The organism is Kitasatospora sp. NPDC048286, assembly GCF_043201735.1.
GTDB lineage: Bacteria > Actinomycetota > Actinomycetes > Streptomycetales > Streptomycetaceae > Kitasatospora.
The window spans coordinates 451,257-563,735 of sequence record NZ_JBICZE010000002.1; the positions used below are offsets into that span (position 1 = coordinate 451,257).

100 protein-coding genes, 1 other RNA gene and 1 riboswitch (1 of these 102 cut by a window edge) are annotated in these 112,479 nt (G+C 74.0%); of the genes, 50 read left to right on the top strand and 51 right to left on the bottom strand.

Annotated elements, in window-relative coordinates:
- Positions 1-366, bottom strand: the 5' end (the start) of a protein-coding gene (locus ACGF13_RS06355) for a cytochrome P450 (protein ID WP_392869484.1). 852 nt of this gene lie to the left of the window's left edge; only the first 366 of its 1,218 coding nucleotides appear in the window; the start codon lies at positions 364-366; its stop codon lies beyond the left edge, outside the window.
- Positions 367-501: 135 nt separating this feature from the next.
- On the opposite strand from ACGF13_RS06355, the gene ACGF13_RS06360 reads away from it, so the two are divergent.
- The gene (locus ACGF13_RS06360; RefSeq protein WP_392869486.1) at positions 502-858 is read left to right on the top strand and encodes an arsenate reductase family protein; all 357 of its coding nucleotides are present in this window, start codon (positions 502-504) and stop codon (positions 856-858) included.
- A gap of 26 nt (positions 859-884) precedes the next feature.
- Here ACGF13_RS06360 and ACGF13_RS06365 read toward each other — a convergent pair whose 3' ends face one another.
- Positions 885-1,355, bottom strand: coding sequence for a pyridoxamine 5'-phosphate oxidase family protein (locus ACGF13_RS06365; protein ID WP_392869488.1), 471 nt, complete (start codon positions 1,353-1,355; stop codon positions 885-887).
- Between the two features lie 134 nt (positions 1,356-1,489).
- Between ACGF13_RS06365 and ACGF13_RS06370 the strand changes: the two genes are divergently transcribed.
- Together ACGF13_RS06370 and ACGF13_RS06375 are read left to right on the top strand one after the other, a co-directional pair.
- Positions 1,490-2,038, top strand: coding sequence for a DUF1697 domain-containing protein (locus ACGF13_RS06370; RefSeq protein WP_392869490.1), 549 nt, complete (start codon positions 1,490-1,492; stop codon positions 2,036-2,038).
- Positions 2,039-2,246: 208 nt separating this feature from the next.
- Positions 2,247-2,810, top strand: a complete 564-nt coding sequence (locus ACGF13_RS06375; protein WP_392869492.1) for an FHA domain-containing protein — start codon at positions 2,247-2,249, stop codon at positions 2,808-2,810.
- Positions 2,811-2,879: 69 nt separating this feature from the next.
- Here ACGF13_RS06375 and ACGF13_RS06380 read toward each other — a convergent pair whose 3' ends face one another.
- A complete protein-coding gene (locus ACGF13_RS06380; protein ID WP_392869494.1) occupies positions 2,880-3,842 on the bottom strand; it encodes a DUF1152 domain-containing protein in 963 nt (320 codons plus the stop codon).
- 71 nt (positions 3,843-3,913) lie between these two features.
- Between ACGF13_RS06380 and ACGF13_RS06385 the strand changes: the two genes are divergently transcribed.
- Complete coding sequence (locus ACGF13_RS06385; protein WP_392869495.1) at positions 3,914-4,507, top strand: DUF6891 domain-containing protein; 594 nt, start codon at positions 3,914-3,916, stop codon at positions 4,505-4,507.
- A 213-nt stretch (positions 4,508-4,720) separates the two neighbouring features.
- Here the strand turns inward: ACGF13_RS06385 and ACGF13_RS06390 are convergent, their stop codons facing one another.
- The 3 genes from ACGF13_RS06390 to ACGF13_RS06400 all read right to left on the bottom strand — a co-directional run bounded on the left by ACGF13_RS06390 (position 4,721) and on the right by ACGF13_RS06400 (position 7,579).
- Positions 4,721-5,158, bottom strand: a complete 438-nt coding sequence (locus tag ACGF13_RS06390; protein ID WP_392869497.1) for a hypothetical protein — start codon at positions 5,156-5,158, stop codon at positions 4,721-4,723.
- Between the two features lie 238 nt (positions 5,159-5,396).
- A complete protein-coding gene (locus ACGF13_RS06395) occupies positions 5,397-6,239 on the bottom strand; it encodes a hemerythrin domain-containing protein (protein WP_392869499.1) in 843 nt (280 codons plus the stop codon).
- 284 nt (positions 6,240-6,523) lie between these two features.
- Positions 6,524-7,579 carry an alpha/beta hydrolase gene (locus ACGF13_RS06400; protein ID WP_392869501.1) on the bottom strand — a complete coding sequence of 352 codons (1,056 nt, stop codon included), beginning with the start codon at positions 7,577-7,579 and terminating at the stop codon, positions 6,524-6,526.
- 434 nt (positions 7,580-8,013) lie between these two features.
- On the opposite strand from ACGF13_RS06400, the gene ACGF13_RS06405 reads away from it, so the two are divergent.
- Entirely contained in the window at positions 8,014-8,769 is a 756-nt protein-coding gene (locus tag ACGF13_RS06405; RefSeq protein ID WP_392869503.1) for an SDR family oxidoreductase, read from the top strand.
- Positions 8,770-8,885: 116 nt separating this feature from the next.
- Here ACGF13_RS06405 and ACGF13_RS06410 read toward each other — a convergent pair whose 3' ends face one another.
- From ACGF13_RS06410 to pulA, 3 genes are all read right to left on the bottom strand, one after another.
- Positions 8,886-10,622, bottom strand: coding sequence for a carbohydrate-binding module family 20 domain-containing protein (locus ACGF13_RS06410; protein WP_392869505.1), 1,737 nt, complete (start codon positions 10,620-10,622; stop codon positions 8,886-8,888).
- Between the two features lie 255 nt (positions 10,623-10,877).
- Positions 10,878-13,205, bottom strand: coding sequence for a M4 family metallopeptidase (locus tag ACGF13_RS06415; protein ID WP_392869507.1), 2,328 nt, complete (start codon positions 13,203-13,205; stop codon positions 10,878-10,880).
- Positions 13,206-13,834: 629 nt separating this feature from the next.
- Positions 13,835-19,369 (bottom strand): pullulanase-type alpha-1,6-glucosidase, encoded by a 5,535-nt coding sequence (gene pulA, locus ACGF13_RS06420; protein ID WP_392869509.1) that lies wholly within the window; start codon positions 19,367-19,369, stop codon positions 13,835-13,837.
- 317 nt (positions 19,370-19,686) lie between these two features.
- On the opposite strand from pulA, the gene ACGF13_RS06425 reads away from it, so the two are divergent.
- Positions 19,687-20,655, top strand: a complete 969-nt coding sequence (locus ACGF13_RS06425; RefSeq protein WP_392869511.1) for a phosphatase PAP2 family protein — start codon at positions 19,687-19,689, stop codon at positions 20,653-20,655.
- Between the two features lie 100 nt (positions 20,656-20,755).
- Here the strand turns inward: ACGF13_RS06425 and ACGF13_RS06430 are convergent, their stop codons facing one another.
- Positions 20,756-23,785 (bottom strand): bifunctional [glutamine synthetase] adenylyltransferase/[glutamine synthetase]-adenylyl-L-tyrosine phosphorylase, encoded by a 3,030-nt coding sequence (locus ACGF13_RS06430; RefSeq protein WP_392869513.1) that lies wholly within the window; start codon positions 23,783-23,785, stop codon positions 20,756-20,758.
- A gap of 253 nt (positions 23,786-24,038) precedes the next feature.
- Here ACGF13_RS06430 and ACGF13_RS06435 point away from each other — a divergent pair, with 253 nt between their 5' ends.
- On the top strand, positions 24,039-24,770 hold the full coding sequence (locus ACGF13_RS06435) for a class E sortase (RefSeq protein WP_392869515.1): 732 nt from the start codon (positions 24,039-24,041) through the stop codon (positions 24,768-24,770).
- A gap of 81 nt (positions 24,771-24,851) precedes the next feature.
- Here ACGF13_RS06435 and ACGF13_RS06440 read toward each other — a convergent pair whose 3' ends face one another.
- Complete coding sequence (locus ACGF13_RS06440) at positions 24,852-26,135, bottom strand: hypothetical protein (protein WP_392869517.1); 1,284 nt, start codon at positions 26,133-26,135, stop codon at positions 24,852-24,854.
- Positions 26,136-26,288: 153 nt separating this feature from the next.
- Positions 26,289-27,650, bottom strand: a complete 1,362-nt coding sequence (glnA, locus tag ACGF13_RS06445) for a type I glutamate--ammonia ligase (RefSeq protein WP_392869519.1) — start codon at positions 27,648-27,650, stop codon at positions 26,289-26,291.
- A gap of 175 nt (positions 27,651-27,825) precedes the next feature.
- On the opposite strand from glnA, the gene ACGF13_RS06450 reads away from it, so the two are divergent.
- The gene (locus tag ACGF13_RS06450; protein ID WP_392869521.1) at positions 27,826-29,580 is read left to right on the top strand and encodes an NAD+ synthase; all 1,755 of its coding nucleotides are present in this window, start codon (positions 27,826-27,828) and stop codon (positions 29,578-29,580) included.
- On the opposite strand, the gene ACGF13_RS06455 is transcribed toward ACGF13_RS06450, so the two are convergent.
- From ACGF13_RS06455 to ACGF13_RS06465, 3 genes are all read right to left on the bottom strand, one after another.
- Entirely contained in the window at positions 29,577-30,638 is a 1,062-nt protein-coding gene (locus ACGF13_RS06455) for an endonuclease/exonuclease/phosphatase family protein (protein ID WP_392869523.1), read from the bottom strand. The genes ACGF13_RS06450 and ACGF13_RS06455 overlap by 4 nt on opposite strands.
- A gap of 266 nt (positions 30,639-30,904) precedes the next feature.
- The gene (locus ACGF13_RS06460; RefSeq protein ID WP_392869525.1) at positions 30,905-31,534 is read right to left on the bottom strand and encodes a TetR/AcrR family transcriptional regulator; all 630 of its coding nucleotides are present in this window, start codon (positions 31,532-31,534) and stop codon (positions 30,905-30,907) included.
- A 98-nt stretch (positions 31,535-31,632) separates the two neighbouring features.
- Positions 31,633-33,240, bottom strand: a complete 1,608-nt coding sequence (locus ACGF13_RS06465) for a DHA2 family efflux MFS transporter permease subunit (RefSeq protein ID WP_392869527.1) — start codon at positions 33,238-33,240, stop codon at positions 31,633-31,635.
- A 302-nt stretch (positions 33,241-33,542) separates the two neighbouring features.
- Here ACGF13_RS06465 and panB point away from each other — a divergent pair, with 302 nt between their 5' ends.
- The 3 genes from panB (at position 33,543) to ACGF13_RS06480 (ending at position 36,440) form a co-directional block, all read left to right on the top strand.
- Entirely contained in the window at positions 33,543-34,412 is an 870-nt protein-coding gene (panB, locus tag ACGF13_RS06470) for a 3-methyl-2-oxobutanoate hydroxymethyltransferase (RefSeq protein WP_392869529.1), read from the top strand.
- Between the two features lie 166 nt (positions 34,413-34,578).
- Positions 34,579-35,610 carry an ATP-binding cassette domain-containing protein gene (locus ACGF13_RS06475; protein WP_392869531.1) on the top strand — a complete coding sequence of 344 codons (1,032 nt, stop codon included), beginning with the start codon at positions 34,579-34,581 and terminating at the stop codon, positions 35,608-35,610.
- Positions 35,607-36,440, top strand: a complete 834-nt coding sequence (locus ACGF13_RS06480) for an ABC transporter permease (protein WP_392869533.1) — start codon at positions 35,607-35,609, stop codon at positions 36,438-36,440. The genes ACGF13_RS06475 and ACGF13_RS06480 overlap by 4 nt, the downstream gene beginning before the upstream one ends.
- Positions 36,441-36,610: 170 nt before the next feature.
- On the opposite strand, the gene ACGF13_RS06485 is transcribed toward ACGF13_RS06480, so the two are convergent.
- A complete protein-coding gene (locus ACGF13_RS06485; RefSeq protein WP_392869535.1) occupies positions 36,611-40,054 on the bottom strand; it encodes a BTAD domain-containing putative transcriptional regulator in 3,444 nt (1,147 codons plus the stop codon).
- A 195-nt stretch (positions 40,055-40,249) separates the two neighbouring features.
- Here ACGF13_RS06485 and ACGF13_RS06490 point away from each other — a divergent pair, with 195 nt between their 5' ends.
- The gene (locus tag ACGF13_RS06490; protein WP_392869537.1) at positions 40,250-41,065 is read left to right on the top strand and encodes a site-2 protease family protein; all 816 of its coding nucleotides are present in this window, start codon (positions 40,250-40,252) and stop codon (positions 41,063-41,065) included.
- Positions 41,066-41,088: 23 nt separating this feature from the next.
- Here ACGF13_RS06490 and ACGF13_RS06495 read toward each other — a convergent pair whose 3' ends face one another.
- Positions 41,089-41,274 carry a hypothetical protein gene (locus ACGF13_RS06495; protein ID WP_392869538.1) on the bottom strand — a complete coding sequence of 62 codons (186 nt, stop codon included), beginning with the start codon at positions 41,272-41,274 and terminating at the stop codon, positions 41,089-41,091.
- Between the two features lie 164 nt (positions 41,275-41,438).
- Positions 41,439-42,131 carry an NADPH-dependent F420 reductase gene (gene npdG, locus ACGF13_RS06500; RefSeq protein ID WP_392869540.1) on the bottom strand — a complete coding sequence of 231 codons (693 nt, stop codon included), beginning with the start codon at positions 42,129-42,131 and terminating at the stop codon, positions 41,439-41,441.
- 47 nt (positions 42,132-42,178) lie between these two features.
- Between npdG and ACGF13_RS06505 the strand changes: the two genes are divergently transcribed.
- Positions 42,179-42,838 carry a hypothetical protein gene (locus ACGF13_RS06505; protein WP_392869542.1) on the top strand — a complete coding sequence of 220 codons (660 nt, stop codon included), beginning with the start codon at positions 42,179-42,181 and terminating at the stop codon, positions 42,836-42,838.
- 107 nt (positions 42,839-42,945) lie between these two features.
- Complete coding sequence (locus ACGF13_RS06510; RefSeq protein WP_392869544.1) at positions 42,946-44,283, top strand: MFS transporter; 1,338 nt, start codon at positions 42,946-42,948, stop codon at positions 44,281-44,283.
- Between the two features lie 18 nt (positions 44,284-44,301).
- Here the strand turns inward: ACGF13_RS06510 and ACGF13_RS06515 are convergent, their stop codons facing one another.
- On the bottom strand, positions 44,302-44,529 hold the full coding sequence (locus ACGF13_RS06515) for a hypothetical protein (protein WP_392869546.1): 228 nt from the start codon (positions 44,527-44,529) through the stop codon (positions 44,302-44,304).
- 147 nt (positions 44,530-44,676) lie between these two features.
- Between ACGF13_RS06515 and map the strand changes: the two genes are divergently transcribed.
- On the top strand, positions 44,677-45,522 hold the full coding sequence (map, locus tag ACGF13_RS06520) for a type I methionyl aminopeptidase (protein WP_392869548.1): 846 nt from the start codon (positions 44,677-44,679) through the stop codon (positions 45,520-45,522).
- A 51-nt stretch (positions 45,523-45,573) separates the two neighbouring features.
- On the opposite strand, the gene ACGF13_RS06525 is transcribed toward map, so the two are convergent.
- Positions 45,574-46,269, bottom strand: coding sequence for a bifunctional DNA primase/polymerase (locus tag ACGF13_RS06525; RefSeq protein ID WP_392869550.1), 696 nt, complete (start codon positions 46,267-46,269; stop codon positions 45,574-45,576).
- Between the two features lie 441 nt (positions 46,270-46,710).
- Between ACGF13_RS06525 and ACGF13_RS06530 the strand changes: the two genes are divergently transcribed.
- Both ACGF13_RS06530 and ACGF13_RS06535 read left to right on the top strand, forming a co-directional pair.
- Positions 46,711-46,929, top strand: a complete 219-nt coding sequence (locus ACGF13_RS06530; protein WP_392869552.1) for a hypothetical protein — start codon at positions 46,711-46,713, stop codon at positions 46,927-46,929.
- 42 nt (positions 46,930-46,971) lie between these two features.
- Entirely contained in the window at positions 46,972-47,169 is a 198-nt protein-coding gene (locus tag ACGF13_RS06535; protein WP_392869554.1) for a hypothetical protein, read from the top strand.
- 57 nt (positions 47,170-47,226) lie between these two features.
- On the opposite strand, the gene ACGF13_RS06540 is transcribed toward ACGF13_RS06535, so the two are convergent.
- Complete coding sequence (locus tag ACGF13_RS06540) at positions 47,227-47,907, bottom strand: PadR family transcriptional regulator (protein ID WP_392869556.1); 681 nt, start codon at positions 47,905-47,907, stop codon at positions 47,227-47,229.
- A 154-nt stretch (positions 47,908-48,061) separates the two neighbouring features.
- Between ACGF13_RS06540 and ACGF13_RS06545 the strand changes: the two genes are divergently transcribed.
- Both ACGF13_RS06545 and ACGF13_RS06550 read left to right on the top strand, forming a co-directional pair.
- The gene (locus ACGF13_RS06545) at positions 48,062-48,460 is read left to right on the top strand and encodes an ACT domain-containing protein (protein ID WP_392869558.1); all 399 of its coding nucleotides are present in this window, start codon (positions 48,062-48,064) and stop codon (positions 48,458-48,460) included.
- Between the two features lie 98 nt (positions 48,461-48,558).
- Complete coding sequence (locus tag ACGF13_RS06550) at positions 48,559-48,816, top strand: Prokaryotic metallothionein (RefSeq protein ID WP_392869560.1); 258 nt, start codon at positions 48,559-48,561, stop codon at positions 48,814-48,816.
- Positions 48,817-48,875: 59 nt separating this feature from the next.
- Here ACGF13_RS06550 and ACGF13_RS06555 read toward each other — a convergent pair whose 3' ends face one another.
- The 3 genes from ACGF13_RS06555 to ACGF13_RS06565 form a co-directional block, all read right to left on the bottom strand.
- Entirely contained in the window at positions 48,876-49,097 is a 222-nt protein-coding gene (locus tag ACGF13_RS06555) for a hypothetical protein (protein ID WP_392869562.1), read from the bottom strand.
- A 212-nt stretch (positions 49,098-49,309) separates the two neighbouring features.
- An RNA gene (gene rnpB / locus ACGF13_RS06560) (RNase P RNA component class A) lies at positions 49,310-49,707 on the bottom strand.
- Positions 49,708-49,720: 13 nt separating this feature from the next.
- Complete coding sequence (locus tag ACGF13_RS06565; RefSeq protein WP_392869564.1) at positions 49,721-51,223, bottom strand: MFS transporter; 1,503 nt, start codon at positions 51,221-51,223, stop codon at positions 49,721-49,723.
- Between the two features lie 211 nt (positions 51,224-51,434).
- Between ACGF13_RS06565 and ACGF13_RS06570 the strand changes: the two genes are divergently transcribed.
- Together ACGF13_RS06570 and yaaA are read left to right on the top strand one after the other, a co-directional pair.
- Positions 51,435-51,887: a DUF3995 domain-containing protein gene (locus ACGF13_RS06570; protein ID WP_392869566.1), complete on the top strand. Its 453-nt coding sequence runs from the start codon at positions 51,435-51,437 to the stop codon at positions 51,885-51,887.
- A 42-nt stretch (positions 51,888-51,929) separates the two neighbouring features.
- Positions 51,930-52,715 (top strand): peroxide stress protein YaaA, encoded by a 786-nt coding sequence (yaaA, locus tag ACGF13_RS06575; RefSeq protein WP_392870084.1) that lies wholly within the window; start codon positions 51,930-51,932, stop codon positions 52,713-52,715.
- A gap of 20 nt (positions 52,716-52,735) precedes the next feature.
- Here yaaA and ACGF13_RS06580 read toward each other — a convergent pair whose 3' ends face one another.
- Genes ACGF13_RS06580 through ACGF13_RS06590 form a run of 3 tightly spaced genes read right to left on the bottom strand, consistent with a single transcriptional unit; the run spans position 52,736 to position 55,480 of the window.
- Positions 52,736-53,872, bottom strand: coding sequence for a bifunctional RNase H/acid phosphatase (locus tag ACGF13_RS06580; protein WP_392869568.1), 1,137 nt, complete (start codon positions 53,870-53,872; stop codon positions 52,736-52,738).
- Positions 53,873-53,876: 4 nt separating this feature from the next.
- Complete coding sequence (locus ACGF13_RS06585; RefSeq protein ID WP_392869570.1) at positions 53,877-54,620, bottom strand: zinc ribbon domain-containing protein; 744 nt, start codon at positions 54,618-54,620, stop codon at positions 53,877-53,879.
- A 23-nt stretch (positions 54,621-54,643) separates the two neighbouring features.
- Positions 54,644-55,480, bottom strand: a complete 837-nt coding sequence (locus ACGF13_RS06590; protein WP_392869572.1) for a Nif3-like dinuclear metal center hexameric protein — start codon at positions 55,478-55,480, stop codon at positions 54,644-54,646.
- Between the two features lie 547 nt (positions 55,481-56,027).
- Here ACGF13_RS06590 and ACGF13_RS06595 point away from each other — a divergent pair.
- The 3 genes from ACGF13_RS06595 to ACGF13_RS06605 all read left to right on the top strand — a co-directional run bounded on the left by ACGF13_RS06595 (position 56,028) and on the right by ACGF13_RS06605 (position 59,948).
- Entirely contained in the window at positions 56,028-57,440 is a 1,413-nt protein-coding gene (locus ACGF13_RS06595; protein ID WP_392869574.1) for a hypothetical protein, read from the top strand.
- Positions 57,437-59,428, top strand: coding sequence for an alpha/beta hydrolase family protein (locus ACGF13_RS06600; RefSeq protein ID WP_392869576.1), 1,992 nt, complete (start codon positions 57,437-57,439; stop codon positions 59,426-59,428). Before ACGF13_RS06595 ends, ACGF13_RS06600 begins: the two co-directional genes overlap by 4 nt.
- A gap of 346 nt (positions 59,429-59,774) precedes the next feature.
- On the top strand, positions 59,775-59,948 hold the full coding sequence (locus ACGF13_RS06605; protein WP_392869578.1) for a hypothetical protein: 174 nt from the start codon (positions 59,775-59,777) through the stop codon (positions 59,946-59,948).
- 87 nt (positions 59,949-60,035) lie between these two features.
- Here ACGF13_RS06605 and ACGF13_RS06610 read toward each other — a convergent pair whose 3' ends face one another.
- Positions 60,036-61,118 carry an alcohol dehydrogenase catalytic domain-containing protein gene (locus tag ACGF13_RS06610; RefSeq protein ID WP_392869580.1) on the bottom strand — a complete coding sequence of 361 codons (1,083 nt, stop codon included), beginning with the start codon at positions 61,116-61,118 and terminating at the stop codon, positions 60,036-60,038.
- A 205-nt stretch (positions 61,119-61,323) separates the two neighbouring features.
- Between ACGF13_RS06610 and ACGF13_RS06615 the strand changes: the two genes are divergently transcribed.
- From ACGF13_RS06615 to ACGF13_RS06630, 4 genes are all read left to right on the top strand, one after another.
- A complete protein-coding gene (locus ACGF13_RS06615; protein WP_392869582.1) occupies positions 61,324-61,977 on the top strand; it encodes a class I SAM-dependent methyltransferase in 654 nt (217 codons plus the stop codon).
- 165 nt (positions 61,978-62,142) lie between these two features.
- Positions 62,143-63,306 carry a hypothetical protein gene (locus ACGF13_RS06620; protein ID WP_392869583.1) on the top strand — a complete coding sequence of 388 codons (1,164 nt, stop codon included), beginning with the start codon at positions 62,143-62,145 and terminating at the stop codon, positions 63,304-63,306.
- 7 nt (positions 63,307-63,313) lie between these two features.
- Positions 63,314-64,336, top strand: a complete 1,023-nt coding sequence (locus ACGF13_RS06625) for an N-acetylmuramoyl-L-alanine amidase (RefSeq protein WP_392869585.1) — start codon at positions 63,314-63,316, stop codon at positions 64,334-64,336.
- Positions 64,337-64,523: 187 nt separating this feature from the next.
- The gene (locus tag ACGF13_RS06630; RefSeq protein ID WP_392869587.1) at positions 64,524-65,429 is read left to right on the top strand and encodes a hypothetical protein; all 906 of its coding nucleotides are present in this window, start codon (positions 64,524-64,526) and stop codon (positions 65,427-65,429) included.
- A 118-nt stretch (positions 65,430-65,547) separates the two neighbouring features.
- Here ACGF13_RS06630 and ACGF13_RS06635 read toward each other — a convergent pair whose 3' ends face one another.
- The 3 genes from ACGF13_RS06635 to ACGF13_RS06645 form a co-directional block, all read right to left on the bottom strand.
- Positions 65,548-66,609, bottom strand: a complete 1,062-nt coding sequence (locus tag ACGF13_RS06635; protein WP_392869589.1) for a prenyltransferase — start codon at positions 66,607-66,609, stop codon at positions 65,548-65,550.
- The gene (locus ACGF13_RS06640) at positions 66,606-67,409 is read right to left on the bottom strand and encodes a class I SAM-dependent methyltransferase (RefSeq protein ID WP_392869591.1); all 804 of its coding nucleotides are present in this window, start codon (positions 67,407-67,409) and stop codon (positions 66,606-66,608) included. Before ACGF13_RS06640 ends, ACGF13_RS06635 begins: the two co-directional genes overlap by 4 nt.
- Positions 67,410-67,495: 86 nt before the next feature.
- Complete coding sequence (locus ACGF13_RS06645; RefSeq protein WP_392869593.1) at positions 67,496-68,806, bottom strand: glycosyltransferase family 4 protein; 1,311 nt, start codon at positions 68,804-68,806, stop codon at positions 67,496-67,498.
- 231 nt (positions 68,807-69,037) lie between these two features.
- Between ACGF13_RS06645 and ACGF13_RS06650 the strand changes: the two genes are divergently transcribed.
- The 10 genes from ACGF13_RS06650 (at position 69,038) to ACGF13_RS06695 (ending at position 79,209) form a co-directional block, all read left to right on the top strand.
- Positions 69,038-69,670 (top strand): TetR family transcriptional regulator, encoded by a 633-nt coding sequence (locus tag ACGF13_RS06650; RefSeq protein ID WP_392869594.1) that lies wholly within the window; start codon positions 69,038-69,040, stop codon positions 69,668-69,670.
- A 137-nt stretch (positions 69,671-69,807) separates the two neighbouring features.
- Positions 69,808-69,891, top strand: a riboswitch (cobalamin riboswitch).
- A 105-nt stretch (positions 69,892-69,996) separates the two neighbouring features.
- Positions 69,997-71,244, top strand: a complete 1,248-nt coding sequence (locus ACGF13_RS06655; protein WP_392869595.1) for a prenyltransferase/squalene oxidase repeat-containing protein — start codon at positions 69,997-69,999, stop codon at positions 71,242-71,244.
- A complete protein-coding gene (locus ACGF13_RS06660) occupies positions 71,244-71,957 on the top strand; it encodes an SCO2322 family protein (RefSeq protein ID WP_392869596.1) in 714 nt (237 codons plus the stop codon). The genes ACGF13_RS06655 and ACGF13_RS06660 overlap by 1 nt, the downstream gene beginning before the upstream one ends.
- Positions 71,958-71,978: 21 nt before the next feature.
- The gene (locus ACGF13_RS06665) at positions 71,979-73,088 is read left to right on the top strand and encodes an energy-coupling factor transporter transmembrane component T (RefSeq protein WP_392869597.1); all 1,110 of its coding nucleotides are present in this window, start codon (positions 71,979-71,981) and stop codon (positions 73,086-73,088) included.
- A complete protein-coding gene (locus ACGF13_RS06670) occupies positions 73,085-74,686 on the top strand; it encodes an ABC transporter ATP-binding protein (RefSeq protein WP_392869598.1) in 1,602 nt (533 codons plus the stop codon). The genes ACGF13_RS06665 and ACGF13_RS06670 overlap by 4 nt, the downstream gene beginning before the upstream one ends.
- The gene (locus tag ACGF13_RS06675) at positions 74,683-75,519 is read left to right on the top strand and encodes an ECF transporter S component (protein WP_392869599.1); all 837 of its coding nucleotides are present in this window, start codon (positions 74,683-74,685) and stop codon (positions 75,517-75,519) included. Before ACGF13_RS06670 ends, ACGF13_RS06675 begins: the two co-directional genes overlap by 4 nt.
- Before the next feature lie 308 nt (positions 75,520-75,827).
- A complete protein-coding gene (locus tag ACGF13_RS06680) occupies positions 75,828-76,241 on the top strand; it encodes an NUDIX hydrolase (protein ID WP_392869600.1) in 414 nt (137 codons plus the stop codon).
- Between the two features lie 409 nt (positions 76,242-76,650).
- Positions 76,651-77,955 carry a hypothetical protein gene (locus ACGF13_RS06685; RefSeq protein ID WP_392869602.1) on the top strand — a complete coding sequence of 435 codons (1,305 nt, stop codon included), beginning with the start codon at positions 76,651-76,653 and terminating at the stop codon, positions 77,953-77,955.
- Positions 77,956-78,032: 77 nt separating this feature from the next.
- Positions 78,033-78,269, top strand: a complete 237-nt coding sequence (locus tag ACGF13_RS06690; protein ID WP_392869604.1) for a hypothetical protein — start codon at positions 78,033-78,035, stop codon at positions 78,267-78,269.
- A gap of 70 nt (positions 78,270-78,339) precedes the next feature.
- Positions 78,340-79,209 (top strand): LysR family transcriptional regulator, encoded by an 870-nt coding sequence (locus tag ACGF13_RS06695; protein WP_392869606.1) that lies wholly within the window; start codon positions 78,340-78,342, stop codon positions 79,207-79,209.
- 65 nt (positions 79,210-79,274) lie between these two features.
- On the opposite strand, the gene ACGF13_RS06700 is transcribed toward ACGF13_RS06695, so the two are convergent.
- Entirely contained in the window at positions 79,275-79,601 is a 327-nt protein-coding gene (locus ACGF13_RS06700) for an antibiotic biosynthesis monooxygenase family protein (protein WP_392869608.1), read from the bottom strand.
- A gap of 198 nt (positions 79,602-79,799) precedes the next feature.
- On the opposite strand from ACGF13_RS06700, the gene ACGF13_RS06705 reads away from it, so the two are divergent.
- A complete protein-coding gene (locus ACGF13_RS06705; protein ID WP_392869610.1) occupies positions 79,800-80,276 on the top strand; it encodes a MarR family winged helix-turn-helix transcriptional regulator in 477 nt (158 codons plus the stop codon).
- A gap of 21 nt (positions 80,277-80,297) precedes the next feature.
- Here the strand turns inward: ACGF13_RS06705 and ACGF13_RS06710 are convergent, their stop codons facing one another.
- Together ACGF13_RS06710 and ACGF13_RS06715 are read right to left on the bottom strand one after the other, a co-directional pair.
- Positions 80,298-80,780, bottom strand: a complete 483-nt coding sequence (locus ACGF13_RS06710; RefSeq protein ID WP_392869612.1) for a CYTH domain-containing protein — start codon at positions 80,778-80,780, stop codon at positions 80,298-80,300.
- A gap of 61 nt (positions 80,781-80,841) precedes the next feature.
- Positions 80,842-82,806 (bottom strand): MFS transporter, encoded by a 1,965-nt coding sequence (locus ACGF13_RS06715; protein WP_392870087.1) that lies wholly within the window; start codon positions 82,804-82,806, stop codon positions 80,842-80,844.
- Positions 82,807-83,325: 519 nt separating this feature from the next.
- On the opposite strand from ACGF13_RS06715, the gene ACGF13_RS06720 reads away from it, so the two are divergent.
- Positions 83,326-84,525, top strand: coding sequence for a peptidoglycan-binding protein (locus ACGF13_RS06720; RefSeq protein WP_392869614.1), 1,200 nt, complete (start codon positions 83,326-83,328; stop codon positions 84,523-84,525).
- A gap of 56 nt (positions 84,526-84,581) precedes the next feature.
- Here ACGF13_RS06720 and ACGF13_RS06725 read toward each other — a convergent pair whose 3' ends face one another.
- The 4 genes from ACGF13_RS06725 to ACGF13_RS06740 all read right to left on the bottom strand — a co-directional run bounded on the left by ACGF13_RS06725 (position 84,582) and on the right by ACGF13_RS06740 (position 89,333).
- Positions 84,582-85,172 (bottom strand): TMEM165/GDT1 family protein, encoded by a 591-nt coding sequence (locus ACGF13_RS06725; protein ID WP_392870090.1) that lies wholly within the window; start codon positions 85,170-85,172, stop codon positions 84,582-84,584.
- A 228-nt stretch (positions 85,173-85,400) separates the two neighbouring features.
- Entirely contained in the window at positions 85,401-86,207 is an 807-nt protein-coding gene (locus ACGF13_RS06730) for an ABC transporter permease (RefSeq protein WP_392869616.1), read from the bottom strand.
- Between the two features lie 10 nt (positions 86,208-86,217).
- Positions 86,218-87,843 carry a dolichyl-phosphate-mannose--protein mannosyltransferase gene (locus ACGF13_RS06735; RefSeq protein ID WP_392869618.1) on the bottom strand — a complete coding sequence of 542 codons (1,626 nt, stop codon included), beginning with the start codon at positions 87,841-87,843 and terminating at the stop codon, positions 86,218-86,220.
- A gap of 188 nt (positions 87,844-88,031) precedes the next feature.
- Positions 88,032-89,333: an MFS transporter gene (locus ACGF13_RS06740; RefSeq protein WP_392869620.1), complete on the bottom strand. Its 1,302-nt coding sequence runs from the start codon at positions 89,331-89,333 to the stop codon at positions 88,032-88,034.
- Between the two features lie 144 nt (positions 89,334-89,477).
- On the opposite strand from ACGF13_RS06740, the gene ACGF13_RS06745 reads away from it, so the two are divergent.
- Complete coding sequence (locus tag ACGF13_RS06745) at positions 89,478-90,059, top strand: MarR family winged helix-turn-helix transcriptional regulator (protein ID WP_392869622.1); 582 nt, start codon at positions 89,478-89,480, stop codon at positions 90,057-90,059.
- A 118-nt stretch (positions 90,060-90,177) separates the two neighbouring features.
- Here ACGF13_RS06745 and ACGF13_RS06750 read toward each other — a convergent pair whose 3' ends face one another.
- The 3 genes from ACGF13_RS06750 to ACGF13_RS06760 form a co-directional block, all read right to left on the bottom strand.
- A complete protein-coding gene (locus ACGF13_RS06750) occupies positions 90,178-91,896 on the bottom strand; it encodes a glycosyl hydrolase family 18 protein (protein ID WP_392869624.1) in 1,719 nt (572 codons plus the stop codon).
- 386 nt (positions 91,897-92,282) lie between these two features.
- A complete protein-coding gene (locus ACGF13_RS06755) occupies positions 92,283-92,906 on the bottom strand; it encodes an FxLYD domain-containing protein (protein ID WP_392869626.1) in 624 nt (207 codons plus the stop codon).
- A gap of 215 nt (positions 92,907-93,121) precedes the next feature.
- Positions 93,122-93,688 (bottom strand): DoxX family protein, encoded by a 567-nt coding sequence (locus tag ACGF13_RS06760; RefSeq protein WP_392869628.1) that lies wholly within the window; start codon positions 93,686-93,688, stop codon positions 93,122-93,124.
- 212 nt (positions 93,689-93,900) lie between these two features.
- Here ACGF13_RS06760 and ACGF13_RS06765 point away from each other — a divergent pair, with 212 nt between their 5' ends.
- Positions 93,901-94,533, top strand: a complete 633-nt coding sequence (locus tag ACGF13_RS06765) for a MarC family protein (protein WP_392869630.1) — start codon at positions 93,901-93,903, stop codon at positions 94,531-94,533.
- Positions 94,534-94,598: 65 nt separating this feature from the next.
- Here the strand turns inward: ACGF13_RS06765 and ACGF13_RS06770 are convergent, their stop codons facing one another.
- Both ACGF13_RS06770 and ACGF13_RS06775 read right to left on the bottom strand, forming a co-directional pair.
- On the bottom strand, positions 94,599-95,138 hold the full coding sequence (locus ACGF13_RS06770) for an NADPH-dependent FMN reductase (RefSeq protein ID WP_392869632.1): 540 nt from the start codon (positions 95,136-95,138) through the stop codon (positions 94,599-94,601).
- Positions 95,139-95,237: 99 nt separating this feature from the next.
- A complete protein-coding gene (locus ACGF13_RS06775; protein WP_392869634.1) occupies positions 95,238-95,699 on the bottom strand; it encodes an Lrp/AsnC family transcriptional regulator in 462 nt (153 codons plus the stop codon).
- A gap of 187 nt (positions 95,700-95,886) precedes the next feature.
- Between ACGF13_RS06775 and ACGF13_RS06780 the strand changes: the two genes are divergently transcribed.
- From ACGF13_RS06780 to ACGF13_RS06790, 3 genes are all read left to right on the top strand, one after another.
- On the top strand, positions 95,887-96,717 hold the full coding sequence (locus ACGF13_RS06780) for a tryptophan 2,3-dioxygenase (RefSeq protein WP_392869636.1): 831 nt from the start codon (positions 95,887-95,889) through the stop codon (positions 96,715-96,717).
- Between the two features lie 144 nt (positions 96,718-96,861).
- Positions 96,862-98,088, top strand: a complete 1,227-nt coding sequence (gene kynU / locus ACGF13_RS06785; RefSeq protein ID WP_392869638.1) for a kynureninase — start codon at positions 96,862-96,864, stop codon at positions 98,086-98,088.
- Positions 98,089-98,234: 146 nt separating this feature from the next.
- Positions 98,235-98,732 (top strand): hypothetical protein, encoded by a 498-nt coding sequence (locus tag ACGF13_RS06790; protein ID WP_392869640.1) that lies wholly within the window; start codon positions 98,235-98,237, stop codon positions 98,730-98,732.
- On the opposite strand, the gene ACGF13_RS06795 is transcribed toward ACGF13_RS06790, so the two are convergent.
- Complete coding sequence (locus ACGF13_RS06795) at positions 98,729-99,712, bottom strand: hypothetical protein (RefSeq protein WP_392869642.1); 984 nt, start codon at positions 99,710-99,712, stop codon at positions 98,729-98,731. The two genes, ACGF13_RS06790 and ACGF13_RS06795, sit on opposite strands and share 4 nt — an antisense overlap.
- A 76-nt stretch (positions 99,713-99,788) precedes the next feature.
- Between ACGF13_RS06795 and ACGF13_RS06800 the strand changes: the two genes are divergently transcribed.
- Entirely contained in the window at positions 99,789-100,418 is a 630-nt protein-coding gene (locus ACGF13_RS06800; RefSeq protein ID WP_392869644.1) for a TetR/AcrR family transcriptional regulator, read from the top strand.
- A 192-nt stretch (positions 100,419-100,610) separates the two neighbouring features.
- On the opposite strand, the gene ACGF13_RS06805 is transcribed toward ACGF13_RS06800, so the two are convergent.
- On the bottom strand, positions 100,611-102,044 hold the full coding sequence (locus ACGF13_RS06805; RefSeq protein WP_392869646.1) for a choice-of-anchor A family protein: 1,434 nt from the start codon (positions 102,042-102,044) through the stop codon (positions 100,611-100,613).
- Positions 102,045-102,314: 270 nt separating this feature from the next.
- Between ACGF13_RS06805 and ACGF13_RS06810 the strand changes: the two genes are divergently transcribed.
- The 3 genes from ACGF13_RS06810 to ACGF13_RS06820 all read left to right on the top strand — a co-directional run bounded on the left by ACGF13_RS06810 (position 102,315) and on the right by ACGF13_RS06820 (position 104,631).
- Complete coding sequence (locus ACGF13_RS06810) at positions 102,315-103,031, top strand: 4'-phosphopantetheinyl transferase family protein (RefSeq protein ID WP_392869648.1); 717 nt, start codon at positions 102,315-102,317, stop codon at positions 103,029-103,031.
- A 136-nt stretch (positions 103,032-103,167) separates the two neighbouring features.
- Positions 103,168-103,650, top strand: coding sequence for a hypothetical protein (locus tag ACGF13_RS06815; protein ID WP_392869650.1), 483 nt, complete (start codon positions 103,168-103,170; stop codon positions 103,648-103,650).
- Between the two features lie 120 nt (positions 103,651-103,770).
- Positions 103,771-104,631, top strand: coding sequence for a helix-turn-helix domain-containing protein (locus tag ACGF13_RS06820; protein ID WP_392869652.1), 861 nt, complete (start codon positions 103,771-103,773; stop codon positions 104,629-104,631).
- On the opposite strand, the gene ACGF13_RS06825 is transcribed toward ACGF13_RS06820, so the two are convergent.
- Complete coding sequence (locus tag ACGF13_RS06825; protein WP_392869654.1) at positions 104,628-105,098, bottom strand: hypothetical protein; 471 nt, start codon at positions 105,096-105,098, stop codon at positions 104,628-104,630. The two genes, ACGF13_RS06820 and ACGF13_RS06825, sit on opposite strands and share 4 nt — an antisense overlap.
- Before the next feature lie 197 nt (positions 105,099-105,295).
- Positions 105,296-106,288, bottom strand: a complete 993-nt coding sequence (locus tag ACGF13_RS06830) for an Lrp/AsnC family transcriptional regulator (protein WP_392869656.1) — start codon at positions 106,286-106,288, stop codon at positions 105,296-105,298.
- A gap of 166 nt (positions 106,289-106,454) precedes the next feature.
- Between ACGF13_RS06830 and ACGF13_RS06835 the strand changes: the two genes are divergently transcribed.
- Positions 106,455-107,258, top strand: a complete 804-nt coding sequence (locus ACGF13_RS06835; protein WP_392869658.1) for an inositol monophosphatase family protein — start codon at positions 106,455-106,457, stop codon at positions 107,256-107,258.
- An 85-nt stretch (positions 107,259-107,343) separates the two neighbouring features.
- Here ACGF13_RS06835 and ACGF13_RS06840 read toward each other — a convergent pair whose 3' ends face one another.
- The 4 genes from ACGF13_RS06840 to ACGF13_RS06855 form a co-directional block, all read right to left on the bottom strand.
- Entirely contained in the window at positions 107,344-108,264 is a 921-nt protein-coding gene (locus tag ACGF13_RS06840) for an amidohydrolase family protein (RefSeq protein WP_392870093.1), read from the bottom strand.
- A 41-nt stretch (positions 108,265-108,305) separates the two neighbouring features.
- Positions 108,306-109,940: an acyl-CoA dehydrogenase family protein gene (locus ACGF13_RS06845; RefSeq protein WP_392869659.1), complete on the bottom strand. Its 1,635-nt coding sequence runs from the start codon at positions 109,938-109,940 to the stop codon at positions 108,306-108,308.
- Positions 109,924-110,652: a TetR/AcrR family transcriptional regulator gene (locus tag ACGF13_RS06850; RefSeq protein WP_392869661.1), complete on the bottom strand. Its 729-nt coding sequence runs from the start codon at positions 110,650-110,652 to the stop codon at positions 109,924-109,926. The genes ACGF13_RS06845 and ACGF13_RS06850 overlap by 17 nt, the downstream gene beginning before the upstream one ends.
- A gap of 162 nt (positions 110,653-110,814) precedes the next feature.
- Positions 110,815-112,365, bottom strand: coding sequence for a S28 family serine protease (locus tag ACGF13_RS06855; RefSeq protein ID WP_392869663.1), 1,551 nt, complete (start codon positions 112,363-112,365; stop codon positions 110,815-110,817).
- Positions 112,366-112,479 lie beyond the last annotated feature (114 nt).

Genomic DNA, 112,479 nt, shown 5'->3' on the forward strand with positions numbered 1-112,479 from the left:
CCGGTCGACCGCCGCCACCACGGCCGGGCGCAGTGCGGCGACCCTGCGGGCGGTGAACACGGAGGCGATCAGCGAGCGGACCCGGGGCTGGTCGGGGGCGTTGCGCTGGAGGATCGAGCGGCCGAACAGGTCGAGCGAGGAGTGCTCGGTGTAGCCGGGGGTCAGGTCGGCCAGCAGCTCGGCGGTCGCGACGCCGAAGGCGGGCATGCGCAGGATCTTGTTGGCCGCGGCGTAGCCGCTCACCATGAACATGCCGTCCCCGATCGGGGCCACTGGCCCCAGCTCGCGGGCCTTGGCGTACAGCGGGTACGGGTCGCTCCTGCCCTCCGTGGTCATCAACTGCTCGATGATCGCCGCGCCGCCCATCCGGTGCTCCCCTCCGCGAGGTCATGCTTCCTGCATGGTCAACCGCCGGTGGGCGCAGTGGAGTTCCCGTACGGGACGGGCCGGGCGCGCGCGGCGGGACGGGCCGGGCGCGCGCGGCTCGGTAGGGTGGCCGGCATGGAGATCTGGATCAACCCCCGGTGCGGCAAGTGCCGGACCGCGCTCGGCGAGCTGGACGGCGCCGGGGTCGAGTACACCGTGCGGCGCTACCTGGAGGACCCGCCCACCGCGGCCGAGCTGGTGCGGGTGCTGGAGCGCCTGGGCCTGGAGCCGTGGGACATCACCCGCACCGACGAGCAGGCCGCCAAGGACCTGGGGATGAAGGACTGGCCCCGGGAGGCGGGTGAGCGGGACCGCTGGATCGCGGCGATGGCCGAGCACCCGATCCTGATCCAGCGCCCGATCATCACCGCGGACGACGGTCACGCCGTCGTGGCCCGCACCCCCGAGGCCCTCAAGTCTGTCCTGCCGTAGGGCGGTTGCCGGCGGACCGGCGCCGGTCAGTGGCGCTGGATCCGCTCCACCGGCCGGCCCGGGTGCCAGTTGTGGACGAGCAGGTGGTCGCCCTCCACGGTGGTGTGCACCACCTGGTCGAGCTCCAGCCGGAACGCGTGGAACGGGGTGGGCGGCGGCTCGGGCAGATCGGCGGCGAAGGCGGCGAGTTCGGTCTCGTCGGCGACCTCCACCGCCCGGCCGGACACCTTGGAGTCCCCGCCGGCCATGGTCTCGTCCCCCGGGTGCGCGTGCAGTGCGAAACGGGCGTCGCGCTGGAGGTCACGCGCCTTGACCGCGCCGTACATCGACCCGATCCACAGGTCGGCGCCGACGAAGTCGACCTCCGTTCCGCTCACCCGGGGCGATCCGTCCTTGCGCAGTGTCGCCAGGACGTGGTGCTTGTTCGCCTCGAACCGGGCCCGGACCAGCGGCGCCAGATCGGGGGCCTCGTGCTCGAAATCCTGCCAGGTAGCCATGGCGCCAGTCTGGCACCCGGCACCGACGGCCGCCGTCCGCGGACCGCCCGGACGGGCGCGCGGGGGAGAGCGGGCAGGAGCGGACGGACCGGGGGCGCCGGACCGTTGTCGGTGGCCGGTGCCAGACTGGCGGGGTGACCACCACGACCACGTACATCGCCTTCCTGCGCGCCATCAACGTCGCCGGCCGGACGGTGCGGATGGAGCGGCTGCGGGGGCTCTTCGCCGAGCTCGGGCTGGGCGGCGTCCGCTCCTACATCCAGAGCGGCAACGTCTTCTTCACCACCGACGAGCAGGACCGCGCGGCGCTGACCGGACGGATCGAGGAGCGCCTGGAGGAGGCGCTCGGGTACCCGGTGCCGGTGCTGCTGCGGACGGTGGACGAGGTGGCCGGCCTGCTCGCCGCCGAGCCGTTCCGGGGCGTCGAGGTGACGCCGGACGTCCGGCTGGTCGTCGCCTTCCTCTCCGAGCCGCTGCCGGCCGACCTCGCCCTCCCCCACCGCTCGCCGAAGGGCGACGTCGAGGTGCTCGGCGCCGATCCGGGGGCCGCGTACGTCGTGATCCACCTCCAGGACGGCAAGTGGGTCACCAAGGACATGTTCGGCAAGGCCTACCGGGGCGCGGTCACCTCCCGGTTCCTGCACACCACCGAGAAAATCCTGGCCGCCGCCCGCAAGGGCTGACGACCCGTACGGCCGCCCCGAACCGGCCGGCACGGCACGGCACCGGGGAACGGGTCGTACGGCACCCGGGAGCGGGGCCGGCCGCACGCCCCGAGCGCGCGGAACCGCCCGACGGGAAAGGGCGTCTGGACTGCCGTGACGTACGAACCCCGCGCCCGGGCACGGCGCGATCTGGACAGCCGGAGTCGGCCGCGCCGAGAATTCGGCCATGACGCCTCCTGAACTCCCCACCGGCGCGGGCGGGCCGACCGGCGCGGTCCGCCCCTCCGACGCCGAGCGGGAGCAGGCACTCGGGGTGCTGCGGGACGGCGCGGGCAGCGGGCGGCTCTCGCACGACACCTTCCTCGGCCGGATGGACATCGTCCTGCAGGCCACCAGCCGCGGCGAGTTGGACGCGGCGGTGGCCGGGCTGCCGACCGGCGGACCGGTCGAGCGCTTCGTGCTGCGCACGGTCGGGCGGGTGTCCGCCTTCGGCGACCGGATGGGCCGGGCCTGGCGCACCGAGCGGCTGCCCGGGCTGAGCCTGCCCCAGGCCGGGGCCGGGCAGTTGACGATCGGCCGGCTCCCGGGTTCGGGGCTGCGGCTGCACGACGCCTCGGTGTCCCGGAACCACGCGAAGCTGCGGCACGAGCAGGGCGGCTGGGTGCTGTACGACCTCGGCTCGACCAACGGCACCCACGTGAACGGGCGCCGGATAGCGGGCGGCGTACGGGTCCACCCGGGCGACCAGGTGCGGTTCGGGAACCTGGAGTTCCGGCTCGTCGCGTTCTGACCGACCCACCGACCCGCGCTCCCCCACCCGCCGACCCGTGCTCCGGACCGGCCCCGCCGCCGCCCCGCGTCAGTGCGGGAACTGCCGGGGCGGCCGCTGCCGGGGCAGCTCGTCCTGGAACTCCGCGATGACGGTGGCGATCTGACGGGTCACCACGGTGCGTTCCAGCCGGTCCAGGTACCGGTGCTCGGCGACCAGCGCCTCGACCGTGACGCCGAAGTAGAGCGTCATCAGCGGATTGACGAAGAGCTGCTCGCCCTTGGTCCGGTCGGTGAAGCGGACGTCGCCGAACTCGCCGCGCAGCGCGGCCGCCACCGAGCCGTTGACGATGCTGGGATGCTCCGGGAAGGCGGCCCGGGCGTGCTCGACGGCGTCCAGGTAGAGCACCCCCTCCCGGCTGTCGCGCGGGATGGAGAAGGCGCCGAGGTAGCCGCCGGCCCGGTCGATCGCGGCGAGGTTCTCCAGCACCAGGGAGTGGTTGACGCCGTGGTGGGCGTCGACGCCGAAGCCGAGGCAGGCGACCAGCCGCTCGGGCACCTCGGTCAGGCCGGCCACGGCGCCCAGACTCGCCATGTCCTCCTCCGGGGTGCCGAGTCCGACCTCGTCGCCGCGCATCAGGATGTCGGTGCCGCCGTCCACCAGCAGGATCGCGTCCACGCCGAGGCGGCCGACCAGCGCACGGTAGGCCTCGCGCAGCGGCTGCACGCCCACCGTCGGGAAGGCCCACACGGTGTCGGGCATCCCGTGCCGGTTCAGCCAGCGGGCGAGGGTGCGCTCCGGGAAGTAGCCCTCGGGGGCGGCGGTGTCCGGTCCGATCCGGGCCACGTCGGGCTCCGCCCAGACGTCGAGGGGCAGGCCGTAGAGGTGGGTGAAGGAGAGGTTGGCCAGGTGCACCTCCTTGCCGGCGGCCCGCAGGGCGAGGGCGATCGGCAGCCCGGCGTACACGTCGAAGCCTCCGCCGGCTCCGGCGACCAGGACGCGCTCGGCGGCCAGCAGCCGGGTGATCAGCGGCGGTTGCAGCAGAGAAGTCACCGGGCGGACGGTAGCAGGGCGACCGCGCCGGCCGCCCTCGGATTGTCAGTGGCGGGTGCGAGGATGCGGACATGACCGAGGAGACGGTTCTCACCCCCGACGTGCTGCGCGACGCCCAGGAGCGGGCCCGCGAGTTGATCCGGTGCGGCTTCCAGGAGCCGGACGAGATAGCCGAGTCCCTGGTCGACTTCCTCGACGACCAGGGGCTGACGCAGGAGGAGGCGGAGCGGATCGTCGCTCCGCTGTGGACCGAGCGGCTGGCCGAGCAGGCGGCCTGGCCGGAGACCACCGAGGTGGACCGACTGGCGGACGCCTTCGACGCGCTGGAGGACCAGGGCATCGTCGCGGCGATGGACTTCACCTGCTGCGCGGGCTGCGGCTACGCGGAGATCGGCGGCGAGGCCGCGGCGGACTCGGTCGGCTTCGTCTTCTTCCACCAGCAGGACACCGAGGCGGCGGCCGCCGGGCGGGGGCTGATGCTGCGTTACGGCGGCTTCCGCCCCGAGGAGGAGAGCACCGCGGCCTCGGAGTGCCGGACGCTGGAGGTCGGGCGGGCGGTGGTCGCCGCGCTGGAGGCGGTCGGGCTTCCGGTGGAGTGGGACGGCTCGCCGCACACGGCGATCCGGGTCGCCCCGCTCGAGTGGCTCAACCGCCTGCCGGATTAGGGCCTGTCTCTTGGATTTTGTCGGATCAGGCCGCGGCGTTGGGGTGCGTGCATCGCAAGGCGGAGGAGGGAGCCACTGCGGAGCATTGGCGACCGACGACAACGCGGCGAGGTGCGTGCCTCGGCGTCGCGGACCCGGCAAGGATCCAAGAGACAGGCCCTGGGCGCCGGGGAGCGCTTTGCCGGTGTCGGGAGCCTGCGGTCGAGGCCGGGGTCAGTCCCGCTCGACGTGCAGCTCGGCGTAGCGGTCGGCCTTGTTCACCTTGCGCAGGGTGATCCTGACGCTGTTGACGGAGGTCTCGGAGTCCATGGCGGCGGTCTTCTTCCGGTCGCCGATGGTCACCTCGGCCGAGTTGTCGGTGATGTGGCCGACGGTCATCTCCATCGGGTTGTCGCCGCCGAAGACCTTGACGGTCTTGGTGCCGTCGGCCTTGTCGGTCTTGATGCCGACGGTGCACTTGTGGTCGTCCAGGCAGAGGGCCACGCCGCCCTCGCAGGCGGTCAGTCCGGCGCCGAGCACCAGGACGGCGACGGCGGCGAGGAACGCGGGGCCGCGCCGGGAGCGGGCACGGGACCGAGTCCCGAAGTGAGCCCGGAAACCTGTCCGGGGGCGGGGGCGGTGCGGGTCGGGCGTGCTGCGCGCTGTGGTCATGCCGTCGACGGTAGGGCGGCGGGCGCGGCCCGCCATCGACCGCCGGCGTGACGCCTTCCCTGGCACGGCCCGGAACGTCCGGGGCGCCTGGACCCCGAGGGCGATGGGTCGAATCCCCTAGGGGGCATGGGGAGTTGAGGTGTCACCCGATTCCCGACGGCTTCTGGCATATGCCGGAGGCCTGTTCCGGAGGCTCATGCCACGCGCGTAGATCAACGGCCCGCGAAAGCTCCCCGGGTCAGTCGGTGACGCTCCCCAGGCCGACACTCCCGACGCTCCCGACACTCCCGACACCACCGACCCCCGCGACGCCGCCGACCGGACCGTCCGCCGGCCCCCACAGCGGCGAGGTGCAGCGCTGGTAGGTCGCGTGCCAGTGCGGCCAGTTGCGGGCCACGTCGTCGTCGCACTCGGCCAGCAGCCGCTCGACCAGCGCGGGCTCCACACCCTCCAGCAACCAGACCAGCGCGTCCGCGACGCCCGGGCCGTCGGCCAGGCGCAGCAGGTCCAGCAACTCGCCCAGCCCGCCGAGCCGGGAGCCCTCGGCGACCACCCGCTCCATCCGGGGCAGCAGCTGCCGCTCCTCGATCCGCAGATGGGTCTCCAGCCGGGCGGCCAGGTCCTCCATCGCGTACGCGACCGGCCAGGCGCTGCCGGTGTCCCGGCTGGCTATCCGCACCAGCGTGGTGACCCGGGTGAAGGAGTGGTCCAGGTTGTGGTGGTCGTCCTCCAGCCAGTTGAGCAGCAGCCGCAGCTCGGGCGCGAAGCGGCGCACGATCGGCCAGAGCCGGGTGTCCTGCTGCTCGTGGTGGCAGGTGAGCATCGCGGTGACGAAGTTCCAGTGCCGCAGCAGCGCCTCGCCCTTGTCGTCCTCGTCGGGCTGGAGCAGTCGCAGCGCGTTGGGCAGCCGGGCGAGGTCCCGGCGCAGTGCGGCGTGCACCAGGCGCAGCCCGGCGAACCGCAGGGTGGCCGGTTCCTCGTCCGCGGCCCGTCCGTACGCGTCCGCACCCAGTGGGACGGCTCCGGACTGGCCCTGCGCGGGCACGGTGGGGACGGGCTGGGGCACCAGGTGGATCGGCATGGCACTCTCTTCACGGCTTGGGGCACGGCGGGTGGTGGCGGCCGGTGGAGGACCGCCCCAGCCAAGGTGCTGGCAGTCGATCAGAAGCGAATCAATGTCCGATTGACGCGCAGGTCACGGGCCTGTGGACGAGCCTCGGCCCCGGACGGAAAACAGCGGGGGACAGCGGGAAACAGTGGGAGACGGAGGGGGAAAACCCCGGAAAGCAGGACCGCCGGCACCGGGAGCGCCGAATGCGCCCCGGCACCGGCGGCGGCAGGTGCGAACGGGTGGGAGCCGGGGCCTCAGTCGGACTCCGGCGGCGCCAGGTGGGCGGTGAGCCAGACCAGGGTGTCCGGGATCATCTTCTTGAAGTCCGAGGTCAGGTGCTTGCCGCCGGGCTGCTCGTAGTACTCGATCTTCACCGGCGCGGCCGCCTTGGCCACCCAGTTCTTGACCACCTTGGTCTCGTACGGGTTGGCGCCGCCCGCGGTGACCAGCATGCTCACCTCGGCCTTGCCCTGGGCGACCAGCACGTCCGGGTTGTTGGCCGCGCGCTCGGCGTCGTGGCCCTTCCACAGCCCCGAGTCCGGGATGAAGTAGCCGTCGATCGGCACCGCGGCCTTGTAGACCTGCGGGTACTGGAGGGCGAGCTTGGCGCTGCAGAAGCCGCCGGTGGAGGCGCCCATCACGCCCCAGCCGTCGCGGCCCTTCACGGTGCGGAAGTTGGCGCGGACGAAGTCCGGGATGTCCTCGGCCATCCAGGTGCCCATCTTGGGCTGGCCCGGTATGTCGGAGCAGTCCAGCGCGTTCTTCTCGTCGCCGTTGAAGTTCTGCACCGGCATGACCATGATGAACGGGTGGGACTTGCCCTCCTTGACCAGGCGCTCGTTCTCCTCCTGGATCGGCAGCTGGTTGTCGGTCCAGGTGTTGTAGCCGTTGCTCTGGCCGCCGGCGAACAGGGTGAGCACGGGGAAGCCGGTCTTGGCGAACTTGGGGTCGTTGTACTCGGGCGGCAGCCAGACCCAGACCTGCCCGGTGACGCCGGACTTCGCGCCGGTCACCTTGGTCATCATGATCGGGCCGGCGGAGGTGTCCCGGACCTTGTTGAGAGCGGCGGCGGGCCCGGTGGGCATCAGCACCTTGCCGGCGGCGGTCGGGGTCGCGCTGCCGGTCGTGGCCGGGCTGGTGCCGGCGGCGCTCGGGCTGCCGGCCGAGCTGCTGCCGGCCGGGGTGGCGTTCGCCGCGGCGCCGCCCCCCTTCCCACCGCCGGAACTCCCGCAGGCCGCGAGCGAGGCGGCCAGGGCGAGCACGGCGGCGCCGGACAGGACGGCGCGGGAACGGGACGACTGCCTAAGCACGGTGAGGACTCTCCGACCGATGTCGCGCCCGGTCCGTCTGGCCGGGCGGCGGCCCCCCGGTGGGGCCGGACAGACCCGGGGGCACAGCGATGGCACGTCCCCCGGAGCGATGGCGCGCCGCCCCTCGCGGGGGTGCGCCTTCCTGCGATCTTATGACGTAGGCCGGGGCGGCCCGGTTGCGAGGTCGCCACCGGAAATCCAATGTTTGTTCGCGATCGGGTAAAGACCGTCACCGGTCCCCCCGACCGGCGGGGGCCGGACGGCGGGGGTGGCCGTCGCACCCGCGCCGGGCCGTCCGGATTTCGGGGGCTTTGCCCGGTGACGGACGGCCGTGCGGTCCACGAGGATCCACAGGACACGCCCGACACGGACCCGGGGCACGCCGGCGAGCGAGGCCCCGGGACCGACCGGGAACTGCCATCGAGGAGGGTGCCATGAAGGGTGCCGCGAACCCGCGGATCGCCGTCGTCACCGGAGCCGGGAGCGGCGTCGGCCGAGCCGTGGCCGTCGAACTGGCCGCGGCCGGCTGGCGGACGGTGCTGGCCGGCCGGCGGCCCGGGCCGCTGCGGGAGACCGCCGGGCTCTGCGCCGCCCCGGCCGACGTGGTGCCGACCGACGTCACCGACCCGGCCGCGGTGGACGCGCTGTTCGCCGCGGCCGCCGGGCGCCACGGCCGGGTGGACCTGCTGTTCAACAACGCCGGTGCCTTCGGCCCGGCCGTCCCGGTGGAGGAGCTGGCGGTCGAGGACTGGCGGGCGGTGGTCGACCTCAACCTGACCGGCGCCTTCCTCTGCGCCCGGGCCGCGTTCCGGCAGATGAGGGCGCAGGACCCGCAGGGCGGCCGGATCATCAACAACGGCTCGATCTCCGCGCACGTCCCGCGCCCGCACTCGATCGCCTACACCGCGACCAAGCACGCCGTCACCGGTCTGACCAAGTCGCTGTCGCTGGACGGCCGCCCGTACCGGATCGCCTGCGGTCAGATCGACATCGGCAACGCGGCGACCGACATGACCGCCGCGATGGGCTCGGGCGTGCGGCAGGCGGACGGCCGGATCGCCCCCGAGCCGACCATGGACGTGGCCGACGTGGCGCGCACCGTACGGCACATGGCCGGGCTGCCGCTGGAGGCCAACGTGCAGTTCGCCACCGTGATGGCGACGGCCATGCCGTACATCGGGCGGGGGTGACGGACGGATCCGTCACCCCCGCCCGTCGCCGCCACCACCCGCCCCGGGAGCGGCGGCGACGGGGATCCCCGCCGGAACGGCCGGCGGGGATCCGGGACGCCCCGAAGGCCCGGGCCTCACGGCCGCCAGGTGTCGTTCAGCGTGACCGTCCCGCCCGAGGGCACCGTCGCCGTCCGGTTGGCGCCGGACTCCCAGGTCACCGCGCCGCTCGCGTCCTTGCGGACGTACTTGTACTGGAAGGACGTGCCGGCCGGCAGCGACAGCGCCAGCGACCAGACCGGGTAGCCGGCCGAGGAGAGCGGCAGTGCCTTCGCCGGGTCCCAGGCGCCGAGCGCCGCCGCGTCGCCGACCACGTAGATGTTCTGCCCGGGCGAGGTGGTCGCGTTGACGTTGAACGAGGCGGCGGAGACGCTCGCGCCGGACTGGACGTACAGCGCGACCGCGTCGCCCGCGCCGACCGTCGCGGTGAACTGCCCGTTGGCGCCCACCTGGTACGTCGGCCCGGTGCAGCCGCCGCCCGCCTGCGGGTCGCCGTGCTGGACATCGCAGTAGGTGCCGGCCGGCAGCCCGGTCTGGAAGGTCCGGGTGATCGCGCCGCTCTCGTGGTTGATCGCCACGTAGCCCCTGTTGCCGCGGCCGAAGGCGATCGCGTTGTTGCCGTTGGACCACCAGTCGGTCACCCCGGTGCCCGCCACCGCGTTGCGGAAGCCGACCATGTTGGCGACCTGCCGCCAGGCGTGGGTGCAGTTCCAGCCGTCCTGGTAGCAGGCGTTGACGGTGCCGCCGTTCGGCGGGCCGTCGTCCTTGTTGGTGAAGGAGTAGCCGGAGTAGACGTTGGGGGCGCCGTACGGCGAGGCCAGCAGGAAGACGTTGGCCAGCGTGTAGGTGTTGCCGTAGGTGTAGTTGAGGGTGGAGCCGTTGCGCTCGGTGTCCCAGTTGTCGACGAAGCCGCGCGCCTGGCCGCTCGGCAGGTAGCCCCAGGAGGCGCCCCAGCCGCTGAGGTTGGCGAGCTTGTCGGCGGTGAACATCCGCTTGAGGTCCATGCCGACCCGGAACTCGTCCACGTCGCCGGTGCCGGTGTACTCGGTGGGCTGGACCGGCTCGCCGGCGCCGTAGATGACCTCCTGGACCCAGTAGGCCTTGGGGTTGGCCATCTTGGCCTTGATCGCGGCGAGGTCGGCGGCGGCGATGTGCTTGGCGGCGTCGATCCGGTAGCCGTCGACGCCGAGCGAGGCCAGGTCGTCCAGGTAGTGCGCGATGGTGCTCTGGACGTACGTGCCGGCGGTGTCGAGGTCGGAGAGGCCCTCCAGCTCGCAGTTCTGGACGTTGCCGCGGTCCTGGTAGTCGGTGATCGGCTGGCGGCAGCTGTGGAAGTCCTGGTTCTGGTACGTGCCGGGGTAGTTGTACTTGGTGTACGCGGTGCCGCCGGTGCCGGTGCCGGAGCCCGCCGACATGTGGTTGACCACCGCGTCGGCGATCACCTTGACGCCGGCCGCGTGGCAGGTGGCGACCATGTTCTTGAAGGACGTGCGGTCGCCGAGCCGCCCGGCGATCTTGTAGCTGACCGGCTGGTAGGAGGTCCACCACTGCGCGCCCTGGATGTGCTCCTGCGGCGGGGAGACCTCGACGAAGCCGTAGCCCTTGGGGCCGAGGGTGGAGGTGCAGGCCTGGGCCACGGAGTCGAAGCGCCACTCGAAGAGGGTGGCGGTGACGTCCTTGCCGTTGGTGGCGGGCGGGGCGGCCTGGGCGGTGGGGGCGCCGAGGGCGGTGCCGAGCGAGAGCGCGAGCGCCGCCGAGGCGGCGAGCGCACCGGCCGCGCGGGCGGGCCGGCGGGCGGGGGCGGTGGTGACCACGTCGTCTCCTGAGGGTGGCTGGGGTGGGGCAGCCGAAGGGGGCGAAGTCTGCAGGAATTTTCTGTAACTTGCCGGAAACTTGCAGCGCTGAACCTAGAGGCGCCCGGAGGGACCGTCAAGACCCCGGCACGACGGGACCCTGGTCCGACGACACCCCGGTCCGACGACACCCCAGCACGACAAGGGCCCGGCAGCCGTAGCCACCGGGCCCCTCACCTGTCCTGGTTCACCGGCCCGTCAGGAGCCGGTCCGGGCTCAGCCGGTCTGGACGGAGGTGTCGTCGATCACGAAGCTGGTCTGGAGCGAGGCGTCCTCGGTCCCGGCGAACTTCACCGTGACCGTCTGGCCCGCGTAGGACGACAGGTCGAAGGTGCGCTGCTGGTAGCCCGCCGCGGCGTCCACGTTGGAGTAGGTCTTCAGCGTGGTGCCGTTGACCGACACGGCCAGCTTGTCGTACGCGGTGCTGCCCGACTCGGCGGTGTCGATGTGCAGCCAGAAGCTCAGCGTCGCCTTGCAGCCCGCCGGGATGGTCACCGTCTGCGACAGCGAGTCCGAGTGGGTGGAGCCGTAGCCGTTCATCCACGCCTTCCAGGAGCCGCTGTGGGCCGCCTGGGAGGTGCTGCTGTCGATCACGCCGCTGGACGCCGTCCACGGGGTGGCGCTGCCGGTCTCGAAGCCCGCGTTGCCCAGCAGCTGCGCCGGGGTGCAGCCGCCGCCACCGGTCGAGACGGTCCAGGTGAAGCTGGTGCTGCCGGTCTTGCCGGCCGAGTCCTTCGCGGTGACGGTCACGTTGTAGGTGCCCGCGGTGGACGCGGTACCGGTGATCGCGCCGGAGGAGGAGATCGACAGGCCGGTGGGCAGGCCGGTCGCGGTGTAGGTCAGCGGCGCGGTGCCGCCGGTGGCGTTGATCTGGAGGTTGACCGCGCCGCCCACGGCGGTGGACTGGTTGCCCGGGTTGGTGACGGTCACGCCGCCGGAGGGCGCCGTGCCGACGTTGACGCCCGCCCAGGCGGTGCTGACCGCGGTCAGCTCGGCGCTGCCGGCACCGTACAGGTCGGTGGCCGCCTTCTCCGTCGCGATGCGCGCCGCGGCGTAGTTGGTGCTGGAGGTCATGTAGGTGGTCAGGGCGCGGTACCAGACGGCCGCCGCCTTGTCCCGGCCGATGCCGGTGACCGTGATGTTGCCCTGGGTCGGCGAGTCGTAGCTGACGCCGTTGATGACCTTCGCGCCGCTGCCCTCGGACAGCAGGTAGAAGAAGTGGTTGGCGACGCCGGACGAGTAGTGGACGTCCTTGTTGCCGACGGTGGAGGACCAGTAGTCGGCCGAGGCGCCGTCCTTGGACGGCTTGTCCATGTAGCGCAGCGGGGTGCCGTCCCCGTTGATGTTGATCAACTCACCGATCAGGTAGTCGGGGTTGTCGGTCGGGATGTTGGCGGAGAACTCGACCATGGTGCCGAAGATGTCCGAGGTGGCCTCGTTGAGGCCGCCGGACTCACCGGAGTAGGTCAGGTTGGCGGTGGCCGCGGTGACACCGTGGCTCATCTCGTGGCCCGCGACGTCCAGTTCGGTGAGCGGCGCGGTGTTGTTGCTGCCGTCGCCGTACGTCATGCAGAAGCAGGAGTCGTCCCAGAACGCGTTCACGTAGTTGTTGCCGTAGTGGACGCGGCTGTAGGCGCCGACACCGTCGTTGCGGATGCCGTTGCGGCCGAAGGTGTTCTTGTAGTAGTCCCAGGTGGCCGCGACGCCGAAGTGGGCGTCGACCGCGGCGGACTCGCCGTTGTTGACGGTGCCGTCGCCCCAGGTGTCGGTGGACTTGCTGTACAGCGTGCCGGTGCCCGAGGTCCCGTGGTTCAGGTTGGTGGTGTACATCCCGCCGCGGGCGGCGTCCTTCATCTGGTACGTCGAACCCGACTGGGTGGTACCGATGGTGACGTTGCCGACGAAGACGCCCTTGCCGGAGCCGGTCTCGATGCCGTCCCACTGCTGGATGACCTGGCCGCTGGTGGCGTCGGTGACGACGTGCATCTTGCTCGGCGTGCCGTCGGACTTGGTGGAGGAGACGACGGTCTCCCAGGCCAGCCGGGGGCTGTTGTCGGCGGCCCAGACCACCAGGCGCGGCGCGGTGTCGACCGCGGTGCCCGACTCGGCGGCGAGCGCGGCGCTCTGCGCGGCCGGCGCGGCCAGCTTCGGCGTGGTGCTGACACCGCTCAGCGAGGCGGTGCTGGCCCGGTCAACGCTCTTGGTCGCACCGGTGGGCGCCTGGTGCACCACCAGGTCCCCACCCAGGACGGGCAGTCCGTTGAGGGTGCGCTCGTACCGCAGGTGGCGGGTGCCGTCCGCGTCCTGGATGACGTCCCTGGTGACCAGCTTCTCCTCGCCGCTCAGGCCCAGGCTCTGGGCGAGGGTGGCGGTCTGCTGGTTCGCGACGGAGATCAGCTGGGCACGGCTGGCCTGCTGGGCCGCGACGGCGGCCGGCGCGTCCGGGGTGGCCGCCTGGGCGATCACCGGGAACCCGGTGACCAGCAGCGCGGCGGAGGCGGCCATGACAACCGCCGCCTTCCGGGCGTGAGCGTAACGGGACATGCGGACTCCTTTTCCGACCGGCGCTGGGTCGCGCACGGTGGAGAGAAAACCTGGGCCGCGGTTGCGGCGCAGTGGGGGCCCCCGCCGGGTGCGACGGGAGTGCGGGATGCGGTGCTCACAACTCGTTGCAGGGTCGGGACGCGCTGCACCTGAACTGGAACAGCTGCACCGGGGGGTGGGGCCCCCTCGTCTACAGCCGGGGGAATCGTGGCAGCAAACGAGCCGTTAATGACAGATGCATGCCACGGATTGGCCGATTCATTACCGAAACCGTATGCAGGCCGGTTCGTCAGTTGTGTTACCCCGCGACGAACTCGTGAACACGGTTTTCATGCCCCGAACAAAGTTCGATCACTGCCGGAGGTCGGTGACCAGCACTCAGGTCCGCTTCCCCCGGCCGCCGGTGGCCGACAGCGCCCGGCAGACCCGGCACGTCACAGTTCCGGCCGTGCCATCGACGGTTTCCGGCCAGAGTGCGTCCGGAACGGAACCGGCCCTCCCCTACACGCAGCCGGGCCCCGCGCCACCTGAACGGTGGTACGGGGCCCGGGAGTTGCAGAGGTGTACGAACCGGTGTCGGACGAACCCGCACCGGACGGACCGGCGTCGGACCGGCCGGTGTCGGATCGTCAGCGCTGGACGAACACCGCCACGGTGCGGCCCGGCACGGTGAAGGTCCCGGTCGCGGCGTCGAAGCCGGACCGCTGCACCACCCGGTCCGCCCCGCCCGCCTGGACGGGGTGCAGCGCCTGACCGGTGCCCCGCAGCGCCGGCACGGTCTGCGCCTGCGCCGTGGGCGTGGCGTTGAAGACCACCGTGACGCCCTTCTCCGCCCCCGGCAGCCCGGTGCCGTCCAGGTGCAGGGTGATCACCCCGGGCGTCTCACCCGCGGTGCCGGAGAGCGGGTAGGAGAGCCGCTGCTGGACGGCGGCCAGGGTCGGCAGCGAGAACAGCGGCGAGGACTGCTTGATCCGCAGGAACTCCTGGTACTGCGCGGAGGTCGCCCGGATGTCGGCCGCGCCGACGATCAGCTTCGGGTCGGCCAGCAGGGATCGGGCCGCCGCCCACTGCTCCTGGTTGTCCTTCGCCATCGGCAGGCCACGGCCCCAGCCGTTGCCGTCGGCGGGGTCCCAGTGGATCGCGTTGAACCAGTCCCCCGAGTCGTAGGAGTTGGAGTCGAGCGACTTGGAGCGCAGCAGGTCGCTGCCGGCCTGGGCGAAGCCCGCGCCCTGGGTGAGCGCGGTCAGCGAGAGCCCGAGCGCCTGCATCCGGGCCCGGTCGGCGGGCGCGGTGCCGGTCGGCAGCTTGTACGCGAGCGCGTCGAAGAGGTCGGTGTTGTCGTGGGCGTCCACGTACTCCACCGCCTCTCCGGGCTTGGCCGCGTACCCGGTCGGGGCGCCGTTGTAGTCGACCTGGGCACCGGTGACGGGCTTGCCCGAGCTGTCGGTGAAGGAGTAGCCGGCCAGGTTGCCGGTCAGCCCGACCTTCAGCTGGTCCATCTGGTGCAGCAGCCGGGCCTTCTGCTCCTCCGGGGTGCCGTTCGCGGCCGAGCCGTTAGGGTCGGTGTACAGGCCCGAGGCGAAGCCCTGCTGCTGGGCGGAGTTCAGCATGAAGTTGCCGCCGCGGGCGGCGTCCCGGATCCGGTCGTCGAAGGTGGCGATGCCGGTGCCGGCCATGTTGACCTGGGTGGCCTGCACGAACCGGGCGTCGTTGGCGACCACGCCGAAGTTCCAGCCCTCGCCGTAGAGGAGGACGTTCCGGCCGTCCACGCCGTCCGAGTCCGGCGTCATCTTCCGCAGCGCGGCCTGCACGTCCAGCATGGTGGACTTCGGGTCCAGGCCCATCAGGTCGAAGCGGAAGCCGTCCACCTTGTACTCGCGGGCCCACAGCGTCACCGAGTCGACCACCAGCCGGTTCATCATGGCGTGCTCGGGCGCGGTGTCGGAGCAGCAACTGTCCGCCGTCACCTTGCCGTTGGCGTCCAGCCGCTGGTAGTAGCCGGGCACCACCCGATCCAGCACCGAGTGCTCGGCCTGGCCGCTGGCGGCGGTGTGGTTGTAGACCACGTCGAGCACCACCCGCAGCCCGGCCGCGTGCATCGCCTGCACCATCTGCCGGAACTGCACCGTACGGGCCGTACCGTTCGGATCCGTCGCGTAGGAGCCCTCCGGCACGTTGTAGTGCAGCGGGTCGTAGCCCCAGTTGTACGCGTCGTCGGCGGCCACGGCCGCCACGCACTCCTGCTGCTTCGGGCCGTCCGCCGCAAGGGACTTGAGGTCGCAGGCGGGCAGCTTCTGGTCCGCCCGGTTCTCCCGGACGGTGGCGATGTCGAAGGTCGGCAGCAGGTGCACCGTGGTCACCCCGGCCTTGGCGAGCTCCCGGAGGTGCCGCATCCCGGCCGAGTCCGACTCGGTGAACGCCAGGTAGGTGCCGCGCTCGGCGGCCGGGACGGTGGGGTCCTCGACCGAGAAGTCCCGGACGTGCAGCTCCTGGATCTGCTGCTGCGCGGGCGGGACGGCCTGCGGGCGGGCGTGGTCGTCCCAGCCCTTCGGCTTGAGCTCCCTGGCGTCCAGGTCGGCGACCAGGCTGCGCTTCGAGTCGGTGGACAGCGCCACCGAGTACGGGTCGGTGACGGTGTTGACGACGACCTGCTGCACCGAGGGCGCCCAGACCTTCACCTGGTACAGGTAGTACTTGCCGTCCAACTCGCGCTTGTCACGGACGACTTCCCACACCCCGGTCTCGTCGTCCGGCTTCAGCGGCAGCGTCTTCGGGGTGCCCCCGGTGGCGCTGTCGTAGACCTGGACGGAGACCTCCTGCGCGGTCGGCGCCCACAGCGACAGCGCCACCTTGCCGTTGTAGTGGGCCGGTCCGAAGTCGACCTTGCCGGTCTTCCCGGCGTACAGGTCGTCCAGCACGCCCGGGATCTGCACGCCGGTGGCGGCCGACACCGCGCCGCTAGGCAGGTGTTCGGTGAACAGCAGCTGGGCGCGCAGCGCGGCCGGGACGCGGGCGGCGTCCCTCGGGTCCACGGTGAAGGCCCGGTAGCCCGCCAGGTGCGGGTACTTCGCCTTCTGCGCGTCGGTCAGCCCGCCCTTGACCGGGGTGAGCCGCAGCCACTTGCCGGGCTTGGTCAGCGCGCCCCGGTCGGCCCGGATGCCGCCCTCGGGGTCGTACACCAGCTGGGCGCTGGTGCCGCCGGCCAGGGCGTCGTCGCCCGAGCCGTAGTTCGCCGGGACGACGACGGTCCGCGCGTCGATCCACTGGGCCTTGGCGGCGGTGAGGTCGACCTGCGAGGAGGCGGCCGGGTTCTGCGGCAGCAGGTAGCCCTCGCGGCCGCCGAGGATCCAGACCTCCTTGCCGTTGACGGCGAAGTCCAGCGACTGGTCGGCGGGCAGGTCCTTGTCGTTGCCCTTGTGCAGGATGTAGCTGAGGCTGGTCGCCCCGGGGGCCAGCGGCACCTCGAAGACGGCGCCGAAGGCGTCGCGGCGCGCCGGCGCCAGCGGCTTGCCCCAGTCGGTGGGGGTGGCGGCGCCGGTCCAGTCGTGCAGGCCCCAGCCGTCGTAGTCGCCGTCGGCCCGGTTGTAGTGGATGACGGCGGTGTTCGCGGGCCGGCTGTTCGGCGGCCCGGGGTCGGCGGTGCGCACGGCCGGGTCGCCCTGCCGGAGCCACACCTCGCCGGTGCTGCCGACGTCGAGGTGCCGGTCGGCGTCGACGTCCTTGACGCCGTCCTTCTCCACGATGAACCCGACGTCCGAGGCACCGGGCTTCAGCCGCACGTACGCGAAGGCGCCGTACGCGTCCCGCCCGGTGAAGGCGTGCCCGGCCGGCCACTGGGTGGACTCGCCGTCGGCGAGGTCGCCCCAGGCGTAGAGGTTCCAGCCGTCGTAGTCGCCGTCCGGCCGGTTGTAGTGGACGACGGCGTACGGGCGGGAGCCGGCGGTGGGTACCGGCTTGGGCGCGGGGGCGCCGGTGGTGAAGCTCGCGGTGGCGGAGCGCAGGTGGCCGCCGGAGTCCTGCACGACGGCCTTGTAGCGCACCACCGTGCCGGGGGCGACGGCGCCGAGGTCCTGGGTCACCGCGTACTTTCCGGTGTCGGCGGTGCCCAGGGTCTGCCAGGGCCCGTTGCCGATCTGGGCGGCGAAGCTGACCCGGTTGAAGCCCTTGTCCGTCGTGGCGCCGACGGTGACCAGCCCGGTCGAGCCGTCGGCCGGGGGCTGCACCGAGAGCTGCGGCGCCGAACCGACGGCCGCGAGCTTCCCACCCGCCTTGAACACCACGGAGGAGAGCGCCGGCACGGTGACCGTCACCTTGCGGTCGGCGCCGCTGGTGATCCGTTCCCCCGCGGACGGGTGGATCCGGTCGAAGCCCATCCCCGCGGAGAAGGTGTCCAGGGTGACGGTCTTCGCCTCGGTGGCGTTGTTGACCGCCACCAGGTACTCGACCTGCTGCCCGGCGTCGATCCGGGAGAAGGCGTACACGCCCGCGCCGTCGGCGGCGTACCGCTCGATCTGGGCGCCGTCGGCCAGCGCCGGGTTGTCCCGGCGCAGCTCGGCCAGCCCGGCGACGCCCTGGTAGAGCTCGCCGCCCTGCCCGTACCGGTCGGCCGGGCCGGCGGGGCCGCCGAGCACCCGGTCGGCGTTGTAGGAGTCGGTGCGCGAGGCGAACATGTCCTGCCGGGCGTCCTTGTCGCCGCCCGCGCCGGTGAAGCCCTGCTCGTCGCCGTAGTAGACGACGGGCTGGCCGCGGGTGAGGAACTGCAGCTCGTTGCCGAGCCGGTCCTTCTTCAGCAGGGTCGCCTCGTCGGCGCCCGGGTTGTCGGCGAGCAGGAAGGAGCCGAAGCGGCCCATGTCGTGGTTGCCGAGGAAGGTCGGCAGCTCGTACGCGTCGGTGTCGGCGCTGGTGTAGCGGTAGTCCTGGGCGTAGACGTCGGCGAGGTTGCGCGCCGAGCCGCCCTGCGAGACGTAGGAGCGGGCCGCGCCCTGGAACGGGAAGTCCAGGGTGGCCTGGAGCCTGCCCTTGGTGACGTACGGCGAGGTGACCGCCGGGTCCCCGGAGTAGACCTCACCGAACATGAAGAACTTCTTGTTGCCCTGCTTGGCGGCGAAGTCCTTGAGCGCGGGGGCCCACTGCTGCCAGAACGCCATGTTGACGTGCTTGACGGTGTCGATCCGGAAGCCGTCCACGCCGGCGTCCTTGACCCACTGCTGGTAGACCTTCTCGAAGCCCTTCACCACCTTGGGGTTCTGGGTGTCGAGGTCGTCCAGGCCGCTGAAGTCGCCCTCGGTGGCGGACTCGCCGACGAAGGTGGAGTCGCCCCGGTTGTGGTAGAGCGCCGGGTCGTTGAGCCAGGACGGGGTCTTGGCCGTGGCGTCGGCCGGGGTGCGGAAGACCGGGGTGTAGGGGAAGGAGTTCCCGGTGGTCTTCGGCCAGGGCGAGCCGGCGTCGGCGACGGCGGTCTCGTCCACCGGGTTCCCGTCCGCGTCGAGCGTCGGGTAGGCGCCGGCGGAGCGGTAGCCGTACTGCTTCTCGGCGTAGTCGATGACGTCGGCGGTGTGGTTGGTGATGACGTCGAAGAAGACCTTGATGCCGCGGGCGTGCGCCTTGGCGATCAGCTCCTTGAGCTGCTCGTTGGTGCCGAAGTGCGGGTCGACCTGGGTGAAGTCGGTGATCCAGTAGCCGTGGTACCCGGCCGAGACGTCGGCGCCGCTGCCCTGCACCGGCTTGTTCTTGAAGATCGGGGCCATCCAGATCGCGGTGGTGCCGAGGTTCTGGATGTAGTCGAGCCGCTGGATCAGCCCGGCCAGGTCGCCGCCGTGGTAGAAGCCCTTGTCCGCGGGGTCGAAGCCGTTCTCCAGCCTCCCTCCGGTGATGCCATCCGGGAGTTTGGCTCCGGTGTCGTTGGCGGCGTCGCCGTTGGCGAAGCGGTCGGGCAGGACGAAGTAGAACTGCTCGCGGCTGAGGTCGTGCCGCCCGGCGGTGGCCGCCAGCGCGGCGTCCGAGGGCGGGGCCGGCGGGGCGGCGGCGAGGGCCGCGGGGGCACTGCCGAGGGTGGCGGCGGTCAGTGCGGCGGCCAGCAGGACGGCCGTGCGGCCGGGCGGTCTGCGACGGCCGGTGGTTCGTCGGGCAGTGCTCCGTCGAGGGCGGAGCGGGGCATCGGCCACTGAGGGCTCCCTTAGGGGAAGGGGCGATCGATTTCCCAGGAAGCTAGCGGCCTGCAATATGTTTCAGCAAGATGCAGAAACCGTTTCGTAGCGGGAAATTCCAGGTGGGCGACCGTCTCCGACCACCCCGATTACTCCCCTGGAGCGACGAGCGTGACAATGGAACGCATGTCCGTCCCACCGGTATGCACCCAACCCCCGAACACCCCCTACCCCGGTGGGAGCCGGCCCGTAGCCCTCAAGGGGGACAGCCGGTGAAGAATCCACTTCCAGAGGATGAGCAGACGGCTACGAGCGGTCTGGCAGACTTGCCGTCCATGGGGGAACCGACCGAGATCCAGCGAGGCGGCGCCGGGCGCGCCGACGCGGCGAGCGGTGGCGGTTCCGAAGCAGCGAAGGCCGTCCCCGGCCGCCTGCCCGATGGAGCCACCCGTGCCGCCCAGTCCCGTACCGCAGCCCTGCGCGCGCACATCAGCGCCCAGCGCCGTTCGCCGGCCAGACCGCGGATCTGGTTCGAGCTGGCGCTGATCGGGATCAGCTACTGGATCTACTCGATCGTGCGCAACGCGGTTCCCGAACAGGAAGCGATAGCCCAGAAGCACGCCCGCTGGATCTGGGACCTGGAACACCACCTGGGCATCGCCGTCGAGCACTCGATCAACCACGCCGTGGACAGCGTCGGGTGGCTCATCACCGGGATGAACTACTACTACGCGACGCTGCACTTCGTGATCACGATCGGCGTGCTGGTCTGGCTCTACCGCAGCCACCCCGGGCGCTACGTCGCGGCCCGCTCGGTGCTGTTCGTCACCACCGGCATCGCCCTGGTCGGCTTCTACTTCTTCCCGCTGGCCCCGCCCCGGCTGATGACCGACGGCGGCTTCATCGACACCGTGAAGGTCCACGGCACCTGGGGCTCGATGGCCTCCGGGCCCGCCGCGCACGTCTCCAACCAGTACGCGGCGATGCCCTCGATGCACATCGGCTGGTCGATGTGGTGCGGTCTGGCGATCTTCTTCCTGGCCCGCCGGACGTGGGTCAGGGTGCTCGGCCTGCTCTACCCGGCCGCCACCCTGGTGGTCATCGTCTCCACCGCCAACCACTTCTGGATGGACGCCGTCGGCGGCGAGCTCTGCCTGGCGGTGGGCTTCCTCGCCGCCCGCTGGATGTACCACGAGTGGGTGTACCGACTGCCCAAGGTGCCCGCCCGGGAGGCGGTGGCCGAGCAGCCGATCACCGTCCCCGAGCAGTGGAGCGAGCCCGCGGTCAGCAGCGCCCGCCGCTAGGGCCTGTCCCCAGGACCTCCCGGAAGGGGCCCCTGAACAGGGGCCCCTTCCGCGTACCCGCCGGCGCTCACCCCTCGGTCGCCCCCGCCGGTCGTGCCCGTCAGCCGACGCCGTAGAACAGCCGGTCCACCACCGCCCGGGCCCGGCGGGTGGTCCGCCGGTAGTCGTCCAACAGTTCGCCGCTGTGCCCGGAGCCGTACCCGAGGTAGCGGGCCACCCCGGCCAGCTCCCGGGCCTCCCCCGGGAAGCTGTCCCCCGGCCGCCCGCGCACCAGCATCACCGCCGCCCGCACCCGGGAGGCCAGCACCCAGGCCGCGTCCAGCACCTCGGCGTCCTCCGGCTCGACCAGCCCGCCCGCCCTGGCGGCCGCCAGGGCCGCCCTGGTCCGGGTGGTGCGCAGGCCCGGCAGCTCGTGCCCGTGCCGGAGCTGCAACAGCTGCACCGTCCACTCGACGTCCGCCAGCCCACCCCGGCCGATCTTGGTGTGGGTGGTCGGGTCGGCCCCGCGCGGCAGCCGCTCGGCCTCGATCCGCGCCTTGATCCGGCGGATCTCCATCACGTCGCGCTCCGGCACCCCGCCGCCCGGGTAGCGCAGCGGGTCGATCAGCTGCCGGAACCGCGCGCCCAGCTCCTCGTCCCCGGCCACCGGCTCGGCCCGCAGCAGCGCCTGGCTCTCCCAGGCGTGCGACCAGCGCCGGTAGTACGCCGCGTACGAGGCGAGGGTGCGCACCAGCGGTCCGCTGCGGCCCTCCGGCCGCAGGTCGGCGTCGACCAGCAGCGGCGGCTCGGTGGAGGGCGCGCCCAGCTGGGAGCGCAGCTCGTGGCAGACCGCCTGGGCGGCCCGGGCGGCCTCCTCCTCCAACGAGCCGAGCAGCGGCTCGTGGACGAAGAGCACGTCCGCGTCCGAGCCGTAGCCCAGTTCGTGGCCGCCGAAGCGGCCCATCGCGATCACCGAGATCCGGGTCGGCAGGTCCCCGTGGTCGGCCTCCCATCCGGCGACGCAGGCGCGCAGCGCGCCGCCCAGGGTGGCGGCGTTGAGCGCGGTCAGCGCCTCCCCCGCGGTGTCCAGCGCCTCGGCGGGGTCGTCCCCGAGCCGGCCGAGCACGTCCGCGGCGGCGGTACGGAACAGCTCCCGGCGGCGCACCGAGCGGGCGGCGGCCACCGCGGCCCGGGTGGAGCCGGCCCGGCCGACGGCGGCCAGCACCTCCGACTGCAGCGCCGCCCGGCCGCGCGGTTCCAGGCCCTGCGGGTCGCCCAGCATGGCCACCGCCTCGGGGGCGCGCAGCAGCAGGTCGGGCGCGAGCCGGCCGGCCGACAGCACCCGGGCCAGCTGTTCGGCGGCGGCGCTCTCGTCGCGCAGCAGCCGCAGGTACCAGGGGGTGCGGCCGAGCGCGTCGGAGACCTGCCGGAAGTTGAGCAGCCCGGCGTCCGGGTCGGCGGACTCGGCGAACCAGCCGAGCAGCACCGGCAGCAGGGTGCGCTGGATCGCGGCCTTGCGGCTCACCCCCGAGGCGAGCGCGCTGAGGTGGCGCAGCGCGGCCGCCGGGTCCGCGTAGCCCAGCGCCTCCAGCCGGGCCCGGGCCGCCTCCGGGGTCAGCCCGGTGGCTCCCGGCGGCAGTTCGGCGACGGCGTCGAGCAGCGGCCGGTAGAACAGCTTCTCGTGCAGCCGCCGGACCTCCACCGCGTGCCGCTTCCACTCGCGTTGCAGGGCGGCCACCGGGTCGGCGCGGGTGTCGTCGTTGATCAGCGCGGCGAGCGAGCGGGCGAGGCGGCGCAGGTCCTCCTCGGCGGTGGGCATCAGATGGGTGCGGCGCAGCCGGTACAGCTGGATGCGGTGCTCCAGCGAGCGCAGGAAGCGGTACGCGGTGTCCAGCGAGGCGGCGTCCGCCCGGCCCACGTACCCGCCGCGGGAGAGCGCGGCCAGCGCCTCCAGGGTGTTGCCGCTGCGCAGCGCCGGGTCGGTGCGGCCGTGCACCAGCTGGAGCAGCTGTACGGAGAACTCGACGTCGCGCAGCCCGCCCGGGCCGAGCTTGAGCTGGCGGTCCAGTTCGGTGGCCGGGATGGAGTCGACGACCCGGCGGCGCATCTGCTGGACGTCGGCGACGAAGTTCTCCCGGGCGGCGGCCTGCCAGACCATCGGGGCGAGCGCCTCGACGTACGCGGCGCCGAGCTCGGCGTCCCCGGCGACCGGGCGGGCCTTGAGCAGCGCCTGGAACTCCCAGGTCTTGGCCCAGCGCTGGTAGTAGGCGAGGTGGCTGGCCAGGGTGCGCACCAGCGGGCCGTTGCGGCCCTCGGGGCGCAGGTTGGCGTCCACCGGCCAGATGGTGCCCTCCCCGGTGGTGTCCGAGCAGAGCCGGGTGAGGGCGGCGGCCAGCCGGGTGGCGGCCCTGACCGCGTCGTGCTCCTCGACGCCCTCGCGCGGCTCGGCGACGAAGATGACGTCCACGTCGGAGACGTAGTTGAGTTCGCGGCCGCCGCACTTGCCCATGCCGATGACCGCGAGCCGGCAGGCCGCGGCGGCCTCCGGGTCCTGCTCGGCGGCGAGGTCCAGGGCGGTCTGGAGGGTGGCGCCGGCCAGGTCGGCGAGTTCGGCGGCGGCCTGCGCGAGGTCGGTGGTGCCGGTGAGGTCGCGGGCGGCGATGGCGAGCAGGCAGCGGCGGTAGGCGACGCGCAGCGCGTTCGCGGGGCCGAGGGACAGGTCGTCGCGGACGCCTTCGGCGAGGGCGCGGCGGAAGTCCTCCGGGCCGGGGTGCATGTCGCGCAGCTCGAAGGTGACCAGCACGTGCCAGTCGTGCGGGTGCCGGGCCAGGTGGTCGCCGAGCGCGGTGGAGACGCCGAGCACGCCGAGCAGCCGGTCGCGCAGCGGCTTGGAGGTGGTGAGGGTGTCGCGCAGGGTGTGCCGGTCGGCCTCGTCGGCGGCCTCCAGCAGCCGGGCCAGGCCGAGCAGCGCGAGGTCGGGGTCGGCGGTGGCGCCGAGCGCGTCCAGCAGCACGGGGTCGTCGGCCAGGCCCTCCAGCCCGGGGCCCTCCAGCAGCCGCACCGCCCGCGCAGGGTCGGTGAACCCGCGCCGGACCAGCCGGTTCTCCGGCCGGCTGACCCGGCTCCCGGCCCGTTGCTCCTCCACCGCCATCGACCCCTCCATCCGTCCGCCCCAGCAGGTTACGCGCCTGTGGGCCGCCCCGCCGGGCATGCCACGGGCCCTGTCCGCCCGAGCGCCGGCGGGCCGGGCGGCGCGCCCCCGGGCACGGCGTGGCGTGTCGGCTTGCCCGCCGGCTCGACGGCGCGGTGGAGTACGCATGACCGGCCGGGACGCCCGCCGGGGCGGTGCCCGGCACGGCCCCGCCCGCCCCCTCCCCCGCATTTCCGCCCGAAGGGACGACCCCATGGCGACCGAGCACCCGGCCGAGCGGAGAGCCCCGCGCCGACACCCCCTGCGGCTCGCGATCGGCGCGCTCGGCGACCTGCTGTTCACCCTCGGCGTACTGCTCGCCCTGCTGGTCGTCCACTCGCTGTGGTGGACGAACCTCACGGCCGACCGTCACGCGGACCTCTCCGCCGCCCGGCTGCGCCAGTCCTGGTCGGCCCCTGCCCCGGCCGCCCCGCCGACCGACGCCGCACCACCGCTCGGCCAGGGCGACGCCGTCGGCTTCCTCCACGTCCCGGCCCTGGGCGCCGGCTACCAGGTGCTGATCAAGGTCGGTACCGACGGGGAGACCCTCGCGGACGGGGTCGCCGGGGCCTACACGGCGCCGTACCGCTCGGCCATGCCCTGGGAGGCTTCGGGCAACTTCGCCCTGGCCGCCCACCGCGACGGTCACGGCGCCAGGTTCCACGACCTGGACCGGCTGCGGCCGGGCGACCCGCTGGTCGTGGAGACCAGGGACCGCTGGTACGTCTACCGCGTCGACGCCACGCTGCCCGAGACCGCCAAGGACGACACCGGTGTCATCGCCCCGGTCCCCGTCGGCTCGCCGTACGGCGGGCCGGGCCGCTACATCACCCTGACGACCTGCACGCCGGTCTACACCTCGCTGTACCGGATGGCCGTCTGGGGCAGCTTCGTCCGGGAGGAGCCGATGGACCCGGACCGCACGCCGCCCGCCGAGCTGCGCTGAGCCGGTCCGGCGGACACACGACGGACGGGCGGTGCGCCACGCGCACCGCCCGTCCGCCAGTCGGTCAGATCCGTCGGTCGGTCACCGGGCACTCCGGTCGGAGCGCCGGCCGGCGCGCATGGCCACCGCACCCGCCGCGATGAGCGCCGCCGAGAGGCCGAACAGGGCCGGCGAGGTATCGCTCCCCGTCTCCGCCAGCTCCCAGTGGTGCCAGCCGTGCTCCTCCTCGTGACCGCCGTGGTGGCCCTCGTGGCCGCCGTGGTGTCCCTCGTGCCCCTCGTGCCCCTTGTGCCCCTCGTGCCCCTTGTGGCCTTCGTGCCCCTCGTGCCCCTTGTGGCCTTCGTGTCCCTTGTGGCCTTCGTGCCCCTTGTGGCCTTCGTGGCCCTCGCCGAACTTGGCGTTGTTCACGTTGGAGTTGTTGTTGGTCTGCGAGGCCGACTGACTGTTGCTCGCCGTGTTCTGCGAGGAGTTGTTCGCGCTGGCGGTGGCGCTGTTGTTCGCGCTGTTGTCGACGGTGTTGACGACGGTGTTCTGGACGACGACCGTCACATTGACGTTCTGGTCCTGGCTCTGCTGGCCGTTCTGGGACTGTGCCTGGTTCTGGTCCTGGTCCTGGTTCTGGTTCTGGTCCTGGTTCTGGCTCTCGGACTGGTTGCCGCCGCTTCCGCCGTTCCCACCACCGCCGCCGCCACCACCGTGGCCCCCGCCGCCGTGGCCCCCACCGTGGTCGCCGTGGCCCTCGCCCCCACCGTGGTCACAGGGCTTGCAGGGGCAGGCGTGGTGGTGGTGGCAGTGCTTGCCGGTGAGGCCCGACAGTCGGTCCAGTTCGCCCAGTTCGCCGAGGTTCCCGAACGTCGACGGCAGGGCCGTGTTCCGACCGCGCTCGCCGTCCTCCTCGGCCGGCGGCTCCTCCTCGCCCGGCTTGGCAGCGGTGACGGCCGGGGCCGCAGCCGGAGCCGCGGCCGGCGCCTGAGCGACGGCCGGGGCCGGGGCCTGGGCCGGGACCGCCGCCGGGGCCTGGGCCTGGGCCTGGGCCGGAGCCGGGGCCGCCGCCGGGGCCTTGGCCGCGGGCGCTTCGGCCGTCGCCGTCACTGTCTTGGTGCCCTCCGTCCGCGAGGACTGACGGGCCACCAGCTCGGACGGGGCGGCGCCACGGCTGTCGAAGTTCCAGGTATGGGTGGCTCTACTGCTGCCCTCCGCCGCCGCACGGAGGAGCCCGTCGACCCATTCACCCTGGGCCTCCGCCGGTACGGCGGCTGTGTGGTGGTCGGTGGCGGGCGAGGCGTAGGCCGCGGAGCCGGCACCCAACACGAGGGCGGCCGAGGCCAGTCCGGACAGGGCCAGGGCGGTGATTCGAGTACGCATGACACTCCAGGATGATCCGCAGAACGGATCTTCTGCTTACGCCTCCGCGTCACCCCGCCATGGCGCGCACCGCTGCAGAGTAACCTCATCGGCCCAGCGGATTAGCGTGCGTGGGGTACACCGCCCGAACGGCCCGAACCGGCCGACGAACCGTCAGAGAACCTGGAGGTTCTTGCGCAGTTCGAAGGGCGTCACCTCGGAGCGGTACTCCTCCCACTCGTGCTTCTTGTTGCGCAGGAAGAAGTCGAAGACGTGCTCGCCGAGGGTCTCGGCGACGAGCTCGCTGCGCTGCATCAGGTCGATGGCCTCGCCGAGGTTCTGCGGCATCGGTTGGATGCCGAGGGCGCGCCGCTCGGAGTCGGTGAGCGCCCACACGTCGTCGTCGGCGCCGGGCGGGAGTTCGTAGCCCTCCTCGATGCCCTTCAGGCCGGCCGCGAGGGTGACGGCGTAGGCGAGGTACGGGTTGCAGCCGGTGTCCAGCGAGCGGACCTCGATGCGGGTGGAGCCCTGCTTGCCCGGCTTGTACATCGGGACCCGGATCAGCGCCGAGCGGTTGTTGTGGCCCCAGCAGATGTAGGACGGCGCCTCGCCGCCGGCTCCGGCGGTGCGCTGGGAGCCGCCCCAGATCCGCTTGTACGAGTTCACCCACTGGTTGGTGACGGCGGCGGTCTCGGCGGCGTGCTTCAGCAGGCCGGCGATGAAGGAGCGGCCGACCTTGGACAGCTGGTACTCGGCGCCGGACTCGTGGAAGGCGTTGCGGTCGCCCTCGAACAGCGAGACGTGGGTGTGCATGCCGCTGCCGGGGTGCTCGGAGAACGGCTTGGGCATGAAGCTCGCGTACACGCCCTGCTCCAGCGCGACCTCCTTCATGACCAGCCGGAAGGTCATGATGTTGTCGGCGGTGGACAGCGCGTCGGCGTAGCGCAGGTCGATCTCCTGCTGGCCGGGGGCGCCCTCGTGGTGCGAGAACTCGACCGAGATGCCCATCGACTCCAGCATGGTGATCGCCTGGCGGCGGAAGTCGTGGCCCACCCCGCGCGGGGTGTGGTCGAAGTAGCCGGACTGGTCGGCGGGGATCGGCGGGGTGCCGTCGCCGGGCAGGTTCTTCAGCAGGAAGAACTCGATCTCCGGGTGGGTGTAGAAGGTGAAGCCCTGCTCGGAGGCCTTCTCCAGGGTGCGCTTGAGCACGAACCGGGGGTCGGCGTAGGACGGCGAGCCGTCGGGCATCAGGATGTCGCAGAACATCCGGGCGGTGCCCGGGGTCTCCGAGCGCCACGGCAGGATCTGGAAGGTGGTCGGGTCCGGCTTGGCGATCATGTCGGACTCGTACACCCGGGCGAATCCCTCGATCGCCGAGCCGTCGAAGCCGATGCCCTCCTCGAAGGCCTGTTCCAGCTCGGCCGGGGCCACCGCGACCGACTTCAGGAACCCGAGCACGTCGGTGAACCACAGCCGGACGAACCGGATGTCACGCTCTTCGAGCGTCCGAAGCACGAACTGCTGCTGCTTGCCCATGGGGACAGTCTCACCTCTGCTCTTTACGCTCGTGTTACGCCTCGGAGGTCCCCGCAAAGACCTCGTAAAGCGGCTGCCCCCATCATGGCCGATCTCCGCCCACCCCGGCAGCGCCGACCCCCGCCGTCACCCTCCGCCCAGGACATAGCGTCAGTTAGACGATTACACTCGGGGCATGCCCAATCTCCGTCTCGCCCTGAGCCAGATCGACCCGTGGGTCGGTGACCTCGACCGCAACGGCGACGAGGTGGTGCGTTGGACCAGGCTGGCCGTGGAGGCCGGCGCGCAGTTGGTCGCCTTCCCCGAGATGGCCCTCACCGGGTACCCGGTGGAGGACCTCGCCCTGCGCGGATCCTTCGTCGAGGCCTCCCGCGCCGCGCTGGTCGGGCTGGCCGGCCGGCTGGCGGCGGACGGGCTGGGCGAGGTCCCGGTGGTGGTCGGCTACCTCGGGCGTTCGGAGCACGCCTCGCCGCGCTTCAACCGCCCGGCCGGCTCCCCGCAAAACTGCGCCGCGGTGCTGCACCGGGGCGAGGTGGTGACCCGCTTCGCCAAGCACCACCTGCCCAACTACGGCGTGTTCGACGAGTTCCGCTGGTTCGTCCCGGGCGACCAGCTGCCGGTGCTGCGGGTGCGCGGGGTGGACGTCGCCCTGGCCATCTGCGAGGACATCTGGCAGGACGGCGGGCGGGTCACCGCCGCCCGCGAGGCCGGCGCCGGGCTGCTGCTGGTGGTCAACGGCTCCCCGTACGAGCGGAACAAGGACGACCAGCGGCTGGAGCTGGTGCGGCGCCGGGCGGCCGAGGCCGGCTGCACCCTGGCGTACGTCAACATGGTCGGCGGCCAGGACGAGCTGGTCTTCGACGGCGACTCGATCGTGGTCGGCGCGGACGGCGAAGTCCTGGCCCGCGCACCGCAGTTCGAGGAGCACCTGGTGGTGCTGGACCTCGACCTGCCGGCCGCCGCGAGCGATGACACCGACGGGCTGCTGCTGAGCGACGGCCTGCACCTGGTCCTCACCGAGCTGGGCGGCGAGCCGCAGGCCGCGCCCGCGGTGCGGCTCACCGCCGGGGTGGCGCCGCGGGTCTCGGACGAGGCCGAGATCTGGGCCGCGCTGGTCTCCGGCACCCGGGCGTACGTGACCAAGAACGGCTTCCGGTCGGTGCTGCTCGGCCTCTCCGGCGGCATCGACTCCGCGCTGGTGGCCGCGATCGCGGTGGACGCGGTAGGCGCGCGGAACGTGCACTGCGTCTCCATGCCCAGCCGCTACTCCTCCCGGCACTCCCGGGACGACGCGGCCGAACTGGCCCGCCGCACCGGGCTGTCGCTGCGGACCGTCTCCATCGCCCCGATGTTCGACGCCTACCTGGGGGCGACCGAACTGACCGGCCTGGCCGAGGAGAACCTCCAGTCCCGGCTGCGCGGCACCCTGCTGATGGCGATCTCCAACCAGGAGGGGCACCTCGTGCTCGCGCCCGGCAACAAGAGCGAGCTGGCGGTCGGCTACTCGACCCTGTACGGGGACTCGGTGGGCGCCTACGGGCCCATCAAGGACGTCTACAAGTCGCTGGTCTTCCGGCTGGCCCGCTGGCGCAACGAGGAGGCCGAGCGGCGCGGCGAGGTGCCCCCGATCCCGGAGCACACCATCACCAAGCCGCCGTCCGCCGAGCTGCGGCCGGACCAGGTGGACACCGACTCGCTGCCCGACTACGACGTGCTGGACAGCGTGCTGACCCGCTACATCGAGGGCGACGAGGGCCGGGACGCGATCGTCGCGGCCGGCTTCGACCCGGCCCTGGTGGACCGGGTGGTCCGGCTGGTCGACACCGCCGAGTACAAGCGGCGCCAGTACCCGCCGGGCCCGAAGATCTCGGCCAAGAACTTCGGCCGGGACCGCCGCCTGCCGATCACCAACCGCTGGCGGCGCGGCTAGCGGACGGGCTGGTAGCGGTAGGTGGCGGCCACCCCGAGGTGGTCGCTGCCGTCCCGGGGCAGGGTGCGGGAGTCCACCGGGTCCAGCCCGCCCTTGCTCATGATCTGGTCGATCCGGGCCATCGGGAAGGCGGCCGGCCAGCTGAAGCCGAAGCCGTCCCCGGCGGCGCCCTGGGCCGAGCGCATCTGCGAGGTCACCGGCGCCAGGCTGCGGTCGTTCATGGTGCCGTTGAGGTCGCCGAGCAGTAGGACCTTCTTCAGCGGCTCGGCCTCGATCGCGTCGCCGAGCGCCTGCGCGCTGAGGTCCCGCTGGTTGACGGTGAAGCCGCCCTCGGCCTTCAGCCGCACCGAGGGCAGGTGCGCCACGTACACCGCGAGCGGGCCCTGCGGGGTGGTGACCTCGGCGCGGAAGGCCCTGGTCCAGCCCATCTTCAGGTCCACCGGGGAGACGTCCCCGATCGGGTACTTCGACCAGAGCCCGACCGTGCCCTCCACGGTGTGGTGCGGGTAGGCGGCGGCGAGCCCGGTCTCGTACGAGCGCAGCTGCCGGCCGGCCAGCTCCTGGAGGGCGACGATCTGGGCGCCGGAGTCCACCAGGGTGCGGATGGTGCCCGGCACGTCGGTGTTGGCGGCGGCGACGTTGTGGCTGACCACCGTCCAGTCGCCCTTGCCGCCGCTCTTGTCCGACAGCAGGCCGCCGAACAGGTTGACCCAGAGCACCAGGGGCAGCAGCAGGGCGAGCAGCGCGGTGGCGGAGCGGCGCAGCAGCGCGGGCACCAGCAGCACCGGGACGGCCAGGCCCAGCCAGGGCAGGAAGGTCTCCAGCAGGCTGCCGAGGTTGCCGACGCTGTTCGGCACCTCGGCGTGGAAGGCGAGCAGCGCGGCGGCGAGCACGGCCAGCGCGGCGATCACCAGGCCGCGCCGCCAGGTGCCGCTGCCGCGGGCGTCCCGGCCCCAGTGGCGCAGGCCGAGGAAGCCGCCGCGGCGCGCCGTGGGGGCCGGGCCGTCGGCGCCGCCCCCGGGGGCCGCGATCCGCTCGGTCCTGTCCGCCTGCGCCATGAAGTGGCTCCCGTCGCTCGTGCCGTCGCCGTTCCGGTGCCCGGCCCGTCGAGGGTGCGGGCGTGTACCGGGTCGGTGCCGGTGTGGTCGGATACCCGGCTCAGCCTATGCCGGGACAGACGTCGGGCCTGCTGAGCGGGTTCCGGCGTGGCCCGGTTTGGTGAGGGAGGCCACGTCCGGGGCGGGGGCGGGCGAGACCGGGCGGGGGCGGGCGAGACCGGGCGCGGGCGGGCGGAGCCAGGCGGGGGCGACCGGGACGGCCTCGGTCAGCGGGGCGCGAGGCCCTCGAGCACGGAGTCGACCAGCTTGCGGGCCAGGTCCGGGTCCTCCAGGTCGGAGTCGTCCCACAGGATGCTGCGGTAGAGGATCGGCCCGAGCAGCAGGTCGTTGAGCAGTTCCACGTCGAGGTCGTCGCGGATCACGCCCTCGGCGACGGCCTGGCGGATCAGGCGGAGCCCGACCTCCCGGCGCGGTTTGATCACCCGCTCGCGGTAGGCGGAGTACAGCTCGGGCAGGGTCTGCATCTGGCCGAGGGCGGCCTTGAGCACCCAGCGGGTGCGCTTGGCCAGGCCGCGCCGGCGGATGTGGTCCACCAGGGCGATCAGGTCGGCCCGGGCGCCGGCGCCGCCGGACTCGGGCAGCGGCTCCTCCAGCCGGCTGACCACGTCGACCAGCAGGGCCTCCTTGTTGGGCCAGCGCCGGTAGATGGTGGCCTTGCCGACGCCGCCCGCGGCGGCGATGCCCTCGATGGTGAGCTCCGACAGCGCGGTGCCGCCGGCCATCAGGTCCTCGACGGCCGTGAGGATGGCCTGCTCGGCGGCCTCGCTGCGGGGCCGGCCACGGCGTGCCTCGGCGCAGTGCTGCCCGGTGCCGGCGGTCGGCGTGTCCGTCTTCATCCCCGCTGTCTCTCCCTCGTGGGTCGGCCCCGCCACCCGGTGGCGTACCCGGGTGACAGGGCCATTGTCACTCAGTCACGGCGCGTTCCGGCCGCAGGTCAGGCGTCCGCGGCCGCGGCCTCCCGTGCCTGGCCGCGCTGTTCGGGGGCCGGACCGGCCGGGCCCGCGGGGGTGGCCGGGCGGCGCGGCAGCAGGAACCAGGCGACCACGGCGCCGACCAGCGAGACGCCCGCCGAGAGCGAGGCGACCACGTGCATGGCGTGGATGAAGGAGTCGTTCGCCGGGGCGATCAGCGCCTGGCCGCCGGGGATGCGGTCGGCGATGGCCAGGGTGGCCTCCAGCGACTCGCCGGCCTTGTCGCGCAGGTCCTCGGGCAGCCGGGCGAGGGTGTCGGCCATCCCGTCGCGGTAGGCGGTGGAGAGCACGGCGCCGAGCACGGCGACCCCGAGCGAGCCGCCGACCTGGCGGAAGGTGTTGTTGACGGCCGAGCCGGCGCCGGCCTTCTCCCGGGGCAGCGAGGCCATGATCGCGACGGTGACCGGCGGCATGACGTGCGCCATGCCGGCGCCCATCACCAGGCCGAGCAGGACCAGCACCCAGATCGGGCTGGTGGCGGTCAGCACGACGTAGCCGAGGAAGCCGAGCGCGACCAGCAGCATGCCGCCGGTGGCGGTGGCGGCGACGCCGAGCCGGTCGACCACCAGCCGGGCCCGCGGGGCGAACACCAGCTGGGCGGCGGCCAGCGGCAGCATCAGCACGCCGGCCTGGAGGGCGCTGTAGCCGCGCACGCTCTGGATGTAGAAGACGCCGAAGAAGGAGACGCCCATCAGCGCGAAGAAGATCACGCCGACGACCACCACGGAGGCGCTGAACACCCGGTTGCGGAACCAGGTGACGTCCAGCGCGGGGAACGGGGTGCGGCGCTCGAACCAGACGAAGGCGGCCAGCGCGAGCACGCCGACCAGGGTCGGCACCCAGGCCTCGGCCGCGGTGAAGTCGGCCAGCTCGCCGCCCTTGATGATGCCGTAGATCAGCGCGACCAGGCCGACGATCGACAGCAGCACGCCGACGGGGTCCATCCGGCCCGGGGCGGGGTCCTTGGACTCGGGGACGAGGATCACCATCGCGACCAGCGCGACGACCACGATCGGGACGTTGACCAGGAAGACCGAGCCCCACCAGAAGTGCTCGATCAGCAGGCCGCCGGTGATCGGGCCGATGGCGATGGCCAGACCGACCGCGCCGGCCCAGATCCCGATCGCCTTGGGCTGCTCGGAGCGCTCGAAGACGTTCATGATGATCGCCAGCGTGGCGGGCATCGCGAGTGCGCCGCCGACGCCCATCAGGGCGCGGTAGCCGATGAGTTCACCGGGCGAGGCGGCCAGCGCGGACAGCAGCGAGGCGACTCCGAAGACCAGCATGCCGGCCAGCAGCGCGCGCTTGCGGCCGAACCGGTCGCCGAGCAGGCCGGAGGTGAACAGCAGCCCCGCGAAGACCAGGGTGTAGGAGTTGATCGACCATTCCAGGTCGCTCTGGGTGGCTCCGAGGCCGACCGGCGCGGGGGTCGCGATGGTCTTCATCGCGACGTTGAGGATCGAGTTGTCGAGGACGACGACGAGCAGGGCGAGCAGCAGGGTGGCGAGGATCACCCAGCGCCGACGGTGGATGGCTTCCGGCACACGGGGTGGCGCGGCTGCGGTGGTCATGGTTCTTCCCGTCCGTGTTGGCGTGGCACTGGCGGGCATTTACGAGCCGAGCACGTCTCGCAACCCCCCGCACCAGAGTAGCGGCCGATACGATACGAGCCGAATCCGTTTCATAAAGGGCGGGCAAATTCGGGAGGCTCCCGCGCGCCCCGGCCCGGGGCGGCCCGCACGCCCGGTGTGTCCTGGATCGCACCGGGACGACCGCACCCCTCTTTGCGCCGGAGCCGGGGCGTGCAAGCATGGAGGTGATCCGGGGACGCCGTACGGCGCCACGAGACGACAACCCTTCAGGAGTCCGTTCGATGAACGCTTCTACGCCTTCGCCTGCCCAGAACCAGGCGTCGACCACCTCCCTCTACGGCGGGGTCACCAACCGCCGGGTCACCGTCCGCGACCTCGCCGCCGCCAAGCAGCGCGGCGAGAAGTGGTCGATGCTCACCGCCTACGACGCCCTCACCGCGGGCGTGTTCGACGAGGCCGGCATCCCGGTGCTGCTGGTCGGCGACTCGGCGGGCAACTGCCACCTCGGCTACGAGACCACCGTCCCGGTGACCATGGATCAGATGGTGATGCTCTCCGCCGCCGTCGTCCGCGGCACCAAGCGGTCCATGATCGTCGCCGACCTGCCGTTCGGCTCGTACCAGGAGTCCCCCGCGCAGGCCATGCACAACGCGGCCCGGCTGATGAAGGAGGCCGGGGTCGGCGCGGTCAAGCTGGAGGGCGGGGAGCGCAGCGCCCGCTCGATCGAGCTGCTGGTCGAGGCCGGCGTCCCGGTGATGGCCCACATCGGCCTCACCCCGCAGTCCGTGCACGCCCTCGGCGGCTACCCGGTCCAGGGGCGCGGCGACGAGGCGGCGCACCAGCTGCTGCGCGACGCCAAGGCCGTCCAGCAGGCCGGCGCCTTCGCAGTGGTCCTGGAGGCCGTCCCGGCCGAGCTGGCCGCCCAGGTCACCGAGCAGCTGGCGATCCCGACCGTCGGCATCGGCGGCGGGCCGGACACCGACGCCCAGGTGCTGGTCTGGACCGACATGGCCGGCATGACGGCCGGCCGGGTGCCCAAGTTCGTCAAGCAGTACGCCGACCTGCGGACCGTCCTCGGCGACGCCGCCCGGGCGTACGCCGAGGACGTGCGCACCGGCGCCTTCCCGGCGGCGGAGCACAGCTTCCACTGACGCAACGGCGCCTTCCGCCGACGCACGGCCCCACGGCCCCGCTCCACAGCCCGGAGCGGGGCCGCTGTCGTGCCCGCGGGCGCGGCCGGGAACCGGTGACAGCGGGGTGACAGCGGGCGGGGCGGGCCGACAGGGAGCTGACAGCGGCGGCGGACAGCCTGGGGGCATGACACGAATCGCGACGGCCCCGAACGACCGGGGAACCACCTCCGCACACGCCGTGGAGGTGCACGGCATCGTCAAACACTTCGGTGAGACCAAGGCCCTCGACGGGGTCGACCTCACCGTCAGGGAGGGCACCGTCCTCGGCGTGCTCGGCCCCAACGGCGCCGGCAAGACGACCCTGGTGCGCATCCTCTCCACCCTGATCAAGCCGGACGCCGGCACCGCGTACGTCGGCGGCTACGACGTGCTGCGCCAGCCCAAGCAGCTGCGCCGCACGATCGGCCTCACCGGCCAGTACGCCTCCGTGGACGAGCTGCTCTCCGGGTACGAGAACCTCTACCTGATCGGCCGGCTGCTCGACCTCTCCCGCCGCGACGCCAAGGCCCGGGCCACCGAGCTGCTGGAGCGCTTCTCGCTCACCGAGGCCGCCAAGCGGACCGCCAAGACCTACTCCGGCGGCATGCGCCGCCGGCTCGACCTGGCCGCCAGCATGATCGGCCGACCCCGGGTGCTCTACCTGGACGAGCCCACCACCGGCCTGGACCCGCGCACCCGCAACGAGGTCTGGGACGAGGTGCAGCGGATGGTCTCCGAGGGCACCACCGTGCTGCTGACCACCCAGTACATGGAGGAGGCGGAGCAGCTCGCGAACGAGCTGACCGTCATCGACCGCGGCCGGGTGATCGCCAACGGCGCCGTCTCCGAGCTCAAGGCCAAGGTCGGCGGCCAGACCCTCCAGGTGCGCCCGGCCCGCCCGGCCGAGCTGCCGGACATGGCCCACTGCCTGCGGGACATCGGCATCACCAACGCCACCGTGTCCACCGACACCGGGCTGCTCGCGGTGCCGATCACCGACGACGCGCAGCTGACCGCGGTGATCGGGGTGCTCGGCACCCGCGGCTTCGCCGTCGCCGGCATCGACACCAAGGTGCCCAGCCTGGACGAGGTCTTCCTCGCCATCACCGGCAAGCCCGCGTCCACCGCGGACACCGCGGACACCTCCCCCAGCCTCGCCAAGGAGCCCGTCGCATGACCACCGCCACGCTCGCCCCCGCACCGGGCCGCACCACCCGGCCGTCGGCGGAGGACAGCCGGATCGGCCTGGCCGGCACCCTGCGCCACGTCGGCGCGCTGACCCGGCGCAACCTGATGCGGATCAAGGCCGACCCGGAGTCGATGTTCGACGCCGTGCTGATGCCGATCATCTTCACCGTGCTGTTCGTCTACGTCTTCGGCGGCGCGATGGCCGGCGACCAGGACACCTACAAGCAGTACCTGATCCCCGGGCTCCTCGGGCAGACCGGCCTCACCCTCGCGATGGCCGTCGGCACCGGCCTCAACAGCGACTTCCAGACCGGCGTGATGGACCGTTTCCGCACCCTGCCGATCGGCCGGTCCTCGGTGCTGCTGTCCAAGATCGCCGCCGAGACCCTCCGCGGGCTGCTCTCCTTCGCGATCCTGATCGGCTTCGCGATGTGCATCGGCTTCGAGGTGAAGACCGGCCTGCTGGAAGTGCTGGCCACGATCGGCCTGGGCCTGGTGTTCGGCATGTCGATCGTCTGGATCTCGATGCTGCTGGGCATGGCCCTGCGCAGCGCCCAGGCCGTCCAGGGCGTGGCCATGCTGGTCCTGATGCCGATGCAGTTCGGCAGCTCGATCTTCGCCCGGACCGACACCATGCCGGGCTGGCTGCAGGCCTTCACCAAGATCAACCCGCTGTCGGCGCTGGCCGACGCCTCCCGCTCGCTGCTCAACGGCGTGGGCCCGGTGGCCCATCCGGTGATGATCGTGCTGATCTGGTCGGCCGCCGTCACCGCGGTCTTCGCCCCGCTGGCGGTCGCCCGCTTCCGCAAGCGGACCTGACCCACCCGACCACCGTCGGCCCCGCGGGGGAAGAGCCGACGGGCAGGACGGCCGGCCGCCCGGGACGGGGGCGCCGGCCGACGTACGGGCCCGTGCGGCCGGTGACCAGGGGACGGGCGCCGGCCGTACGGGCTCGACCGCGCGGCGCCACACCGGCTCGACCGCGCGGGCTAGCCGATCAGCTCCTCCAGCACCTCGAAGACCTGCTCCTGGGTCATCCCGACCCCGCCGGCCCGGGCCTCCTCGTACCCGGCCCCGCCCAGCAGCTCCCGCAGGACGGCCTCGGTGCGCGCCTGCTCGGCCCGGTCCAGGTAGCCGCCCTTGGGGCCGTTCAGGCCGCCGTGCGCGGCGGTCAGCACGGCCGCCCCCCGGGCCCGCTCCAGGTCCCCGTCGCGCTGGGCGAAGGCGCACAGCACCGCCGTCACCGCGGGCACCACCAGGACCGTCATGTGTTCGGCGAAGCCGCTCGCCGCCGTCACCGCCCGCAGCTGCCGCCAGCCGTCGCGCAGCAGTTCGAACCCCGCCTCCGGATCCCCGGCCCGGGCGATGATCCAGCCGCGGGAGCTCCGCAGCATCCCGCTCACCAGGCTCGGCGCGAAACCGCCGACCCGGACCGTGTCCAGCCTGTCCAGCTCGGCCAGCGCCTGCGCGAACTCGCCGCGCTGGGCGTGGATGCCGCAGAGCGCCATGTGACCGAACATCAGTGCCCCGGTGGTGGACTGGTTGAGGCCCGGGGTGTCGATCGAGGCCAGCGCCTCGCGGATGACCCGCTCGCCGCGGTCCATGTCGTGCTCCAGGAGGGCGCTGCCCAGGTTCACCCGCAGGATCGGCACCTCCTGCGACGCGCCCAGCTCCTCGACCAGCTCGATCGCCCGCGCGTACGCCTCGGTGGCGGCCGCGGACTCGCCCCGGTTGGCCAACGACTCGCCGTGCGCGGACAGCGCCTGGGAGGTCCCCCAGAGGTCGCCCGACCGCTCGTACAGCTCCAGCGAGCGCTCGCCGTCCACGATGCTCTGCTCCGCGCCGCTCGGCCAGTCGTTCATCATCCTGGCCCGCACCTGGAGGATGAAGGCCAGGTCGCTCACCTCGCCGTACTGCTCGCAGCCGCGGACGGCGTCGTCGATCAGCTCCTTCATCACGTCCGTGCGGCCGGCCAGGAAGGCGCCGAACACCCGCATCAGCCCGGGGAAGCGGTAGGCCTGCGGCAGGTCCGGGGTGTAGGCATCCATCAGCCGCTGGGCGACCCGGACCGCCTCCGGGTCGCCGAGGACGTCCAGGTTGCCCTCGAACAACCCGATCAGCCGGAACATCGCGAGCAGCCGGCGGGCCTCCTCGACCACCCCGGCGGACAGCGGCAGCTCGTACGCGAAGACGCTGCGCTCCAGCGGCACCGCCCGCGGGGCGTCCGGGCCGAACGGGTCCGGGCCGAGCGCGGCGACCGCGTTGTACCAGGTGCGCGCCTCCAGGCTGTAGCCGCGCAGCGACCAGTACCAGCTCATGCCCACCGTGATGAGCAGCGCCTGCTCCTCGTCCCGCAGGTCGATCGCCCGGCGCAGCGCCGTCCGGATGTTGTCCTGCTCGCGCTCCAGCACGGCCAGCCAGTGCAGCTGCCGGGGGCCGTGGATCTGCCCGTCGGAGACGGCGACCACGGTGCGGAAGTACGCCAGGTGGCGGGCCTCGGTGGCGGTGCGCTCGGCGGCGGACTCGGCGAGGCGCTCGGTCGCGTACTCGTGGATGGTCTCCAGCATCCGGTAGCGCGGCAGGCTGGCCCCGTCCAGGTCGGCCACCAGCAGGGACTTGTCGACGAGTGACAGCAGCAGGTCGGCGACCTCGCCGGAGGCCACCTCGACGCCGTCGGCGCAGACCGTCTCGGCGTCCTCCAGCTGCCAGCCACCCGCGAACACCGCGAGCCGGCGCAGCACCGCCCGCTCCCGCTTGCCCAGCAGGTCCCAGCTCCAGTCGACCACCGCGCGCAGCGTCTGCTGGCGCGGCAGCAGGGTGCGGCTGCCCGCGGTGAGCAGCGCGAACCGGCCGTCCAGCCGGTCGGCTATCTGGCGCGCCGTCATCACCCGCAACCGGGCGGCGGCCAGTTCGATGGCCAGCGGCAGCCCGTCCAGCCGGCGGCAGATCTCCGCGCAGGCCTCCGGGTCGCCCTGCGGGTCGAATCCCGGACGGGCGGCGGCCGCGCGCTCGGCGAACAGCCGCAGCGCGACCGGGTCGGGCAGCGGCTCGACCGGCAGCACCGTCTCCCCGGGCACGCCCAGCGGCTCGCGGCTGGTGGCGAGCACCGTCAACCCGGGGCACTCGGCGAGCAGGGCGTCGGCGAGGTCGGCGGCGGCCTGGATCAGGTGCTCGCAGTTGTCCAGGACGAGCAGCATCCGGCGGTGGCGGCAGTGCTCGACCAGCCGGCGCACCGGGTCCTCGGCCCGCTTGTCGATCACCTCGGCGACCATGCTGGTGCTGTGCAGCACGATCTCGCGCAGGCCGAGCGCCGAGACCACGGCGGCGGGCACCGCGTCCGGGCTCTCCAGCGGGGCGAGTTCGGCCACCCAGACGCCGTCCGGCCAGCCCCCGGCGGACTGTTCGGCGCGGCCGGCCTCGGTCGAGAGGCTGGTCTTGCCGGAGCCGCCGGGGCCGGTCAGGGTCACCAGCCGACGGTCCGTCAGCATCCCGCGCAGCGAGGCGAGATCGTCCTCACGGCCGACGAAGCTGGTCAGTCGGCCGCGCAGGTTGCCGCTGGGGCGCGGGAGTTGGGGCGCGGGTGCGGCGTCGGGCCCGGGGGGCGGGGTGCCGGCGGGCTCCGGCTTCGGCGCCCGCTGCTCCGCGGGGGTCGCGGGGGCTGCGGGCGTCGGAGACGTCGCGGGCGTCGGAGACGTCGCGGGCGTCGGAGACGTCGCGGGCGTCGGGGCGAGCAACTCGGCGTGCAGGGCGCGGAGTCCGCGGCCCGGGTCGACGCCGAGCTCCTCGGCCAGCGCGCGCCTGGTCCGCTCGTAGTGGCGCAGCGCCTCGGCCGTCCGCCCGCTCCCGTGCAGCGCCCGGATCATCAGCAGCTGCAACGGCTCGTCCAGCGGCTGCCGTTCGCACAGCTCGGCTAGTTCGGCGACCAGCTCCGCGGCCCGGCCGAGGCCGAGGTCGGCGGTGATCCGGTGGCGGCGGACCTCCTCGCGCTGGGCCTCCAGCCGGACGGCCGGGCCGCCGCGGTCCGGCAGGTCGGCCAGCGCGGGGCCGCGCCACAGCGCCAGCGCCGCGCGCAACCTCTCGGCGGCGAGCGCGTCGTCCCCGGCGTCCAGGGCGCGGCGGCCCTCGCCGGTCAGCCGCTGGAAGTCGGCGAGATCGGAGGCCGGGCCGGTCAGCCAGTACCCGGCCGGGCCGGAGCCGACCTCGTCCCGGCCGATGGTGCGGCGCAGCCGGCCGACCAGGGTCTGGAGCGCGGCGGAGGAGTCCTGCGGCGGATCGGCGTCCCACACCTCGTCCACCAGGAGGTCGGCCGGGACCGGACGGCCCTGCCGCAGGGCGAGGGCGCTGAGCAGGGCCCTCAGCCGGGCGCCGCCGATCGGCACCGGAGTGCCGTCGTCGTGGTGGGCCGTCGTCGTCCCGAGAATGCCGTAGTACACCGGACCATTCTGGTCGATCGGCGGGGGAAGGGCCGCACATTTGTCCTGGGCCCTCCCCCGCAGGCGCGTAGGGTGGAACGCCACCGCGCTCCCGGACGTTCACCGGGAGCCGCTTGTCCGGCCACCGGACCGCCCGGCATGATCGACCACGGTCCGAACCCGATCCTCTTCCCCTGCCCACGGAGCACCCACACCATGACCTTCGCCGCCACGCCGCGCTCCCGCAGCGAGGACCGCCGGATCAGCCCGGTGTTCTGGGTGCTCCTCGCCGTCCTCGGCACCTCCGGCTGGGCGGTGTACCAGGGTTACGGCAACGCCTCGTTCGGGGTGTTCCTGTTCGTGGTCGCGGGCTGGATGGTCTCCCTCTGCCTGCACGAGTACGCCCACGCGCGCACCGCGCTGCACGGCGGCGACATCACCGTCGGCGCCAAGGGCTACCTCACGCTCAACCCGCTGAAGTACACCAACGTACTGCTCAGCTTCGTGCTGCCGATCGTCTTCGTGATCCTCGGCGGCATCGGCCTGCCCGGCGGCTCGGTCTGGATCGAGCGCCACCGCATCCAGGGCCGGCTCAAGCACAGCCTGATCTCGGCGGCCGGCCCGCTGGTCAACCTGCTCTTCGCGGCGGCGCTGCTGATCCCGATCGGCGCGGGCTGGCTGGACGACCCCACCGTGCACGCGTACTGGAACGGCTACGAGCTGATCATCTCGCCGTTCTCCGGCGCGCTGGGCTTCCTCGGCTTCCTGCAGCTGAGCGCCGCGGTGCTGAACCTGCTGCCGGTGCCCGGGCTGGACGGCTACGGCATCGTCGAGCCCTGGCTGTCGTACAAGACCCGGCGCGCGGTCGAGCCGTTCGCGCCGTACGGGATGCTCGCGGTGTTCGCACTGCTGTGGCAGCCCCAGGTGAACCAGTTCTTCTTCGGGATCGTCCACGGCCTGATGACCCTGTTCGGCGTGGACCAGGACTACGCGACGCTCGGCCGGTACCTGTTCAGCTTCTGGAAGAACTAGCCCCGGCTGGTCGCCGGGCCGGCTCAGCCCTGCTCGGCGACCGCGGCGGCGATCTTGGCCCGGCGGCGGTTCATCCACAGCACGTTGCTGGCCACCCCGGCCAGCGGCAGCCAGATCAGGCCCAGCCAGAAGCCCTGGACCAGCGAGACCACGAGGGCCACGAGCGCGAGGACGACGGCGGCCAGAGCGAAGACGGACGTGCGAGGCATGGCGGAAGGCTCCTAGAACGGGTGCGGGCGGCCGGGTCACGGCCGCCACCCATTGTCGCCGACCTCACCTCCGGCGCCGGGCCAGGGGTGAGGTCGACACGGCCGTCGGGTCCGTCCTGTCGGTCAGGACGGACCCGGGGACGACCGATGGGACGGGCCGTCGCTCAGACGTCGGTGATCCGCAGACCCGCGTGGGCCTTGTAGCGGCGGTTGACCGAGATCAGGTTGGCCACCAGCGCCTCCACCTGGTGGGCGTTGCGCAGCCGGCCCGCGAAGACGCCGCGCATCCCGGGGATGCGGCCGGCCAGGCCCCGGACGACGTCGGTGGCCTCCCGGTCGTCGCCGAGCACCATGACGTCGGTGTCGATGGCCTCCACCGACTCGTCCTGGAGCAGCACCGCCGACAGGTGGTGGAACGCGGCGGTGACCCGGGAGTCCGGCAGCAGCGCGGCGGCCTGCTCGGCGGCGCTGCCCTCCTCCGGCTTCAGCGCGTACGCGCCCTGCTTGTCGAAGCCCAGCGGGTTGACGCAGTCGACGACGATCTTGCCCGCGAGCTCCTCGCGCAGCGCCGTCAGGGTGGCGGCGTGGCCGTCCCACGGGACCGCGATGATCACCACGTCGCTCTCCCGGGCGACGGTGGCGTTGTCGGCGCCGCGCACGCCGAGGCCCAGCTCGGCCGCCGAGGCCTCGGCCCGGGCGGCGGCGCGGGAACCGATGATCACCTGCTGGCCGGCCTTGGCCAACCGCAGGGCCAGGCCCCGCCCCTGGTCGCCGGTGCCGCCGAGGACACCGACCACCAACTGCGAGACGTCGGGTACCTCGTGGGCCGGGTTTGTCGCTGAATCGAGGGAAGTCATGGGCCGATCCTGCCAAATCCCGGGCCCCGCGGGACATCCTGGCCCGCATGGACGCGGTGAGAGTTTCGGCACTCCGGGAACGGCTGACGGGAACGGGCTGGCTGGAGGCGGTCGGCGGCTTCGCCGGGGCGCTGCGCCGCTCGGTGGACCGGCGCGGGGCGAGCGGGCTGCTGCTGGTCGGCACCGAGGCGTACGAGCCCTGGCACCTGGCCGCCCACCTGGACGACCAGGCCGCCTGGTCGGACGTCCCCCGGCTGGCGCCCACCCTGCTGCGGCACAGCCCGCCGGCCGACGCCCCCGCACACCTGACGCACGATCTGCGCAGACTCGCCGAGGCCGGGCGCGGCGCCACCGTGCTGCTGGTGGTCCCGCGGGCGGCCGGCGCCCCGCTGCTGGAGCGGGTGCACGACGCCCGGCGGCACGGCGCGACGGTGCTGGCGCTGGACGGGGGCGGGCCGGGCGGGCCCGGTCAACCCGGCGGCCTCGACCGTCCTGGCGGTCTCGACGGTCACGGCGGTCACGGTGAGCTCCGCGAGCTCGCCCACGAGCGGCTGGTCGTCGGCACCGCCGCCGAGGAGCCCTTCGACCTCGCCCAGCACCTGGTCAGCCTCGCCGCCGGGCAGCGGGCCGGCCACCGCTCCGTCCGGGCCCGGCTCGCCGACCTCGCCGGGCGGCTGACCTCGACCCCCGCGATCAGCCGCTGGTAGTCGGGGGCGGCTCCGGGCGGCCCTTCGGTCCGTCACCACGTGTCGGTCCGTCAGCAGGTGGAAAACCCTTTGCGGGAGGCATGACCGCCACCCGAGGATGACGGTTCGTGAACGTCGACGAACCCCCGCATCCCCCCGTGCCCGGACGCGCCCGGAAGCTGGTGCGCTCGCTGACGCCCGACCTGTCCCCCTGGCGCGCCTCCCGTGACTTCCGCTACCTGTGGACGTCCGGCTGCGTCACCAGCTTCGGCAGCTTCCTGACCTTCATCGCCGTGCCGATGCAGATCAAGGAACTCACCGACTCCTCCTTCGCGGTCGGCCTGATCGGCGCCGTCGAACTCGTCCCGCTGATCGTCTTCGGGCTGTGGGGCGGCGCCCTCGCCGACGCCCTGGACCGCCGGAAGCTGGTGCTGCGCGCCGAGGCCGCGCTCGGCCTGCTGGCCGGGCTGCTGCTGCTCAACGCCCTGCTGCCGCACCCGCTGCTCTGGCCGGTCTATGTGGTCGCCGCACTGGCCGCGGCCGCCGACGGCCTCCAGCGCCCGGCGCTGGACTCGCTCACCCCGCGGGTCGTCCCGCACCAGCACCTGACGGCCGCGTTCGCCCTCAAGTCGCTCTACCACAACGTCGCCTCGATCGCCGGACCGGCGCTGGCCGGTGTGGTGGTGGCCTTCGCCGGGGTGCAGACCGCGTACGCGCTGGACATCCTCACCTTCGCCGCCTCGCTGCTGCTGCTCGTCCGGATCAAGGCGGTGCCGCCGCCCACCGGTGCCGAACGGCCGTCCGTCCAGGCGGTGTTGAACGGCGTCCGGTACGCCTGGAGCCGCAAGGACCTGCTCGGCACCTACGCGATCGACACCTGCGCCATGCTGTTCGCCTACCCGGTGGCCGTCTTCCCGTTCCTGGCCTCGGAGTTGGGGGCGGACTGGGCGCTCGGCCCGATGTACGCGGCCTCCGCCCTCGGCGCCCTGCTGGTCGGCGCGACCAGCGGCTGGACCTCCCGCGTCCACCGGCACGGACGGCTGCTGGTGGCCGCCGCCGTCGGCTGGGGCGGGGCGATGGCACTCGCCGGCCTGTCCGAGCACATCTGGCTGGTGCTGCTCGGCCTGGCGCTGGCCGGCGGCGCCGACGAGATCAGCGGGCTCGCCCGCTCGACCATGTGGAACCAGTCCATCCCGGACGAGCTGCGCGGCCGGATGGCCGGCGTCGAACTGCTCAGCTACTCCGTCGGCCCGCAGCTCGGCCAGGTCAGGGCCGGCACCATGGCCGGACTGATCGGCGTGCGCGCCGCCGTCTGGACCGGCGGCGTCGCCTGCGTCGTCGCCGTGCTCGCGGTCGCCGCCGCCCTCCCGAAGCTGCTCGCCTACGACGACCGCACCGACCCCCACGCCGCCGCCGTCCGCGCCGCCCACGAACACGCCGAACCCGAGGCCACCCCGGCGACATGACCGCCGCCCGCCCCGGGGCTACTCGGCGTCGTCCTTCGGCTGGTCGCTCCAGCGTGGGTCGTTCTGCCACTCGCGGTTGCGCTCGTCGGCGATGCGCAGGGCCTGGGCGGCCTCCTCGGGGCTGGCGTAGGGGCCGAGGCGGTCCTTCGCCGGGCACTCCGGGCCCTCTTCGACCTTGTCGTGCTTGATGCAGTAGAACCACTCGCCGGGCTTGCCGGTCGGCTTGCGGTTGAATCCGAGGGGCATCGCGCTCTCCTGTTCAGAAGGCCGGAAGGACTGGGTCGGTACCGATCATTCCCCGCCCCGGGCCGGGATGCACACCGCCCTGGACCGGCCAGGGACCGGCCGGGGATGGCCCAGGGTCCGGCTCGGCCCGGCGACTAGACTCGCGGCATGGCTCTCGTACCCGGCATCCAGTCCCCCATCCGCAAGGTCCCGGCGAACATCGCGCGCCCCGAGTACGTCGGCAAGCCCGCGCCGACGCCGTACACCGGGCCCGAGGTGCAGACCGCCGAGACGATCGAGAAGATGCGGATCGCGGGCGGGATCGCCGCCCGGGCGATGGAGGAGGCGGCCAAGCTGATCGCCCCCGGTGTCACCACCGACGCGCTGGACGCCGTCGCCCACGCGTACATGTGCGACCACGGCGCCTACCCGTCCGACCTGGGCTACCGGGGCTTCCCCAAGTCCGTCTGCACCTCGATCAACGAGGTGATCTGCCACGGCATCCCGGACTCGACCGTGCTCCAGGACGGCGACATCGTCAACATCGACGCCACCGCGTACATCCACGGGGTGCACGGCGACCTCAACGCCACCTACCTGGTCGGCGACGTGGACGAGGAGTCCCGGCTGCTGGTCGAGCGCACCCGGGAATCCCTCAGCCGGGCGATCAAGGCGGTCAAGCCGGGCCGTCAGATCAACGTCATCGGGCGGGTCATCGAGTCCTACGCCAAGCGCTTCGACTACGGCGTGGTGCGGGACTTCACCGGGCACGGCATCAACACGTCGTTCCACTCCGGCCTGATCGTCCCGCACTACGACAGCGAGCGGGCCACCGAGGTGATCAAGCCGGGCATGACCTTCACCATCGAGCCGATGCTGACCCTGGGCACCTACGACTACGAGATCTGGGAGGACGGCTGGACCGTCGTCACCAAGGACCGCAAGCGCACCGCCCAGTTCGAGCACACCCTGGTGGTCACGGCGGACGGCGCGGAGATCCTCACCCTGCCGTGACCCGCGGCGCCGTGACCCGCGCAGCGGTGTCCCGCGCCGCCCGGTGGGCGTCTAGCCGATCAGCCACTGCTCCTCGGCGACGGCGCCCACCTCGGTGCAGGCGTCGGTGAGCACGTCCAGGACGCGCAGCGGGTCCGGCAGCGGCTGCTCGGGCCCGCGCAGCCACCGCACGTGGGAGCCGTCCGGCAGCGCGGCCGGCGGCAGCAGGGTGTACGAGCCGCGGCAGTGCCAGCGCAGGCCGGGGTGCTCGGACATGGTGTCCGGGGTGGAGTCGAGCGCGCTCGGCCACCACTCGTCCTCGTCCTGCGGGGTGCCGCGGGTGGCGGTGAAGAAGAGGTAGCGGTCCTCGCCGACGGCGGCGACCGGGCCCTCGACGCCCAGCGCCGTCAGCCGTTCCAGCGCCAGCCGGCCGGCCTCCGCCGGGACGTCCAGCACGTCGTGCACCCGGCCGGTGGCGGTGACGAAGTTGGCCTGCGGGTCGCGGGCGAGCCAGCGGGAGAGCTGCTCGGGGTCGGTGGTGGCCTGGGTCTGCCAGGCGAAGGAGACCGGGTGCTGGGCGGGGGCCGGGCAGGCCACCCGGTCGCAGGAGCACCGGTAGCCGGCCGGGTGGGTGGCCGGCGCGAGCGGGAATCCGGCGCGCACCGCGCCGAGCAGCTGATCGAGTCCGGCGGCCGGGTCGTCCGAGCCCCCCGCCCGCTGACGATCACGCTTCTGCCACCAGGTCGTCCACCTGCTGCCGGCTTCCATCGGGCCCCTTCCGCGCAACTGCCGTGCCTGGTGCGACACAGCGTTCGACGTACCACTCGACGCAACGCACGGCGCCCCCGGCTGCTTCCCGGGGTGCTCGGCCCTGACGTCCGCGCCCTGCCGGCCGCGGCCCGGAGTCACCGGACGGCCGACGCCCGGGTCACGGTACGCAGTCGCGGCAGCACGCTGTCCGCGCCAAGTCGGCCGGAGGGCGCGCGGATTCGCGCCTCGCCCGGCCCGTACGGGGCCCGCTGACCCGGGTGGACCCCGAGGGCGTAACAGGAAGGATAAGGGTGCGGAGGGCTTCCGGATGACCGGGGGCGGTGCCTCTCCGGTCACACTCTCGGCGCGGTCCCGGTCGCTCCGGGACCACTCCCGGGCCGGCGCCGGGCCGGTGCCGGGCCGGTCCCGGCTCCTCGGCGGAGGTGAGACCCTGGAGGGATGAAGAGCGCGGACACCGAATTCGTCGGCGGCCCCCTGGACGGAACGATCCTCCCGATCCCGCTGGGGCCGATACTCGGCGTGCCGAAGAAGTACAAGGTCCCGGTCCCCGCGCACGGCGAGGCCCCCGCGCGCACACTGGTGTACGTCCGGAGCAAGCAGGTTCGGGGCCTGAGCTGGTTCTGGCGCTACGAGTACGACGAGGCGGCCTCCGGCTGACGGCCGCCTCCTTCCTCCGCACGCTCCCCCCGGGAGGTCGGCATGGCGAGGACGGTACGGCACCCGAGGAGCCGCTCCCGGGCGGTCGAGCACCACAACCGGCAGGTGGCCGGCGTCACCGGGGTGCTGCTGCTGGCGGTGTGCGTCCACAGCGTGGTCATCGGGCCGAGCGCCTGGCTCTGGTTCGGCTGGGCGGTGCTGCTGCTGGTGTGCGTGGCACTGTTCGTGGTCCGGCCGTGAGGCCCTCCCCCGGACCGCCCGGGCAGCGGCACCGCCCGCCCCGTCCCCCCGGACCGGTCAGTCATCCTCGGCGAGGATGAGGTACAGCTTCTTGCGGGCCTCGGTCAGCACCGTCAGCCCCTTGGCGCGCTGCGCCTCGGTGCCGGTGGCCATGACCTGGCGGATCGCCTGGTCGACGGCGGCGAGCGCCTGGCCGACCTCCTGGACGGCCTCCCAGTCGACCTCCCGGCCGGCTTCCGCCCACGGCTCGGCCGGCCCGGCGTCGGCCTCGGCCCGGCCCGCCTCGGTGAGCGAGACCAGCCGCTTGCCGCCGACCTCCTCCGCGGCGATCAGGCCCTCCTCCTCCAGCAGCTGGAGGTTGGGGTAGATCGACCCCGGGCTGGGCCGCCAGGCCCCGCCGGTCCGCTCGGTGATCTCGGCGATCATCTCGTAGCCGTGCATCGGCCGCTCCTTGAGCAGCGCCAGCAGCGAGGCCCGGACGTCACCGCGCCGGGCCCGCCCGCCGCGCCGCCCGTGCGGACCACCGCGCCGGCCACCGTGCCCGCCGAAGCCGTGCCCGTACGGGCCGCCCATCGGCCGGCCGGGGCCGCCGAACGGCGGGCCGAACCCGCCGAACGCCTCCCGGCCCTCCGCGCCCTCCCCGGGCATCCCCCGGAACTCCGGGCCCGGGCCGCGGCGCCGACCGCCGCCGCGCGGGTCCTCCCAGCGGAATCGCCTTCCCTGACGTTCTGAGCGCATCGCGCCCACCTCCTCGAATCCCAGAGGTTCAACGAGGCAGTCGAGTCACTGTCTCGATAGTTCGACGATATATCGGTGACTATCGCTCGTCAACGGATTCCGACACGCCCGCGGAGCACCGCGCATCCCCCGCCCAGCCGCTACGGTGGCGGGCATGGCCGCAGAACGAGACCTCGCGACACTGCTGCGCGCGATGAGCCCGCAGCTCAACCCGGGGCGGTACGTCTACTGCACGCTCCCCGCGCGGGTGCCCGCCGGCATGCGGCCGGTGGTGACCGTCGCCGAGCCCGAGGGGGTGACGATGGTGGTCGCCCAGGAGGAGGCGGACGCGCTCGGGCTGCGCTACGAGTACGTGGCGGCCTGGATCACCCTGCGGATCCACTCGGCGCTGGAGGCCGTCGGACTCACCGCCGCCGTGTCCGGCCGGCTCGCCGAGGAGGGCATCAGCTGCAACGTGGTGGCCGGCTTCCACCACGACCACCTGTTCGTCGCCGCCGACGACGCCGACCGCGCCGTCCGCGCCCTGGAGGAACTCTCCGCCCGTTCCGCCTGACGGCGACGCCGAGTGGCCGTCTCCCCGGGAGCCTCCAAGACTGGAAGTGACCGCGCGACCACCCCGGGCCGCGGCCCCACCGGAAGGAGACGGCCGCCATGGCAATCTGCGTCACCTGCGGCAACGACTACTGGCTGGCCTTCGAGATCAAAACGGTCAGCGGCGACACCTACACCTTCGACAGCTTCGAGTGCGCGATGGAGAAGCTCGCGCCACGCTGCGAACAGTGCCAGGTCCGCATCGTCGGCCACGGCGTCGAGGTCGCCGGCATGTTCTTCTGCTGCGCCAACTGCGCCCGCGTCAGCGGCGGCCTCGGCGACCAGATCCGCGACGCCGTCGGCGCCCACCCCGCCTGAGACCGCCATGCCCGCCCCGGCCGGGGCGGGCATCGCCGTACGGGACGTCACCGCGTCCGTCAGTGCGGGGGGACTGCGCACTCCTGGTCGTACTTGTGCTGGAGGTCGGACAGCCGCTTCTCGTCGTACGACAGCTGTCGGCGGTCCGCGGCCAGTCCCGCCTCGGCCGCGGAGACCTTCACCGGGTCGGGATTCTGCTGGGCGTTCAGCTGGTCGAGCCCGGCCACGTCGTTCTCCACAGCCGTGTGGTCGCGGTCCACCGCGTGCTCGGCCGTGGTCATCCACACCCGCATGCGACTGCACGGGTCTGGTGCCAGAGGGGCCATGGTCGCGCCCCCTTCCTCTCGGATTCGGGCGTTGCCCGCTGCCTCCATCGTGGCGCCGCCCCGCCGCGGCACGCATCCGGAACTCCCCGGGGAGCCGGACGGGACATGACGAAGGGCCCCGCGACCTGTCGTTTCCGCAGGTCACGGGGCCCTCGTGAAGCCAGGGGCGGAAGAGTCGGCCTGTACGCCGGGTTCTGTCTCCCGGGTTGCTCGCGCGGCCCGGGGAGGCGGCCATCCATCTAGGGCTGCCGTTGCCGACAGCCTCGTGCGGTCCACCCGCGGACTCGGGCGAGCAGCCTTCGAACGTCCGCGCACGGTGCCCGAGGGCACCGATCTTGACCTTGCTCCAGGTGGGGTTTACCTAGCCGGCCGGGTCACCCCGGTCGCTGGTGGTCTCTTACACCACCGTTTCACCCTTACCCACCACGAAAAGCGGTGGGCGGTCTGTTTTCTGTGGCACTGTCCCGCGGGTCACCCCGGGTGGGCGTTACCCACCACCCTGCTCTGTGGAGCCCGGACGTTCCTCGGCGGGTCTGGGACCCGTCGCGACCGCCCGGCCGGCTCTTCCGCCGTAGTGGTCATCGTAGCCGCTCGGGCGGTGCCTCCCGTACACCGGACCGGACGGGCGGTGCCTCGGAGCCGAGGCGGGCCGCCACCCGGGCGGCCGTCGCGCTCGCCCAGGCGGTGGTGGTGGCCAGTCCGAGGACGAGGACCGCGCCGCCGAGGCCGACCAGGATCCACCAGCCGGCGTGGCTGGCCGGGGCGAAGCCGGTCGCGACCGGCCCGACCACGGCCGAGGTGACGACCGTGCCGATCACCGCCACGCCCAGCGACTGGCCGACCTGACGGCTGGTCGAGGCGACCGCGGCCGCCACCCCCGCCTGGGCGCGCGGCATGCCGGCGACGGCGGAGTTGGTGATCGGCGCGTTCACCATGCCGAAGCCGAAGCCGAACAGCCCGTACGCGACCAGCAGCAGGGCCGGCGGGGAGTCGGCGGCGAGCCGGGTGAGCAGCAGCCCGCTCGCGGCGATGCCGAGGCCGGCCGCGACCAGCGGCAGGCGCGGGCCCCGGACGGCGACGATCCGTCCGGACAGCGGCGCGCAGACCAGCATCATCCCGGCCATCGGCAGGGTCCACAGGCCGGCCTCGACCGGGCTGTAGTGGCGGACGTTCTGGAGATAGAGGGTGTTGAGGAAGAGGAAGCCGCCGAGCGCGGCGAAGGCGCAGACCGCGGTGACGGTGGCGCCGGTGAACGGCGCACTGGCGAAGAACCGCGGGTCCACCAGCGGCTGGGCCACCCTCCGTTCCCAGAGCGGGAAGGCGATCAGGGCGGCCCCGGCGGTCGCGGCCAGGACGAGGATCAGCGGGGAGGTCCAGCCGTTGGCCGGACCCTCGATGATCGCGGCGGTGCCGCAGCCGAGCAGCACGATCATCAGCAGCTGCCCCACCGGGTCCAGCCGGCGCGGCCGGGGCGCGCGGGACTCGGGGACGAAGCGGGCGGTCAGCGCGATGGCGGCGAGCGCCACCGGGACGTTGATCAGGAAGATCGACGGCCAGCCCGCGCCGTCCACCAGGAAGCCGCCGAGCAGCGGTCCGAGCGCCATCGAGATGCCGACCACGCCGCCCCAGACGCCGATCGCCCGGGCCCGTTCCTTCGGGTCGGTGAAGGTGTTGGTGATGATCGACATCGCCACCGGGTTGAGCATCGAGCCGCCCACCGCCTGCAGCGCGCGGAACGCCACCAGCCAGCCCAGGCTCGGCGCCAGGCTGCACAGCAGCGAGCCGAGCGCGAAGCAGACCAGGCCGGTCTGGAACACCCGGCGGCGGCCGAAGCGGTCGGCCACCGAGCCGAACAGCATCAGCAGCGAGGCCAGCACCAGGGTGTAGGCGTCGATGATCCACTGCAGCCCGGACGCCGGGGCGCCCAGGTCCCGCTGGATCACCGGAAGGGCGATGTTCACCACGGTGTTGTCGAGGCCGACGATGAACAGGCTCAGGCAGCAGATCGCCAGGACGAGCAGACGGCGGCGGGGCCCGAGGACGGGCGCGGGCGCGGCGGTGCGGGGCTGGGGGGCGGGCACGGACCGATCCTCCCACCGCGGGACGTGCCCGGGCGGGTGGGCGGCGCGTCCGGGTGGCGGCGCCGGAGCGGCGGCCGGCGCGTCGCGGGCGGGCGCGGGAGCGGCGGCGGGCGCGGCGCGGGCTTCCCCGGCTCCGGCGGGCGGGGGGCCGGACCGACGTAAGCGCTCGTACGGTGGGGGCAGCCGACGGTGTACGAAGGGGGTTCGGGCGATGAGTGGTGCGGTGCGGGCGGCCGGGGGCGCGGTGGCCGCGGTGCTGGGGGCGACCGGGGTGCTGCACGCGGTGTGGACGGTGACGCCGTGGCCGCTGGGGTCCGCGGAGGAGTTCGCGGACGCCGTGGTGGGCCGGGGCGACGGGGTGCCGCCGGTGTCCGCGTGCCTGGCGGTGGCGGGGGCGCTCGGGGCCGGGGCGTACCTGGTGGGGGCGGAGGCCGGCGTGCTGCCGGCGGTGGGGCCGCGGCGGCTGCGGCGGGCCGGGGTGCGGACGGTGGCGGGGGTGCTGCTGGCGCGCGGGCTGGCCGGTCCGGTGGTGTTCGGGCGGGTCAGTGAGCGCTCGGAGCGGTTCCGCCGGCTGAACGCACGGTACTACTCGCCGCTCTGTGCCGCGCTGGGGGCCGGGGCCGCGGTGGTCGCGGGGGCGGGGTCGGGGCGGCGGCCGCAGTAGGGTTGCGGGGTTCGTCTGCCACAGATTGTTGAGGTGTCCGCTGTGCTGGTGCTTTTGCCGCCCTCGGAGGGCAAGTCCGGGTCCGGGGACGGCGCGCCGGTGGAGCTGGAGCGGCTGTCGCTGCCCGGGCTGACGGCGGCGCGCGGCGCGGTGCTGGACGCGCTGGTGGGCCTGTGCCGGGGCGACGAGGACACCGCCGCCGGGGTACTCGGTCTCTCCCCCGGCCTGCGCGGCGAGATCGCCAGGAACGCCGCACTGCCGACGGCCGGCGCCCGCCCGGCGGGCGAGGTGTACACCGGGGTGCTGTTCGACAACCTCGGCCTGGCCACCCTGGACGAGGCCGCGTACGACCGGGCCGAGCGTTCGCTGCTGGTCTTCTCCGGCCTCTGGGGCGCCGTGCGGATCTCCGACCGGATCCCGTCCTACCGCTGCTCGATGGGCGTGAAGCTCCCCGAGCTGGGGGCGCTCGGCGCGTACTGGCGGAGCGCGACGGCCTCCGTGCTCCCGGACGTCGCGGACGGGCTGGTGCTGGACCTGCGCAGTTCCGCGTACGCGGCGGCCTGGAAGCCGGCCGGCGAGGTGGCCTCCCGCACGGCGACCGTCCGGGTGCTCCAGGAGCGCAACGGCAAGCGCACCGTGGTCAGCCACTTCAACAAGGCGACGAAGGGCCGGATCGTCCGGGACCTGCTGCTCGCCGGCGCCGAGCCGAAGACCCCCGACGCGCTGATGGAGGCGCTGCTGGACCTGGGCCACCACGTGGAGCTGGCGGCCCAGGGCACGGCGCGCAAGCCGTGGCAGCTGGACGTGGTGGTCACCGAGGTGCACTGACCCCTCCCCCGAGGGGCGGGTCAGCGCAGGTGCGAGGTGTCGTTGAGCAGCCGCAGCGAGGCGTTGCCGTCCGCGTAGTACTGGACGGCGCAGATCGAGGCGGCGGACAGCTCCATCCGGTACATCGAGTCCGGCGGGGCGCCGAGCGCCAGCCGGACCAGGGTCTTGATCGGGCTGACGTGCGAGACCACCAGCACGGTCTTGCCCGCGTACCGGGCGAGGATCTTATCCCGGGCGACGCCGGCCCGGTGGGTGAGCGTGGTGAAGCTCTCGCCGCTGCCGGTCGGCTTGGCCTTGGCGGAGCCGAGCCAGGCGGTCAGGTCGTCCGGGTACCGCTCCCGCACCTCGGCGAAGGTCAGGCCCTCCCAGTCGCCGAAGTCGACCTCGCGCAGCCCGTCCTCGTACCGGACCTCCAGGCCGAGCCGGGCGGCGACGGTCTCGGCGGTCTGCCGGGTGCGGCGCATCGGGGAGGCGACGACCGCCTGGACACTGCCGCGCGCGGCCAGCGCCTCGGCGGCCCGCTCGGCCTGCCAGCGGCCCTTGTCGGAGAGCTCCGGGTCGCTGCCGCCGCTGCCGGAGAAGCGCTTCTCCGGGGTGAGCGGGGTCTCGCCGTGGCGCAGCAGGACGAAGGTGGTGGGGGTGCCGAGGTCGGCGGGGGCGGCCCAGCCGGCCTTGGCGGCGGGGGGCTCCGGCAGGGGTTCCTCGACGGTGGCCGCCGCCGGCTTGCGGGGCTCCCACTGGCGCCCGGCCTTGCCCGCGTCCATCGCCTCGTTGGCCAGCCGGTCGGCGTCCTTGTTCCGCTCGCGCGGGATCCAGGTGTACGTGACCCTGGCGCGCGGGAAGACGGTGCGCGCCTCGGCGGCGAGCGGCTGCATGTCGGGGTGCTTGATCTTCCAGCGCCCGGACATCTGCTCGACGACCAGCTTGGAGTCCATCCGGACGTCCACCGAGGCGTCCGGGTCCAGCTCCCGGGCCGCCTTGAGCCCGGCGATCAGGCCCTTGTACTCGGCCACGTTGTTGGTGGCGTGGCCGATGAACTCGGCGGCCTCGGCGATGATCTGCCCGGTGTCCCCGTCGCGGACCACCGCGCCGTAGCCGGCCGGCCCCGGGTTGCCCCGGGACCCGCCGTCGGCTTCGACGATGAAGCGCGCCGTCACCGGCTCAGACGCCCGAGTCGGAGGTGCGGACCAGGATCCGCGAGCAGTTCTCGCAACGGACGACCTTGTCGGCCGGCTCGGCCTTGATGGCGTTCAGCTCGGTGATCGAGAACTCGGTGCGGCAGCCCTCGCAGCGGCGCTGGTAGAGGCGGGCCGCGCCGACGCCGCCCTGGGTCTCGCGCAGCTTGGTGTAGACCTTCAGCAGGTCGGCCGGGATGACGGCGGCGACGGTCTCGCGGTCGCGCTTGACCTTGTCGGCCTCCGTGTCGATCTCGGCGAAGGAGGCGTCGCGGCGGCCCTCGGCCTCCTTGAGCACGACGGTGGAGTGCTCCAGGCGGGCGGACAGCTCCTCGACCCGGCTGATGGCGCTCTCCTGGCGCTCCATGATCCCCAGCACGACGTCCTCCAGGTCGCCCTGGCGCTTGGCGAGCGAGCCGATCTCGTGCTGGAGGTTCTCCAGGTCCTTCGGCGAGGTGATCGCGCCGGAGTCCAGGCGCTGCTGGTTGCGGGCGGCACGGGAGCGGACCTGCTCGACGTCCTGCTCGGCCTTGGTCAGCTCGCGGGCGGTGTCGCCCTTCTGGGCCTCGGCGGCGACGACGAGGTCCTTGAGGGCGGTGTGGTCGGCGGTGGCCTTCTCGATCTCGGCGTGCTCGGGCAGGCTCCGGCGCCGGTGGGCCAGCTGGTCGAGCTTCGAGTCGATGGCCTGGAGGTCGAGCAGGCGGATCTGGTCGGCGGGCGCGGCGTTCAAGCGGAGAGCTCCTGTGAATCGGGTCAGGCGGTGAAGGACATGGGGGCGTGCGCGGTCCACGGGTCGGTGACCCGGTGGGAGACCTTGGTCTCCACGGCCCAGCCGCGCTTGTCGGCGGCGGCCAGCAGGGCCCGCTCGGCCAGGGTGAGCCAGGGCCACTCGGTGGCCCAGTGGGCGGCGTCGAGCAGCGCGACGGGCGCCGCCTCGGCGGCCTCGGAGGCCGGGTGGTGACGCAGGTCGGCGGTCAGGTAGGCGTCCACGCCGGCCGACCGGACGTCGGCGAAGAAGCTGTCGCCGGAGCCGCCGCACACCGCGACCCGGCCGATCAGCCGGTCGGGGTCGCCGGAGACGCGGACGCCCGCGGCGGTGGCGGGCAGGCCCTCGGCCACCCGCGCGGCGAAGGCGGCGAGGGTCAGCGGGGGCTCCAGCAGGCCGATCCGGCCGGAGCCGCGGCGGCCCAGCGGGTCGGTCGGATCCGGCACCAGCGGGCCGGTCACCCGCAGGCCCACCGCCTCGGCGAGGGCGTCCGAGACGCCGGGGTCGGCGTGGTCGGCGTTGGTGTGGGCGACGTGCAGGGCGATGCCGTTGGTGATCAGCGTGTGCACCACCCGGCCCTTGAAGGTGGTGGCGGCGACGCTGGTGGTGCCGCGCAGGTAGAGGGGGTGGTGGGTGACCACGAGGTCGGCGCCCCACTCCACGGCCTCGTCGACGACCGCCTGGACGGGGTCGACGGCGAACAGCACGCGGTTGACCTCGGCCTGAGGGTCTCCGCAGACCAGGCCGACTGCGTCCCAGGACTCCGCCCACTGCGGGGGGTAGACCTCTTCGAGCGCGGTGATGACGTCGGACAGTTTCGGCACCTGTCGAGACTACCGTGCGCGCGGGGGCGGTCGGGCCTCGGCCGTTCGGCGGGCTGCCGGGGGAACCGTCACCGCCGTTCGGACGCGGGAGCTGTGGGCGTACGGGTGCGCGTCAATCCGCGACGGGAGGCGCCCGGCGGTCTCCACGCGCTCCGTACGCGGCCGCGCGCCGGGCGCCCGTTACTCACAGCAGTGTTCTCGTACGAATTCGAAACCGCGCCCTGATCACCCTTACGAGTGAAGTGACCGGCTCTGCATTGAGGCTTCGGCTGGCTCGAAAGTAACTTCACTCCTGCGAACGGGAGTTGCCCCGGCGGCAGCCACGGCCAGGAGTCGGGCGGATGCCACGCCGGGCCGGACGGGATCCGGGTGGGCGCTCCCGCACCGGGGCGGCACCGCCGCTCCTTCCGAGGGAACCGATCAGGCCGGGCCGCGCACCCGGGTGCCGAGCGAGCAGTGGGCACCCTGGGACGGCGGCCGTGACGAAGGGATGTGGTGGCGGATGGCGGCGGGCACATCGCTGCGCACGGCCGGGGAGAGGGGATCGGTGGACCGTGGACCGGGAGCGGCGGGTTCGTGGCCGGAGACGACGCGGGCGGCACTGGCCGGTGCCGGAGGCCGGGGAGGTGGCGGGGACTGGGACGTCACCGTCGGTGGCTCCTGGTGCACGGCCAGGCCGTCCGCGTCCGCGCCGCTGCCGGAGCGGGGCTGGAAGCTCCGGGTGAGCGCGGCCTCGGCGGCGGGCGAGGCGGTGCTCTCGGCGGTGGTCCGGGTGCTCGCCGGGGACCCGTGCCGCTTCAGGTTCGCCGCCGCCCAGGAGCACCTGAGCGAGCTCAACTCCCGGAACGGCGACCGCGGCGCGGCGGGCGAGTTCATCACCGTCTACCCGGCCGACGACGCCCAGTTCCAGCGACTGGCGGCCGAACTGGACCGGGCCACCGCTGGGCTGCCGGGCCCGGTGGTGCCCTCCGACCGGCCGTACCGGGCCGGGAGCCGGGTGCACTACCGGTACGGCGCGTTCGCGCCGCCGGCGGAGCCGGGCGAGGACGGCCGGGAGGTGGCGAGCGGCGCCGAGGTCGTGGTCAAGCAGGCCCGGGCACACCTGGAGGTGGGCCGGGCCGGCACCGACGCCCGCGAGGCGCTGCGACACGAGGCCGCGCTGCTCGACCGGCCGGCGGGGCGGGGGCTGGCGCCGCGCCCCCTCGAACTGATCGAAGAGGAGGACTCCCTCTTCCTGGTGCAGGAACGAATCACCGGGCAGCCCCTCGGCTGCTGGGTGGCCGCCCGGCTGCGGCGCGACGGCGGCCCCGGCGTCGACTGGGCCGAGGCCGGGCCGGTCGCGCACGGCCTGCTCGACCTGGTCGAGCGGGTCCACGCCCAGGGGCTGGTGCTGCACGACCTCTCCCCCGGCAACGTCATGGTCCGCCCGGACGGCACGCCGCGGCTGGTCGACCTCGAACGCGCCACCGAGGCCGGACGGCTCGCGGGCGCGGGCTGCACCCCCGGCTACCGCGCCCCCGAACACGGGCCCGGCCGGCTCGCGCTCGCCGCCCGCGGCCGCGTCGCCGACCCGGCCGTCGACCTGTACGCCCTCGGCGGCCTGCTCTTCCTGCTGGCCACCGGCCACGACCCGCTGCTGCCGGAGGACCTCCCGCGGGCCCGCCCGGCCGCCGAGCGCCTCGGCCGCTGGCTCGCCCTCGCGGCCAGGACCGGCGGGACGGCGCGGCGGCTGGCGCCGGCGGTCCTCGGGCTGCGGGCCGAGGATCCGGAGCGGCGATGGGCGGTGGCCCGGGTACGGGCGGCGCTGAACGAGGACGACCCGGCGGGCCCGGCGGCCTTCCCGCGGCGACCGCGCCATGGCGGGCCCCGGCTCCGGCCGGCCCCGGCACCACCGGCCGTACGCCGGCAGCCGCCCGACCGAACGGACCCGTCCGGCACCACCGGGGTGAGCGGAGCATGAACGTGGCCACCCGGACCGCGACCCAGGCCCTGCGCCGGCTGAGCTTCGCCTTCGCCGCCGACGGCAGCCACGCCGCCTGCCTCGCCTCCGCCGCCGACAGCGGCTGGTACGTGGAGAGTTGGCGACTGCCGCCGGACGGAGAGCCGGCCGCGCCGACCCCGCTGCCGCTGCCCGGCAACCGCTCGGAGAGCCCGCGCTCGCAGCTGGTCGCCCTGTCGGACGGCTCGGTGCTGACCTGCCGGCACGACGGCGACCGGCACGACCTGGTCCGCCTCTCGCCCGGCGAAACCGGCACCCTGGAGCAGCAGTCGGGCTCACTGCGGATGGCCGGACTGCGCCTGCTGCCGCTCCCGGCGCGGGACGACGCCGGTCCGCGGACGCCGGTGGCGGTCGCGCTCGGCAGCGACACCCGCCCGGCGACCACCGCCTGGCTGGTGCGCACGGACGGCAGCGAGCCCGAACAGGTCGCCGAGATCCCCGGGTTGCACGGCGGCGGCACCTGGCTGGACCGTACGGGCACACTGCTCGCGCTGGACCGGGTGAACGCCGGCCTGGTCCGCAGCGTGGTGCTCGACCTGCGCACCGGCCGGACCAGCCCGCTGCTGGAGATCGGCCCGCAGAGCAACGACCGCCTGGTGCTGTTCGACCCGGACAGCCGGTTCGCGATGGTGCGCAGCGACGCGCCCGGCACCGACCGGCTCGGCTGGGGCGTCCTCGGCGCCGGGCAGCCGCTGCGGTTCCCGGAGTGCCTGCACGTCACGGGCATGGTCCTGCGGCCGGTGGCGCTGCGGGTGGCGGCGGACGACCCGCGGGTCGCGGTGCAGATCGACCACGGCGCGGGGTCGGCGCTCGCGCTGTGGCGGCCCTCGACCGGGCGGCTGGACCCGCTGCCGGTGCCGCCCGGGCGGCTCGGCGCGGTCGGCCACTGGGACGCGGCGGGGCTGCGGCTGCCGTACTCCTCGCCCGACCACCCGACCGCGCTGGCCACCCTCGACGTGGACGCGCTGCTGGCGCACGGCCCGCTCCCGGCCGCCTCCGGACCGACGCCGCTGCCGCTGCGACTCGCGCCGCTGGCCTCGGGGCTGCCCGGCCCGTGGCGGGACACCGTCCTGCCCTGGCAGCCCGGCGGGGTGCGCCCGGTGCGGACCGAGCCGCCGGGCTGGCGACTCGACGGCAGCACCCCGCCCGGCGACGGCGGCCGCTGGCAGCCCGCACAGAGCCTCGAACTGGCGGGACCGGCAGGCCCGTTGGAGGCCGTGGTGTACGGCGGGGACGCCTGGCTGAGCAGCCCGCACCTGGTGCTGGCGCTGCACGGCGGCCCGGCGGACGCCTGGCGGCTGGAGTTCGAGCCGGCGCTGCAGCGGATGGCCGCCGAGGGCCTGGCGGTCGTCGCCCCCAACCAGCGCGGCTCCACCGGTTACGGCGTGGCGCACGCGCTGGCCATCCGGGGCGCCTGGGGCGGCCCGGACCTGGACGACGTCCTCCACCTGCTGGACGGCATCGCGGGCCAGCGCGCCGCCCTCGGCCTGGAGCCGCCGGCCCTCTTCGGGGTCAGCTACGGCGCCTTCCTGGCGCTACTGGCGGCGGCGCACGCGCCGGCCGAGCAGGTCGCCCGCTGCGCGGTGGTCGCGCCATTCCTGTCCGGCGCCCGGCTGCTGGCCGAGTCGGCGCCCCCCGTACGGGCGTTGACCACCCGGCTGGGCGGCGGCGAGCCGATCGCGGACCCCCGCGGACCGCGCGACGTGCTGCAGCTGGCGCACCGGCTGAGCGCGCCACTGCTGGTGGTGCACGGCAACCGGGACGAGGTCGTGCCGGTGAGCCAGTCCCGCTCGCTGCGGCACGAACTGCTGCGGATCGGCCGGGTCGAGGGCGAGGACTTCCGGTACGTCGAGGCGGCCGGCTCCGGGCACGAGGTGCTCGCCGACGAGGGCGCCGCCGTCCTGCACGAGCTGCTGGCCACGTTCCTGCGGACCGGCCGTCCGGGCTGAGCGGGCGGTAACCCTCCGGTGCCGGAGGCGCCGCGCTAGGCGATCCGAGTGAACCCGCCGCGGGTGAGCGCCGGTTGTCGGCCCGGCCCGTCCCCCGCCGCGGCGTCCCCGACCCACCCCGAACCGGGCGGCCGTCGGCTCGCTTCCGGGCCCCCGACCAGCCCGGGACTCGCGTCACGATCTCGATAGGATCTCGTCCGTCCCGGCCGTTATGGTGGCCGGGGCACGGGCCGCGATCACTGGCTGCGGGCGCGTACCGAGCGCCCGATCGGGGACCCGACCGTGCGCCACCGGCGCCGGCCGGGCGCCGATGACCTGCACCCTCCGCACGGAAAAGACGATTCTCATGTCCGACACCCTCACCGACACCACCGGACCCGCGGTTACCGGGACCGACGCCGACGAGAAGACGGCCAAGGACACCGCGTCGCACGGCCGCCACCGCGGTGGCTCCGCCGCCGACGACAGCCCGGAGACCGACCCGCACGGCCGCCACCGCGCGGCCGGGGCGCGGGGCTGACCGAACCGGCAGCGGGCCCGCCGGGAGTGCACCCACTCCCCCGGCGGGCCCGACCCGTTTCCGGAGCCCGCCGGGGGAACGGCGCCCTCAGTCCATCGTCACGACCGTCCGCAGCGCCTCGCCGCTGCGCATCTGCGCGATCGCCTCGTTGACGTCCGCGAGCCCCACCCGGTGGGTGACCATGCCGTCGAGGTCGACGCGCCCGGCGCGCCAGAGGTCCACGACGAGGCCGATGGTGCGCGACACCGTCGCCCCGCCGTAGAGCGAGGGCAGCAGGCGCTTCTCGTTGAAGAACAGCTCGCCCATGGTGAACTGCGCGAGGTCGTCCTGCGCGCCCGCGCCGATGACGACCACCGCGCCGCCGCGCCGGGCGGCGTCGTAGCCGGCCCGGACGGTGGCCGCGCGGCCGACCGCCTCGAAGACGTGATCGAAGCCGCCGCCGGGCAGCTTCTTGGCCACCGCCTTCAGCTCCTCGGGCGCGATCGCCTCGGTGGCGCCGAACGCCAGGGCGCGCTCGCGGCGCGAGGCCACCGGGTCGACGACGGTGATCCGGCCGGCGCCGCAGACCCGGGCGCCCTGCACGGTGGCCACGCCGACGCCGCCCGCCCCGATCACCGCGACGGAGGCCCCGGGCTGGACCCCGGCGGTGTTCACCGCGGCGCCGATGCCCGTGGTCACCCCGCAGCCGATCAGCGCGGCGGCCTCGTAGGGGAGGTCGGCGGGCACCTTGATGACGGCGTTCGCCGCGGCCACGACCTCCTCGGCGAAGGCGCCGGTGCCGTAGAAGCCGGAGGCGCTCAGCTCCCCCTCGGCGATCAGGAAGCCGGGGGCGCCGAGGCCGCGCAGGCTGGCGACGCACAGGTGGCCGCGGTCCTGGCGGCAGTGGTCGCAGTGGCCGCAGGGGGCCATCCAGCAGAGCACCACGCGGTCGCCGACGGCGAGGCCGGTGACGCCCTCGCCGACCTCCACCACGTCCCCGGCGCCCTCGTGCCCGGGGACGAACGGCGCGGGCTGCGGCAGCACGCCGCTCATCGCGGAGAGGTCCGAGTGGCAGAGGCTGGCGGCGCGCATCCGGACCCGTACGGTGCCCGGCCCGAAGCCCACGGCCGTCACGTCCTCGCGCACGTCGAGGGTCTCCTGGCCGGTCTCGTGCAGGACGGCTGCGCGCATGGTGCTGCTCCCGGGGTGCCGGTGTTCCTCGGATCGACGGTCGCGCCGATTCTGGCACGGTCGGCGCAGCGCGACTAGAACGCGTTCCACGCCCCGACCGGCCCGGACGCCCCGGCCGGCACCGGCGCCCCGGGCGCCACCGCTCCCGCTACCGTCGAGTAGGGTCCGTGCACGTCCGCCCGCGTCCCGACCCCGAGGAGCACCCATGTCCGACCTGCTGCTGAGCGCCGAACCGGCGCCCGAGGTGCTGGCGGCGTTCGAGGGGGCCACCGGGTTCATGCCGGTGGACGAGGGGCTCGCGCTGTACGCGGCGGCGGTGGCGGCGGCGTCCGGCACCGGGCTGCCGGTGCTGGAGATCGGCACCTACTGCGGCCGCTCGGCGATCCTGCTCGCGGCGGCGGCCCGGGAGGCCGGGACGGTCGCGCTGACCGTCGACCACCACCGCGGCTCGGAGGAGCAGCAGCCCGGCTGGGAGTACCACGACCCGACGCTGGTCGACCCCGAGGTCGGGCTGATGGACACCCTGCCGAGGTTCCGCCGCGCCCTGCACGCGGCCGGGCTGGAGGAGCACGTGGTGGCCCTGGTCGGCCGCTCGCCGCGGATCGCCGCGCTGTGGGGGCGCCCGCTGGGCCTGGTGTTCATCGACGGCGGGCACACCGACGAGCACGCGACCGGCGACTACGAGGGCTGGGTCCCGCACCTGGCGCCGGAGGGCCTGCTGGTGGTGCACGACGTCTTCCCGGACCCTGCGGACGGCGGCCAGGCCCCGTACCGGGTGTACCTGCGGGCGCTGGCCGAGGGCTTCAAGGAGGTCTCGGTGACCGGCTCCCTGCGCGTCCTGCGCCGCGCCGCCCGCTGAGCCCGTCCCGCCGGCTGAGCCCCGCCGACCGGTCACCCGTTCGTTCCCGCCTCCCCGAGCCGATGCTCTAACGTCGTGCCAGGGCTGTCGGGCGGGGGTTCGACCGGTACGGTGGCCGCGCAGCACCAGGCAGAGCATCGGCGGACGGTGGGGGCCAGCAGCGACATGACGGACCAGCAGAACAGCGCTCCGGCGGTCTGGGACCCCACCGCGCGCGGTGGCGCCGGCGGCTGGGTGCGCGGCCCGCAGCAACCGGCCGACGCCCGGTCCGCGCCCGAGGCCTCCGCCGCCCCGGCACCCGCCGCGCCCACCGCACCCCTGCCGCCCGTGCCCGGCGCCGTCGGCGACCAGGGCCCGCCACCGGGCGCCCGCCCCTACCCGGCCACCCCGCCCGGCTACGACCCGCCGACCGCCCGGCTGTTCCCCGCCACCCCGCCGCCCCCGGCCGCCCCGCCCGCGGCCTCGCCGTTCCCCTCCCACCCGGGCCCGCAGGCCCACGTGCCGCAGCAGGACCCCGGCCACGACTACTTCCTGCAGCCGCCCGCCGCTGCGCCGCCACCTCCGTACGCCTTCCAGCCCGACTACCCCACCGGCCCCGTCGGCGAGGAGGAGCGGCCGGCCAACCGCAGGGCCCCGCTGCTGATCGGCTTCGCGCTGCTCCTGGTGCTGGCGGTCGGCGGCGGCCTGCTGTTCGCCGTCCGCGACGGCGAAGACAAGGGCGGCCAGGCCGCGCCCGCCCCGGCCTCCGCCCCGGCGACCGGCGCGGACAGCCTGCCGCCCACCCCCGCTCCCACGGGTACGGACGGCGCGCCGAGCGCCGCCGCGAGCGCGTCCGGCGCGCCGTCCCCGACCTCGACCGCCCCCGGTCCCGGCGCCCAGGCCCAGGCCCAGGCGCTGGACGCCCTGCTCAGCGAGGGCGAGAGCGCCAAGGCCCCGATCGGCAGCGCCGTCGCCAAGGTGACCAGCTGCCCGCCGAAGGCCGACATCGAGAGTGCCGCGCAGACCTTCGACAACGGAGCGACCCAGCGGACCGCCCTGCTGGCCAAGCTCTCCCAGCTGAGCGTCACGGACGTGCCGGGCGGCGCGGACGCGGTGAACTCGCTGAAGTCCGCCTGGCAGCTGTCCGCCGACATCGACAAGGCGTACGCGAGCTGGGCGCGCTCCGTCGCCGCCCAGGGGTGCACCGGCAGGGCCCCGGCCACCCAGGACAAGAAGCACGCCGACGAGCTCAACCCGCAGGCCACCCAGGCGAAGACGGACTTCATGAACAAGTGGAACGCGATCGCGAAGAGCTACGGCCTGACTCCGCGCACCCAGGACAGGATCTGACCGACCAGTGACCGGCTCCGCCCCCCGACCGCCCCGTCGCTCCGCCCTGCTGCGCGCCACCACGGCCGCCGCGGTGGCCGTTCCGCTCTGCACGGCGGGCTGGTTCGGCTGGCGGGCACTCGACCGCTCCGACCCGGCGGGCGCCACGGCGGCCCCGGCCACCCGGGCCGCGGCGCCCGCGACTCCGGCAGCGACCGCGACTCCTGCGACCGGACAGCCGGGCACCGCCGACAGCGCGGCCGCGACGCCCCTCACCCCGCCCGTCGCCCCGGCGCCCACCGACAGCGCACCCGCCGGGACCCCGCCCCCGCCCGCCGGCGGTGAGGGCGCCGCCCTGGCCGGCCGCACCGTCCTGCTCGACCCCGGCCACAACCCCGGCAACTCCGCCCACACCGCCGAGATCAACCGCCAGGTGGACATCGGCAACGCCCGCAAGGAGTGCGACACCACCGGGACCGAGACCAACGCCGGCTACACCGAGGCCGAGTACACCCTGGACGTCTCCCGCCGGGCCCGCGCCATCCTGGCCGCCCGGGGCGCCAAGGTGGTGCTGGTGCAGGACGGCGACCGCCCGTGGGGCCCGTGCATCGACGAACGCGCCCGCGCGGGCGCCGACGCGCACGCCGACGTCGCGCTCTCGGTGCACGGGGACGGCGGCCCGGCGGGCGGCAGCGGGTTCCACGTGATCATGCCCGCCAGGGTGGTGGCCGGGAAGGCGGACAACGCGGCGATCGTCGATCCCTCGCACCGGCTCGGGCTGCTGCTGCGCGACCGGTTCCACGCCGCGACCGGTGAGCCGTACGCGGACTACATCGCCAAGGACGGCCTGGACACCCGCTCCGACCTGGGCGGCCTCAACCTCTCCACCGTCCCCAAGGTGTTCATCGAGTGCGGTAACATGCGCAACTCGACGGACGCGAAGCGGATGACGGACCCTCAGTGGCGCCAGCAAGCGGCCCAGGGGATCGCCGACGCGCTGACCGCGTTCCTGACGACCCAGGAGAAGGCCGAAGAGCGACGCGGGAGTTGAGCCGCAGACCCCCGGAGGACGACGCTCCGACCGGACCGCACGGTTTGCAACGACTTCGCCCCATTCCCGGTCCCGCCGTGCACCGGCAGGACGGTTGGGCCTAGGCTTCTGGTCCGTTCGGGAGTTTCGGCCGGTCAGCCCGACCGTACGAACCACCGTCCACGACACGTCAACGAGGGGAACGTTAGTGAATCTGCGCGCTCTCACGAGGGGAGACGCCGCCGTCGCGGGCGCGGCCGTCCTGCTCTTCATCGCCTCCTTCCTGCCCTACTGGACCGTGGACTGCAGCGGCCGGTACTGCGGCGACACGACCCAGAACGCGTGGAGCACCGAACTGTTCCCCGTCCTGCCCTCGATCTACCTGCTGGGCATCGCCGCCGCCCTGCTGATCCTGGTGCAGCGCTTCCAGGGCCCGGCCGCGGCCACCCGCCAGGTGCTCGGCCTGCGGCTGGACCAGTGGGGCATCGCGTTCTCCGTGGCCGCGCTGTGGACCTCGCTCTGGTCGCTGGGCGGCGGCCCGAAGGCCCCCAGCTTCAGCCACGGCTTCGGCGCCTGGCTCGGCGTCATCGCCCTGGTCCTGCTGGCCGGCGCCGCCGCCGCGAGCCCCCTGGTACCCGCGCTGAAGGCCCCGCTGGTCGCCGACCGCCCGGCGGCCGTCCCCGGTCAGTACGGCTACCCCGGCCAGCCCGGCCACCCGGGTGCCGGCCAGCCCGGTCAGTACGGCTACCCGGCCCAGGGCCAGGACCCGGCGTTCGGCGGCCAGGGCGGCTACGGCTACCCGGGTGCCGGCCAGCCGCAGCCCGGCCAGCCGGTCCAGGCCGCCCAGCCGCACGACGCCGCCGCCCAGGCCCCGCAGCCGACCCCGGCCGCGCAGCAGGCGCCCGCCCCGGCGGACTTCCAGCCCTTCTGGTTCGCCGTCCCGGCCCCGCGCCAGCTGGCCCCGAAGGACAACCCGGCCGGCGCCCCGGTCGGCGAGGTCGTGCCGGGCACCTGGTACCTGGCCGTCGAGCAGCGCGGCGCCGCGCTGGTGGCGCAGCTGCCGGACGGCAGCCAGGGTGTGCTGGCCGACACCACGGGCATCCAGCGCGGCTGACGGCCCGGCCGGCCGCACGGCCGACCGCGGGCCGACGCGCTCGGACGCACACGCGAAGGGGCGGGACCGGAGAACCGGTCCCGCCCCTTCGTCGTTCGCGCGTTCGGCGTTCGCCGACTCAGCAGCAGTCCTCGACCACCAGCCCGGCGGGCAGCTGCTCCCCGCCGAAGACCGCGACCGTCGCCGGGTCCCCGCCGAGCGCGGCCACCGCGAGCAGCAGCGCCCCGGCCGTCCAGGTGGTGCGCTCCTCCGGCCAGATGGCGTCGTCCTCGAAGACGTACCCGGTCCAGTACGAGCCGTCCTCGTGCCGCAGGTGCTTCTGGATCCAGCGCAGGATGTCCACCGCGCGGTCGGACTGGCCGATCGCCCAGAGCGCGAGCGCCAGCTCGGCGCTCTCCCCGCCGGTCACCCACGGGCGGTCGCTGACGCAGCGCACGCCGAGGCCGGGGACGACGAAGCGCTCCCAGTCCCGCTCGATCCTGGCCAGCGCCGCGTCGCCGCGCAGGCCGGTGCCGAGCACCGGGTAGTACCAGTCCATCGAGTAGCGGTCCTTGTCCAGGAACCGCTCGGGGTGGTGGGAGACGGCGTGCCCCAGCCGCCCGGCCGCGAGCTCCCAGTCGGGCTGCGGCTCCTCCAGGTACTCGGCGATGGCCAGGCCGCAGCGCAGGGCGTGCAGGATGCTGGACGAGCCGGTGAGCAGTGCCTCGTCGGTGGCGGCGCCGTCCTCGTCGACCCGCCAGGCGATCGGGCCGCCGGGCAGCCGCAGTCCGACGATGAAGTCCAGGGCGCGCCGGACGACCGGCCAGATCCACTCCAGGAAGGCGTCGTCGCCGGCGCTGAGGTGGTGGTGCCAGACCCCGACCGCGATGTACGCGCAGAAGTTGCTCTCCTTGGCCCGGTCGGTGACCGCGCCGTCGGTGTACGCCGCGTACCAGGAGCCGTCCGGGTTCTGGGCGGCCGCGAGCCAGCGGTAGGCGGACTCGGCGGCGGCGTGCTCGCCGGCCGTGTCGAGGGCCATCGCGGCCTCGGTGTGGTCCCAGGGGTCGAGGTGGTGGCCGGCGAACCAGGGTATGGCGCCGTCGGGGCGCTGCTCGGCCAGGATGCTGCGCACGGTGTCGGCGGCCTGCACGGCGTCGAGCACCCCGTCGAGCAGCAGCACCTCGGGGACGGCGGCGGTCATGCCGACCCGCCCGGCGCGTGGTCGGCCTCGGCGTGGTCGGCCGCGGTGCGGTCGGGCTCGATGCGGTCGGGCTCGATGCGGTTGGGCTTGGAGGCGTACGCGACGAAGCTCTTGCCGATCACCGGGTTGAGCGCCCGCTCGGCGGCCTTGGTGAGGGTGCTGATCACCGGGGTGCCGACGATGTCCCAGACCAGCAGCTGGTGGTAGGCCTTGACCGGCAGCGCCTTGTCGTTGTCGACGCCGACCGCGCACTTGATCCACCAGTACGGCGAGTGCAGCGCGTGCGCGTGGTGGGTGCCGTACGGCTCCAGGCCGGCGTCCTTGAGCTTGCCGAGCAGTTCGTCGCCCCGGTAGATCCGGATGTGGCCGCCCTCGTTCGCGTGGTACTCGTCGGACAGCGCCCAGCAGATCTTCTCCGGCAGCCAGCGCGGCACGGTGACGGCGAGCAGGCCGCCCGGCTTGAGGACCCGGAACATCTCGTTGAGCACGCCCTTGTCGTCCGGGATGTGCTCCATCACCTCGGAGATGATGATCTTGTCGAAGTACTCGTCCTCGAACGGCAGCGCCAGCGCGTTGCCCTCCATCGCGACCGCCGACGCGCCCTCGGGGGCCTCACCGGCCTGCTCCATCGCCGCGAACCACTTCCTGACCTCGGCGATCTCCTCGGCGTTCTGGTCGAGGGCGATCACGTTGGCGCCGCGGCGGTAGCACTCGAACGCGTGCCGGCCCCCGCCGCAGCCCAGGTCGAGCACCCGGTCGCCGGGGGCGAGCGGAAAGCGCGAGAAATCGACGGTCAGCACTTCAGGACTCCCATTCCTTTTGCTACCAAGCGTTCTTGACGCTCCGTCGGACAGGCCACGCCTGCCCGACAACGGCGAGGCCGTGGCTAGGCCACGTACCGCCAGCCCGGCCCCGAGCGGGCACGGGCGCCGACGCCGGTGGCGATCGCCGCGCGGTAGGCCTCGGCGGTCAGCTCGGCCGCCCGCTCCCAGGTGAACCGGGCGAGCACCCGCTCCCGTCCGGCCGCACCGAGCGCGGCCCGCAGCCGCGGGTCGTCCAGCAGCCGGCCGAGCGCCGCGGCCAGCGCGTCCGCCTCCCCCGGCGGGACGGCCAGGCAGGTCTCCCCGTCCGGTCCGGCGACCTCGGGGATCGCCCCGCCGGTGGTGGCGACCAGCGGGGTGCCGGTGGCCATCGCCTCGGCGGCGGGCAGCGAGAAGCCCTCGTACAGCGAGGGGACGCAGGCCACCTCGGCCGAGCGGTAGAGGTCGACCAGCTCCCGGTCGCTCAGCCCGCTGCGGAACTCGATGTGCTCGGCCAGTCCGAAGCGGCGCACCGCCTCGGCCACCGGCCCGTCCTCCTTCTGCGGCTTGCCGACCACCACCAGGTGGGCGTCCCGCTCGGTGCGGACCTTGGCGAGCGCCTCGACCAGGAAGACCAGGCCCTTCAGCGGGACGTCCGCGCTGGAGGTGGTGACGATCCGGCCGGGGACGCGCTCGACCGCGTCCGAGGGCGACCAGAGCCGGGTGTCGGCACCGACCGGCACCACCGAGATCGCGCCCGGTGCGGCGCCCAGGTGCTCGGCGATCTCGCGCTGCGAGGTGCCGGAGACGGTGATCACGTGGTCCAGCCGGGCGGCCACCCTGCGCTGCATCCGGGTGAAGGCGTACCAGCGGCGCAGCGAGAGCCGCTTGCCCCGGGTGGTGGCGGCGTCCAGCTCCAGCTGCCGGTCCACGGTGATCGGGTGGTGGATCGTGGTGACCAGCGGGAAGCCGTGCCGGGCCAGGCCGAGCAGGCCGTAGCCGAGGGTCTGGTTGTCGTGCACCACGTCGTAGCGGCCCCTGTGGGCGGCCAGGTACCGGCGGGCGCGCAGCGAGAAGGTGAGCGGCTCGGGGAAGCCGCCGGTGCGCATGGTGGCGTACTCCAGCACGTCCACCGGGCCGCGGAACTCGTCGCGGGCCGGGGTGCGGAACGGGTCGTCGGCGCGGTAGAGGTCCAGGCTGGGCAGCTCGACCAGGCGCACCGAGCCGGGGCCCTCGACCTCGTCCAGCACCGGGAAGGGCTGGGCGCCGATCACGTCCACGTGGTGGCCAAGCCTGGCCAGCTCCCGGGAGAGGTGTCGTACGTACACGCCCTGACCGCCGCAGAAGGGGTCACCGCGGTACGACAACAGGGCAATCCGCAGCGGCTGCGCGATCATCCTGGGCCCTCTTCTCTAGCTGCTGACGGTACTGCCGGTCGTGCTTCCGGTCGCTAAAGTAGATCAGGTTCCAGTGGCCGGGGAACTCGTCGTCGACCACGTGAACAATGAGAGACCTCGAAGATACCGGCCCGTAGCTTTTCCTCAGGAGCCAGGGCTGGTGATTCCCACCACGCGAATCCTGCCGACCATGTGGAGCACGCCGCCACTCTCGCCCGCCCGGGAGCACCCTTGCCGCCACCCCCTCCTTCGACGCTGCCGCCGGTCCCGCCGACCGTACCGCCGCCCGGCGAACCGCCGCTGACCGCGAGCCAGGCCGAACGGCGCCGGCGCATCCTGCGGGCCGCCACCGCGCTGGCGGTGCGGGGCGGGTACGAGGCGGTGCAGATGCGGGAGGTCGCGGAGGGCGCGCACGTCGCCCTCGGCACGCTCTACCGCTACTTCCCGTCCAAGGTGCACCTGCTGGTCGCGGTGATGCTGGAGCAGCTCCAGGGCCTGCGCGAGCACATCCGGCGGCACCCGCCGACCGACCTCGAACCGGCGCCGAGGGTCGCCGACACCCTCACCCGGGCCTTCCACGCGCTGCAGCGCGAACCGCTGCTGGCCGAGGCGATGGTCCGGGCGCTGTCCTTCGCGGACCGCTCGGTCGGGGCCGAGGTGGACCGGGTCAGCGTCGCCACCGGGCAGCTCATCCTGGACGCGATCGGCCAGTCCGAACCGCCCACCGAGAGCCAGCGCGCGGCGGTGCGGGTGATCGAACACACCTGGCACTCGGCGCTGGTCGCCTGGCTCTCCGGCCGCGCCTCGATCGCCGAGGTGCGGGCCGACCTGCACACCGCGGCCCGGCTGCTCACCCTGCCGTGAACCGGCCGACCACCGCGCCCCGGAACAGCCCCCGCGCACCCGCCGACTGGAACCTGTTCCTGCCGGGCCCGGGCCGCTCCGCGCGCTCCGGCGGCTAAAGTCGACAGGCAGCAGAACTCCATCCCGCTCCTCCCCCGGGGAAAGCCGGTGCGAATCCGGCGCTGACCCCGCAGCCGTGAGTCCGGCGCCGTACGCGGCCGCCCGGGCGAGTCGGAACACCCGGGGAGGGGCGAGCGGCCAGTCCGGACGCACGCGCCCGGCACCGTCGAGGACTACGGACCGGCCCCGCCCGGGCCACCACCGCTCACCGAAAGGCACACCGCACCATGCTGACCGCCGCCCGCCTGGGCGCCGCCGCCCTGTCCGCCGCGCTGCTCACCGGCCTCGCCGCCGGCCCGGCCCTCGCCGACAGCCCCGCGCCGACCCCGCCCGCCGCCGACGGGCTGTACGGCAAGAGCGACCCGACGTACGACGGCGTCTGGCGGCAGTCGCTGGCGCTCACCGCGCTCACGGCGGCCAAGGTCACCCCGGCCGACTCCGCGGTCGGCTGGCTGACCGGGCAGCAGTGCGAGGACGGCGGCTGGCCCTCGTACCGGGCCGCCGGCGCGGCCTGCGACCCCAAGACCGAGGACAGCAACGCCACCGCCGTCGCCGTCCAGGCCCTGGTCGCCCTCGGCGGGCACCAGGACGCCGTCGACAAGGGCGTCGCCTGGCTCAAGGCCAACCAGAACGCCGACGGCAGCTGGGCCTACAACCCGGGCAGCCCGGGCGACGCCAACTCCACCGGGCTCGCCGTCAACGCGCTGTTCGCCGCCAAGGCCGACCCGGCGGGCGTCGCCAAGGCCGGCAAGTCCGCCTTCGACGGGCTCGCCCTCTTCCAGCTCGGCTGCGCCGCCCCCGCCGACCAGCGCGGCGCCTTCGCGTACCAGCCCGACCCGGCCTCCGGCGCCCTCACCCCGAACGCCCTGGCCAGCGCCCAGGCCGCGCTCGCCGCCGGCGGCGGCCACCTGCCGGTCGCCACCTCGGTGCGCGCCGACGCCGCGCCCAAGGCCCTCGCCTGCGCCTCCGACGCCGCGGCGGCCTCCCCGGCCCCGGTCGCCCACGCGGACTCCGGCGAGGCCGTCGGCGCCTACCTGACCGCCCAGCTCGCGGCCGGCGGCAACCACCTCAGCCTCACCACCCCGGGCGCCGCCCCCACCCCCGACTACACCGCCACCGCCTGGGCCGCCCTCGCCCTCACCCAGAGCGGCCACCCCCAGCAGGCCGCCGGCGCCGTCGACTGGCTCGGCAAGGAGGGCGCCACCTGGACGAAGGGCGGCACCGACGCCGGCGCCACCGCCACCCTCCTGCTGGTCGACCAGGCCGCCCAGCGCGACACCGCCGCCCTGACCGGTCAGCTCACCGCCCTCGGCCCGACGCCCAAGGCCACCGCGACCGCCGCGGCGACGCAGGCCCCGAAGGAGAAGAAGGACGGCGGCATCGGCCAGTACTGGCTCATCGGCGTCGGCCTCCTCATCGGCGTCGGCGGCGGCCTCCTGCTCAGCCTCCAGCGCAAGCGCAACCAGCACCTCTGATGCGCGCCGCTCCCCTCCCCGCCCCGGGCCGGCGGTCCTCCACCGGCCTTGCCGCGCTGCTCCTGCCCCTCCTCGGGGCGGTGCTGCTGCTCGCCTCCGCCGCGCCCGCGCAGGCCGCCGGGTACCGGTACTGGTCGTTCTGGCGCGGCGGCGAGGGCGGCGGCTGGACGTACCAGCAGCAGGGGCCCGCCGTCGCGGTGCCGCCGGACGGGGCGGTGGACGGGTGGCGATTCGCGCTGAGCCCGGACGGCGGGCAGGACGCCGCGAAGCCGCGGGCCGCCGGGAGCTTCGCCGGGATCTGCGCGGACACCCCCGCGCAGGAGGGGCGCAAGCGGGTGGCCGTCGTGCTGGACTTCGGGACCGCCGAGGACACCGGCGCGTCCGCCGCCGGCTCTTCGGCCACCGCGCCCGAGCAGCGCACGACCTGCGCGAGCGTCGCGCCCCGCGCCACCTCGGCCGAGGTGCTGGCCGCCGTCGCCCCGCCGCTGCGCTACGACACCAACGGGCTGCTGTGCGCCATCGCCGGGTACCCGAAGGCGGGCTGCGGCGACCAGGTCGGCGCGGCGGGCGCCGCCCAGCCGGACGCCGGCGCCGCGTCGGCCGACCAGGGCAGCGGCAGCGGCCCCGACGTCGGCCTGCTCGCCGGCGGCGCGCTGGTCGCCGTCCTCGCCGGCGGAGCCGTCTGGCAGGCCCGCCGCCGCCGTCACTCCTAGCCCCCCACTCAGGAAACCTCCGTGAGCAGCACCGCCGCCCGTAGCACCCGGCCGCCCACCGGCCCCCGTCAACTGCACCCCGGGGCCTGGTGGTTGTGGGCGCTCGGGCTGGGCGCGGCGGCGACCCGCACCACCAATCCGGCGATCCTGCTGCTGCTCACCGCCGTCGCCGGGTACGTGGTCGCGGCCCGGCGCGGCGACGCGCCGTGGTCGCGCTCGTACGGGGCGTTCCTGCGCCTGGGCCTGCTGGTACTGGGCATCCGGCTGGTGTTCGCGGTGTTCCTCGGCTCGCCGATCCCCGGCACCCACGTGCTGTTCACGCTGCCCGAACTCCCGCTGCCCGCCTGGGCGCAGGGCGTGCGGATCGGCGGACGGGTCACCGCCGAGGGGCTGCTCGCGGCGCTGTACGACGGGCTCCGGCTGGCGACCCTGCTGATCTGCGTCGGCGCCGCCAACTCCCTGGCCAGCCCGGCCCGCCTGCTGCGCACCCTGCCCGGCGCGCTCTACGAGGCGGGCGTCGCCGTCGTCGTGGCGATGACCTTCGCGCCGAACCTGATCGCGGACGTCCGCCGGCTGCGCGCCGCCCGCCGGCTGCGCGGCCGCACCGACAAGGGCATCGCGGCCGTGCTGAGCGTCGGACTCCCGGTGCTGGAGGGCGCGTTGGAGCGGTCCATCGCGCTGGCCGCCGCGATGGACACCCGGGGCTTCGGCCGCACCGCCGACGTCCCGCGCCGGCTCGCCCGGGCGACGGCCGCGCTCACCCTGGCCGGACTGCTCGGGATCTGCCTGGCCGCGTACGGGCTGCTGACCGCCGACGGCGCGGGCTGGGCGCTGCCCGTCCTGGCGCTCGGCCTGGCCGCCGCCTTCGCCGGGCTGCTGCTCGGCAGCCGACGGTCCGTCCGGAGCCGCTACCGGCCCGACCCCTGGGCCCTTCCCGAGTGGCTGACCGCCGGTTCCGGAGTGGCCGTGGCCGCCCTCACCACCTACCTGGCCGCGCAGGACCCGGCCGCGTTCGCCCCCACCGTCGTCCCGCCGACCGTCCCCGCGCTGCCCCTGGCCGCCGTGCTGGCCGTCCTGCTCGGCCTGGTACCGGCGTTCGCCGCCCCGACCCCGCCCCGGAGGGCATCGTGATCACCTTCGAGCAGGTCTCCGTCCGGTACGCGGACTCCGCCGCGCCCGTGCTGAACGGCGTCGACCTCACCGTCCCCGAGGGCGAACTCTGCCTGCTGGTGGGCCCGTCCGGCTCCGGCAAGTCCACCCTGCTGGGGACGGTCAGCGGCCTGGTGCCGCACTTCACCGGCGGGGTGCTGCACGGCCGGGTCACCGTCGACGGCCGGGACACCCGCGAGCACCGGCCGCGCGAACTCGCGGACCTGGTCGGCACGGTGGGGCAGGACCCGCTGGCGCACTTCGTCACCGACACGGTGGAGGACGAACTCGCCTACGGCATGGAGTCGCTGGGCCTGCCGGGCGACGTGATGCGCCGCCGGGTCGAGGAGACCCTCGACCTGCTCGGCCTCGCCGACCTGCGCGACCGCTCCCTGAACTCCCTGTCCGGCGGCCAGCAGCAGCGCGTCGCGATCGGCTCGGTGCTCACCGTGCACCCGCGCGTGCTGGTGCTAGACGAACCCACCTCGGCGCTCGACCCGGGCGCGGCCGAGGAGGTGCTGTCCGTCCTCCAGCGGCTGGTGCACGACCTCGGCACCACCGTGCTGATGGCCGAGCACCGGCTGGAGCGGGTCGTCCAGTACGCCGACCAGGTGCTGCTGCTCACCCCCGACGCCCCGCCCGTCCTCGGCGAACCCGCCGAGGTGATGGCGCACTCCCCGGTGCACCCTCCGGTGGTCGGCCTCGGCCGGCTCGCGGGCTGGCGGCCGCTGCCGCTGTCCGTCCGCGACGCCCGCCGCAAGGCCGCCCCGCTGCGCGCCGAACTGGACGGCCGCGGCCCGGCCCCCGCCTGCGCCCCGACCGCGTCCCCGCTGGCCGTGACCGACCGCCTCGCCGTCCGGCGCGGCCCCGTCCCGGCGCTGCGCGGCGTGGACCTCGCCCTCCACCCCGGCGAGATCACCGCCCTGATGGGCCGCAACGGCGCCGGCAAGTCCACCCTGCTGGGCAGTCTGGTCGGCCTGCACGCCCCCGCCTCCGGCAGCGTCCGGGTCGGCGGCCGCACCCCGCACCGCACCCGGCCCGCCGAGCTGATCCGCGAGGTCGGCCTCGTCCCGCAGGACCCGCGCGACCTGCTGTACGGCGAGTCCGTCGCCGCCGAGTGCGCCGCCGCCGACACCGACGCGGGCGCCGCCGCCGGCACCTGCCGCGCCCTGGTCGAGCGCCTGCTGCCCGGCATCGCCGACGACGCCCACCCGCGCGACCTCTCCGAGGGCCAGCGGCTCACCCTCGCCCTCGCCGTCGTCCTCACCGCCCGGCCCCCGCTGCTGCTCCTGGACGAGCCGACCCGCGGCCTCGACTACGCCGCCAAGGCCCGACTGGTGGAGATCCTGCGCTCGCTGGCGGTCGAGGGCCACGCCGTGCTGCTCGCCACCCACGACGTCGAACTGGCCGCCGAACTCGCCCACCGCACGGTGATCCTGGCCGAGGGCGAGATCGTCGCGGACGGCCCGACCCCGCAGGTGGTGGTCTCCTCCCCCGCCTTCGCCCCGCAGGTCGCCAAGGTGCTGGCGCCCGGGCCGTGGCTCACCGTGCGGCAGGTCGCGGAGGCACTGGGCGCATGAGCACTCGTCCCGTCCCGCTCGGGCGCCGGTCCGTCACGGCACTGCTGTCCGTCTCCTTCGTCGGCGTCGCCGCCTTCGGCTGGCCACTGCTCGCCTCCACCAGGTCGGCGCTGGTCGGCCACTCGGCGGACGCGCCCTGGCTGTTCGCGCTGCTGCTGCCGCTGCTCCTCGCCGTCGTCGTCGCCCAGATCTCCGAGGGCCGTACGGCGGGCGGCGGGGCGCCCGGGCTGGACGCCAAGTCCGTGGCCCTGCTGGGGGTGTTGGCGGCGGCGGGCGCGGCCTTGCGGCCGCTCGGCGCGGGCACGGCCGGACTGGAGCCGATGTTCTTCCTGATGGTGCTGTCCGGGCGGGTGCTCGGGCCTGGCTTCGGCTTCGTGCTCGGCTCGCTGTCGATGTTCGCCTCCGCGCTGCTCACGGGTGGGGTCGGGCCGTGGCTGCCGTTCCAGATGCTCGCCATGGGCTGGGTGTGCCTGGGCGCGGGCCTGCTGCCGGGGGCCTCTTCCCTGCGTGGCCGCCGTGAACTCCTGCTGCTCGCCGGGTACGGAGCCGTCGCGTCGCTGCTGTACGGCACGATCATGAACCTCCAGGGCTGGCCGTACATCGGCGGCCTGGCCGGCTCCATCTCCTTCGTGCCGGGCGACGCGCTGCCCGCCAACCTGGTCCGCTTCGCGGCGTACTGCCTGACCACGTCCCTGGGGTGGGACCTTCCGCGGGCTGCCTTGACCGTCGTCCTGTGCCTGACCCTCGGCACCCCCGTCCTGCGCGCCCTGCGCCGCACGACCCGCCGCGCCGCCTTCGACGCCCCGGTCGCCTTCCACCCGCCGGAGCGCTGACGGCGGCACGCTCCGCACACCTGCCCCGCCCCGGCGACGGGCCGCCCGCACATCCCGGCCCGCCCGGGGCACTCGTGCCGGCGCACCTCGCCGCGTCACCCTGGTGCGCGAACTCGCACCGGCCTTCAAGCCCTGTGCCCGGGTCGACGGCGTGCCCGAGTTCCCGGAACGGCTGCGCGGCGTCCGAGCGCACCTCGCCCGGACGACCGCGGCCACGACACGCGGCCGACGGAGGCCTGCCGACCGGGGCCGTGAGCGCGGGCCAGGATGGCGTCGACACCGACGCCGTCCCCCCGAGGAGCAGAGCGATGACCGAGCAGGAATCCGGGCAACTCCCCGCCGTCGCCGTCGCGATCGTCGTCAAGGACGGCCGGGTGCTGATGGTGCGGCGGCGGGTCGCCGAGGGCGAGTTGTCCTGGCAGTTCCCGGCCGGGGAGGTCGAGCCGAACGAGTCCCCCGAGGAGGCGGCCGTCCGGGAGACCGCCGAGGAGACCGGCCTGCACGTGGCGGCGGCGAGGGTGCTCGGCGAGCGGGTGCATCCGCAGAGCGGGCGGCGGATGTCGTACACGGCCTGCGAGGTGGTCGGCGGCACCGCCAGGGTGGCGGACTCGGACGAACTGGACCGGGTGGTGTGGGCCTCGCACGCCGAGCTGGCCGAGTACGTGCCGTTCCCGATGTTCCCGCCGGTGCGGGAGTACCTGGAAGGCCTGCTCGCCGGCTAGGGCCTGTCTCTTGGATTTTGTCGGATCAGGGCGCGGCGTTGGGGTGCGTGCATCGCAAGGCGGAGGAGGGAGCCACTGCGGTGGGGGCACCTCCCGGCCGAAGGCTGGGGGCCATTGGCGACCGACGACAACGCCGCGAGGTGCGTGCCCCGGCGTCGCGGACCCGGCAAGGATCCAAGAGACAGGCCCTAGGGGCGCGCGGGTGGCAGACGAACCCGCGCGGGAGGTCGGCCCGCCCGACTTCCCGACCTCTCGCGAGCCGCTCCGCGGAACCGCGTCGCCGATGTCCGGAACTCGTTCCGGCTGTGGGGGCGTTCGGGTTGGAGACCCTCGTGCCCCACCCCGGAAGGAAGCGCGTGACAACCACCTGCGGAGCCCCGTCCGACCTCGCCGTGCCAGGAGCACACGCATGAGGCGGGATCCGGTCACCGACGAGACGGTCGCCCGACTCCGGGTCCAGGCCCGCACCGACCCCGCCTCGGGCCTGCCCGCACTGGCCGCGGCTCTGCGGGGCCGGATCTACGGCTCTCCCAGGCCCCGTCCCGAGGACGCTGTCCCGTTCCTGGAGGAGTCCGCCGAGATCTACCGCACCCTGGTCGCCGACGGCGGCACCGAACACCTGGCCGCCGCCTCCCACGCCCTGTCCTCCCTCGCGCTGGAGTACTCCATCGTCCACGCCGACGACCTCGCCCTCGTCGCCCGGCAGGAGGCGGCCGACCTCGCCCGGCGCGCCGAAGTGGTCCGGCCGGTACCGGACCTCGGGCGGGCCGCCGTCATGCGCGCCGACCTGGCCCACGGCCTCGCCGAGGCGGGACGGTTCGACGAAGCCGTGGACGCCGCCCGCGCGGTGGCCGACCGCTCCCGGGCGGTGACCGAGCAGGGCGGAAGCGACCTGACGTGGCGGCTGCTCGACCTCACGCTGCTGCTCCGCCTCGCGGACCGCACCGAGGAGGCCGTGGCCGTCGAACACGAGGCCCTCGCCTGGCAGCGCGACGGCCGCGCGGAACTCAGGGCGCTGAGGGCCGCCGGTGCCGCGCTGTGGTTCGCCGACCTCGGCGACCCCGGGCGGGCCCACCACCTGCTCGCGGAGGCCGTCCGCGCCTGCGAGCGCCTGCCCGCCCGTGGCGGCACCGCCGACTTCGGCTTCAACGAAGGCCTGCGGAGCGCCTTGTTCGCCCGCTCCGGCGTACGGGACGAACAGGCCGCGGCCGACGCCCCGGACCACCTCGCGCTCGGCGTCGACCCGCGCCGACGCCTCCAGCCGGTGCTGGGTCTGAGCCTCCACCACTGGTCCTTCAGCCTGCGCGCGTCCTTCGAGGACGGACTGGGCGTCCTCGTACGGGCCGTCGAGGCCATCACCGGCACGCCCGAGGCCTCCTGCCCGCCGGACGAGGTCTGCGCGCCCGCGCACACCGACGGCCCGGCGCCCCTGCCGGACGACCGCGACCTGCTCGTCACCCTCGGCGCCCTCACCCGGCGGCTCGACCTGCGCCGGGCGGTCCTGGGGGACCACCCGACCTGCTACGCCCACCTCACGCTCCCCCGGCTGCGGCGGAGCGTCGAGATCGAACGCCGCCTCCACGCGGCGGACCCCGCCGACGGCACCCGGCGTCTGGTCAGGGCACTCACCGACCTGGCCATGGCCCAACTCGTCCGCGGCGACAACGCCGACGCGACCGGCACCCTGCACGAGGCCCACGCGCTCGCCGGCTGAACGGAGCAGTCAGCCCCCGATGCCCGTACGGGCGCCGAACTTCCCTCCCCGGGACGCCAGTTCCACGATCAGCGCCGGTGGCCCGCCTGCTCGCCACCGGTGTGGCGCCCCGGGGCCCGGTGGCGACGACCGAGCCCACCCGGGTCAACGGTCACCCGGCGCCGATCCTGCGGATCGACGGGGAGTTCGACCCGGTGGTGGCGATGCGCCTCGACGAGGGGCGGACCACCGGCATCCACTCGGCGCGCAACGCGGAGAAGCCGACCCACATGGACCGGGAGACGCCGGTGACCCTCTCGCCGGTGACCCTCTGAGGCCCCTCCACACCGCCGTCCCCCGTACGCTGTCCCGCAGCACCGGGAGCGAGGGCGTTCGGGGGAGCCAGTGGAACTACGTCAGTTGCGCGTCTTCGAGGCCGTCGTCACCCACCGCACCGTCAGCGGCGCGGCCGTGGCCCTCGGGCTCGCCCCGTCCTCCGTCGCCGAGCAGGTCCACACCCTCGAACGCAGCCTCGGCACCGAACTGTTCGACCGGGCCAGGCGCGACCTGGTCCTCACCTCCGCCGGGGAGCGGCTGCTGCCCTGGTCCCGCCGGCTCCTCGCCCAGGCCGAACAGGCCCGCCGCGAGGTCGTCGTCGCCCGGACCCGCCTGCGCCTCGGCGTCCTCTCGGCCGTCACCGCCGCCCAGCTCCCGGCCGTCCTGGCCCGCCTCACCGGCCACCGGCCCGACCTGGACGTGTCCCTGCGCACCGACACCACCCGGGACGTCCTGCTCGACGGCGTCGCGGCCGGAGCCCTGGACGCGGCCCTCGTCATCGACGCCCCCGGCCCGCTCGGCGCCCTCGGCTTCCACCTGCCGCCCGCCCCGCTCGACCACGTCGACCTCCAGGACGTCCCCCTCGCCCTGGTCGCCGCCCCCACCCATCCGCTCGCCCGCGCCACCGCCCTCACCGGCGAGCACCTCCACGGCCACCGCCTCCTGGTCGGCTCCCCCGGCTGCTCCTACCGCCTCGCCGGCGAGCACCTCCTCGGCCGGCACGTCCGCCGCCTCCACACCGGCGCCGTCCCCGCCACCCGCGCCTGCGCCGCCCAGGGTCTCGGAATCGCCCTGCTCCCCACCCACGCCGTCCACGACCATCTCGCCACCGGCGCCCTCGTCCGCCTCCCCCTCGACCCCCCGCCCCTCCACCTGCGCCTCCTCTGGCCCGCCGACCACACCCCCCTCCCCGGCCTCCGCGCCACGGCCGGCCGCTAGCCGGGTCCGCGAAGCACTCCGGGCCCCTCCCCGTCGAGGGGAGGGGCCCGGCGGAACGGGGCGGCTCAGGCGTTCTTGGGGCCCGCGGACTGGACGACCTCGAAGGACCAGAGGGTGGAGCCGGTGGCGGCGGGGCGCTTGGGGGCCTCGTCGGAGGGGCCGTTCTGGTGGGCGGACTTCATCGGGCCCTCCATCCAGGCCTTGAAGTCCTCCTCGCTGCGCCAGCGGGTGTAGACGAGGTACTGGTCGGTGCCCTCGACGGGGCGGAGGAGTTCGAACCACTCGAAGCCGTCCGAGTTCTCCACCGCGCCGGCCCGGGAGGCGAAGCGCTGCTCCAGCACCTCGCGCTGCTCGGCCGGCACCGTCAGGACGTTGATCTTGACGACGGACATGGGGGCTCCTTGCTGCTCCGCCGGCGCGCTGGTGCGGCCGCCGGTGCGGTGACGGGGACTGCCTACGGGAGCAGTCTGCTACACCTCACGGCCGGGCGGGCCGTGGGCCGTCAAAGGCGTGGACGGGGGCCGGCGCGGCGAAGGAACCCCCTAGGGTGGACAATGACGTTGTCCATATGGTCAATGAGGTTGTCTATCGTGCCAAGTGAACCGCCCCCGCCGGGTTTTGAGCTGCCGCTGCGCCTGCTGCTCGCCTTCCGGACGATCACCGACGAGCTGCACGAGCGCATCACCCGCGAGGGCCATCCCGACCTGCGCCCGATGTACGGCTTCGTCCTCCAGGCGATCGGCCCGCAGGGCACCACCGCCTCCGAACTCGGCCGCCGCCTCGGCGTCACCAAACAGGCGGCGGGCAAGACCGTCGACAACCTGGAGCAACTCGGCTACGTCGAGCGCGCCGCCGACCCGGCCGACACCCGGCGCAAGGTGGTCCGGCTCACCGAGCGCGGGATGGACTGCCTGCTCCGCTCGGCCCGGATCTTCGACGAGCTGCGCGAGGAGTGGTCGGAAGTCCTCGGCGAGGAGCAGCTGAGACTGCTGGGGGACGGCCTGCGCCGGCTCGCCCCCGGCGACCCGTTCCGCCTCGACACCCCGCCCTGGTTCGGCACGCCGTAGGGCCGAACGCCCCCGGCGGATTCAGGACCCGGGCATTCCCCGGGTCGCGAGGGTCTGGTTCTTGTACGCCTTCACGCCGGTGACCTCGGCGCCGAACCACTCCGGCGCCGAGAACGCCGCCGCCTGCGCCTCGGAGCCGAACTCGACCTCGACGGTGCGCAGTCCGGCCAACTCCCCCTGGTAGACGTCCGCGTAGACGGTGACGCCGGAGGCCTCGAAGGTGTACCGGTCCTTGACCAGCCGGGCGCCCTCGGTGGCCGGCCAGAGCTCGGTGAACTCCTGCTCCCCCAGCTCGCGTTCCACCTCGATCCGGACGGGAGAACCCTCCGCGGAAGAAGCGCTCCGCTTGACGCCGAGGACGCGGCTGCCGCCGATCCGCCGCAGCCGTACCTCCGTCCCGTCGTCCTTGATCGCGATGTACCCCTGCTCGATGTGCTGCCGCACCGCCGTCTGCGGCGGCTCGAAGGCGCTCAGCAGGAACTTGCGCTCGATCTCGAACGGCATGCCGCACCACCCTTCCCCATCACGCCGAACGGGCCCGTCGAGCCATCGGACCGTCGGACCATCAGAACGACCGCCCCTCCCCACGGTACGGCCCCTGCGGCCCCGACGGGTCCGGCCGGTCCCGCAGGTCCGCGCACAGCGAGGAGCTGAGCCGGTTCAGCACCCCCGCGATCTCGGCGTGCCGCTGCTCGTCCCAGTCCCCCAGCAGTTCGGCGAGTTGGGTGCGCCGGGCGGCCACCAGCCGCAGGGCCGTCTCCTCGCCCGACTCGGTGAGCCGCAGCGGCAGCCCGCCGGACCGCGCCGCCAGCCCCCGGCCCTCCACCTCCCGGACGGCCTCCTCGACGGTGGCGATCGGGACGACCCGCGCCTCGGCCAGTTCGGCCGGCTCGACCGAGCCGTGCTGGTGGATCTGGAGGAGCAGCCAGCTGGAGGCGGGCAGCAGGTCCAGCCCGGCCGTCTCGGTGATCCGCCGGAAGAGGTCGCGCCGGGCCTCCCGGCTGTTCAGCACCGACAGGGCGCGGGCGATCTCGTCCAGCGAGCTGCGCTCCACGGGGTTGATCCCGATGGACTCGCCGAGGTCGGGGGCGGTGACGGTGGAGCGCAGCTTCTGTTCGCGCAGGAACAGCGACAGCACGAAGGCGACCACCGCGACCGGCACCGCGTACAGGAACACCCGGGTGATCGACTCGGCGTACGCGTGGTAGACCCCCGGCTGGACGGCGGCCGGCAGCTGGGGGATGACCCGCGGGTCGGCGGTGATGACCTCCGGCCGGAAGCCGGGCGGCAGCGGCACCCCGGCCAGCGCGTCGGCGAGCCGGCTGCGCAGTCCGCTCGCGAAGACCGTCCCGAAGATGGAGACGCCGAAGGAGGCCCCGATGGAGCGGAAGAAGGTGGCGCCCGCGGTGGCCACGCCGAGGTCCTCGTAGCCGACCGAGTTCTGCACGATCAGCACCAGCACCTGCATCACCAGGCCCAGTCCGAGGCCGAAGACCAGGAAGTAGAGGCTCATCTCGGCGGTGCTGCTGTGCTCGTCCAGCCGGGAGAGCAGCAGCAGTCCGACGGTGGTCACGGCCGTCCCGACGATCGGGAAGATCCGGTAGTGGCCGGTGCGGGCGACGATCTGGCCGGAGCCGATCGAGGTGAGCAGCATGCCGAGCACCATCGGCAGCATGTGGATGCCGGACAGGGTGGGCGAGACCTGCTGGACCACCTGGAGGAAGGTCGGCAGGTAGGTCAGCGCGCCGAACATCGCGAAGCCGACCACGAAGGAGATCACCGCGACCAGGCTGAACGTCCGCGAGCGGAACAGCCGCAGCGGCAGCACCGGCTCCACCGCCGTCCGCTCGACCAGGACGAAGGCGAGCAGCAGCACCAGCCCGAGCACACCGAGGCCGACGATCTGCCAGGAGGTCCAGGCCCAGGTGGTCCCGCCGAGCGAGGTCATCAGCACCAGGCAGGTGGCGACGGCGGCGATCAGGACGGTGCCGAGGTAGTCGATCCGGTGCTCGCGCCGGACCTCCAGCCCGTGCAGCACCGTCGCGATCACCACCAGGGCGACGATGCCGATCGGCAGGTTGATGTAGAAGACCCAGCGCCAGCTGAGGTGGTCGACGAACAGTCCGCCGAGCAGCGGCCCGAGCACGCTGGTGACGCCGAACACGGCGCCGAACAGGCCCTGGTAGCGGCCGCGGTCCCGGGGCGCGACGAGGTCGCCGACGATCGCCTGGGAGAGCACGATCAGCCCGCCGCCGCCCAGGCCCTGGAGGGCGCGGAAGGCGATCAGCTCGCCCATGTTCTGGGCGATCCCGCACAGCACCGAGCCGAGCAGGAAGATCACGATGGAGGCCTGGAAGAAGCGCTTCCGGCCGTACATGTCGCCGAGCTTGCCCCACAGCGGGGTCGCGGCGGTGGAGGCCAGCAGGTAGGCGGTGACCACCCAGGAGAGGTGTTCGAGGCCGCCGAGGTCGCTGACGATGGTCGGCAGCGCGGTGGAGACGATGGTCTGGTCGAGCGCGGCGAGCAGCATCGCCAGCAGCAGGGCGCCGATCGGCACCCAGACGTTGTGCACGGTGACCGCCGGCGGGCCCGGCTCGCCCGCCGGGCTCCGGTCGGACGCGGTGCTCGGCTCCGTCACGGCGTCTCCGCGGGCGTCACGGCGTCTCCGTGGGCATGGCGTCTCCATGGGGTCGCGGCCCGTCGGCCGGGCCGTGCGGATGATCACTCCCAGCTGACCACGCTGGTCGTTTCGTCCCGATTCGTTCCGTCGGTGTGAGCCGAGCGTAAGCGCCGGGGACAACCGCCGCGCTCCGGGCGTTCCCCGAAGGGCCGACCGGCACCAACCGGCACAACACCCCGCCGAGGGACGGACGCCCCTGTCCACCCCTCGGACGGTCCTGCATAATCAGGCGCGTCCGCGCGCCGCCCGGGTCCGCCCGGAGCGTGCTCGGGACGACCGAACGCCGGCCGGCCGACCGACCGGCGGACGACCCGAACGACCCGAACGACCGCCCACGAAAGTCGACGCGAAACCGAGGAGGACCGGCCGATGCCGGACCAGCACTGCCCGACGTGCGGCACCGCACGCTCCACCGGGTGCGGCTGCGTCCCGGACCCGAGCCTCACCGAGACCGCCGTCCTGCCCTACCTGGAGGGCCCGCCGCTGGTCCGCCCGTACGTCCCGCGGACGGCCGACCAGGTGGCCGACGAGGCCCACCCGGGCACCCCGGTGGTCGACCCGTTCGCGACCACGGTGCTGCCGCCGGTGCCCCCGGGGCAGCCCACCGCGCCCGGGTCACCGGTCGTTCCCCCGCTGGGACCGGACGCGGACGCGTACGCCACCACCGTGCTGCCGCCGGTCGGCCAGGGGCAGGCTCCGTACGGTCCGGACGGGGCCTACCCGGGCGCCGGCGCCCACCCGGACGCGTACGCCACCACCGTGCTGCCGCCGGTCCCGCCGGCCGGGCCGGGCGGGTACCCGGCGGCGGCCGCGCAGCCGCGGACACCGGCTTCCGCGCCGGACGGGAACGAGATCGGCCTCTTCCCCTTCGGGCAGGCCCAGGACTTCCGGCAGGCCCCGGCCGGGCCCGGCCCGGAGGCGGGCGGCCGGGCCGCCCGCCGGGCGGCCGAGCAGGCCGGGCGCCGCCCGCTCGCCCAGCGCAAGGGGCTGCTCGCCGGGGTCGGCGCCGCCCTGGTGGCGCTCACCATCGGCGTCGCGTACGCGGTGACGCCCTCCGCCGAGCCGCCGGCCAAGCAGGCGCAGCCGCTGCCCACGACCACCCTGGCGCCCGCGCCGGTGGACCCGCCCACCCTGGCCGCGCCCGCCCCGAGCACGCCGCCGCCGACCAGCGAGGCGCCGAGCCCGACGCCCACCCCCACCCGCAAGCCGAGCCCGACGAAGACGGCCACCCCGACGCCGGTCGCGACGCCGACCGTCGAGGCCCCGGCCGCTCCCCCGGCCCCGGCCCCCACGCCGACCGCGCCCCCCGTCCCGAGCCCGACGCCCACCGTCACCCCGACCCCGCGGGTCCTGCAGTACGGAATGAGCGGCCCCGATGTCACCGCTCTCCAGCAGAAGCTCGCCGCCGCCGTCAGCTGCTTCGCGTCCATACCGGTGACCGGGGTCTACGACGACACCACCGTGAACACCGTCGACTACGTCCAGTGGAAGTGGAACGTCAAGGGCGACAAGCGGGGCGTGTACGGCCCCAACACCAGCGCCGCCCTGGACAAGCACACCTCCTGCTGACGGCGGAGCGTCAGCAGGAGGTGTGCACGGGAATCAGCCGGCGCCCGGCCCGGGGATCAGCCGGTGATCGCCCCGAAGAGGCTGTAGCCCGCCAGCGCCACCATGATCGCTGCCGCCACCCGGATGATCAGCTTCATCGGCACGTACTTGAGCAGCTTCTGCCCGCCGACGATGGCGATCCCGCCGACCGCGCACAGCGCCAGCCAGGAGCCGATGCCGACGGCCAGCGGATCGGCGTACTTGGCGGCCAGGTTGGCGGTCATGATCTGGGTCAGGTCGCCGAACTCGGCGATCGCGACGACCACGAAGCTGGCCCCGGCCACCTTCCAGAAGCTGTTCGAGGACGGCTCCTTGGCCGCGTGCCCGTCCTCGTCGTCGCCCCCGCCGTGGAACAGCAGCATCGCCGCGCCGACCAGGAACAGCACGCCGGTGACGCCCTCCACCCAGCGGTGCGGCAGCAGCGAGAGCAGGTGCCCGGCGACGAGTGCGATGCCCACCTGGAGGGCGAAGGCGGCGGCGATGCCCGCGAAGACGTAGCTCGCGCGGTATTTCGTGCCGAGCACGAGGCTGGCCAGCGCGGTCTTGTCCGGCAGTTCGGCCAGGAAGATGATGCCGAAGGTCAACGCGGCAACGGTGATACTCATCAGGAGTTCCTCGGTCGGGCTGCCCGGCCTCCGCAGGTCCGTCAGGGGACGCTTCGGCCCGACAGCACTGGTCATGGTCACAGCACTGCGGCCGAAGGTCTCGCCGGCAACGCCCCTTCGGGCGGTGCCCCGGGCGCCGGGCCCCTGGGGGCCAGTATGTCGACGGTCCGGTGGAGGGCTACTCCCCTTCAACGGCCCCAAGCGTACCCGACCGCGCCGACCGGCCCGCCGCTACCGGAAGCCCTCCTCCGGCTCGGCGGCGACCAGCCCGCGCCCGACCAGTTCCAGTACCACCACGATCGCCACCGACTCCACCGCCAGCAACCCGATCAGCACGAACAGTTGCACCGCCCCCGCCTGGACCGGCGAGGCCCCGCCCAGCAGCATCCCGACGAAGGCCCCGGGCAGGGTGACCAGGCCGACCGTCCGGGTCTGGTCCAGCGCCGGGACGAGCGAGGTCGCGGCCGCCGTCCGGCAGATCTCCAGCCGGGCGTCGCGCTCCTCGAAGCCGAGCGCCAGCGCGGCCTCCACCTCGCCGCGCCGCAGCCGCAGCTCGTCCAGGGCCCGCCGCCCGGCCAGCGAGGTCGCGCTGAGCGCGCCGCCGATCAGGATGCCGGCGACCGGGATGACGGACAGGCCCTCGGGCGGCAGCAGTCCGACGCCCAGCAGCAGGGCGAGCACCGGCAGCACCCCCGCGCCGATCGGGGCGGCCGCCCAGACCCAGCCCGGGCCGCGGGTCATCCGCCGCCCGGCGGTGCGCACCGCGACCGAGAACATCAGCAGCACGAACAGCGCCGACCACCAGAGCGAACCGACCACCCAGGCGATCACCGCGGCGACGGCGGCCAGCTGCACCACCGCGCGCAGTCCGGCCCGCAGCACCGCGTGGCCGTGCCCGAGCAGGCCCCACCCGGCCACCGCGACGGCGGCCAGCAGCAGCACGGCCGTGACCACCCCGAGCACCGGGGTGACGGGCAGCAGCTGGCTGCCGGACGCCACCGGACCGGCCGAGGGCACCAGGGCCGAGAGCGGCGTCACGTCCGGCCCGTCAGATCCAGCTGGTGAACCACATCCGGTCCTGCCAGGACGACATCGGGATCACCTCCGCGGTGTACAGCGGGTAGAAGAAGGCGAAGCAGCCGACGATCGCGAGCACGATCACCCCGGCCCCGATCGCACCGATCCGACGGCGCTCGGGGCTGCACCCGGCCGGGCCGAGCATCGCCCCGAGCATCTGGGCGACGGCCAGGCACAGGAACGGCACCAGCACGACCATGTAGAAGGAGAAGATCGTCCGCTCCTGGTACTTGAACCAGGGCAGGTAGATCGCGGCCACCGCGCAGAGCACCGCGCCCGAGCGCCAGTCCCGCCGGAAGAACCAGCGCCACAGCAGGTAGACCAGCGCGAAGCAGGCCGTCCACCACAGGAACGGCGTGCCGAGGCCGAGGATCTGCGCCGCGCAGCCGCCCGAGGAGGTGCAGCCGTGCTGCCCGTACGGGACCTGCTCCCAGTACATCGACACCGGGCGGCCGTCGACCAGCCAGGCGAAGGGGTTGGACTGGTAGGTGTGCGGCTGGTTCAGGCCGGTGTTGAAGTCGAACATCTGCGAGTGGAAGTGCCACAGGCTGCGCAGCGAAGCGGGCACCCAGCTCATCGGGACCTGCGGCAGCGGGATGCCGAGGACGCTGTCCGGGGAGAGCCCGGCGCGGCCGTCGGCCCAGTGCCGGTCGTAGCCGCCCTGGCCGTTGCCGCCACTGGCCAGCCAGCCGCTCCAGGCGCCGACGTACACCACGACGGCCGAGCCGACCATGGCGAGGAAGGCGGGCAGGGCGTCCCGGCGCAGCATGGAGCGCCAGGGGCGGTGGGCGCCGGCGCCGCGGCGGCCGGCCTGGTCCCACAGGACGGTCAGGACGCCGAAGGCGGCGAGGATCGGGGCGCCGTTCCACTTGACCGCGCACGCGGCGCCGACGAGCACCCCGGCGGCGATCCGCCAGGGGCGCCACCCGAGCCGCACCGCGTCGGCGTCGCCGCCGCCCTCCGCGACCGCGGCGAGCCGGGCGCGGGCGTGGTCGCGGTCGATCAGCAGGCTGCCGAAGGAGGCCAGCACGAAGAACATCTGGATGCCGTCGAGCAGGCCGACCCGGCTCATCACCAACTGGAGGCCGTCCACCGCCATCAGCAGCGCGGCAGTGCAGCCGATCAGGGTGGAGCCGAAGAGGCGGCGGCCGATCCGGGCCAGCATCAGCACGGTGACGGTGCCGAGCAGGGCGGTCATGAACCGCCAGCCGAAGGGGTTCAGCCCGAACAGCTGCTCGCCGATCGACATCACCCACTTGCCGAGCGGCGGGTGCGCGATGAACTCGGGCGCGGAGCTCAGCGGGATCGACTGCGGGACGGACAGGATGTCGGCGTTGGCGTGGTCGGGCCAGGTGCCCTCGTAGCCCTGCTGGAGCAGGGACCACGCGTCCTTGGGGTAGTACGTCTCGTCGAAGACGAAGGCGTTGGGGTGGCCGAGGTTCCAGAACCGCAGCAGGCCGGCGAAGAGCGCGACGGCGATCGGGCCGAGCCAGCCGGAGCGGTCGGCCGCCCAGCGGACCAGACCGCCGCGCGAGGCCTCTGCCGGGGCCGCGGGGGCCGGGGCCGCCGGTGGGTGCGTGAGCGCCGCTTGCGTCATAGCCTCGCCGATTCGCCTGTCTGCTCTGCCCGGGTCCTGGCTCCGCCCGGGGTCGTGCCGCTCCGGCCTGGGCCGGGCGGTCAACAGCCACTGACACTATGTGGCGGTGCGCGCGAAGCCAAGCGCGACGGGCGCCGACCAGGTGACCTGGCCGGCGCCCGTCGCGAACGCCCTCGCGGGCCGTTCCGCTACGCGGCGGTCTGCAGTTCCCGCACCTGGACGGTGTGGACCACGGCCGGGGCCGCGTTGTCCTGCTCCGGCGTGAGGTACGGGCGCAGCCGCAGCGCCAGGGTGACGATCAGCAGGGTGCAGCCCGCCATGGCCGCCAGGTAGAGCGGCCAGGCGCCGGAGCCGACCAGCAGCACGCCGACGGCCGGACCGACCGCGACCGCGATCTGCTTCACCAGGGAGTACCCGGCGTTGTAGGTGCCGAGCAGCCGGGCCGGGGCGAGGTCCGCGACGATCGGGCCCATGGTGGGCGCCAGCAGCGACTCGCCGACGCCGAACAGGGCGTAGACGGAGACGATGGCGATCGTGGCGGCCATGGTCTCGGTCCGGATCAGGCCGGCCAGCAGGGCCATCGCCCAGGCGCCGAGCCAGACCAGGCCGGCCGCGGCCATCGCGGTGGTGCGGCGGCGGCGCGCGGTCATCCGCACCACGAACATCTGCAGCACCACGATGGTCAGCGCGTTGGCGCCGATCGCGAAGCCCAGGGTGGACGGCGCGGTGTGGACGGTGGAGGTGGCGAAGGCCGCGACACCGGACTCGAACTGGCCGTAGCAGGTGAAGAAGATCAGCCCGGCGAGCAGGCAGAGCCGCAGCATCGCCTTGTCCGCGACCAGCGCGCGCAGGCCCGTCGGGCCGTCCGCCTTCTCGTGGACCGCCGTCAGCTGGACCCTCGGCATCCGGGCGGTGCCGGTGACCAGGGCGAGGCCGAGGAAGGTGGCCGCCTCGATGGTGAACAGCCGGGTGAGGCTGGCAGGGTCGGCCACGTTCACGATCTGGCCGCCGACCAGCGCACCGATGCCCATGCCCAGGTTGACCAGGGTGAACTGGAGCGCGAAGGCGTGCGAGCGGGTGGCCGCCGTGGAGCAGCGGACGATCATCGTGGCGAGCGCCGGCTGGCAGGCCGTGACGCCCGCGCCGAACAGGAAGGAGGAGACCAGCAGACCCGGGGTGCCGGTGGCGTGCCCGAAGGCGAACGCGCCGGTGGCGGCGAGCGCCGTACCGGCCAGCAGCACCGGGCGGGGGCCGTACCTGTCGATGCCGCGGCCGATGAACGGGAGGACGGCGAGGGCGGCCAGCGCGAAGAGCGTGAACACCATCCAGGCGACCATCGATCCCAGCCCGCGCACCTGCTCCACGTACACGTACATGTACGGAAGCGTGAATCCGCTGCCGAACGCGCTGAGCGCGTTGCCGATCTGGACGCGGCGCAGCGGGCCGCCCGCTCCACGCCGCTGCCTCTGCTGCTTCACCGTGCCGGTCACCGTGCACATCCCTTCCTGGTTTCGACTGGATACTCTTAAGTCCAGAAGATTTCAGAGCTAAAGTTTGACGAGATAAAGTCTTAGCACCGGAAGAGTGCGGAGTCAAAGGCTTAAGGGGTGCACGCACGTGGGACACTGGTCGGCATGACTACGGACAAGCCGCGGCCGGATGCCGACAAGCCCGCCCCGGCCACCCGCCTGGAACTCGGCATCGCCGAGCAAGTGGCGCTCTACCAGCGGGAGTTCCCCACTGTCGACCCGCAGGTGGAGACCATCGTGCAGACCCTCCTACGGGTCTCCCGGCGGATGGGCGTGGCGTACGACCGGCAGCTGACTGTGCTCGGGATCACCTCCGCCGAGTGGGAGGTGCTCAAGGCCCTGGTGGTCTCCGGCAGCCCGTACCGGCTGGGGCCGGGCGAGCTGGCCAAGCGGCTCGGGCTCACCCCGGCCGCGATGACGCACCGGATCGACCGGATGGTGGCCGACGGCCTGGTCACCCGGGAGCGGGACGAGACCAACCGGGTGCGGGTGATCATCGAGCTGACCGAGACCGGTCGCGTCAAGTGGCTGGAGTCGATGCGGATGGCGGCGGTGTTCGAGGAGGAGTTCCTCCAGGACGTCGCGGGCGAGGAGCGCGCCGAGCTCTCCGCGACGCTGGGCCGGATGCTGCGGCGGATCGAGGAGAGCCAGCCGGACGCGCTCGGGCGCACCGACGACCTGGTGTAGCCGCTCCGGGAACGCGAACGGGTCCGGCCCGCCGGGAGGATGATCCTCCCGGCGGGCCGGACTTCGTCACTTCAGGTGCTGCGAGGGGTCCGTCAGGCCCTCGGCGGCCGGTCGGCCGTCAGCAGGGACCGTTGTCGGTCCAGACGCCCCACTGGCCGCTCAGGCTCGGGTCGTCGCCCTTGGTCCACCACTTGTTGGTGTAGTAGTGGCCCTTCCACGAGACCTTGGTGCCACCGGCCGCGTAGGTGGTGTTCGCGTCCCAGCTCGGAGCCGCCGAGCAGGCCGGCGCCGGCGTGGTCTGGGTGCTGGTCGGGGTCGGGCTCGGGGTGCCCGAGCCGGTCGGGGTCGGGGTCGCCGAACCGGTCGGGGACGGCGGGGCCGGGCAGCCGGCGGCGGAGCCGTTGGTGGCGCTCACCATCTTGTCGAACAGGGCGGTCTTGGTGCCCAGGTCGTACAGCGAGAAGGCGAAGGAGCCGCCGAGGCCGTTGCAGTGCGCGTAGTCGAGCTTGGCCTGGATCGACTTGGCGTCCTCACCGCTCCAGAAGGTGTTGCCGTCGTAGAAGTACGTGGCCTGCGCGGCGTCGTCCCAGAAGGTCTTGGACGGGTTGTCGACGAAGCCCGCGAGCTCCTTGTACATCTGGATGCCGGGGACGTTGCCGGACATCGCCGCACCGGCCGCCGGCTGGGTGGCGGGCTGGAACAAGCCGTGCTGGCCGTTGTCCTTCACGCCGGTCCAGCCGCGGTAGTAGAACGGCACACCCATGTTGATCTTGCTGGCGGGGAAGCCGCCGGGGATGCCGTAGTCCTTGTCGCCGACCGTCCACGCCTTGATGGCGTTGTCGATCGAGTACTTGCCGTTGCCCGGCTTGACCGGGGTCGACGGGTCGTTCGGGCCCGCGTAGAGCGCGGCCTGGTGGTTGGTCGGGCCCTGCGCGTCCCAGCCGCCGTGCATGTCGTAGGTCATGACGTCGAGGAAGGTCAGGTACTGACCGATCTTGTCGGTCTCGACGTTCATGATCTTGTCCTGGCCGGCACCGACCGCCGCCGACAGGGCGTAGGTCTTCTTGTCGGCCGCGCCCTGCGCGTCCAGCTGGGTGCGGAACTCCTTCAGCAGCGCCGTGAAGTTCTGCTTGTCGGCCGGGCTGGAGATGTTGCCGGTGTGGCCGCCGCCGCCCGGGTACTCCCAGTCGATGTCGATGCCGTCGAAGACACCGGCCGCCGAGCCCGGACCGCCGAAGCCCGCGTCGACGGGCAGGTTGCCCTTGATGAACATGTCGATGCAGGACGACACCAGGTGCTTGCGCGAGGCGTCCGTGGCGGAGGCCGGCGAGAAGTACTTGGAGTAGGTCCAACCACCCAGCGAGAGCAGGACCTTGAGGTTCGGGTTCTTCGCCTTCAGCTTCTTCAGCTGGTTGAAGTTGCCCGCGATCGGCTGGTTCCAGACGTCGCCGACGCCGTCGACCGAGATGTCCGCGCCGAAGCTCTTCTGGTAGTCGGCGAACGCGTCGGCGGCGCCGTCACCCGCGTTGGGGTTGTTGTCGTTCGTGTCCGCGGCCTTGGTGGCCTCGAAACACCCCAGGTCGGTCGGGTGGATGTTGGCGAAGTCGTAGATCAGGTAGTCCAGCTTCCCGGCGACGCCGGTGTCCTGGATCGTCTTGGGGTAGTACGCGTTCGCGTAGACCGACCACTGGTCGTAGTACGCGACCTTGATGCCGCCGCTGGTGGCGGGCGCACCGGTGGAGTTGGTGGTCGCGGCGTTGGCCGCGCCGCCGCCGGACAGCGCGAGGCCGGCGCCGAGCAGCAGGGAGGCGGTGGTGCCGGCCGCGATGGCGGCCATGCTCTTGGGGCGACGTCGGCGGCCGCCCTGCGGAGCCGGGGTCCCGGCCCTTTCAATGCGTGAGCGCAGCATGGGTGCGTGACTCCTGGTTGTGGGGGTTCCCGCCGCCCCGGGGGCACGCGTCCGGGGTGGGGCCGGACGACCGGGACATGACAGGCATGGGTGGGGAATCGAGCGGATCGGGCCATGACGGACTACCGGGATGTGCCGAACCGGCGCCAGCGACACACGGTCGCTGACGCCGGTTCAGGGGCTCCCTGCACCTGGGCAATAAAAATGGACTAGACCAACTCACCCGTCAAGGGGTGCCGTTGGGCCTTGAGACCCGCTTAAGGTTCCGCCCCCGCGCCGAACTGGGCGGCCGCACCCGGATCCGGCACCGGAGATCAGTAGCCGACGGCGTTGGCCACCTCGGCCTTGACCGTGCCGGAGAGGTCCCGGTGGGCGTGCGCGGTGGCCTGGGCGCTCTGCCCGGGGGCCACGTCCTGGACGGTCACCGCGGCCGCGTCCAGCACCTTGCCGGACTCGTCGGTGAAGTTCACCTGGATCGCGTACCGGTACGACTGCTGCCCGTGGTTGGTGATGCTCAGCGGCGCCTGCGGCTTGCCGTCCGAACCGGTGGTCACCGCCCCGACGGTGATGTCCCCCTTGGCGTCCAGCCCGCCCTTGATCCCGGCGATGGCCGAGGAGGCCGCCGACACCGCCGCCGAGGCCTGCGCCTGGGCCGAGGCGATCGCCGAGCCCGCCCCGCCGGCCGCCGAGGCCAGCGCCGAGGCGGCGGAGGCGGCGGCGCTCGCGCCCTGCTTCACCGCGGCCGCCGCCGAGGAGGCCACGCTCTCCGCGCTCTTCTCGGAGGAGCAGCCCGCGAGCGCCGCCGCACCGACCACCGCCACGGCCAACACCCCTGCCACCGCACGCCGTCGGCGGCTCAGCGGCGGCGCGTCCAGATCCTGCGCGGTGGCCCTCGGCGGGGTCGGGTGGCTGGCTCGGGTGAGCGGCTGGCGGTCCATGCGGTCCCTCGTTTCCGGTCGGTGCCGGGCTGCCCGGCACACCTCCCCGCCCACCCTCCGAGGACCGCCGGACCGCCGCCAGCAGGGCTGCTGCCTCCGGGTGACCCGGCCACGCCGCCGTGAGTCGGCCGCGGGCCGGCGCCCGGGGCGGCTCCCGGCCAGGGCCTCGCCTGGATCCCTGCCGGGTCCGCCGAACCCAAGAGACCGTCCGGTCCCTAGGAGAGCCCCGAGCCCTCCTGCGCGTCCGCCTCGACCGCGGCCCGCTCCTCGCGCAGCCGCATCACGTGCCGGCGCCGCGCGACCGTGCCGTACGCCCCGGCGGCGCTCGCCACGAAGGACACCAGGCCGACCCACGGCCGGTCGAAGACGTGGCCGGTCAGGTGGTCCAGCGAGTAGCGGCCGGCCCCGGCCAGGCCGATCGCCAGCCCGGTCGCGCCGAGGAAGGCCGGGTACTCGTAGCCGCCGGACATCGCGAAGAAACCGGCCGGGGCGTGCACCGACACGGCGCCCGCCATCGTCCCGGCCACCACCGCGCCGGCCGCCGGCGTGGCCAGCCCGGCCACCAGCAGCGCGCCGCCGCCCGCCTCGCCGAGGCCGGCCGCGAGCGCGCTCTGCCGCGCCGGGTGGAAGCCCATCTGTTCCATGGCCTGGGTGGCGCCCTCCAGGCCGCCGCCCCCGAACCAGCCGAACAGCTTCTGGGTGCCGTGCGCGATCAGCACCCCGCCGACCGCGCCGCGCAGGGCCAGCAGGCCCAGGTCCTTACGGTTCAGGCACGTGCCCATGTCGCATCCTCGCTTCCGCGGCGGAGTGGTCCTGCTCGGCGGCAGTCCTGCCTCCATGGGACCCGAGAGCGCCCGCCCCTTCGAGCCGGGGCCGCCATCCGGGCGAATTCCTCCGCGACCGGGAATGAACCGCGGCCGACGAGACACACGCCACGCCCGGACGCGGAGCGTGGCGGACCGGCCGCCCGAAGCCCCGCGGTCATGCTTGGCCCATGTTCGTCTTCAACCTGAGCAGCGCCTTCATCACCTTCTTCGCCGTGGTCGGCCCACCGAAGACCCTGCTGTCCTTCGCCCGGCTGGCCGGGACCAGGAGCAACCTGGAGCTGCGCCGGCTGGCGGCCCTGAGCACGGCCATCTCGTCGGTGATCGGCCTGGTGCTCGGCTTCGGGGCCGACGAACTGACCACCCTGTTCCACATCAGCGACCAGTCCCTGCAGCTCGCCGGCGGGGCGATCTTCTTCGTCTACGCCGTCGCGCTGGTCTTCGGCGTCCACCTCGGCTCGGACGGCGACGAGGACGAGCACCTGGCGAACCCGCTGGTGGACGGCATCCGCGAACTGCTGCTGCCGTACATCGCCAGCCCGCTCGCCATCACGGCCGTCCTGGTCGCCTCGCTCAACCAGGACAGCTGGGGCTGGAAGGCCGCCGTCTCCGGGGCGTACGTGGCCGTCGCGGTGATCAACTACCTCTGCGTGGCGATGCTCGCCCCGCTGATGCGGCGCACCCACCGCACCTCGTTGGAGGTGCTGTCCCGGCTGCTCGGGCTGCTGCTGGCGGCGGTCGGCGTCGAGCTGTTCCTGGAGGGGCTGTCCGGGCTCGGGGTGCACCTGCCGGACGGGCACTGAGCCGGGCCACCCTCAGCCCGGCCCGTCGGCCGTCCCGTCGGCCAATCCGCCGGTCAGTCCGCCGGTCAGCCCGCCGCGAGGCGGGCCAGCACCTCGCCGATCCGCTCGCGCACCAGCGGGTCGGCGACCAGCCCGTCCGGGCCGACCGCGCCGCGCTCCAGCGGAAGCCGGACGCAGGCCTCGTCCAGCACCGCGGCGCCGGTGTAGCCGAGGACGGTACGCAGGGTGGCCTCGGCTCCCAGACCGCGGCCCGGGCCCGCGGCGTTGATCCAGCCGGTGGGCTTGTCCGAGATCTCGACCCCGCCGACCGTCCAGTCCAGCAGGTTCTTGAACGCGCCCGGCAGCGTCCCGGCGTACTCGGGCGTGCAGACCAGCAGCGCGTCGGCCGCCTCGATGGCGGCCCGCAGCGCGGCCACCGGCTCCGGCAGCGGGTCGGTGTCGTGGTCCGGGTTGAAGTGCGGCAACCCGGCCAGCCCGGCGTAGTACGTGGCCCGCAGGCCCGGGATGGCGGCGGCCACCTCGGCCGCGGTGCGCAGCACCGTCTCGTTGGTGGAACCGGCCCGCAGGCTCCCGGGCAGCAGCAGGATGTGGCGCTCGTTCGGCATGCCGGGCAACCTACTCCTTGACGCCCGCGTCAACGCCGGCGGACGCCGAGGACCGCCCGGGGAGCGCCCGGGGACCGCCGGGGACCGCCCGGGCCGCGCTCAGCGCGGCACCACCGGCCGCCAGGGCACCGGGCTGGAGAGGATCATCGAACTGGACGGCTGGCCGTAGCCGCCGAGCCGGTCGCACACCGCCTCGAACTCGGCCATCGTCGACACCGCGACCAGCAGCACGCAGCACGCCCCGCCGGTGACCCGGTGCAGCTGGACCACCTCCGGCCAGGTCGGCACGTCCGGGTCGCGCAGCACGCAGCGCGGGCCGTAGCACTGGATCTGGACCAGCGCGGTGATCGGCAGCCCGGCCCGGGTGAGGTCCACGTGGGCGTGGTAGCCGCTGATCACGCCCTCCGACTCCAGCCGGCGGACCCGTTCGGCCACCGCGGGTGCGGACAGGCTCACCCGGCGGGAGAGTTCGTTGTACGAGAGCCGGGCGTCGGCCTGGAGCTCGGCGAGCAGGCGGCGGTCGACGGCGTCCAAGGCGGCCTCCCGGGCGGTCGGGATCAAGGGGTTTCCGTTCGTAAGGCGGATCGGCGGAACGCCTCGCGAACGACAGCTCAAAGGGCGGTTGCGATGCCCGTCACCCATTCAAGCGGGGGCCACCGCCGCCGCACAATGGGCACCCGGTGGAACCCGGCAGTCCGGCTGGTTCACCGGACCGGGCGACGGGGCCCGGAGGATCAGGAGGATCGGGATGGGGCACGACACGGTGGAGACACCCAACCTGTCGTTCGGTCGGGGCGGAGCGCCGGGTCGGGGCACCCCGTACGCCCAGTACGTGCGCCTGGACGAGCTGCACGGCCTGCAGCACCCGCGCAGCGAGGAGCCGGCCGAGCTGTCGTTCATCGTCACCACCCAGGTGATGGAGCTGCTGTTCGACCTGCTGCGGCACGAGTGGACGCTCGCCCGGCGGGCGCTGCGCGAGGACGACCTGGCGGCCGCCCTGGCCGCGCTGCGCCGGGGCACCCACGTGCAGGACGTGCTGGTGGAGTCCTGGGGCCTGCTGGCCACCATGACCCCGCACGAGTTCAACTCCTTCCGCGCGCTGTTCGGCGAGGCCTCCGGCTTCCAGTCCGCGGCCTTCCTGCGGCTGGAGTTCCTGCTCGGCAACAAGAACGCCGCGCTGCTGGCGATGTACGACGGGATGCCCGACACCCAGGCCGAGCTGACCGAGGCGCTGCGCTCCCCCGGGCTGTACGACGAGGCGCTGGCGCTGCTGGCGCGCCGCGGCCTGGCCCCGCACCGGGCGCCCTCCGAGCAGCGCTACCAGCCGTCCGCGGAGGTCGAGGCGGCCTGGCGGCGGGTCTACACCGAGCCGGAGCTCGCCGCGCTCCAGCCGCTCGGCGAGGCCCTGCTGGACGTGGCCGAGCGGGTCACCCGGTGGCGCCAGCGCCACCTCTCGGCGGTCAAGCGGACCATGGGCGGCAAGCCCGGCTCGGGCGGCTCCAGCGGGCTGACCTGGCTGCGCAGGTCGGCCGAGCAGGACGTCTTCCCGGAGCTGTGGACGATCCGGGACGGGCTGTGACGGGCCGTGACGGGCCGTGGCTCGCCGTCGCGGGCCGCGAGACGGGGCACGACCGGGACGGGACCGGACGTGACCGGACGTGACCGGACGGGACTGGACGGGACTGGACGAACCGTGCACACGGATGACGAGGGAGGGACGGGCATGACCACGCGCGAGGACTGCGCGGCGCTGGACGCCGTCGACCCGCTGGCGGAATTCCGCAAGGAGTTCACCCTGCCGGACGGGGTGATCTACCTGGACGGCAACTCGCTGGGCGCGCTGCCGGTGCGCACGCCCGAGCGGGTGCGCCGGGTGGTCGAGGAGGAGTGGGGCCGGGAGCTGATCCGCAGCTGGAACGACGCCGGCTGGTTCGAGCAGCCGTACCGGCTGGGGCGGCGGATCGCGCCGCTGGTCGGCGCCGATCCGGCGGAAGTGGTCGTCTGCGACACCACCTCGGTCAACCTGTTCAAGGTGCTGTCGGCCGCGCTGCGGCTGCGCCCCGGCCGGCGCACCGTGCTCGGCGACGCCGAGGCCTTCCCGACCGACCTGTACATCGCCGAGGGCGTGACCGGCCTGGTCAAGGGCGCGCGCAGTGCGCTGATCCGCCCCGAGGAGCTGGACCGGCACCTGGACGGGGACGTCGCCGCGGTCGTCCTCTCGCACGTGGACTACCGCACCGGCGAGCTGCTCGACATGCCCGGGATCACCGCCCGGGTGCGGGCCTCGGGCGCCCTGATGATCTGGGACGTCTGCCACTCGGTGGGCGCGCTGCCGGTCGAACTCGACGCCGCCGGAGCGGACTTCGCGATCGGCTGCACCTACAAGTACCTGAACGGCGGCCCCGGCTCACCGGCCTTCCTGTACGTCGCCGAGCGGCACCTGGCGGCCGGCCCGCTCCAGCCGCTGAGCGGCTGGTTCGGCCACGCCCGGCCGTTCGCCTTCGAGCCCGGGTACGACCCGAAGGCGGGCATCGGCCGCTTCCTGACCAGCTCGCCCTCGCTGCTCGGCCAGGCCGCCCTCGGCGCCTCGCTGGACGTCTGGGAGCGGGCCGACCTGGCCGCGGTGCGGGCGAAGAGCCTGGCCCTGACCGACCTGTTCGTGTCGCTGACCGAGGGGCTGGACGGCGTCGAGGTGGTGACCCCGCGCGAGCGCGCCCGGCGCGGCAGCCAGGTCGCGCTGCGGCACGCCGACGGCTACCCGGTGGTGCAGGCGCTGATCGAGCGCGGGGTGATCGGCGACTTCCGCGCGCCGGACCTGATGCGCTTCGGCTTCACCCCGCTCTACCTCTCGTACACCGAGGTCTGGGACGCGGCCCGGCAGTTGGCCGAGGTGCTGGAGAGCGGCGAGTGGCGGGCGGAGCGCTTCTCCCGCCGGGGCGAGGTGACGTAGCCCGGGAGCCGGGAACCGAGCCCTGGGGCCGAGCCCTGGGGCCGGGGGCCGGTCGTGACGCAGCTCATGTCCGGGCCGAGTTCGATCCCCTTCGCCCTTGGGGAGGCTCCGGACCGACGGAACGTCACACCCTGGGGAGGTCGTGCGTGAACCTCGAACTCGGCCCGCTCAAGCCCGAACCGGCCCCGCTGCTCCTGGGCCTGGCGCTGTTCTTCCTGCTGCTGTGGACGCTCGGCCGCCATCTGCTCCCCCGGATCGAACGGGTGCAGTCCGAACGCTGGGAGGCCACCGAGGGGCGCGCCGAACACGCCGAGGCCCTGCTCGCCGAGGCCGAGGCCACCCGGGAGGCCCGCCTGCGGGAGCTGGCCGAGGCCCGGCACGAGGCGGCCCGGATCCGCGAGGAGTACGCCGAGCGCGGCGCGGCGGCGATGGTCGCGGCCCGCGCGGAGGGCATCCGCGACCGGGACGAACTGCTCACCGCCGGCCGCGCCCGGATCGCCGCCGACCGGGCCGAGGCGGCCCGGGTGCTGCGCCGGGACGTCGGCGAGCTGGCCGTCACCCTGGCCGGCCGGGTGATCGGCGAGCCGGTGCACGCCGTCGCCGCCCGGCGGCGCACGGTGGAGCGCTTCTTCGAGGCGAACTAGCCGGCACGGGGAGCGAGTTCGCCGTCCGCCCCGCCGGCTTCCGTCAGCTCGGCGACCAGCTCACGGTAGACGGCGAAGGCCGGCTTGGGCGTGTAGTCGTCGCGCAGCAGGCCGAAGTGCGGGAACAGCCCGGCGCCCGCGCTGTCCGCGTCCCGCAGGGCGAAGAACGCGTAGCCGGTGACGTTGAGTTCGGCGGCGAGCCCGGCGACGGCCCGGACCACCTCCGCCACCACCTCGGCCTGCCGCGCCTCGCTCCGCCCGGGGCCGGTGGGCCAGCCGTTCTCGCAGATCCGCACCGGGACACCGGGCCCGATCCCGGCCCGGGGCAGCGCGCCCTGGCGGAAGCCGGTGAGCACCGCCCTTACCGCGTCGGCGAGTTGCTCCGGTGGGACGGGGCGGAAGACGTCCGGGAAGAAGTCCAGGCCGACGTAGTCCAGGGCACGGTGGAAGCGCTCGTCGGCGAGCCGGCCGAGCTCTGACCAGAAGGTGTCCGCGGGGTCGAAGGAGGGCACCGCGTTGAAGCCGACGGCCAGCCGGTCGAATCCACAGGCCAGCGCCTCCTCCTTGGCCGCGACCACGCCCTCGACCAGCGCGCGGCGGACGTTCGGGATACTCCCGTCCACGGGCGGGAGGTCGAGGTTGGGCTCCTCGCAGATCTGGAGCAGGGCGAGCCGGTGGCCCTCGGTCCGGACCGTGCGCCGGACGAAGTCCAGCCAGCCCGCCAACTCGCCGCCGCGCTCCCGGTACTGCACCACCAGGTCGAGCCGGCGGCCCTCGCCGGCGTACTGCTCGGGCCGTTCCGGGGTGTGCTCGCCTCCCGGGTACGAGCGATAGGCGCGGACCAGGAACTCCCTTTCGCCGCCCTGGAGTTCGCGCAGCGCCGCGGCGATCCGGGCCGGCTCGTCGGGGCGGGCGGCCGCGATGACGCCGGTGTCGTCGCCGAGGAGTCCGCCGGGATAGATGCCGAAGGTGAAGGTCATGCCGTCACCGTAGCCGATATTTTTGGTGTCACTACAAGTTTCAAGTGACACCATGCTTCGCGGATAGAATCCGGCCATGGGACTTCGCGAACTCAAGAAGCAGCAGACCCGGGAACTGCTCTCCGACACCGCCATGGGCCTGTTCGCCGAGCGCGGCTTCGACCGGGTCACGGTGGTCGAGGTGGCCCGGGCCGCCGGGGTCTCGCCGAACACGGTCTTCAACTACTTCCCGACCAAGGAGGACCTGTTCTTCGACCGGCAGGAGGAGGTGGTCGCCCGCCTCGCCGAGGTGGTCCGCCGCCGCCCCGCGGGCAGCTCGGCCGTGGACGCCGTCCGGGCCGACCTGCTGGCGGCCTTCGCGGAGGGGGAACCGACGGTCGGACTGAACCCCGGGGTGGCGGCGTTCTGGCGGATCGTCGAGGACAGCGCCGCCCTGCGGGCCCGACTGCTGGAGCTCGGCGACCGGGCCGAGGCGGGACTGGCGGCCGTCCTGGCCGAGGAGTCGGGAGCCGACCAGGACGACCCGCTCCCCCGGATCGTGGCCGGAGCCGTCGCGGGGGCCCACCGGGCGGTGCTCGGCGAGGTCCGGCGGGCGATGGTGGCCGGGGAGCCGGCCGGGACGGTACGGACCCGGGTCGAGGCCGCGGTCGAGCGGGCCTTCGGGCTGCTCGCCTCGGGCCTCGCCCACTACCCGGCCGGGCAGTAGGCGGCCCGGGCGGCGGAACGGGGCGGCGGCGGAACGGGGCGAGGGCGGGGCGGGGCGGCGGCGGAACGGGGCGAGGGCGGGGCGGGAACGGCGCAGGCCGCCCGGTCGGGTCGACTCGGGCGGCCTGCGCGGCAGTTCGGCTGTCCGACTGGCCGGCTGTCCGGTTTCTCGGCCGTACGGGCCGTACGGCCGTCATCCGTGGCGGCCGCGACGGCGGCGGGCGGCCAGCACGGCCAGACCGCCGAGGCCGAGCAGGCCGACGCCTGCCACGCCGAAGACCACCGGGGCGTTGCCCGCGCCGGTGGAGGGCAGCTGACCACCGCCACCGGGGTGGCCGGTCGGCTCCTCGGTCGGGTGGAGGCCGGTCGGGGCCGGGCCGGCGCTCGACGTCGTCGCACCGGCCGACGGCGAGGTCGGCGCGGACGAGGTCGGCGAGGTGGGCGAGGTGGGCGCCGGGGAGGTCGGAGAGGTCGTGGCCGAGGAGGTCGGGCTCGGCGAGGTGGGCGCCGGGGAGGTCGGCGAGGGCGACGGCGTCGACGAGGTCGGCGACGGGCTGGGCGTCACGGCGCAGTCCGGCAGGTCGCCGTCGAACGGGTAGCTGTGGATCTCGTAGCCGCCGGTGCCGGTGTGGACCAGGCTGCCCGCGAGGTACACCCGGCCGTTCATGCCCGGTTGGGCGATGGTCGTGGTGCCGCCGGGGTTGCCGGCCAGGACCGAGCCCTGGAACTGGGCACTGCCGAGGATCTGCGCCGAGGTCGCGGTCGGGAAGTTGTACATGAGCTTCGAGCGCATCTCGGTGGTCTGGTCCCCGGCCAGGCCGGTGCCGGTGTAGGTGTTGACGACCGGGCTGTCCCCGAGCATGTTCACCACGACGGTGGCGCCGGCCGGTATACCGGCGAAGACCAGGCCGATCTGCCCGCCGGACGGCGAGGCGAGGTCCTGGGTGACGTTGAAGACCTGCTTCGCGCTGGTCCCGTCGCCGGTGAAGGTCGCCTCGCTGGAGGTGACGGCGACGGTACCGGTCGCGGTGGCCCGGCCGACGCAGCCGGAGACCTCCTCGATCCGGGTCAGCACCGACCGGTAGGGCGCGGCGGCGTTCGGGTCCTGGATCGACTCACCGGTGGGGTCGATGTTCACGGCGCCGGCGACCGAGCCCGCGTGGCGCAGATTGCCGAAGGCCGGGCCACGCGAGTCGATGCCGCCGATCAGGACGGTGTTGCCGGTCCTGACGTCGACGTCGCCGCCGGTGGTGACGAAGTCGCTGCCGTTCGGCGGCACCACGCGCGAGCCGACGCCGACGACGCCCATGTTGTAGGCGCCGCCGCCGTTCTTGTCGACGGTCAGGTTTCCCAGCGCGACGATCCTGCCCTCGGCCTCCGCGGCCCGGCCGTTCACGGTGTAGTCGCCGCCGGTGAAGACGTTGACGGTGGCGTCCCGGCCGGGGAAGTCGCCGTTGTGCGCCGGCGGCCAGGTGCCGGGGCAGTCGGGCCCGGAGCAGGCGCCCAGCGGCGGGGCCGGCGGAGCGGCCGAAGCGACCGTCAGGACCGCGGCCAGCGGCAGCGCGGTGACGGTGGTCGCCACCGCGACCAGGACGGCCCGGCGCCCGCGCGGGGCCGGAGTTCTCACGGTTGTCGTTCTGTGATCCGGCGAACCGGTGGCCTGACCCATCGACAATTCCTCCGTGCATGAGAAAGGGCAGGCCGGGACGACCTGCCGTGATGTCTGCGCTGCTGCGATGCCTGCGATGTCTGCCGGCGATTCCAGAGATTCGGGACATCAAACATCAAATCAGACATTCTCACCCTACAGATCCTCAGATCTGATCCGAAATTCATCCGTACGGAGCAGCGATCGCCCGGGCGGACGCGAGTTCGAGGGAAGCCTTAGGTTGGAGTCATGAGCACCGAGGCCCAGGAAGAGAGCGCACCGCTCGTCACCGTCGCGTCCGCCGACGCCGTACTGCGACACCCCGAGGCGGGCGAGCACCTGCTGACCGCCATGGAGCGGGAGCGCGCCGCGCGCTTCCGGCACGAGTCCGGGCGGATCGACTTCACCGCCGGACACCTGCTGGTCCGGCTCTGCGCCGCCCGGCTGCTCGGCGTGCCGGTGGCCGGCCTCGTCCTCGCCCAGCAGTGCCCGGACTGCGGGCTCGCCGACCACGGCAAGCCCTACCTGCCGGACCACCCCGGGGTGCACGTGAGCCTCTCCCACACCCGGGGCGTGGTCGCGGCCGGTGCCGGCTTCCAGCCGGTCGGGGTGGACGTCGAGCTGTCCACCCGGGGCGGCTCGCTGCGTTCGGTCGCCCGCCGGGTACTCGCCCCGGCCGAGCTCGCCCTCGTCGAGGCCGACCCGCAGCCGGAGCGGGCGTTCCTGCGGCTCTGGGTGCGCAAGGAGTCGCTGATCAAGATCGGCAGGGCCACCCTGGACACCCTCGGCCGGGTCGACCTCTCCGCCCTGCCGCTGGCCGTCCCGCCGGGCGCGCCGCTGCGCAGCCGGTACGAGGACCTGCACCTGCTCGACTGGACCGACCGGACCGACCCGGAGCACGTCGCCGCCGTCGCGGCCGTCAGCACCGCCCCGCCCCGGATCGTGGAGCTCACGGCTTCGAGCTAGGCGGGGCGGGGGTGGGCCCTGAGGCGGGCCCGCGCGGTGGGCCGGCGGATAAGCGGTGTTAGCGTGCCTGGTCGTGGGCACGCCGAACGCGCGCCCGCCGACCAGCTGCCCACCGGATTCAAAAGGGTGCCCCGCCATGGCCAAGTTCCTGCTGAGCCTGCACGTCCTCGTGTCGGTCCTGTTCATAGGCCCGGTCGCGGTGGCCGTCAGCATGTTCCCCCGCCGGGCGAAGGCCGCGCTGGCCAGCGGACCGGACCGGGCCTCCGACGCCGGTGTACTGCGCGTGCTGCACCGGATCACCCAGGTCTACGCGCTGCTCGGGGTCGCGGTGCCGGTGCTCGGCATCGGCCTGGCCCAGGTGATGGACGTGCTCGGGCAGTCCTGGGTGATCGTCTCGATGGTGCTGACCGGCCTCGCCGCGCTCGCACTGCTGCTCTTCGTGCTGCCCGGCCAGCAGGCCGCCGTGGACGCGCTCGAACTGGACCCGTCGGACGAGCAGCACGGCAAGGCCGTCAGCGGTCTGAAGCTGCTGCCGATGACCGCCGGGGTGTTCAACCTGCTGTGGGCCGTGGTCGTGGTGATCATGGTCATCCGCCCGGGGTCGAGCACCGGCGTCTGAGCCGCCGCTCCCCTGCTCCCCTGCTCCCTGGCTCCCCGGCTTTCGGGCCGCTGGTCCCCGGCCCCTGATCGCCACCGCCCCCTCCCGCCGACCGGGGTCGTTCGAGTACCGTCCTGGGCCATGACGATCATGGCGGGCATGGGCAGCCCGACGGGAACCGGCGTCGGCCCGCTGCTGCGCGGCTGGCGGGAGCGACGACAGCTCAGCCAACTGCAACTGGCGCTGCGGGCCGACTCCTCGGCCCGCCACCTCAGCTTCGTCGAGAACGGCCGCTCCCGGCCGAGCCGGGAGCTGGTGCTGCGGCTGGCCGAGCACCTGGACGTGCCGGTGCGCGAGCGCAACACCCTGCTGCTCGCGGCCGGCTACGCCCCGCACTACCCCGAGACGCCGCTGGACGACCCGTCGATGGCCGCGCTGCGCGGCGGGCTGGAACGGCTGCTGGCCGCCCACGACCCGTACCCGGCGGTGGTGGTCGACGGCTCCTTCCGGGTGCTGGCGGCCAACCGCGCGCTCGGACTGCTGCTGGACGGCATCGCCCCGCACCTGCTGGAGCCGCCGCTCAACGCGATCCGGATCACCCTCCACCCGGACGGGCTGGCACCGCGCATCCTCAACCTTCGGCAGTGGCGGCAGCACCTGCTGGAGCGGATGGAACGGCAGCTGGAACTGGTGCGGGCCGAGCCGCTGCGCCGGCTGTACGAGGAGGTCCGCGGCTACCCCGAGCCGGCCGGCGACCCCGTGGACGACCCGGGCGCGGGCGGCGGCGCGGCTGCGGGCGCTCCGGGGGGCGCCGACGGGTTCCCGTTCGCGCTGCCGATGCGGGTCCGGCACGACGGGCAGGTGCTCTCCTTCCTCTCCACCATCGCCACCTTCAACACCCCGCTGGACGTCACCGTCTCCGAGCTGGCCTTGGAGACCTTCCTGCCGGCCGACGCGGAGACGGTGCGGTTCCTGCAAGCCGCGATCGGGCCGGACCGTTAGCCCTGGGCCCGGGTCTGACCCCGGGTCTGGGCCCGGGTCCGGCCTTGGGCCCGGCGCCGCAGGGCGGTGAACTGGAGGACGGCGAACAGGCCCACCGCCGCGGCCTGTGCCGGGATCCAGACGAACCCGGCGGTGGTCGGCTCCAGCCACAGCTCCATCGCGACCAGGCTGAGCACCACCCAGACGAGGTTGAGGTCGATCACGGCCCGCACCCCGAGCACCGGCGGCCGCCGACGGGCGGCCAGCGCGCCGACCGCGAGCGCGTAGCCGAGGAGGAGGAGCCCGAGGTCGACCAGGGTGGTGCGGCCGGCGCCGAGCAGTTCGCCGAGCGGGCCGGAGAAGGCCAGGTAGGCGAGGCCGTTGCCGCCGGTGACCAGGGCGTCCAGGGTGAGGGCACCGCGCACCGTCCACGGCGAGAAGGCGGAACCGGGTCGGGCGGGCGTGAGGGTGTTCGCGTGGGCGGACATGGCGGATCGCCTCCTGTCAGGGGGTGGGAGCCCGGGGCCGTGGCGGCCGCACCGGATGCCACCACCCTGCCCGGTGGGGCGGCGGGCGTCGATTACCCCTCAGGTAACGGCGGGCCGGGGGCAGGGCTGCGGGGCCGGGCCGGGGAGCCGGGCCGGGGGCTGAGGGCCCGTCTCCCCCGCGGGTGACGACCGGCCCGCTACGGCCGCCGGGCCGGCTGCCGGAGCAGGACGCCGGCCCGCTTCACCGCGCGGGCCGTGATGGTGGTCTCGGCCCGGGCGGCACCGAGCGGGCCGAGGGTGTCGGTGAGGAAGCGGTACAGCTCGCCGTGGTCCGGACAGAACACCGTGGCCAGCAGGTTGGCCGGGCCGCTGGTGGCGAACACCCCGTGCACCTGCGGGTGCCGGGCCAGCGCCGTGCCGACCTCGGCGATCCGGCCGGGCGGCACGTCCAGCCAGAGGTTGGCGTCCACGGCCATGCCGAGCAGCCGCGGGTCCACGGTGGCATGGGTGCGCAACAGCCCGGCCTCGTCCAGCCGGTGCAGCCGGCGGCGCACCGTGGACTCGGGCGCGCCGACGGCCGCGGCCAGCACGGCGTGGGACTGCCGGGCGTCCTCGCCCAGCCGCTCCAGCAGCGCGCGGTCGAGGCCGTCCAGCGGCGGCGGCGCGGTGGGGCGGGGAGCGGTGGGCCTGGCGAGTGCGGCGGCCTCCTCGTCGGTGAGGTACCCGGCCCGCCACTGCCCGGCGTCGGCGAAGGCGTGCAGCACGGCGTGAGTGGTGGTCTCGGTGACGGCACCGGTCGCGGGCAACTGCCCGTACAGCAGCCGGTCGCGGGAGCCGGCGTCGGTGAGCACCACGGCGCCCACCTCGTGGCCGCCGAGCATCACGTCGACGAACGGGACGTCGGAGCGGTCGGCGAGGGCCTGGGCGATGGCGTCCACCCGGCCGCTCAGCACCCGGACCCGCAGCAGCAGCGCGCCCACGGCGGCGTCCTCGACGTCCGGCAACCGGACCACCCGCAGCACCCCGGCCTGCCGCATCCGGCCCAGCCGGCGGGTGACCGTCCGGGCGGAGACTCCCAGCACCCCGGCGATCCGGCCGGGCTCGGCCCGTCCGTCCACCTGGAGGGCGCACACCAGGCGGCGGTCCAGGGTGTCCAGCACGCTGTCCGGATCGGCGATGGAGAGGTCCATGGTGTCCGATTCCCGTTACTTTCGGCAGCAGTCGCGTCCTGATCGGCAGCCTGACGGTACTCCTTGTCCCGACCGGCCGGAGCAAGCGGAGCGGCCGGAGCGGACGCCGGGCCGGAGCCCCTCCCGGCGTGAGGAATCGAGCGTGAGGAATCGAGGAGGAGTCGCCGTGACGAAGGAACTGTGGACGCTGGCGGACGGTGTGGAGGCCGCGGTGCGCGAGGTCGGGGCGGGGCTGGCGGCACGCCGGTCCGCCGACCCGGTCACGGCGCGGACCATCGAGGAGGCGGCGGCCGCCTTCGCCGAACTGGACGGCCCGGCCGCCGCGGCGTTGCGGGAGCGGCTGACGGCGCTGCGTCCGCAGGCCGGCTGGGTGCCCGAGGAACTGGACGGCACGGTGCCCGCGGAGGGCGAGTGGTGGCTGTGCGACGCGACCGACGGCGCGGTGCAGTACCTGCTCGGGCAGCCGCACTGGGCGGTGACCGCCACCCTGGTGCGGGACGGCACGGCGGTACTGGCCGTGGTGCACGCCCCGGAGCAGGACGGCCGCACCTACCGGGCGGTGCTCGGCGGCGGGGCCCGGCTGGACGGGCGGCCGATCGCGCCGATGGAGCGGGAGTTGGCCGTCACCGTCGCCGCCACCAGCCAGCCGCCGCGGGTGGCCGCCGACCCGGTGGCGCTGCGCCGGGCGGGCGAGTCGCTGTCCGCGATGGCGGGAGCGGTCCTGGCGGTACGCAACCTCGGCCCGACCGCGCTCCAGGTGGCCCAGGTCGGCTCGGGGCACCTGGCGCTGTTCTGGGAGTACGGCCTCGACGCGGGCAACCTGTTGCCCGGCGCGCTGATCGCGCGCGAGGCGGGCGCGGCGGTGACGGACGCCGCCGGGTCGGCCTGGACGGCCGGCTCCGACGGCTTCCTCGCCGCCGCGCCCGGGCTGCACGCTCGGGCGCTGGAGGTGCTGCGGACGGTGCGGTGATCGGTGGTGCGGTCTTCGGTGGTGCGGGACCTGTGGCGCTGGCCTGTGCTGCCGGATCAGTGGTGCCGGCTCGGTGGTGCGGTGATCAGCCTTCGGGCTTGATGCCGAAGAGGGCGGCCGCGTTGTCATGGCAGACCGCCCGTAGCCACTCCTCCCCCAGCCCCAGCCCGGCCAGCGCCTCCAGCTGGTGGACGTACCGGTAGGGGATGTTGGGGAAGTCGCTGCCGAGCAGGACGCGGTCCGCCAGCCCGCGCAGGCGCGGCAGTTCCTCGCGCGGGAACGGGTCGTCGGCCTCGGCGAAGTCGGTGAACGCGATGGTGGTGTCCAGCCGGACGGCCGGGTGGCGCTCGGCCAGGTCGAGGAAGCCGCGGTACTCGGGCATCCCGAGGTGGGCGACCACCACGACCAGGCCGGGGTGCCGCTCCAGCACCGCGCCGATCGGGCCCGGGCCGGTGAACCTGCCCGGCACCGGCCCGGATCCGCAGTGGGTGACCACCGGGGTGCCGGTCTCGGCGAGCAGCCCCCAGACCTCGTCCAGCAGCGGGTCCGCCGGGTCGTAGCCGCCGACCTGGAGGTGCGCCTTGAACACCCGGGCACCGTCCTCGATCGCCCGGGCCACGTAGCGGGGCGCCTCGGGCTCGGGGAAGAAGGTCGCGGTGTGCAGGCAGTCCGGGGTGCGGATGGCGAAGTCGGCGGCCCAGGCGTTCAGCCAGCCGGCCATGCCGGGCTTGTGCGGGTACAGCATGGACGTGAACGCCCGGACGCCGAAGTCCCGCAGCCGCCGGACCCGTTGCTCCTCGGCCTCGCGGTAGGTGATCGGCCAGGGACGGTTCACCAGCGGACCGGCCGCGTCGAAGTAGGCCCACACCTTGTCGAGGACGTTCTTCGGCATGAAGTGGGTGTGCACGTCGATCAGCCCGGGCAGGCCGAGCGCCTGCCAGAACTCCCTGACCTTCTCGGCCTCCTGGCCGTCCGTTTCCGGACCGTCCGCCTCGTGGCCGTTCACCGCCCGGTCGTTCGCCGTTCGGTCGTTCGCCGCTCGGTCGTTCACGCGGGCACCGGCAGGGCGCGGTCGATGATCGCTCCGGTGTCGACCCCGGCCGGCAGGGTGCCGAAGGCCGCCCCCTGGTCGCCGCCCAGCCGGCTCGCGCAGAACGCGTCGGCCACCGCCGGGCTGCCGTAGCGGACCAGCAGCGAGCCCTGGAAGGCCAGCGCCATCGACTCGACCAGTCGGCGGGTGCGGTACTCCAGGTCGCCCAGGTCGGTCAGCTCCTTGCGCAGCGCGGCGACGGCCGCGTCCAGCCGGCGGTCCGCACCCGCGGCGGCGTCGAGTTCGCCGAGGAAGGCCTCCACGCTCTCGGGACGCTTGGCCATGGCGCGCAGCGCGTCCAGGGCGGCGACGTTGCCGGACCCCTCCCAGATCGACACCAGCGGCGCCTCCCGGTAGAGCCGGGGCATCCCGGACTCCTCCACGTAGCCGTTGCCGCCCAGGCACTCCAGCGCCTCGGCGGAGTGCGCCGGACCGCGCTTGCACACCCAGTACTTGGCCACCGCCAGGCCCAGCCGCCGGACCAGCGCCTCGTTCCCGTCCCCGGCGAGGGTGCGGTCGGTGGCCTGGGCGAGCCGCATGGCGACGATCGTGGCCGCCTCGGACTCCACCACCAGGTCGGCGAGCACGTTGCGCATCAGCGGCTGGTCGACCAGCGCCTTGCCGAACGCCCGCCGGTGCAGGGCGTGGTGGACCGCCCGGGTGGCGCCGTAGCGCATGCCGGAGGCCGCGCCGATGGTGCAGTCCAGGCGGGTCATGTTGACCATCTCGATGATGGTCGGGACGCCCCGCCCCTCCTCGCCGACCAGCCAGCCGACCGCGCCGTCGTACTCCAACTCGGCGGAGGCGTTGGACTTGTTGCCGAGCTTGTCCTTGAGGCGCATCAGCTGCAGGCGGTTGCGGCTGCCGTCCGGCAGGACGCGCGGCAGCGCGAAGCAGCTGAGGCCGCCCGGCGCCTGGGCCAGCGTCAGGAAGAGGTCGGACATCGGGGCCGAGGTGAACCACTTGTGGCCGGTGAGCCGGTAGGTGCCGTCCGGCTGCGGAGCGGCGGTGGTGGTGTTGGTGCGGACGTCCGAGCCGCCCTGCTTCTCGGTCATCGACATGCCGGCGATCAGCCCGCGCTTGGTGCGCGGCTCGCGCAGCCCGAAGTCGTACTCCCGCGCGGCCAGCAGCGGCTCCAACTCGGCGGCCAGCGCGGGGTTGGCGCGCAGCGCCGGGACGGCGGCGTAGGTCATCGAGATCGGGCAGGTGTGGCCGGCCTCGACCTGGCCCCAGACGAAGAACCCGGCGGCACGGGCGGAGTGCGCGCCGGGACGCTCGTCACGCCAGGGCGCGGCGTGCAGGCCGTACGAGACGGCAGTGCGCATCAGCTCGTGCCAGGCCGGGTGGAACTCGACCTCGTCGACGCGGTTTCCGAAGCGGTCGTGGGTGCGCAGCACCGGCGGGTTCTCGTTCGCCTGCCGGCCCCACTCGGCGGCCTGCTCGGAGCCGGCCAGCCGACCCAGCTCGCGCAGCTCGGGCTCGGCCCAGCCGGCGTCGGCCCGCTGGAGGGCGGCGAGCAGGGTGGGGTCGGCGGCGGTGTCGTGTCCGTACGGCAGGGGCACCTGGTTGGTGACCTCATGCGTCGCTGTCATCGCGTCCTCCCAGGGCACGCAGGGTGAAGGAGACCAGGGCGGGGACCACCGTGGTGTTCTTGCTGTGTTCGGACTCGCCGTTTCCGGGCTCGCTGTGCCCGGGCTCGCTGGGTTCGGGCTCGCTGGGTTCAGGCCCGCCGTTCCCGGACTCGCCAGGTCCGGGCCGGGCGGTTCCGACCGGTGCGGCGGCGAGCGGGCCGGCCAGCGCCTCGCCGACCGCGCCGACCAGGGCGGCCGCGGTCAGCACCGGGTCCTGCTCGGGCAGTTCGCCGCTCGCCACCGCGGCGGCGATCTCGGTGGCGATCACGTCCCGGAACGCCCGCCGGAACACCAGGCGCTCCTCGTCCACGACCGCGTCGGCCGGCTCGACCAGCAGCGCGTACGCCAGCCGGGGTGCGCGCAGGGCGCGGGCGGCGAAGGTCTCGACCACGGCGGCGATCCGCTGCCGCGGGGTGCCCCGGAGCGCGACGGCGGCGTTGACCGCGTCGATCTCGTGCGTGACCACCCGGCGGAACAGCTGCACCGACAGCTCGGCCTTGCCGCTGAAGTGCTGGTAGAGGCTGCCGGTGGCGATCCCGGCGCGGTCCGCCACGGCGGCCATCGTGCAGCCGCCGTAGCCGCGCTCGGCGAGCAGGCCGACCGCTGCCTGGAGCACCGCTTCGCGCTGGGCGTCCAGGCGGGCTTGTACGGCGGGCGTGCGTCGGTAGGCCATGGAAGCATTGAAGCACTGATTCACTGCTTCGGGGAGGGGCCGGTCCGCTGCTTCTTCGGCTGTGCCCGCCGTTCCCCGAACGACGCGAGGAGGCCGCCCCGGAACCCGGGGCGACCTCCTCGACTGCGTGCCTGGTGGTGCGGCCTGCTGCGCGCGTCGGCGTTACAGCGGGCGGCGCTCCTGCTCCAGCCGCTGGCCCTCGACGTCCAGCGGGCCGAAGTCCGCACCCGCCCGCGGCGACTTGGCGAGCGAGCGGGCGGCGTTCGGGTCGCTCAGGCCCGCCCACTCCAACACCTTGGCGGTGGCCTCCGCCGACTGCGCGGCGGGCAGCTGCCCGATCTTGGAGCCGTGGTTGCCGCCGGGCACGGTGTAGACGTAGCTGTCCTCGCTGCCCCGGCCGAGGCGGAACGGCTTGGCACCCCACGGGTCGTTGCCGCCGTAGACGTACATGATCCGCTCACCCTCGCGCTTCACCCAACGGTCGATGTCGGGCATCGCGTTCGGGTTGAAGACGGTCGGGATCTCCTTCGGCACGTAGCTGCGGACCGAGTAGAGCTCCTTGTAGTCGTAGTGCAGCACGCCCTTGAGGTGCGAGACGTCGAAGAACGGCGCGCCCAGCTCGGTCGCGGCCTGGTAGTAGTACGCGGTGTACTTCGCCAGCGACTGGTCGCTGTTGCCGGTGATGCCGGACTGCGAGTCGAACCAGGCGTACAGCTCGTCGTCGGTCGCGGTGGCCGCCACCGGGACCTTGGCGCAGTCGGACTCCAGGCTGTACTGCCAGAACGCCCAGACCACGTCCAGCACGCCGGCCTCGTACGCGCGGTCCGGGGTGCCGAGGGTGTTGAAGGTGGAGCCGGCCGCCTTGTTGTCGGCGACGTAGCGGGCCTCCAGGCGGTCGCGGCGCACCAGCAGCTCGCGCTGGGCGTCGTTCAGCCGGGCCCGGCACTCGGGCGTGCCGACGGTGCGGAAGAACTCGCTGTACGCCGCGTAGTCGTTGACGTTGGTGTTGTTCGGCGCGACGTAGGCGATCGTGCCGGCCACGTCGTCCGGGTAGAAGCGGCGGTAGTAGGTCGAGGACATGCCACCCTTGCTGGCGCCGGTGGACAGCCACTCCTCCTGGTAGATCCGCTTGAGCGCGGTCACCAGCCGGTGCGAGTCCGCGGCGCCCTGGCGGATGCCGGCCTTGGACCAGTCCGCCGGGTCCGGGCGGGAGGGGGTGAAGAACCGGTACTCGATGGACACCTGGTTGCCGTCCACCAGCCGGGTCGGCTCGGTGCGGGACGGGCTGGTGCCCAGGGTGTAGCCGTTGGTGTAGAAGACGGTCGGGTGGTCGTAGCCGCGGTGCAGCAGGCTGAAGCGCTGCTGGAAGGTGCCCAGCCAGGGGCGGTTGTGGTCGATCGGCTGGGTGTAGGTGGCGATGAAGTAGCGGTGACCGGTGGTGGTCGGCTTCTCCTCGGTGACGGTCACCCCGGGGATCGCCGCCAGGCGGTCCTTGATGTCTGCGGTCGGGTCGTCGGCGGGGCTCCGGCCGTGGCGGGAGCCGTTGCCCTGGTCGTTCTGGTCACCCTGGTCGTTCTGGCCGCCCTGGTCGCCCTGCGCGCCCTGGGTGGCGCTCCGGCCGTCGGCGGCGGACGCCGGGCTCGCCAGGCCGCCGACCGCGAGCAGCGGTATCAGCAGGGCGGAGGCCAGCAGTCTTTTCACGGTGGTGGTCATCAACTCTCCATATCTGCGGTGCAGGTGGTGCGATCGGTACGGCGGCCGGTGTGACAGGCAGTACGGCGGCCGGTGTGGCAGGCGGTACAGCGGTCGGTACGGCAGTCGCTACGG

Coding starts and splice junctions, on each gene's coding strand:
- ACGF13_RS06360 (WP_392869486.1), top strand. CDS start 502: ATGGAGATCTGGATCAACCCCCGGTGCGGCAAGTGCCGGACCGCGCTC.
- ACGF13_RS06365 (WP_392869488.1), bottom strand. CDS start 1,355: ATGGCTACCTGGCAGGATTTCGAGCACGAGGCCCCCGATCTGGCGCCG.
- ACGF13_RS06375 (WP_392869492.1), top strand. CDS start 2,247: ATGACGCCTCCTGAACTCCCCACCGGCGCGGGCGGGCCGACCGGCGCG.
- ACGF13_RS06385 (WP_392869495.1), top strand. CDS start 3,914: ATGACCGAGGAGACGGTTCTCACCCCCGACGTGCTGCGCGACGCCCAG.
- ACGF13_RS06390 (WP_392869497.1), bottom strand. CDS start 5,158: ATGACCACAGCGCGCAGCACGCCCGACCCGCACCGCCCCCGCCCCCGG.
- ACGF13_RS06395 (WP_392869499.1), bottom strand. CDS start 6,239: ATGCCGATCCACCTGGTGCCCCAGCCCGTCCCCACCGTGCCCGCGCAG.
- ACGF13_RS06405 (WP_392869503.1), top strand. CDS start 8,014: ATGAAGGGTGCCGCGAACCCGCGGATCGCCGTCGTCACCGGAGCCGGG.
- ACGF13_RS06415 (WP_392869507.1), bottom strand. CDS start 13,205: ATGTCCCGTTACGCTCACGCCCGGAAGGCGGCGGTTGTCATGGCCGCC.
- ACGF13_RS06425 (WP_392869511.1), top strand. CDS start 19,687: ATGGGGGAACCGACCGAGATCCAGCGAGGCGGCGCCGGGCGCGCCGAC.
- ACGF13_RS06430 (WP_392869513.1), bottom strand. CDS start 23,785: ATGGCGGTGGAGGAGCAACGGGCCGGGAGCCGGGTCAGCCGGCCGGAG.
- ACGF13_RS06435 (WP_392869515.1), top strand. CDS start 24,039: ATGGCGACCGAGCACCCGGCCGAGCGGAGAGCCCCGCGCCGACACCCC.
- ACGF13_RS06440 (WP_392869517.1), bottom strand. CDS start 26,135: ATGCGTACTCGAATCACCGCCCTGGCCCTGTCCGGACTGGCCTCGGCC.
- glnA (WP_392869519.1), bottom strand. CDS start 27,650: ATGGGCAAGCAGCAGCAGTTCGTGCTTCGGACGCTCGAAGAGCGTGAC.
- ACGF13_RS06450 (WP_392869521.1), top strand. CDS start 27,826: ATGCCCAATCTCCGTCTCGCCCTGAGCCAGATCGACCCGTGGGTCGGT.
- ACGF13_RS06455 (WP_392869523.1), bottom strand. CDS start 30,638: ATGGCGCAGGCGGACAGGACCGAGCGGATCGCGGCCCCCGGGGGCGGC.
- ACGF13_RS06460 (WP_392869525.1), bottom strand. CDS start 31,534: ATGAAGACGGACACGCCGACCGCCGGCACCGGGCAGCACTGCGCCGAG.
- ACGF13_RS06465 (WP_392869527.1), bottom strand. CDS start 33,240: ATGACCACCGCAGCCGCGCCACCCCGTGTGCCGGAAGCCATCCACCGT.
- panB (WP_392869529.1), top strand. CDS start 33,543: ATGAACGCTTCTACGCCTTCGCCTGCCCAGAACCAGGCGTCGACCACC.
- ACGF13_RS06475 (WP_392869531.1), top strand. CDS start 34,579: ATGACACGAATCGCGACGGCCCCGAACGACCGGGGAACCACCTCCGCA.
- ACGF13_RS06480 (WP_392869533.1), top strand. CDS start 35,607: ATGACCACCGCCACGCTCGCCCCCGCACCGGGCCGCACCACCCGGCCG.
- ACGF13_RS06490 (WP_392869537.1), top strand. CDS start 40,250: ATGACCTTCGCCGCCACGCCGCGCTCCCGCAGCGAGGACCGCCGGATC.
- ACGF13_RS06495 (WP_392869538.1), bottom strand. CDS start 41,274: ATGCCTCGCACGTCCGTCTTCGCTCTGGCCGCCGTCGTCCTCGCGCTC.
- npdG (WP_392869540.1), bottom strand. CDS start 42,131: ATGACTTCCCTCGATTCAGCGACAAACCCGGCCCACGAGGTACCCGAC.
- ACGF13_RS06505 (WP_392869542.1), top strand. CDS start 42,179: ATGGACGCGGTGAGAGTTTCGGCACTCCGGGAACGGCTGACGGGAACG.
- ACGF13_RS06515 (WP_392869546.1), bottom strand. CDS start 44,529: ATGCCCCTCGGATTCAACCGCAAGCCGACCGGCAAGCCCGGCGAGTGG.
- map (WP_392869548.1), top strand. CDS start 44,677: ATGGCTCTCGTACCCGGCATCCAGTCCCCCATCCGCAAGGTCCCGGCG.
- ACGF13_RS06525 (WP_392869550.1), bottom strand. CDS start 46,269: ATGGAAGCCGGCAGCAGGTGGACGACCTGGTGGCAGAAGCGTGATCGT.
- ACGF13_RS06530 (WP_392869552.1), top strand. CDS start 46,711: ATGAAGAGCGCGGACACCGAATTCGTCGGCGGCCCCCTGGACGGAACG.
- ACGF13_RS06535 (WP_392869554.1), top strand. CDS start 46,972: ATGGCGAGGACGGTACGGCACCCGAGGAGCCGCTCCCGGGCGGTCGAG.
- ACGF13_RS06540 (WP_392869556.1), bottom strand. CDS start 47,907: ATGCGCTCAGAACGTCAGGGAAGGCGATTCCGCTGGGAGGACCCGCGC.
- ACGF13_RS06545 (WP_392869558.1), top strand. CDS start 48,062: ATGGCCGCAGAACGAGACCTCGCGACACTGCTGCGCGCGATGAGCCCG.
- ACGF13_RS06550 (WP_392869560.1), top strand. CDS start 48,559: ATGGCAATCTGCGTCACCTGCGGCAACGACTACTGGCTGGCCTTCGAG.
- ACGF13_RS06555 (WP_392869562.1), bottom strand. CDS start 49,097: ATGACCACGGCCGAGCACGCGGTGGACCGCGACCACACGGCTGTGGAG.
- ACGF13_RS06570 (WP_392869566.1), top strand. CDS start 51,435: ATGAGTGGTGCGGTGCGGGCGGCCGGGGGCGCGGTGGCCGCGGTGCTG.
- ACGF13_RS06600 (WP_392869576.1), top strand. CDS start 57,437: ATGAACGTGGCCACCCGGACCGCGACCCAGGCCCTGCGCCGGCTGAGC.
- ACGF13_RS06605 (WP_392869578.1), top strand. CDS start 59,775: ATGTCCGACACCCTCACCGACACCACCGGACCCGCGGTTACCGGGACC.
- ACGF13_RS06610 (WP_392869580.1), bottom strand. CDS start 61,118: ATGCGCGCAGCCGTCCTGCACGAGACCGGCCAGGAGACCCTCGACGTG.
- ACGF13_RS06615 (WP_392869582.1), top strand. CDS start 61,324: ATGTCCGACCTGCTGCTGAGCGCCGAACCGGCGCCCGAGGTGCTGGCG.
- ACGF13_RS06620 (WP_392869583.1), top strand. CDS start 62,143: ATGACGGACCAGCAGAACAGCGCTCCGGCGGTCTGGGACCCCACCGCG.
- ACGF13_RS06635 (WP_392869589.1), bottom strand. CDS start 66,609: ATGACCGCCGCCGTCCCCGAGGTGCTGCTGCTCGACGGGGTGCTCGAC.
- ACGF13_RS06645 (WP_392869593.1), bottom strand. CDS start 68,806: ATGATCGCGCAGCCGCTGCGGATTGCCCTGTTGTCGTACCGCGGTGAC.
- ACGF13_RS06655 (WP_392869595.1), top strand. CDS start 69,997: ATGCTGACCGCCGCCCGCCTGGGCGCCGCCGCCCTGTCCGCCGCGCTG.
- ACGF13_RS06660 (WP_392869596.1), top strand. CDS start 71,244: ATGCGCGCCGCTCCCCTCCCCGCCCCGGGCCGGCGGTCCTCCACCGGC.
- ACGF13_RS06675 (WP_392869599.1), top strand. CDS start 74,683: ATGAGCACTCGTCCCGTCCCGCTCGGGCGCCGGTCCGTCACGGCACTG.
- ACGF13_RS06680 (WP_392869600.1), top strand. CDS start 75,828: ATGACCGAGCAGGAATCCGGGCAACTCCCCGCCGTCGCCGTCGCGATC.
- ACGF13_RS06685 (WP_392869602.1), top strand. CDS start 76,651: ATGAGGCGGGATCCGGTCACCGACGAGACGGTCGCCCGACTCCGGGTC.
- ACGF13_RS06700 (WP_392869608.1), bottom strand. CDS start 79,601: ATGTCCGTCGTCAAGATCAACGTCCTGACGGTGCCGGCCGAGCAGCGC.
- ACGF13_RS06710 (WP_392869612.1), bottom strand. CDS start 80,780: ATGCCGTTCGAGATCGAGCGCAAGTTCCTGCTGAGCGCCTTCGAGCCG.
- ACGF13_RS06715 (WP_392870087.1), bottom strand. CDS start 82,806: ATGCTGCTCGCCGCGCTCGACCAGACCATCGTCTCCACCGCGCTGCCG.
- ACGF13_RS06720 (WP_392869614.1), top strand. CDS start 83,326: ATGCCGGACCAGCACTGCCCGACGTGCGGCACCGCACGCTCCACCGGG.
- ACGF13_RS06735 (WP_392869618.1), bottom strand. CDS start 87,843: ATGACGCAAGCGGCGCTCACGCACCCACCGGCGGCCCCGGCCCCCGCG.
- ACGF13_RS06745 (WP_392869622.1), top strand. CDS start 89,478: ATGACTACGGACAAGCCGCGGCCGGATGCCGACAAGCCCGCCCCGGCC.
- ACGF13_RS06750 (WP_392869624.1), bottom strand. CDS start 91,896: ATGGCCGCCATCGCGGCCGGCACCACCGCCTCCCTGCTGCTCGGCGCC.
- ACGF13_RS06755 (WP_392869626.1), bottom strand. CDS start 92,906: ATGGACCGCCAGCCGCTCACCCGAGCCAGCCACCCGACCCCGCCGAGG.
- ACGF13_RS06760 (WP_392869628.1), bottom strand. CDS start 93,688: ATGGGCACGTGCCTGAACCGTAAGGACCTGGGCCTGCTGGCCCTGCGC.
- ACGF13_RS06765 (WP_392869630.1), top strand. CDS start 93,901: ATGTTCGTCTTCAACCTGAGCAGCGCCTTCATCACCTTCTTCGCCGTG.
- ACGF13_RS06770 (WP_392869632.1), bottom strand. CDS start 95,138: ATGCCGAACGAGCGCCACATCCTGCTGCTGCCCGGGAGCCTGCGGGCC.
- ACGF13_RS06780 (WP_392869636.1), top strand. CDS start 95,887: ATGGGGCACGACACGGTGGAGACACCCAACCTGTCGTTCGGTCGGGGC.
- kynU (WP_392869638.1), top strand. CDS start 96,862: ATGACCACGCGCGAGGACTGCGCGGCGCTGGACGCCGTCGACCCGCTG.
- ACGF13_RS06795 (WP_392869642.1), bottom strand. CDS start 99,712: ATGACCTTCACCTTCGGCATCTATCCCGGCGGACTCCTCGGCGACGAC.
- ACGF13_RS06800 (WP_392869644.1), top strand. CDS start 99,789: ATGGGACTTCGCGAACTCAAGAAGCAGCAGACCCGGGAACTGCTCTCC.
- ACGF13_RS06810 (WP_392869648.1), top strand. CDS start 102,315: ATGAGCACCGAGGCCCAGGAAGAGAGCGCACCGCTCGTCACCGTCGCG.
- ACGF13_RS06815 (WP_392869650.1), top strand. CDS start 103,168: ATGGCCAAGTTCCTGCTGAGCCTGCACGTCCTCGTGTCGGTCCTGTTC.
- ACGF13_RS06820 (WP_392869652.1), top strand. CDS start 103,771: ATGACGATCATGGCGGGCATGGGCAGCCCGACGGGAACCGGCGTCGGC.
- ACGF13_RS06825 (WP_392869654.1), bottom strand. CDS start 105,098: ATGTCCGCCCACGCGAACACCCTCACGCCCGCCCGACCCGGTTCCGCC.
- ACGF13_RS06830 (WP_392869656.1), bottom strand. CDS start 106,288: ATGGACCTCTCCATCGCCGATCCGGACAGCGTGCTGGACACCCTGGAC.
- ACGF13_RS06845 (WP_392869659.1), bottom strand. CDS start 109,940: ATGACAGCGACGCATGAGGTCACCAACCAGGTGCCCCTGCCGTACGGA.
- ACGF13_RS06850 (WP_392869661.1), bottom strand. CDS start 110,652: ATGGCCTACCGACGCACGCCCGCCGTACAAGCCCGCCTGGACGCCCAG.
- ACGF13_RS06855 (WP_392869663.1), bottom strand. CDS start 112,365: ATGACCACCACCGTGAAAAGACTGCTGGCCTCCGCCCTGCTGATACCG.